The following is a 112,696-nucleotide window of genomic DNA, read 5'->3' as shown; positions in this document are numbered from 1 at the left end:
CGTACTCACCCTCACGGGCTTTCCTCCGGGCATTTCCCTTCGGCCTTACTGTTCTGCTTGTCTTGCTGTCTTGCGTCTCCGACTTTACCAGACCCATTCGGCGTCTTCCGCCTCATGAATTCCGATGACCTTTGGATTGGTCTTTTGCCTTTCGGCTTCCGCCACTTTAACCGAATCCCCGCCCGGCTCATAATCGAGCCGTCGGGCTTGAATTTCGGCATGCCGAAATCGAACCCGTCAGGGTTGATCGTCAGTAGTGGGTGGCCGCTTCGGGGGCTGCTGAACAGCAGGACCCGTGTCAAGCGGCTCGGGCTACGTTAGGCGGATGAACGGTACGAGTCAAGTTCGGCGGCGTCGGGGCACATGGACCCGATAAGGGCTCACCGAAGGGTCGCCCGCGATCCAGAAGCGCCACGGATGGACCGCGCCGTCGCCGCCCACTCCGGTGCGAGGGCCGCTGCGGACCTGGTCAGTCGGTACAGGAGTGCCGGCCAGTATCGCCAGCGGTGCTTCGGGGCCCGCGCAGACGTCCGTGCCGTTGAGGGCGCGGTCGACATCGAGCGCGGTGGCCAGGCGGGCCGGGCCTTTGGCCAGTTCCCTGTGGTGCCGGGCCGAGAATCGACGTTTATGTGCCAGCTCCGCGCCCACCTGGATCTCGCCGGCGCGGAGCAGGACTCCGCTCGCCATGCCCTCCGGGCCGCACACCAGGTTGAGGCAGTGCCACATCCCGTAGGTGAAGTAGACGTACGCGTGACCGGGCGGGCCGAACATCACTCCGTTACGGGCCGTCCGGCCGCGGAAGGCATGTGATCCCGGATCGATCTCGCCCGCGTACGCCTCCACTTCGGTCAGCCGGAGCTCGATCGGGCCGTCGTCCGTGGTGCGTACCAGCGTTCGGCCGAGCAGATCGGGCGCGACCTCCAGGACCGGGCGGTCGAAGAAGTCCCGGGGAAGCGGCATACGGTCGGGGCTCTCCATGGCGTATGAGCGTACCGGGGAACCGACTACGGTCGGAGCGCGTATGTAGGGGTCAGGACCTAGAAGGAGTGAACATGGGCTTCAAGAAGCTGCTCGCGAGCCTCGGCGCCGGTGGTGCGTCCGTCGAGACGGAGCTGACCGAGCTGAACGTCGTGCCTGGCGGCGTCGTGCAGGGCGAGGTGCGGCTCCAGGGCGGTTCCGTCAACCAGCAGATCCAAGGGGTCTCCGTCGGCCTTCAGGCTCGTGTCGAGGTCGAGGGGAACGACCAGGAGCTCAAGCAGGACATCGAGTTCACCAAGCAGTCCATCGGCGGCGCCTTCGAGGTTCAGGCCGGAGCGGTCCACGTGGTGCCGTTCGGTCTTGAGATCCCGTGGGAGACCCCGATCACGACGATCGACGGCCAGCAGCTCCGCGGCATGAACATCGGCGTGACCACGGAGCTCGCGATCGCCCGGGCGCTGGACTCCGGCGATCTCGACCCGATCAATGTCCATCCGCTGCCGGCGCAGCAGGCCATCCTGGACGCCTTCCTCCAGCTCGGGTTCCGCTTCAAGGCCGCGGACATGGAGCGCGGTCATATCCGCGGGACGCGCCAGCGGCTGCCGTTCTACCAGGAGATCGAGTTCTTCGCGCCGCAGCAGTACCGCGGGCTCAACCAGGTCGAGCTGACCTTCGTCGCGGACGACCGTGAGATGGACGTCATCCTGGAGATGGACAAGAAGCCGGGGCTCTTCACCGAGGGCAGCGACTCGTTCCGGTCCTTCCAGGTCGGTCTCGCCGACTTCCACGGCACCGACTGGCCCGGCTATCTCAACCAGTGGCTCGCCGAGGTGGGTGGCCGTCGCAACTGGTTCTGATCACGGCCTTTAGGCTCGGCGTCGCAGGGCAGATCCGTCGGCACACCGGCCGGCGGAACAGCCGATTCGGAGGTTCAGACGTTGACCGAGGGCAAGAGGGCTCCGCTCCCTCATGACTTCCATCCGCAGGTGCCGTCCTTCACCGTGGTGAGCGACGACATCGCGCCCGGCGCGGTGCTCAAGGACGCACAGGTCTACGCGGCCGGGAACACCTCTCCGCAGTTGCGCTGGGAGGGTTTTCCCGCGGAGACCAAGAGCTTCGCCGTGACGTGCTTCGATCCCGACGCGCCGACCGGCAGCGGATTCTGGCACTGGGTGCTCTTCGACATCCCGGCGTCGGTGACCGAGCTGCTCGCGGGCGCGGGCAGCGGTTCGTTCAAGGGACTGCCCGCGGGCGCCGTGCACGCGCGGAGCGACTACGGGTCGAAGGACTTCGGAGGCGCGGCGCCGCCGGCCGGGGATCCGGCGCATCGGTATGTGTTCACGGTGTACGCGGTGGACACCGAGAAGCTGGGGCCCGGCAGTGACGCCTCGCCCGCGTTCGTCGGCTTCAATCTGCGGTTCCACGCGCTTGCACGTGCGCAGCTCATCGGCGAGTACGCGTCGCCTGCGGCCAGCTGACCGTTTGCCTTTTGTTTGCCCTGCCCTGGTCTTGGAGAGATCAGGGCAGGGCACTTTTTATTGTGTTGTCCCCCTCGGCGTGCCCGGCCAGAGTTGATCCCAGCCCGCCAGGCGGTGGGCCGGCACACGGGAGGTGGGCGGGATGCGGGACACGCTGGTACTGAATGCGAGCTTCGAGCCGCTGTCGACGGTGACACTCAACCGTGCGGTGGTGCTGGTGCTCCAGGACAAGGCCGTTGTCGAGCAGGCTCATCCCGGTCTCCGTGTCCGTGCCGCCGCTGTGGAGCTTCCGGTGCCCCGGGTGATCAGGCTCTGCCGCTATGTGCGGGTGCCCTTTCGAAGACAGGCCCCGTGGTCGAGGCGGGGCGTTCTGGTGCGGGACCAGCATCGCTGCGCGTACTGCGGCAGACGCGCGACGACGGTGGACCATGTGGTGCCGAGGTCCCGAGGCGGTGCCGACAGCTGGCTGAATACGGTCGCTTCCTGCGCCGAGGACAACCATCGCAAGGCCGACCGTACGCCGGAGCAGGCCGGGATGCCGCTGCTGCACGAGCCGTTCGTACCGTCCCCGGCGGATGCGATGCTGCTGTCGCTGCGGGCGGGCGAGCGTTCGGAGCTGCCGCAGTGGCTGATAGGAGTGCGCTCCGCCGCGTAACGGAACGTACAGCCCAAGACGTACGGCGAGAGCCCGCTTCCTGATCCGGGAGCGGGCTCTTGTCCGTTCTGCCCGCCCTCGCCCGGTGTCAGCCGTACCGGCGGATCAGGAGCTGTGCGATGGCGACCGCACCGACGGCCACGATCAGTGCGCGCAGCGCGACCGGTGGCAGTCGGCGGCCGACCTTGGCGCCGAGTTGGCCGCCCAGTGCGGAGCCGACGGCGATGAGTACGACGGCCGTCCAGTCGAAGTGGGCGACGAAGAGGAAGTAGAGCGCGGCGATGCTGTTGACGACGGCGGCGAGGACGTTCTTGACGGCGTTGAGGCGTTGCAGGCTGTCGTCGAGGAGCATGCCCATCAGGGAGAGATAGATGATCCCCTGGGCCGCCGTGAAGTAGCCGCCGTAGACGCTGGCGAGGAGGAGTCCGGCGAACAGGAGCGGGCCGCCGTCGGAACGGGCGCTGGTGCCTCTGCGCCGGCGGCGGGCCTGGACGGCTCTGGTGAGCCTCGGCTGGAGGATCACCAGGGCGAGGGCGATGGTGACCAGGACGGGCACGATCGTCTCGAAGGCCGTCGAGGGCAGTACGAGCAGCAGTGTGGCGCCGGTGAGACCGCCGATGAGTGCGGCGACGCTCAGCCGCAGTACGCGGCGGCTCTGGCCGGCGAGTTCGGCGCGGTAGCCGATGGCTCCGCTGACCGATCCCGGTATGAGCCCGAGGGCGTTGGAGACGGTGGCGGTGACCGGTGGGAGGCCGGTCGCCAGCAGGACGGGAAAGGTGATCAAGGTGCCGGAACCGACGATGGTGTTGATCGTTCCGGCACTGATGCCCGCCACGAAGACGGCGAGCATCTCCCAGATGGTCACAGTGCGCTGCCCTTCGATGATCGGTGCAAGATGCACCGATCATGCACGAAGGGCCGGGCAGGTCAGTCCAGCGGGGGGTCCTGTCGGCGCTCCTTGCTGGTGGTGTCGAAGCCGGGCATGCCGCCGCCGAGGTTGCCGAAGGCGCCGCTGAGTCCCTTGAGGGCGTCGCCGATCTCGCTGGGCACGATCCAGAGCTTGTTGGCGTCTCCCTCGGCGATCTTGGGGAGCATCTGGAGGTACTGGTACGAGAGGAGCTTCTGGTCCGGGTCGCCGGCGTGGATCGACTCGAAGACCGTACGGATCGCCTGGGCCTCGCCCTCGGCGCGCAGGGCCGCGGCCTTGGCCTCGCCTTCCGCGCGCAGGATCGCGGACTGCTTCTCGCCCTCCGCGGTGAGGATCTGCGACTGGCGGATGCCCTCGGCGGTGAGGATCGCGGCGCGCTTGTCACGGTCGGCGCGCATCTGCTTCTCCATCGAGTCCTGGATGGAGGTGGGCGGTTCGATGGCCTTCAGCTCGACGCGGTTGACGCGGATGCCCCACTTGCCGGTGGCCTCGTCCAGGACACCGCGCAGCGCCGCGTTGATCTCCTCGCGGGAGGTGAGTGTCCGCTCCAGGTCCATGCCGCCGATGATGTTGCGCAGCGTGGTGACGGTGAGCTGTTCGATCGCCTGGATATAGCTGGCGACTTCATAGGTCGCGGCGCGGGCGTCGGTCACCTGGTAGTAGATGACGGTGTCGATGTTGACGACCAGGTTGTCCTGTGTGATCACCGGCTGCGGCGGGAAGGGCACGACCTGCTCGCGGAGGTCGATCCGGTTACGGATCGAGTCGATGAACGGGACCACAATGTTCAGGCCCGCGTTGAGAGTTCGGGTGTAGCGGCCGAACCGCTCCACGATGGCGGCGCTTGCCTGCGGGATGACCTGGATCGTTCTGACCAGGGCGATGAATACAAGCACCACCAGGATGACCAGGACGATGATGATTGATGGCATCGCGTATCTCGGGCCCTTCGCTGCCGGATGTTCTGATGATCGAGTTTCTCAGACCAGGAGCGTGCATGGCGAGCGTTCCACAGGGTTGGCTCACATCACCACGGCTGTCGCTCCGTCGATTTCGACCACATCGACCTGCTGGCCGGGTTCGAACGACGCATCCGCGTCAAGGGTGCGCGCCGACCAGACCTCACCGGCGAGCTTGATCCGGCCACCTCGGCCGTCGACACGTTCGAGAACGATGGCCTGACGGCCTCTCAGCGCGTCAATTCCCGTGGCCGCTCCGGGATTCGAGCCGCGTTGCCGGCTCGCGATACGGCGGACCACCGCGGTGAGCGCGACGGACACCACGGCGAATACGAGGACTTGGGCCACCACGGTGCCGCCCAGTGCGGCGGTGACGGCGGCGGCTACCGCGCCCGCGGAGAACATTCCGAACTCGGGCATCGCGGTCAGAACGAGCGGAATACCCAGACCGACGGCGCCAATCAGCCACCACACCCACGCTTCGATTTCCACCTGGTCATGGTAGGTCCGGCGATCCCTGTGGGGACAGGGGTGATATCCGGTCAGCCGAGCGGCGGTTCCCGCGTCAGCCGAGCGGGAGTCCCTGCGCGGTCCAGCGGTCACCGTTGCGTTCGACTACGAGGGGGAGACCGAAGCAGAGGGAGAGGTTGCGGGAGGTCAGTTCCGTCTCCATCGGGCCGGCGGCGAGCACCTTGCCCTGGCGGATCATAAGGACATGCGTGAAGCCCGGCGCGATCTCCTCGACATGGTGCGTGACCATGATCATGGAGGGCGCGTACGGATCGCGGGCGAGGCGGCCGAGCCTGCGTACCAGGTCCTCGCGCCCGCCGAGGTCGAGACCGGCCGCGGGCTCGTCCAGGAGGAGGAGCTCGGGATCGGTCATCATCGCGCGGGCGATCAGGGTGCGCTTGCGCTCGCCCTCGGAGAGAGTGCCGAATCTGCGGTCGAGATACTCGGTCATGCCCAGCCGGTCGAGAAAGGCGCGGGCGCGCTGCTCGTCGACCTCGTCGTAGTTCTCGTGCCAGGTCGCGGTCATGCCGTACGCGGCGGTCAGCACGGTCTGGAGGACGGTCTGGCGCTTGGGAAGCTTTTCGGCCAGGGCGATGCCCGCGATACCGATGCGCGGGCGGAGGTCGAAGACGTCCACCTTGCCGAGCCGGTCGCCGAGGATGCTCACCTGTCCGCTGGTCGGGAACAGATAGCTGGAGGAGAGATTGAGCAGAGTGGTCTTGCCGGCGCCGTTGGGGCCGAGGATCACCCAGCGCTCTCCCTCCTTGACCGACCAGGAGACATCGTCCACCAGAGCGCGTCCGTCGCGGACCACGGATACGTCCACCAGCTCCAGTACATCGCTCATGAGCGCGTTGTCTCCCCATGCAATCGTCTTGAGGTTCCGGGTGCGCCTGTGGGCGCATCTCCCCGGAAAATCTACGCCACCGGTCGAGTGGTCCGGCCTTGAGGTCCGTTCCCTAGGCTGGGTCCATGCATTCGCAACCACGCTCAGGACTGCTGGCCGCTTGGGGAAACGCCCTTCTGGCCGGGTTTGTATCGCCGGACGACGCCGTACTCGCCGTGGTCGGTGACGACGCGCCGCACCGGGTGGAAGGACTGCCCGGCGAGGCCGGTCCTGTCGGGCTCACGCTGGCACTGGGACGGCTGCGGGCGCTCGGCGTGACCGGATACCGGGTGGCGCTGCCCGTGCCGGGCCATCCGCTGGGGCTCAGCGGACCGCCGGAGTTCAACGCCCGCGCGCTGGAGGCCGAGGAGGCCGTCGTCGCGACGGGCGCGCCGTACGGTCTGGTGCCCGAGATCACCTCGGTGGGCCCGGAGGGCGACCGTCATACGGAGGTCCTCTGGCACTGTCTGCCGGTACGGGAGGCCCCGCCTGCGGATGTGCCCTCGCTGAGCGAGGCGGAGCGTGAGCTGGCGGAGGCGCTGCGGGAGGCGACGGAGGTGATCTCGCGGCTGGACGTGGCGGCCTCGGGCCCGGTCGCGGAGGCGGCCCTGGACGCGTACCGGGCCCGGGCGGAGCGGGGCCGCGAAGTGCTGGCGCCCGGTTATCCGCCGCGCGCGGCCCGCGTCCTGGAACTGGCGCAGCGCGTCGGACTGCTGATCTCGCTGGCATACGAGCACGGGCACGGCGGTGCGGTGAGCGCGTCGGAGATGGCGGCACGCGGCGCGGCCCTGCGCCCGGTCGAGCGGGTGGCCCGCCGGGCGCAGGTCGCGTCGTACAACGCGTACGTAGAGGAGCAACTACGGCAGGGTTTGCTACCGCGGCCCGACGGGCCGCGCCCGCCCGTCGGCGAGTGAGCCGACGGGCGCGCCGCCTCCGCTCCGGCAGCCCGGCCGCCTTGGGTTGCGGAGACGTCCGGGCTGCCCACGGCCGCCGGCGAGTGAGCCGAAGGGGCGCGTCGGTGCCGAAAGGGAGGCTGTGCTCGATATGCGGCTCCGCCGCGCGGGCGGAGGTTCGCGAGGTACGAGCGAATCGAGCACGGTCGACCGTCGGCATCGACAGAAAGCGCCCCGGAGGCGAACCGAGCCCTCAAAAAAGAGGGGCCCGAGCCTTAGTGGTTGACCGAGTGGTTGGCGAATGCGGGGTTCAGCAGGCCGATCACGTTGACCGTGTTGCCGGTCGCGTTCACCGGGATGTGGACCGGGATCTGGATGGCGTTGCCGGAGCCGACGCCCGGGGAGTTCTTCGCCGTGCCGAGCGCGTGGGCGCCGCCGTCGGTGGCGAACGCGGCACCGGCGGAGGCGCCCGCCGCGAGACCGGCGGTGACGAGGACCAGAGCGGCCTTCTTGGCAACCTTCATGGGATGTTCCTTAATCGCGTGATCAATGACCACGGCAGTACGCCGTGGTTACGCCATGAAGAACGCCCGAGCGGCGATCAGGATGCGCCGTGTGGGTGACATACACACGACGGTATGAATCTCTGACCGGAGGACGACGCTCCGCTTCGGCCGGCTCAGCCCGCCGCCCCATGTCGGACGGCCCAGAGCGCCGCCTGCGTACGGTCCGAGAGATCCAGTTTCATCAGGATGTTCGAGACGTGGGTCTTGACAGTCTTCTCGGAGAGCACCAGCGCACGGGCGATCTCGCGATTGGAGCGCCCGTCGGCGATCAGACCGAGCACCTCCTGCTCCCGGTCGGTGAGCGAGGTCCCTCTGCCCTGGCCGGAGCCCGTCTCGTCCTGGGCCAGCAGCGCGCCCGCGACCTCCGGCTGGAGCAGCACATGGCCCGCGTGGACGGAGCGGATCGCGCCCGCCAGCGCCTCGGGATCGACGTCCTTGTAGACGTAGCCGGAGGCACCGGCCCGCAGGGCGGGAACCACGGTGCGCTTCTCGGTGAAGCTGGTGACGATCAGCACTCTGGCCGGGTTGTCCAGCTCACGGAGCTTGCGCAGCGCCTCGATACCGTCCATGCCGGGCATCTTGATGTCCATCAGTACGACGTCGGGACGCAGTTCCTCGGCGCGGGCGACGCCCTCGCCGCCGTCCGACGCCTCACCGACCACCTCGATGTCGTCCTGGATCTCCAGGAACGTACGCAGTCCGCGGCGGACCACCTGGTGATCGTCGACCAGCAGGACGCGGATCGCCCGGCCGTGCCCGGCCGCCGCCCTTCCGGCCGGACGCCGGGCACCGTCCCTGCCCTCTTCAGCCACCGGGCACCTCCATCTCGATCGTGGTGCCCTGTCCGGGCGCCGATTTCACCCTGAGTCTGCCGCCCACACCGCTCGCGCGGTCGCGCATCGAGACCAGCCCGAGATGGCGGCCGGCTCTGCGGACCGTCCTGGGTTCGAAGCCCGTGCCGTTGTCGGTGACGCTGAGGACCGCGCCCTGGTCACGGCGGGCGAGGGCGACCTCGATCCGGTCGGCGCCGGAGTGCCGCAGCGCGTTGTGCAGTGCCTCCTGAGCCACCCGCAGCAGCGCCTCCTCCTGGGCTGCGGGCAGGGCCCGTATCCCGCAGGCGCCGAAGGTCACCTTGGCCGAGTGGGCGCGGTCGAGCACCTGGATATGGTTACGGAGCGTATGGACCAGCCCGTCCTCGTCCAGGGCCGCCGGGCGCAGCTCGACCACGGCGGCGCGCAGCTCGTCGGCGGCCTCGGCGGCGAGGGCGGCGACCTGCTGGAGTTCGCCCTTGGCGCGGGCCGGATCGCGGTCGACCAGGGCGGCGGCGGCCTGGGCGGTCAGCCGTAGCGAGAAGAGCTTCTGGCTGACGGCGTCGTGGAGTTCGTGCGCGAGGCGCGAGCGCTCCTCGGCGATGGTGAGTTCGCGGCTGCGCTCGTAGAGCCGGGCGTTGGTGAGGGCGATCGCGGCGTGCTGGGCGAGGATCCCGAGGAGTTCCTCGTCCTCCTCGGTGAATCCGCAGCGCTCGCCACGGGCGGACTCCGGCCTGGGACAGCGCTTGTTGGCGAGGAAGAGCGCGGCGATCGTCTCGTCACCGTCCCTGACCGGGAGGCCGAGGAAGTCGGACATCTCCGGGTGGGCGGAGGGCCAGCCCTCGAAGCGCGGATCCTTGCGCACATCGGCGAGGCGCTCGGCCTTCTCCTCGTGGAGCATCGCCGCGAGGATGCCGTGCTGGCGTGGCAGCGGGCCGATGGCCCGCCACTCCTCGTCGCTGATGCCGTCCACCACGAACTGGGCGAAGCCGCCGTGGTCGTCGGGGACACCGAGCGCCGCGTACTCGGCGTCGAGCAGTTCGCGGGCCGAGGCGACGATCGTCTTGAGGACGTCGCGCACCTCCAGACGTCTGCTCATCGCGAGAAGCGCGCTGCTCACGGCGGCGAGGCCGGAGCCTGGTCGGTGACTCATGTTTTTACCGTACCGGCGGGCCGGACAGCCCGTATCCGCCTCGGGACCGCCTCCGACCGGGGCCGATGGCCTAGGTCCGACCTCAGTCCGACCTCAGTCCGACTTCCGCCTGACCTCCGCCTGACCTGGATCCGGCCCTGACCTGACCTCGGCCTGGCCTAGGTCGAAGTGCCCTGACGGGACCGGGCCCGCGTCCGAGGCGGTGGCGGGGACGGCGTTCCTACGGTGAGTGGCATCGGCGGGCGACGAAGCGCGCCGATCTGGGCTGGAGGAGCGGATGTCATGCCTGTAGCGATCATCACGGGAGCTTCGAAAGGGCTGGGGCGTGCGCTGGCCGTGGCGCTGGCCGGGCGCGGCTGGGATCTGGTGCTGGACGCCAGGACCGCGTACGTACTGGAGGAGGCTGCCGGAGAGGCGAGAGCGTACGGAACACGGGTGGTGGCCCTCGCGGGAGATGTCACGGACGCCGCGCACCGTGCGGAGCTGGTGACCGCCGCCGCCGGGCTGGGCGCGCTCGATCTGGTGGTGAGCAATGCCAGCGCGCTGGGCGCGGAGCCGCTCGTACGGCTGGACGCGCTGCCGCTCGACGGGCTGCGGGCGGCGCTGGAGACCAATGTGGTCGCGGCGCTCGGCCTGGTGCAGCGGGCGCTGCCGCTGCTGCGCGCGGGCACTCCGGGCGCGGTCGTCACGGTCAGTTCGGACGCGGCGGCGGAGGCGTACGGGACCTGGGGCGGTTACGGCGCGTCGAAGGCGGCGCTGGACCAGCTCGCCGCCGTGCTCGCGGTCGAGGAGCCGGAGCTGCGCGTGTGGGCCGTCGATCCGGGCGACATGGGAACGGACCTCTATACGGCGGCCGTGCCGGACGACCCGGATCCGCGCCCGGATCCGGAGTCGGTGGTGCCCGGTTTTCTGCGGCTGCTGGAGCGGCGCCCGGCGAGCGGCCGGTACGCGGCACCGGATCTCCTGGAGCCGAAGTGAGTGTCCTGCCGACGCTGCGGGTGCCCGAGGAGCTGTCGGCCCGGGTCCCGGCGGAGCAGCGCGGCTCCGGCAGGGACGATGTGCGTCTGCTGGTCTCCCGGGGCACCGAAGTGACTCATCACACCTTCCGTGAGCTGCCCGGTCTGCTCCGGGCCGGCGATGTGCTGGTGGTCAATACGTCGGCGACGCTGCCGGCCGCGGTCAACGGGCGCCTCGGCGGCGCGCGCGTCGTCGTGCACTTCTCGACGCGCGGTGACGACGGCCGGTGGGCGGTGGAGCTGCGCACACCCGCGGCGGCCGGGACGACCGGGACGGGCACCACCCTGCCCAGGGCCGGTGGCCCGTCCGGAGCGGTCGTACGGCTGCCGGGCGGCGAGCAGCTCGTACTGGAGGATCCGCTGGCCCCGGAGGGAGCCCGGCTGTGGTGGGCGCGCGTCTCGTACCCGGATGTGCCGGGGCTGCTGCGCCGCTGCGGACGGCCGATCCGCTACGGATACACGGCGCGGGATCAGCCGCTGTCCGCGTACCAGACGGTCTTCGCGCTCCCTTCCGCCGACGGCTCCGGCTCCGCGGAGATGCCGAGCGCGGGCCGTCCCTTCACCGCGAGGACGGTCACGGAGCTGGTGTGCCGAGGCGTGCAGTTCGCGCCGCTGACGCTGCATACGGGAGTGGCCTCGGCTGAGGCCCACGAACCGCCGTACCCGGAGCGCTTCGAGGTACCGGAGACGACGGCCCGGCTGGTGAACGCCGCCTCGGCGGGCGGCGGACGGATCATCGCGGTCGGTACGACGGCGGTACGGGCCCTGGAGTCGGCGGCCGGGAGCGACGGTGTGGTGCGGGCCGCCTCGGGATGGACGGATCTGGTGATCACGCCCAGGCGCGGAGTGCGCGCCGTGGACGGGCTGCTCACCGGGCTGCATGAACCGGAGGCCTCGCATCTGCTGATGCTGGAGGCGATCGCCGGGCGCGCGGCGCTGGAGCGCGGTTATCAGGAGGCGCTGGAGCGTCTCTATCTCTGGCACGAGTTCGGGGACGTCCATCTCCTCCTCCCTCGACTCCCTGACGAGACCGCTCACACAGCGCATTGCTGAAGCAACGAACGGTCATATCGCCCCACCCTCGATGTGAGCCCGCACATAGGACGTGGATCACTTACGAAGCGGAGTAGTCGATGGACAAAGGGGTGTGAGGATGGCGTAAACGGGCATCTTGGCGCCTCACGGGGGGCCTGATGCACTACTCAGGGTCGTACGTCACACCTTTGCCAGAGGATTTTGCTGCCGCTAAGAATTGCGTTCGTCGCCGCCGAGCTGGCTGGCCAACCGGCCTTCGCGACTCCCCGCAATTCGAAGAGGTACGTCTTTCATGTTCTCGTCACGCATCGCTGATCTCCGTAGCCTGAACAGGACCACGACCCGCAAGGCTTCGATCGCAGGCATCGCCGCCGCCGGTGTCGCGGCTGTCACGTTCTCGCTGGTTCCCGGTGGCAACGCCTCCGCCGACGCCCATGCCGCCACCGCGCCGGTGGCCTGGTCGAGCACCCAGAGCGGTGTGCAGACCACGGCGGCGAAGGAGATCACCGCCGTCAAGACGGCCGACAGCAAGGTGGCCTACCCGGACAACCTGGACGGGTGGATCCGTGAGGCGCTGTCGATCATGAAGAAGAACGGCATCCCCGGCTCGTACGAGGGACTGCACCGCAACATCATCCGCGAGTCGAGCGGTAACCCGAAGGCCATCAACCTCTGGGACATCAACGCCAAGAACGGCATACCGTCGAAGGGCCTGCTCCAGGTCATCCCGCCGACGTTCGCGGCGTACCACGTCAAGGGCACCCCGAACGACATCTGGGACCCGGTCGCCAACATCGTGGCCGCGGCCAACTACGCCGCGGACAAGTACGGCTCGATGGACAACGTCAACAGCGCCTACTGAGCAGGGCGGCGCGCTGACACGTACGACGCGCACCGACGCGTATCGACACGCAGAGGGCGGCATCCCGTACGGGGTGCCGCCCTCCGGCGTGTGTGCGTGTGTGCCTGTGTGCGTGCCTGTTGGTGCGCGCTACTTGCGCATGACCTCCGGCTCATGACGGCGCAGCAGCCGCGACACCGCGAATCCGCAGACCACACCGATGAACAGCAGGATGCCGATGTTCATCCCCCACTGGCTCGCCGAGTGCTCCCACAGCGGGTCCAGATTGGTGGGATTGTCCTGGTCCCACGGCGGCATGAGATGCGCGAGGTCGAGAGTCGAGCCCGCGCCCGCGATGGCCCAGCGGGACGGCATCAGCCAGGCGAACTGTTCCAGCCCGGGCGAGTCGTAGACCTGGAAGAGAATGCCGGTGAAGACGACCTGGACGATCGCGAACATCACCAGCAGCGGCATGGTCTTCTCGGCGGTCTTCACCAGCGAGGAGATGACCAGGCCGAACATCATCGAGGTGAAACCGAGCGCGATCACGACCAGACAGATCTCGATGGCGGGCGGCATGATCAGGCCCTCTTCGGGCAGGGCGCGGGTGGCGAAGCCAATACCGCAGATGATGACGCCCTGGAAGGCCGTGATCACACCGAGCGTGATCACCTTGGACATCAGATAGGCGGAACGGGACAGCCCGGTGGCCCGTTCCCGTTCGTAGATGACCCGTTCCTTGATCAGTTCTCGTACGGAGTTGGCCGCGCCCGAGAAGCACATACCGACCGCGAGGATCAGCATGATCGTGCCCGCGTCGCCGTTGAATCTGGACGGCGCCTCCGGCGGACCGAGACCGAACTTCGCCGGAATGACCACGCTGACCACGCCGAGCACGGCCGGCAGGATCACCATCAGCGCCATGAAGCCCTTGTCGGACGCGATGACCGCGGCATAGCGGCGGATCAGCGTCAGCAACTGGGCGCCCCAGCTCTGCGCCTTCGGCGGACGCATCTGCTGCGCCGGCGGCATATGTACGGACTGCGCGGCGACGGCGTCGATGTCCGCGGCGTACATCTGGTAGTGCTGCGAGCCACGCCAGCGGCCCGCCCAGTCGTAGTCGCGGTAGTTCTCGAAGGCGGAGAAGACATCCGCCCAGGTGGTATAGCCGAAGAAGTTGAGCGCCTCCGCCGGCGGGCCGAAGTACGCCACGGAGCCGCCGGGCGCCATCACCAGCAGCTTGTCGCAGAGCGCCAGTTCGGCCACGGAGTGGGTGACGACCAGGACCGTACGGCCGTCGTCGGCCAGACCGCGCAGCAGTTGCATGACATCGCGGTCCATGCCCGGGTCCAGACCGGAGGTCGGCTCGTCCAGGAAGATCAGCGACGGCTTGGTGAGCAGCTCCAGGGCCACGGAGACGCGCTTGCGCTGACCACCGGAGAGCGAGGTGATCTTCTTGTCCTTGTGGATGTCGAGCTTCAGCTCGCGCAGCACCTCGTCGATACGGGCCTCGCGCTCGGCCTCGGCGGTGTCGCCGGGAAAGCGCAGCTTGGCCGCGTACTTGAGCGCCTTTCTGACGGTCAGCTCCTTGTGCAGGATGTCGTCCTGCGGGACCAGACCGATGCGCTGGCGCAGCTCGGCGAACTGCTTGTACAGATTCCGGTTGTCGTAGAGGACATCGCCCTGGTCGGCCGGGCGGTAACCGGTGAGCGCCTTGAGCAGCGTGGACTTGCCGGAGCCGGACGGGCCGATGACCGCGATCAGCGACTTCTCCGGGACACCGAAGGAGACGTCCTTGAGGATCTGCTTGCCGCCGTCGACGGTGACCGTGAGATGACGGGCGGAGAAGGAGACCTCACCGGTGTCGACAAACTCTTCGAGCCGGTCACCGACGAGACGGAAGGTCGAGTGGCCCACGCCGACGATGTCGTTGGGGCCGAGGAGTACGGTGCCGGACTTGGCTATCGGCTGGCCGTTGACGTAGGTGCCGTTGTGGGATCCGAGGTCCCGGATCTCGAACCGGCCGTCGGGCGTCGCCGTGAACTGGGCGTGCAGCCGCGAGACCTGGAGGTCGGAGACGACCAGCTCGTTCTCCAGCGCACGGCCGATACGCATCACATGGCCGAGGGAGAACTGGTGGAACGTGGTCGGGCTGCGGTCGCCGTACACCGGTGGTGCCCCCGCGGCGCCGCCGGAGGCCGGGACCTGCTGCGGGAAGGAGGCACCGGGACCGCCGCCCTGGTGCGGGCCCTGCTGGTGCGGGCTCTGCTGCTGCGGCATGTGACTTTGCTGCTGGGGGACTTGGCCGTGCTGCTGCGGTGACTGCGGCTGCTGCCAGGCCTGTTGTCCCTGCGCGGGCGCCTGCTGAGCCTGCTGCCAGCCCTGTTCCGCCTGCTGCGCCTGGGCGGCCGGTCCCTGCGCGCTGTACGCACCCGCGCCCGCGCCTGCACCGGCGCCCGCCGCTCCGCCGCCGGTGAGGCTGAGCCGTGGTCCGTCGGTGGCGTTGCCGAGATAGACGGCCGAGCCGGGACCGATGTCCAGCCGCTGAATACGCCGGCCCTGTACATAGGTGCCATTGGTGCTGCCGTGGTCCTCGATGACCCAGTTCCGGCCGCTCCAGCTGATGGTGGCATGGCGCCACGAGACCCTGGCGTCGTCAATCACCAGGTCACCCTGGGGATCGCGGCCGAGGGTGTACGACCTGGACGGATCGAGCGTCCAGGTTCTTCCGTTCAATTCCAGTACGAGTTCCGGCACTCCATGCCCCACTTGTTGTCCCCCGATTGTCCCCCGTCGCAGGGAGTCTAGGGATGGCGAACATCGTGGGGAACTATTTCAGGCCCGCTCCGGTACGGGAAAGCCGGGCCTCGCGAACGCCTGGCACAAGCACGTAACAGCTTGCGTGGAGGGACCGTTGACGGGGGAGAAAGGCACCCGGAGAGTGGTAACCGCGTATGAGTGCCTACGGATCATGCGCGAATACGAGGAACGGTCACAAGGCGGACATGGCCGTCGGGGATCGGGGGGCCTGATGAACGCGCGGGACGACGGCGGCCGTAGCGGCCCGGTCGATGTGCTGCTGGGCTCGGTGGCCGCCGTGAGCTGGGCACTGGTCGGGATGGCGGCGGTCGCGGCGCTCGGACTGCATCTGCTGGACGCCGACGCGTCGGCGTCGTTGGGACCGATGACGGCCGCGCTGGTGGTGCTGGGAGCCGGAGGATCGGTCACGCCTTCCGGTGATGTGTCCGCCTTCGGTCTGGAGGGCGTGGAGGCGCGGACCGCGGTCGACTTCACGCCACTGGGCGTGGGGCTCACGGGAGCACTGATCCTCGGACTTCTCTTTCTGCGGTCGCTGCGGCGCGCGGGCGCGCATGTCTCCGTCGCCGAACTCGCCTTGCGCGCCGGGACGGTGGCCGCGCTCTTCGTCGGCCTGGTCGGCGGTCTCGCGTGGGCCGGGCGCGATGTCATCACGATCGACGGGAGCGGGCTGGGCCTCGGCCAGGTGCCGGGCCTGGGCGGCGACGGCTCCGGCTCCGGCGGGACCGGGATACCGGGACTCGGCGAGGTGCCGGGGCTGGGCGACCTCGGTGACCTCGGTGACCTCGGCGATATTCCGGGCCTCGGGGGCTTGTTGCCGGACCGGCTCGGAGATCTGGTGGACGCGCAGGCGACGGTGGGATTCCGGGTGGACATCGCCGGCTCGCTGGCGGGCGCGCTGCTGTGGGTGTTCGGCGTCCTGGCCGTGGCCCTGCTCGTCTCCGGCCGGGCACCGCTGCCGCGCGGCTGGGACCGGGCGCACCGGATCGTACGGCCGGCGGCCTCCGCCCTGGTCGGCGTGGTGCTGATGGCGGTGCTCGCGGGGCTCGCGGCGGCCACGTACGCGGCGATCGGCGACGACCATCCCCGGCGTATCGCGGGCGCGGCCCTGCTCGCGGCGCCGAACGGCGTCTGGCTCGGCATTCCGCTCGGTCTGTTCGTGCCCTGGGACGGCAGGGCGTCGGGCGCCCTGGCCTCGCTGCTTCCCGATCCGCTGGACAGGCTGCTGCGGCCGTCGGGCGGTGAGCCGCTGACGGTCGGCGGGCTCGCGGAGCTGGACGGACGGATCTGGCTGCTGGTGGTGGCCGTCACCGTGATGATGCTGTACGCCGGAGTGCTGACGGCGGTCCGTACGGTCCGGGCCGACGAGGTCGCGGCCGGCGGCGCCAGCGGAAGCGGCCCGGCCCACGGGAGCCGGGCGTACAGGAGCCTCGGCGCCTTCGTCTGGCGGTGTGCTCTGAGGCTCGGCATCGTCACCGCGCTCACTCTCCCGGCCCTGGTGTGGCTCACGGATGTCTCCGCCGACACCTCGCTGTCCGTGTTCGGCGTCCCTGCCTTGGGCGCGGGCATCGAGCTGCACGGCAGAGCCGGTACGGCCTTGCTGCTCGGCGCGGTCTGGGGCGCCGGCGCCGGAGGCGCGGGAGCGCTGCTCGCGTACGCGGCGGGCTGGGGCAGGCGTACGGAAGCGACTGGAGAAGCGGCTACGGAAACGGCGGAGCCGCAGGCGCGATGGGCGCCCAGGACGGAAGTCCTGCCGTTGCCCGAGCCGGCGTTTCCGCCGATGCCCGAGGACGCGCCATCGGCAGGCCCTGCCCGTACGGACTCCGCCCCAGGTCAGACGCCCGGACCGTACAGGCCGTCCGTGCCCTACCGGCCCGCCAACCCTGACACGAACCCGTATCTGCGCCTACCCGAGGGCGAGAGCGGACCGCCGGCCCCGGGGTCGCAGCGGGACGGCCGCTGACCGAGACTGGTACCGCTGTCCGGTACGCGGGACGGCCGGCCACAGCTCCTGACTCGCCCGATACGGTGGAACCACCATGAGCGCATCGCAGCCCCCTCGGACCGCCGACGTCCCCACTCTTCTCGTCAAGATCTTCGGGAAGGACCGTCCCGGGATCACCGCCGGGCTCTTCGACACCCTTGCCGCCTACTCCGTCGATGTGATCGACATCGAGCAGGTCGTCACCCGTGGCCGTATCGTCCTCTGCGCGCTGATCACCGCTCCGGCCTCCGGCGGCGCCAGCGAGGGCGAGCTGCGGGCGACCGTGCACACCTGGACGGAATCGCTCAAACTCCAGGCGGAAATCATCTCCGGCATCGGCGACAACCGGCCGCGCGGCAGCGGCCGTTCCCATGTCACCGTGCTCGGCAATCCGCTGACCGCCGAGTCGACGGCGGCCATAGCGGCCTCCATCACCGCCACCGGCGGCAATATCGACCGGATCTTCCGGCTGGCGAAGTACCCGGTCACCGCAGTGGAGTTCGCGGTGTCCGGTGTGGAGACCGAGCCGCTGCGCACCGCGCTGGCCACCGAGGGCGCGGAGATCGGAGTGGATGTCGCGGTCGTCTCGGCCGGACTGCACCGCCGGGCCCAGCGGCTGGTGGTCATGGACGTGGACTCGACGCTGATCCAGGACGAGGTCATCGAGCTCTTCGCGGCCCACGCGGGCTGTGAGGCCGAGGTCGCCGAGGTGACCTCCAGGGCCATGCGCGGAGAGCTGGACTTCGAGCAGTCCCTGCATGCGCGGGTGGCGCTGCTCGCCGGGCTGGACGAGTCGGTGGTGGAGAAGGTGCGCGCCGAGATACGGCTCACTCCCGGCGCCCGCACCCTGATCCGTACGCTCAAGCGCCTCGGCTATCAAGTAGGCGTGGTCTCGGGCGGATTCACCCAGGTCACCGATGCTCTCCAGGAGCAGCTCGGGCTGGACTTCGCCGCCGCCAACACCCTGGAGATCGTGAACGGCAAGCTCACCGGGCGGGTGGTGGGCGAGATCGTGGACCGCGCGGGCAAGGCGCGGCTGCTGCGCAGATTCGCCGACGAGGCGGGCGTCCCGCTGGCACAGACCGTCGCGATCGGCGACGGCGCCAACGATCTCGACATGCTGAACGCGGCGGGGCTGGGAGTCGCCTTCAACGCCAAGCCGGTGGTCCGCAAGGCGGCCCATACGGCAGTGAACGTACCGTTCCTGGACACCGTGCTGTATCTGCTGGGCATCACCCGCGAAGAGGTGGAGACCGCGGACGGCGGAGACGGGCACTGACCTACGGGAGTGGCCCCGGCGACCTACGGGAGTGGCCCCGGCGCGAGTCCGTCGCCCGCCGGGGCCCGCCGGGCCCGCTCGCGTCCGGGACGCAAATCAGCCGCGCGGTGTCCAGAAGTCGACAAGCCTGCCCACGCCGTGCTCCACCGACTTCCAGCTTCCGTTGAAGGCGATCACGGCCAGCGCGGCGGTCGGGAATCCCGTCCTCGTCATCCTGGCGATGGTGTCGCCCTCGGCCTGGCCGGAGAGAGCGTCGGCGAGCGCGTGCATACCGGGATTGTGACCGACCAGCAGCAGATCGTTCACCTCGTCGGACGTCTCGTTGACCAGCGCAAAGAGATCGCCGAGGGTCGCGTCGTAGAGCCGGTCCTCATAGACGGTCCTGGGACGCACGGGCAGCTCCTGCACCGCCAGCTTCCAGGTCTCACGCGTCCTGGCGGCCGTCGAGCAGAGAGCCAGATCGGGAACGAGTCCGCTGTCGGCGAGCCTGCGGCCGGCGATCGGCGCGTTCGACCGGCCGCGATCGGCGAGCGGCCTCTCATGGTCGGGCACGTCCGGCCAGTCGGCCTTCGCATGCCGGAGGAGAACGATCCTGCGAGGTGTATCGACGCTCATGCATCCCAGCTTCGCATGAAATGCGCCAATGGGCAGAGGGTGTTGACGGGCTGCCCCGGCACGGGTGAACGGTGCTGGCGACTGCTCGCCGTTATCCCACCAAGGTCAGATGAATCTGCTCCAGAATGCGGCCGACCGCGGGCGCGCCCGCGGCGGCACGGGCCTCGGTGGAGCCGGTCATCAGCAGAAGCAGCGCGGCGAAGGCGACGGCGGGCAGGGCGACGGACCACCACGGCAGCCGGATCTCGATCTTGTCGGAGGCGACGCGGGGGTGGGACCGGGGGTGGGTCGGGACCGGCATGGCCGCCTCCGTGGGTCTGCGGTTTCTTGTTACCTCAGAACCTACGGATCATGAGCCCTGGAGCACATCCGGCGACCCACCCACTCGACCCTGACCCTGACCCCCTAGGGGGTGGTGGTGCTAGCCCCCTTCTTTTTGAGGGCTCGGTTCGCCTCCGGGGCGCTTTATGTCGATGCCGACGGTCGACCGTGCTCGACCCTTCGTTCCTCAGGGCCTCCGCGCGCTCTCCCTTTCGGCACCGACGCGCCCCTTCGGCTCACTCGCCGGCGTCCGTGCGGGGCCCGAACGTCTCCGCAACCCGGACCCGGCCGGGCTGGCCGTTTCGTCCTCAATCGCCGGACGGGCTTGATTTTCCGGCCTGCGGCCGGGGCACGGCAAGGAGCCGACCCCTACCGAACGGGCACCCGGCACCGGGGTCGGCCGTTCCGTCCTCAAACGCCGGACGGGCTTGGTGGGTGCCCGGCACGAGCCGCAGAGGGCGTGCGGCGGGAGGGGGGCGGGGTCGGAGGAGGTGCGTGTCCGGACACTAAAGCGTGATTTGTGCCGCACACCGGCCCGCACATGACAACGAAACCCGCACGCGGCGTAAATCATGCCGTCCGGACATGCGCCTCCGGAGGCCCCGGCCCCCGCACCACCCACACACCGCACCCCGCGCCGCCAGGCGCGCACCGCGCAGCGTCAGGGCGACGCAATCGACGCGATTATTCCGATCAGCACCAGGATGCCGATGATCGCGCCGAAGACGAGGAGCAGTTTCTGCTGGCCGTTCTGGGGATTCGGGTCAAGGACTGGCATGCGTTCAGTCTCGCATCCGCGCCTCGTCCTCGATCGTCCGGTCCCGGCCCGCGATCACTCCCGCCACCATCTGCGGCACCAGGAAGCCCCCCATCAGCGCGATCGGCAGTCCCCAGCCGCCCGTGTGCTGGTACAGCACGCCCACCAGCAGCGGGCCCGGGATCGAGATCAGATAGCCGGTGCTCTGGGCGAACGCGGAGAGCCGTACGACTCCCGCGCCGGACCGCGACCGCATGCCGATCATGGTGAGGGCGAGCGGGAAGGAGCAGTTCGAGATGCCCAGCAGGACCACCCAGACCCAGGCGCCCTCGGCGGGTGCGAAGTACAGGCCCGAGTAGGCGGTCAGTCCGCAGACGCCCAGACCGACGACGATCGGGCCCTGGTTCTTCATCCGCGCGGCCAGGCCCGGGATCACAAAGGCCAGCGGCACTCCCATCACCATGGTCACGGCGAGCAGCAGCCCCGCCGTACCGGCCGGGACTCCCGCGTCGCGGAAGACCTGAGGCATCCAGCCCATGGCGATGTACGCGCCGGCTGCCTGGAGGCCGAAGAAGCAGGCGAGCGCCCAGGCGGTACGGCTGCGCCCGAGCCGGAGCCCGGGAACGGAGGCAGCCGCGCCCGCGCCGGACGGCCCGCCACCGGACGGCGACACCGCGCTGCGGTCGCGGGCAAGGCCGAGCCAGGGCAGTACGGCCACCGCGGCGAGCACGGCCCAGATCCCGAGTCCCGTACGCCAACTGCCGCCCAGCGCCTCGGTCATGGGCACCGTCGCGGCGGCGGCGACGGCCGTGCCGAGCGCCAGTGCCATCGAGTACAGCCCGGTCATGGTGCCGACACGGTCCGGGAAGTACCGCTTGACGATCACCGGCATCAGCACATTGCTGACGGCGATGCCCATGAGCGCGAACGCGCTCGCCGCGAGGAAGGCGGCCGTACCGCTCACGAACGGACGGATCAGCAGTCCCGCCGTGATGGCCACCATGCCGGCGCAGACGATGGCGCCGGGACCGTACCGCCGGGCCAGTCGCGGCGCGGTGAAGCCGAAGACCGCGAAGCAGAGCGGCGGTACGGAGGTGAGGACACCGGCGACGGTGCCGCTCATGTGCAGCCCGTCCCGTACCTCTTCGAGCAGCGCGCCGAGGCTGGTGATGGCCGGGCGGAGATTGAGTGCGGCGAGAACGAGCCCGACGACAAGAAGCCGGGTGAGCCAGACCGCCGCGGCCGGTGAGGCCGGTGAGGCCGGCGCGGGAGAATCGCCGGATGCCGCGGTGGATGTGGTCGGCCGGCTCAGGATCTGGGCCTGGCTCGGGATCTGGGTCTGAGGCTGGGTCTGCGTCTGGGTGTCCATGGGTATCTGCGGTCGCGGCTCGTCAGGCATGGAGCCATCATAGAATCATGGGATGATTGACTGTCCAGCCACACGACTAGGAGCACCATGGCGCTGACCTCTCCCCGGCGTTCCGCGCTCTCGGATCAGGTGATCACCGAGCTGCGGAGCCAGATCACCTCGGGCGAATGGCCGGTGGGCTCCCGTATCCCGACCGAGCCCGAGCTGGTCGCGCAGCTCGGAGTGGCCCGTAACACCGTCCGCGAGGCGGTCCGCGCGCTCGCGCACAACGGGCTTCTGGACATCCGGCAGGGCTCGGGAACCTATGTCGTGGCGACCAGCGAGCTGGCCGGCGTGATGCACCGGCGCTTCGCCGGCGCCGACCCGCGCGATATCGCCGAGGTGCGCTCCACACTGGAGTCCTCGGCCGCCAGGATGGCCGCCGAGCGGCGCACGGAGCGGGATCTGCGGCAGTTGGACACGCTCCTCGCCCGCCGCGAGGAGGCCTGGGCCGCGGGCGACCGGGACGAGTTCGTCGCCGCCGACGCCACCTTGCACATGGCGGTCGTCTCGGCCTCGCACAACGACGTACTGACCGCGCTCTACGCGGACCTCAACCACCTGCTGCGCGACCGGCTCCGTGACGACGTCGGACAGGAGCTGCGCCCGGAGAACCATATGGACCACGCGCGGCTGGTGGCCGCGATCCGGGCGGGCGATGTGGAGACGGCGGGCACCGAGGCGGCCAGTTACACCCGCCACTGCCTGGGCGAACGCGTCTGAGCGGCGAGAGTCCGGACGTACACCTGGGCATGTCCGTCCGCGGCGTACGGTCCAGGAGCGCCCGGATCGTACGGAACGTCCGGACCGTACGGGACCGCCCCGCGGTGCTCAGGAGGCCACGCGTTCATGGCTGATCCACACCTGGCGTATCTCCATCCAGCACCGCTCGGCGAGTTCCGCGTACCGGGCCGCGGCGATCTCCACCGCCTCGCTGTCGGCGTCGATGTCCCACCAGCGCTCGCACTCGACATGCAGCCGCACCCGGTCGGTCTCCGGATACGGGTTGTGGCAGGAGGCGGTGGCGCGGGAGCCCTCGATCTTCGTACGGCAGGTGGCACCGAAGCGGTCGGGACGGCCGCGTTCCATGCCGCCGCCGCTCGCCGGGACGGACAGATCGGCGGCGGCGACAGGTATGTCCCGCAGTGCCGAGGAGACGGCGAAACCGGTCGTGATCAGCAGGGCCGTGGTGAGAGCGGCGGCCGTACGGCGGTGCGACGGACGCATGCCTACACCTCCTCCCCCATGTACGGCAACCGGAATGCCCCGATGCGCTCAGTGTGGGGCCACTTGTCCCTCTTTTCGAATCGAAGGGACACGGTCCGTCACTCCGCCGGATCACCGGGCCCGCACGCCCTGACATCGCCCTGACGCACGGAAGCCGCGCACCGTCGGCTGGACGGTGCGCGGCTTCCGGAACAGCGGTGAACGGGACTGAACGGGAGTACGCGAGACGGCGAAAGAGGGAATGGAAGAGGCTCAGGCGCCCATCATGTGCACGCCGCCGTCGACATGCACGATCTCGCCGGTCGTCTTCGGGAAGAAGTCCGACAGCAGACCGACGATGCCCCGGCCGGCCGGCTCCGGGTCGGACAGGTCCCAGCCGATCGGCGCGCGGTGGTTCCACACGTCCGCCAGCTCCTCGAAGCCCGGGATGGACTTGGCGGCCATGGACTTGAGCGGACCGGCCGAGACCAGATTGCAGCGGATGTTCCGCGCGCCCAGGTCACGGGCGAGATAGCGGTTGGTGGACTCCAGCGCCGCCTTGGCGACACCCATCCAGTCGTACTTGGGCCAGGCGACCTGTGCGTCGAAGGTGAGACCGACCACCGAGCCGCCGCGCTCCATCAGCGGCAGACAGGCCGTCGTGAGCGACTTCAGCGAGTACGCGGAGACATGCACCGCGGTCGAGACGTCGTCCCAGCTTCCCTCCAGGAAGTTGAACACGCCCTGCGGGCCGAAGGCGATCGAGTGCACGACACCGTCGAGCCCGGCACCGGCGTCGCCCTGGAGCTCCCGGATCCGGCCGGCGAGCCGGTCCAGATGCTCCTGGTCGGTGACATCCAGCTCGATGACCGGAGCGGGCTTGGGCAGCCGCTTGGCGATGCGCTCGACGAGGGTGAGCCGGCCGTAACCGGTGAGGATGACATCGGCGCCCTCCTCCTGCGCCACCTTGGCGGCATGGAAGGCGATGGAGCCCTCGGTGAGGACACCTGTCACGAGAATGCGCTTGCCGGCGAGGATTCCACTCATGTGATCAGTGACCCATGCCCAATCCGCCGTCAACGGGAATGACGGCTCCAGTGATGTACGAGGCGTCGTCGGAGGCGAGGAACCGCACCGTGGCGGCGATCTCCTCCGGCTGCGCGTAGCGGCCGAGCGGCACCTGCGAGACGATGCCCGCGCGCTGCTCGTCCGTGAGCACCTTGGTCATGTCGGTGTCGACGAAGCCCGGTGCGACGACATTGAAGGTGATGTTCCGCGAGCCCAGTTCACGGGCGAGGGAGCGCGCGAAGCCGACGAGACCGGCCTTGGACGCGGCGTAGTTCGCCTGGCCCGCCGAGCCGAGCAGCCCGACCACCGAGGAGATCAGGACGACGCGGCCCTTCTTGGCCCGCAGCATCGCGCGGTTGGCGCGCTTGACGACACGGAAGGTGCCGGTGAGGTTGGTGTCGAGGACGGAGGTGAAGTCGTCCTCGGACATCCGCATCAGCAACTGGTCCTTGGTGACACCGGCGTTGGCCACCAGCACCTCGACGGGACCGTGCTTCTCCTCGATCTCCTTGTAGGCCTGCTCCACCTGCTCGGTGTCGGTGATGTCGCAGCGGACCGCCAGGCAGCCCAGCTCCAGCAGCGCCGCCGGCGGCTCGCCCGAGCGGTAGGTGATGGCGACCTTGTCGCCGTTTTCGGCGAAGACCCGGGCGATGGCGAGGCCGATGCCCCGGTTTCCTCCGGTGACGAGAACCGAGCGGCTCAACGGATCAGCCTTTCGTAGCGGTCTGGTACACCGAAAACCTATCGGTACGGTCCCGCCGACGGAGAATCGGTCCCTGACAGCGCCTCGGTACGGTCCCTGTTGGATTCCTACAGATACACGCGACCGGACGGGCGGGAAGCGGTCGGACTAACCTCCGGTGATCCTCCGTACGACACGCAGCAGGTACTCCTTTCGGTGGAGCGGATCGTGGTCCGTGCGCGGCCGGGACGGGGCCGTGCCGGTGACCGGGCGGTAGTGGTCGAAGGCGGATTCCAGTACGCCCTCGCCGCGCGTCAGCGTCGGCAGCCGCTGTTCGAGTTCATGCACCTGGGCCGCCGGGATCTCGCCCTCCAGAACGTATGAGTCACCCTGTGTGGACGGTGTGCGCGGTACGGCGCGCAGCCGGGCCAGGACGGGCAGGAGCGATCCGTACACATCCGCCGGGAGTTCCAGCCGGAAGCGGTGCATCGGCTCGTGGACCATGGTGCCGGCCTGCTCGATCGCGCTCATCAGGACCAGCGGTGTGAGATTGCGGAAATCGCCGCCGGTGCTCGACATGCTCTTGTCGAAGACGCCGTGGGAATGGCTCTGCCGCGGCGCGTAACCGGAGTGCGTGAGGGTGACCGTGCAGTCGGGGATACGCCATCCGTGAATGCCCTGGAGCAGGGTCTCCCGCACGGTGTCCTCGACGGCTTTCATGAACGCGAAGGGCATGGAACCGAGTTCGACCTCCAGCCGGAATTCCACGCCGGAATCGACCGGCGCCGGATCGACACGCAGTCCGACGGTGGCGAGAAAGGGATTGGGATCCTTTCCCATGATCTCGACGGCCGAGCCCGATCCGGTCAGCCGTTCCACACAGATGGTGGTCGTCTCCCGGAAGGTGACCTCGACGCCGAAGTCATTCGCCAGCGTCGCCTGGATGACCTCTTTCTGCACCTCTCCGTAGAGCGATACGGAAATCTCCTGCCGGAGTTCGTCCTGCCGGAGATTGATCAGCGGATCCTGTTCGACGAGTTGGGCGAGCGCCGCGTGCAGCGCGCCACGGTCCGCCGAGCGGCACGGGACGACGACGGTCTCCAGCGACGGCGGCGCGAAGTGCCCGTACTGGGAAAGGGAGTCGGTCGTAGGCGCGGTGGCGCCGGTGTCGCCGACCGTGTCTCCGATCCGGACACCGCCGAGCCCGTGGAGGACGGCGATCCGTCCGGCCTCGGCCGACTCGCGCGGGACGGCCGATCCCTGGTCGAACACGCTGATCGCGGTGACCTTTCCCGCGCCGTCCCGGCCGAACGGCAGCCGGTCCCGTGTCCGTACGGTGCCCGAGAGCATGCGTACATACGCCACCTTCTCGCCCGCCGGACCGCGGTCGATCTTGAAGACCGTGCCGGAGACCGCGCCCTCGGTGTCGCGCTCGGAGGCGGGCAGCAGCTCCTTGATCCCGGTGATCAGCGCGTCCACGCCCGCGCCCGTGATGGCCGAGCCGAAGTACGCCGGATGGACCACCGCCCGCCGCGTCTGCGCGGCAAGTTCACGGCGGAGCCGGTCGTACGGAAGAACCGCCTCGTCGTCCAGCTCCAGATACGCGGCCATGAGGGCGTCGTCATGGTCGGCGAGCGTCTCCGCGAGCCCGCCGGCGAAGGCCGTTTCGGCCCCGTCGTACGGTGTGAAACCGGCGCCGCGCGTGCCGAGGCCGTACGCCGCACCCATCGGGACGACCGCCGGGCTCAGCCGCTCGGCCACCGCCCGGAGCACACGCCCGTCGTGCGCGCCACGGCGGTCGATCTTGTTCACGAAAATAAGCGTGGGAATGCGAAGTCGCTGCAACGTGCGCATCAGTACGCGCGTCTGCGCCTGCACGCCTTCGACGGCGGAGATCACCAGGACGGCGCCGTCGAGCACGTTCAGGGAACGCTCCACCTCGGCGATGAAATCCGGGTGTCCCGGCGTATCGATCAGATTGACGGTGATGTCGTCGATCGGGAACGAGACGACGGCCGACTTGATCGTGATCCCGCGCTGGCGTTCCAGCGCCAGGGAATCGGTCTGCGTACTTCCGTCATCGACTCTGCCGATCCGGTCGATGACTCCGGCGGCGTGCAGCAGCCGCTCGGTCAGGCTCGTCTTACCGGCGTCGACATGCGCCAGGATTCCAAGGTTCAGCGTTCGCACGAAGCGTCAGGTCCTCTGTGTAGACAGTGATTTCCCGCTGGCCGGCCACAGACGTTCCACGCACGACGAACTCCTTGATCGATCCGATGTCGGGGGCGAGTACAGCAGAGCGCTCCACCGGCCGCAACCGGTTTGTCCACAGGCGCGGCGGCGCCCCGCGCCCGCATGATTCACTGCGGACACATGACACACGGGTGTGAGAAGGGGAGGCCGACGTGCCCCATGAGGTAGATCAGTCGTTCCTGGCACTGCCGCTGCGGGCGCTCGCCGACGCCGCGCTCGCGCGGGCGCGGGCGCTCGGCGCGGAGCACGCGGACTTCCGGTTCGAGCGGGTGCGCGGCGCGTCGTGGCGGCTGCGGGACGGGAAGCCGGCCGGTTCGTCGGACACCACGGATCTCGGGTACGCGGTCCGGGTGGTGCACGGCGGTGCCTGGGGCTTCGCGTCCGGCGTCGATCTGTCCATGGACGCGGCGGCGCGGGTGGCGGGACAGGCCGTGGCGATGGCGAAGCTCTCCGCGAAGGTGATCTCGGCGGCCGGTTCGGACGAGCGCGTCGAGCTGGCCGAGGAGCCGGTGCACACGGAGAAGACCTGGGTGTCGTCGTACGAGATCGATCCGTTCGACGTGCCCGACGAGGAGAAGAGCGGGCTGCTCGCGGAGTGGAGCGGGCGGCTGCTGCGCGCGGAGGGCGTCGCGCATGTGGACGCGTCGCTGCTCACCGTCCACGAGAACAAGTTCTACGCGGACACCGCCGGTACGGTCACCACCCAGCAGCGCGTCAGGCTGCATCCGCAGCTCACCGCCACCGCGGTCGACGGCGAGAGCGGTGAGTTCGACTCGATGCGCACGATCGCGCCGCCGGCCGGGCGCGGCTGGGAGTACCTCACCGGGACCGGCTGGGACTGGGACGCGGAGCTGGAGCGTATCCCCGGGCTGCTCGCCGAGAAGATGCGGGCGCCGAGCGTCGAGGCGGGCACCTACGACCTGGTCGTCGATCCGTCGAATCTCTGGCTGACCATCCATGAGTCGATCGGCCATGCCACGGAGCTGGACCGGGCGCTCGGGTACGAGGCGGCGTACGCGGGCACCTCGTTCGCGACGTTCGACCAGCTCGGGAAGCTGGCGTACGGCTCCTCGGTGATGAATGTGACGGGCGACAGGACCGCCGAGCACGGTCTGGCGACCATCGGTTACGACGACGAGGGCGTCGAGGCGCAGTCGTGGGACCTGGTCAAGGACGGCACGCTCGTCGGCTACCAGCTCGACCGCCGGATCGCGAAGCTCACCGGTCTGGGCCGCTCCAACGGCTGCGCCTACGCGGACTCGCCCGGGCATGTGCCCGTACAGCGGATGGCGAATGTGTCGCTGCGGCCGGATCCCGGCGGGCTGAGCACGCAGGATCTGATCGGCGGAGTGGAGCGCGGGATCTATGTGGTCGGCGACCGGTCGTGGTCGATCGACATGCAGCGCTACAACTTCCAGTTCACCGGGCAGCGGTTCTTCCGTATCGAGAACGGCGAACTGACGGGCCAGCTCCGCGATGTCGCGTACCAGGCGACGACGACGGACTTCTGGGGCTCGATGGAGGCGGTCGGCGGACCGCAGACGTATGTCCTGGGCGGCGCCTTCAACTGCGGCAAGGCCCAGCCGGGCCAGGTGGCAGCGGTCTCCCACGGCTGCCCTTCGGCCCTGTTCCGCGGCGTCAACATCCTCAACACCACGCAGGAGGCCGGACGATGAGCACCAGTCGCATCAGCAAGCCGCACGAAATCGTCGAGCGCGCCCTCGAACTGTCCACCGCCGACGGCTGCGTGGTCATCGCCGACGAGCACTCCTCCGCCAATCTGCGCTGGGCCGGCAACGCGCTCACCACCAACGGTGTCACCCGCGGCAGGACCTTGACCGTCATCGCCACCGTCGACGGCACGCAGGGAACCGCGTCCGGTGTGGTCTCGCGCTCCGCCGTCACCGCCGAGGACCTGGAGCCGCTGGTACGGGCCGCCGAGGCCGCCGCGCGCGGCACCGGTCCCGCCGAGGACGCCCAGCCGCTGGTCGGCCCGGACCAGGCCGGTCCGCCGTCGGGAGACTTCACGGACGCGCCCGCCGAGACGACCTCCGCCGTCTACGCGGACTTCGCGCCGGCCCTCGGCGAGTCCTTCGCGCGTGCCCGGGCCGGCGGCCGTGAGCTGTACGGTTTCGCCAACCACGAGCTGACCTCGACGTATCTCGGTACGTCCACCGGCGTACGGCTCCGCCACGACCAGCCCAACGGCACGCTGGAGCTGAACGCCAAGTCGCCCGACCGCACCCGCTCTGCCTGGGCGGGCCGTGCCACCCGCGACTTCAAGGACGTGGACCCGGCGGTCCTCGACGCCGAGCTGGCCCAGCGGCTGGCCTGGGCCGAACGCAAGATCGATCTGCCCGCCGGACGGTACGAGACGCTGCTGCCGTCGACCGCCGTGGCCGATCTGCTGATCTACAACCTCTGGTCCTCGTCCGCCCGCGACGCGGCGGAGGGCCGTACGGTCTTCTCCCGTCCCGGCGGCGGCACCCGTATCGGCGAGAAGCTCTCGGAGCTGCCGCTCACGCTCCGTACCGACCCGAACGAGCCGGGTCTGGAGTCCGCGCCGTTCGTGATCGCGCACTCCTCCGGCGACGACACGTCCGTGTTCGACAACGGTCTGCCGCTGACCGCCACGGACTGGGTACGGGAGGGCGAGCTGGCCCATCTGATCACCACCCGGCACACCGCCGCCCTGACCGGGCTCCCGGTCGCGCCGGGCGCCGGCAATCTGATGCTGGAGGGCGGCGGCGACCGGTCGCTGGAGGAGATGGTCTCCGCCACCGCGCGCGGCCTGCTGCTGACCTGTCTCTGGTACATCCGTGAGGTCGATCCGGCGACGCTGCTGCTCACCGGGCTGACCAGGGACGGTGTGTATCTGGTGGAGAACGGCGAGGTCGTCGGCGAGGTGAACAACTTCCGGTTCAACGAGTCGCCCGTCGATCTGCTCTCGCGCGCGGCCGAGGCCGGACGTACGGAGAAGACGCTGCCGCGTGAGTGGGGCGACTGGTTCACCCGGGCCGCGATGCCTCCGCTGCGGATTCCCGACTTCAATATGAGCTCGGTCAGCCAGGGCGTGTAGCGGCGGGCGTACAGCCGGCGCCCATCGCGCATTTGGCGCCTGGACGACGCCCATAGACTGGTGGTCAACCATGTGACCATCCGAGGAGAGACACGACCGTGACGGATATCGTCGACGAGCTGAAGTGGCGCGGGCTGTTCGCCCTGTCCACTGACGAGAACGCTTTGCGCAAGGCGCTCGCGGACGGTCCCGTGACGTTCTATTGCGGCTTCGATCCCACCGCACCGAGTCTGCACGTGGGACATCTCGTGCAGGTGCTGACCGTACGCCGGCTCCAGCGCGCCGGACACCGGCCGCTGGCGCTGGTGGGCGGCGCCACCGGCCAGATCGGTGATCCGCGGCCGACGGCCGAGCGGACGCTGAACGACCCGGAGACGGTCGCGGGCTGGGTGCGGCGGCTGCGGGCCCAGATCGAGCCGTTCCTCTCCTTCGAGGGCCCGAACGCGGCGACCGTGGTCAACAATCTGGACTGGACCGCGGGCCTGTCCGCGATCGAGTTCCTGCGGGACGTCGGCAAGCACTTCCGGGTCAACAAGATGCTCACCAAGGAATCCATCGCCCGCAGGCTGGAGTCGGACGAGGGCATCAGCTACACGGAGTTCAGCTACCAGCTCCTCCAGAGCATGGACTTCCTGGAGCTGTACCGGCGGTACGGCTGTGTCCTCCAGCAGGGCGGCAGCGACCAGTGGGGCAATCTCACCGCCGGTCTCGATCTGATCCACCGGCTGGAGCCGGGTGCCACCGTGCACGCGCTGGCCACACCGCTGATGACCAAGGCGGACGGGACCAAGTTCGGCAAGTCGGAGAGCGGCGCGGTCTGGCTGGATCCGGAGATGACCACGCCGTACGCGTTCTACCAGTTCTGGCTGAATGTGGACGACCGTGACATCTCCTCGTACAGCCGCATCCTCAGCTTCAGGAGCCGTGAGGAGCTGGAGGAGCTGGAGCGGAGCACCGAGGAGCGTCCGCAGGCCCGTGCGGCCCAGCGGGCGCTGGCGGAGGAGCTGACGACGCTCGTCCATGGCGCGGAGCAGTGCACGGCGGTCGTCGCGGCCTCCCGGGCGCTGTTCGGCCAGGGCGAGCTGGCGGAGCTGGACGAGGCGACACTGAGCGCGGCGCTCTCCGAGGTGCCGCGCGCCGAGGTCGCCGAGCTGGGCCCGGTGGCGGATCTGCTCGCCGAGACCGGTCTCGCGCCGAGCAAGTCGGCGGCGCGGCGCACGGTCAAGGAGGGCGGGGCCTACGTGAACAACGCCAAGGTCACCGACGCGGACTCCGTACCGGGCCACGAGGAGCTGCTGCACGGCCGCTGGCTGGTGCTGCGCCGGGGCAAGAAAAACCTGGCGGCGGTCGAGGTCACGGCCGTGCTGACCGACTGACCGACCTGAATGGGCTGAACGGGCTGATCCGGGAACGGGCCGGTCCGGGGCGCGCGAGACATCTCGTATGCCTCGGACCGGCTGCCTCGGGTCGGCCCGTTCCCGTGTCTCGCACGCTTCACATCCGCTGTTCGGTCACATGCGCTGGCGGGCGCCTCTGGCGCGTCTGCCCCGCAGTGTGTTCCAGGCCAGGTCGGCCACGAAGACCACCAGAATCGCCCCGATGAGCTGGAGCACATGGCGCGTCCAGTCGATGCCTCTGGTCTCGGCGACGCCCAGCCAGCCCGCGGCCCCGTTGCCCAGCATGCCTCCGAGGATGCCGCACAGGGCGGTCAGCCAGATGGGGATGTGCTGCTTGCCCGGGATGACCGCTCTGGCGATCAGACCCAGCACCAGCCCCACAATGATCGCCCACAACCAGTTCATCGTCGCCTCCCGGTGCGGCGCGGTCCGCGCGTGTGGGCCCAGTCTGTGCCGGTCGCCCATACGGCGCATGTCGGACGGCGCCGTACGTGGCGCGACCAGAACCATCGGTCAGGATGGAGGGTGACCCGCTCTCGTGGCGGCGGGAGCTCCGGCGTACCGTGGTTGACGATCCGGTCCGGGCGAGTCCGGCACAGAATCGGGTGGTGGAACGTGATGCGGAAGCGGAGCGGGACCGAGGTCTTCCGGATCACGGGAGCCCGGCAGGGGCTCGCCGAGGATGTGCGCGGCCGGCAGCGCCGCTATGTGATCTCGATGTCCGTACGGACGCTCGCGGTGGTCGCCACCGTGGCCCTGTGGAACGTGGAACGGCCGGTGGCGATCGTGACGCTCGTCATCGGTACGCTGCTGCCGTATGTCGCCGTGGTGATCGCCAACGCGGGCCGGGAGAACGCTCCTTCGCTGCCCACAACCTTTGTTGCCGCGCCGGCGCCGCCGATGATCGCGCCGCCCTCGGGACCTCTGGTGGCGGAATCCGGAGCCGAGACGGCGGGCCGTGAGGCGCGGGAGAGCTGATCCCGGGCGGTCCGCAAAGCTCAAGGAAAGCTCAGATCAATCGTGAAGTTCCGGTGCCGGGCACCCCATTGCCCGTGACATACTTTGTAGGCGCTCCGCATCCCCCGTCGGAGCGACAGACCGACGCCGGGCAGCTCCCCCCGTGGCTGCTCGGCGTCGCCTTTTCGGGTTACCGGATGTGTCCCGGGGCTAGGCCCTGTCCGGGTCGAACCTGTCCTAGGGTTGTCGGGTGAACTTCCCCGGCACCTCCGATTCCGCTTCCGACGCCGCGCCGATCTGCTCCGCGAAGGGCTGCCGTGAGCCCGCCGTCTGGGTCCTGGCCTGGAACAATCCCAAGCTGCATACGCCCGAACGGCGCAAGACCTGGCTGGCGTGCGACGAGCACCGTGAGCATCTCTCCTCGTTCCTCGATATGCGCGGCTTCCTCAAGGATGTGGTTGAGCTGACGGAGTGGGAGCGCCGGTCGGCCACCGATCACTGACATCGGCGGGGCATCAGCGACGACATCAGCGGCATCAGCCGCCGATCGCCGACATCGGGCGGTCCGGCTGGAGGAACGACGGATCGTCCAGCCCGGAACCGGCCTTCTTGCCCCACATCGCCAGCTTCCAGATCGTGGCGATCTCCTCGTCGGGCGCGCCGGAGCGCAGCGCGCCTCGCAGATCCGTCTCCTCCCGGGCGAACAGACAGCTGCGCACCTGTCCGTCGGCGGTGAGCCGCGTGCGGTCACAGGCATGGCAGAACGGGCGCGTGACGGAGGCGATCACACCCACGCGGTGCGGTCCGCCGTCCACGATCCAGCGCTCGGCGGGCGCCGAGCCCCGGACGGTCTCGCCCTCGGGCGTCAGCCGGAAGCGCGTACGCAGCGAATCCAGGATCTCACCGGCCGTGATCATGCCGTCCCGCTTCCAGCCGTGCTGGGCGTCGAGCGGCATCTGCTCGATGAAGCGCAGCTCATAGCCGTGCTCGACTGCCCAGGCGAGCAGCTCGGGAGCCTCGTCCTCGTTGAGGCCCGGCATCAGCACCGCATTGATCTTGACGGGCCTGAGCCCGGCCTCATGGGCGGCGCGCAGCCCGCTGATCACATCCGCGTGCCGGTCACGCCTGGTGAGGGCCTGGAAGACCGCGGGCCGCAGCGTGTCGAGCGAGACATTGACCCGGTCGAGGCCCGCGGCCCTGAGCGCGGCGGCGGTACGCGCGAGCCCGAGGCCATTGGTAGTCACCGACATCCTGGGACGCGGCTCCAGCGCGGCGCACCGCTCGACGATCCCGACGAGACCAGGTCTGATCAGCGGCTCTCCGCCGGTGAAACGGACCTCGGTGATACCCAGCCGGGTGACGGCGATATGGACCAGACGGACGATTTCGTCATCGCTGAGCAGCTCCGACTTGCCGAGCCACTGGAGCCCTTCTTCCGGCATGCAGTACGTGCACCGCAGATTGCACCGGTCCGTCAGCGAAACGCGCAGGTCGGTAGCCACACGGCCGTATGTGTCTATGAGCACTGCGGGCCCCCTCCCTGTGATCGGTTCCGACACCGTCGAGACTACGTCAGACCACTGACAACGCCAGAGGGACATTTGCGACGGGCAGCGGCGTGGCCGCGTCGTAGGTCTCCACGACGCGGCCACGGAAGGAGGTTCGTACCCGGAAGAGTCCTTGCCCGTACGGCTCAGTGACTCAGTGGGCTCCGGTGCCCGTCAGGGACTTGACCTCCAGTTCGGCGTACTTGCCCTGGTCCGGCTGCTCCTTGGACAGTACGGTGCCCAGCCAGCCGAGCAGGAAGCCCAGCGGAATGGAGATCAGGCCCGGGTTCTCCAGCGGGAAGAAGTGGAAGTCGGCGTCGGGGAACATCGAGGTGGGCTTCCCGGAGACGACCGGTGAGAACAGCACCAGCAGCACCGACGAGGCCAGTCCGCCGTAGATCGACCACAGCGCGCCCTGAGTGGTGAACCGCTTCCAGAACAGGCTGTAGAGGATGGTCGGCAGATTGGCCGAGGCGGCGACGGCGAAGGCGAGCGCGACCAGACCGGCCACATTCAGATCGCGGGCGAGCGCCCCGAGCGCGATGGAGACGATACCGATGGCGACGGTCGCCCAGCGGGCCGCGCGGACCTCCTCCTTCTCGGTCGCCTCACCCTTGCGGATGACATTGGCGTAGATGTCATGCGCGAAGGACGACGAGGACGCGAGCGTCAGCCCGGCGACCACCGCGAGAATGGTCGCGAAGGCGACGGCCGAGATCACGGCGAGCAGGATCGCTCCTCCGGTGGAACCGGCGCCGCCGCCGATTTCCAGCGCGGCCAGCGGAGCCGCCGTATTGCCCGCCTTGTTGGAGGCGACGATGTCGTCGGGCTTGAGCAGCGCGGCAGCGCCGAAGCCGAGCACGATCGTCATCAGATAGAACGCGCCGATGATCCCGATGGCCCAGATCACCGACTTGCGGGCGGCCTTGGCGGTGGGCACGGTGTAGAAGCGGATGAGGATGTGCGGCAGTCCCGCAGTACCGAGCACCAGCGCGATGCCGAGCGAGATGAAGTCCAGCTTCGAGGTCGCGGTGGCACCGTACTTGAGACCGGGCTCAAGGAAGGACGCTCCCTTGCCGCTGTTGCTCGCCGCCGTGCCCAGCAGGTCGGAGAGGTTGAAGTTGAACTTCAGCAGGATGAGGAAGGTGATGAGCAGGGTGCCCGCGATCAGAAGCACGGCCTTGACCATCTGCACCCAGGTGGTGCCCTTCATCCCGCCGATGGTCACATACACGATCATCAGCAGACCGACCAGCGCGACGATGGCGATCTTCCCGGCGTCACTGGTGATGCCGAGCAGCAGCGAGACCAGCACACCGGCGCCGGCCATCTGCGCGAGGAGGTAGAAGATCGAGACGACGATGGTGGAGGTGCCCGCCGCGGTACGGACCGGGCGCTGGCGCATCCGGTATGCGAGGACGTCACCCATGGTGTAGCGGCCGGAGTTGCGCAGTGGTTCGGCGACGAGCAGCAGCGCCACCAGCCAGGCGACCAGGAATCCGATGGAGTAGAGGAAGCCGTCGTAGCCGAAGAGGGCGATGGCGCCGGCGATCCCGAGGAAGGACGCGGCGGACATGTAGTCGCCGGAGACGGCGAGTCCGTTCTGGAAGCCGGAGAACTGCCGTCCGCCCGCGTAGAAGTCGGACGCGTTCTTGGTCTGCCGGCCGGCCCAGACGGTGATGACCAGGGTCGCGACGACGAAGAGCCCGAAGAGTGTGATGATCAGCGGCCGGTGCTCGCTGGCGTCGGAGGCGGCGGCGAGCTGGAGCGGTGACTGCTGGGCGACGAGCTGGATCGAGTGGCTCACGCGTCCGCCTCCATACGGGACTTGATGACATCCGCCTTCGGGTCGAGCTTGCGGGCGGCGTGCCGCGCGTAGTACCAGGCGATGAGGAACGTGGTGGCGAACTGCGCCAGACCGAGGACGAGCGCGACATTGATGTTGCCGAAGAGCTTGGTGCCCATGAAGCCGCCCGCGTAGTTGGACAGCAGGACGTACAGCAGGTACCAGGCGATGAAGGCGACGGTCAGCGGGAAGGCGAAGGAGCGGTAGGTACGGCGCAGTTCGCCGAATTCCGCGCTCTCCTGCACCTCGACGAACTGCGCCGTCGTGGGCTGGGCCGTCGTGGACAGATCCGGTGTGGACGGGGCTGGGCTGGTGTCCGTACCGCCCTCGGGCGGCGGTGCATCGGTAGCCACGGAATCTCCTCGTGACGCGGGTGCGGTGTGGTTGGTCATGGGGACCTCTCAGGGACGGGATGGTGCTCGTCCCCCTGACAACGGCACGGGAGGCATGGCGAAGCGGTTCAACACCGGTCTTTTTCTTCCGGAAATGATTCAGGAACGATTGAAGAACAGCGTTGATCAGCGATAACTTCGCTCGTCATGTACCCGTTCACGCGCAGCCTGCGCGGAAACGGTCTCACGGATGATGTGGAGAACCCATGGCTCATCTGGGATCCAGACGGCAGCGCGCACTCGCGCTGCCCGTAGGTCTGGCGCTCACCGTCACGCTCGGTTTCCTGCCTGCCGCCACGGCTACGGCCGCACCGGCGGGCGGCGGCACCGAAGCGGTCGCCACGGACGGCCCGAAGCTGTCGTACGTCGTCAACACCCGCGGTGGACACTCCACCGTCAAGTCGGTCAAGAAGGCGATCGACCGGGCCGGCGGCACTGTGGTCACCAGCTATGACCAGATAGGTGTCATCGTCGTCACCTCGCAGAACCCGGCCTTCGCGCAGACCGTACGCAAGGTCAAGGGCGTCGAGTCGGCCGGTGCCACCCGCACCGCGCCGCTGCCCGCGCAGTCCACGACGGACATCGGTACGCCTCGCGAGCTGACCGCCGAGGAGGTCGCCGTCGCGACGGCGGCGACGGAGAAGGCCAACGCGTCGAAGGCCGACGCGAAGAAGGGCGGCGGCACCGCCCTTCCCCAGGACCCGCTGGAGCCGTTGCAGTGGGACCTGCCCGCCATCAAGGCGGACAAGGCACATGAGAAGAACCTCGGCAGCAGGAACGTCACTGTTGCCGTCATCGACACCGGTGTCGATGACACGCACCCGGACATCGCGCCCAACTTCGACCGCGCGGCGTCGGTCAACTGTGTGACCGGCAAGCCCGACACGGCGGACGGCGCCTGGCGTCCGAACGCCGGGGAGAGCCCGCACGGCACGCATGTCGCGGGCGAGATAGCCGGGGCCAAGAACGGTGTGGGCATCACCGGTGTCGCACCGGGTGTGAAGGTGGCCGGCATCAAGGTCTCCACGCCGGTCGGGTTCTTCTACACCGAGGCCGTCGTCTGCGGCTTCGTCTGGGCCGCCGAGCACGGCGTCGATGTGACGAACAACAGCTACTACACCGACCCGTGGTACTTCAACTGCAAGAACGACCCGGACCAGAAGGCCCTGGTCGAGGCGATCACCCGCGCCACGCGGTACGCCGAGAGCAAGGGCACGGTCAATGTGGCCGCGGCGGGCAACGAGAACTACGACCTCTCGTCCGACTCGATCACCGATCCGACCAGCCCGAACGACACCACTCCCGGTGAGCGTGTCATCGACCCGTCCGAGTGCCTGGACATCCCGACCCAGCTGCCGGGCGTCGTCACCGTCGCCTCCACCGGCGCCAAGGGCCTGAAGTCCTCGTTCTCCAACCACGGTCTCGGCATCATCGACATCGCGGCTCCGGGCGGCGACTCGACCCGCTACCAGACGCCGGCTCCGCCGGCCACCAGCGGTCTGATCCTCGGCCCGGTGCCGGGCGGCAACTGGGCCTACATGGCCGGTACGTCGATGGCCTCCCCGCATGTCGCCGGTGTCGCGGCGCTGCTGAAGTCGACGCATCCGCACGCCTCGGCGAAGGCCATCAAGGCGCTGCTGACGGTGCAGGCCGACGATGTGGCCTGCCCGACGGCGTACGACATCGACGGCGACGGCGAGATCGACGCCGTCTGTGAGGGCGGCGAGCGCTACAACGGCTTCTACGGGGCGGGTCTGGTCGACGCCCTGGACGCGGTGCGCAAGTAGCACCAGCAAGTAGGCGTCAGCGAGTAGGCATCAGCAAGTATCACTGCGCGGGCCGTCCTCCGGGGCGGCCCGCGTTCGTCGTGGGCTTTGGTGTACGCGGCGCGGGCACGGCGCGCTGTACGGGCTGCCAGCCGGGCCCGCGCAGCACATGGCCCGCGCGGTCACGCCAGCCGCGCGCGGCCCGCAGATCCCGGGCGAGGGCCGCGTACTCATGGGTGGCGACGCGCAGCGGGTTGTAGGTCCCGATGTTCTTGGTGAGCCCGTAGACGGGCCGCTCGGTCTCGGGCACGAACGACCCGAACAGCCGGTCCCAGACGATCAGGATCCCGCCGAAGTTCCGGTCCAGATAGCCGCCTTGGGACGCGTGGTGGACCCGGTGGTGGGACGGCGTGTTCAGCATGTACTCGAACGGCCGCGGCAGCTTGTCGATCCGCTCGGTGTGCACCCAGAACTGGTAGACGAGATTAGCGGACGAGCAGAACGCGAGCGCCGCCGGATGCACACCGCAGGCGACGAGCGGCACATAGAACGGCCAGACCGTGAGCGAGGTCCAGGGCTGACGCAGAGCGGTCGTCAGATTGAACTTGCGGCTGGAGTGGTGGACCACATGGCAGGCCCACAGGATCCGGATGACGTGATGGCCGCGGTGTGACCAGTAGTAGAAGAAGTCCTGCGCGAGCAGCATCAGCGGAATCGTCCACCAGAGCACGGGCACCCGGAGCGGTGTCAGGGCGTGCACCGCGGTGTAGACCGCGACGATCGGCAGCTTCCAGAGCAGATCGAAGACCAGACTGCCGAGGCCCATGGTGACGCTCGTGACGGCGTCCTTGGCCGCGTAGCCCGCGGCGTCCTCGTCGGGATGGAACCGGTAACTCACCATCTCGACCACGGTGAGCAGCACGAACGCGGGTATCGACCACAGCACGACATCGGGCAGGTTCGACGGCATGCGAGCACGGTAGAGGCGGGCACGGGCGCCGGGCTAGATGTTGTTACCGACAAGTATGCGAGCCGCGCCATGGGATCCTGTCTGCCCGCGCTGTCGTCGTGTGCGTCGTGTGCGTCGTGTTCATCGGGGAGGAACGGCCGTAGTGAGCCTGGAAGTTGTGGTGTCGCGTCTCGCGGGTACGGTCCTGGGCGCGATCGCCAAGTCGATGCTTCTGCCGAAACAGGGCGCGGGCCTCGTGGCCTCTCCCGTACGCCCGCTGCCGAAACCGGCGTCACCGGACCGGCTGGCGAAGGTCCTGGCGGGCCGGTTGGAGCAGTCACACGCTTATGCACGGCTGCCGGAGAACGAGCGCCTGGCGGCCCTCGAAGCCGTACGGTCCTCCTTCGCGGCGGCGGGCGAACTGACGCCCGAGCGGCTGTTCGCCCTGGACCTGGATCCGGCGCGGCTGGCGGCGGAGTTACGCACACCGCATCCCGGGCCCGCCGAGGACCTGTACGAGGAGCTGCTCGGCCTGTGCTGCGCGCATGTGGTGGAACAGCTCACCGCACATCCGTCGTTCACCGCGCGGGCGGCGGTCGAGCAGCGGCGGGAGGCGAGCCGGACGCGGGAGCTGGTCGAGGACGTACGGGAGCGGGTGGGACCGCGACGGGACGCGGCGGCGCTGGCGTTCGAGGAGCGGTACGGCGAGTATGTGGCCCGTACCCATGGGCGGCTGGAGCTGTTCGGACTGACGCTGGGCCGGTCGAGGCGCGACTGGCCGCTGGACACGGCGTACATCAGCCTGTCGGTGAGCGGCGAGCGCCGAGGCCCCGGAGGCCTCGGGGACCCAGGCCTGCCGCACACGGGCCCGACGACGGTCACCGCCGAACAGGCGCTGACGACCACGGACCGATTACTGCTGCGCGGCCCGGCCGGCTCGGGCAAGAGCACGCTGGTGCAGTGGCTGGCGCTGAACGCGGCCCGGCGCAGCTTCCGTCCCGAACTCGCCGACTGGAACCGCTGTGTGCCCTTCGTACTGCGACTGCGGGCCTTCACGACGTGGGAGTCGCTGCCGATGCCCGAGGACTTCCTGCGGGCGGCGGGCGTACCGTTCTCGGCTGCGGCCGGGTGGGCGGAGGAGCTGCTGGCGGAGGGCCGGGCGCTGGTCCTGGTCGACGGCGTGGACGAGGTGCCGACCCGGCTGAGGGCCCGTACGGAAGCGTGGCTGAAGTCCCTGGTCGCGGCATTTCCACAGGCCCGTTATGTGGTGACGACCCGGCCGTCGGCGGTGCCGGAGGACTGGCTGTCGGGCCAGGGCTTCGAGGCGCACTCACTGCTGCCGATGGACCGCGAGGACATCAAGTCGTTCGTGGGCCACTGGCACGGCGCGGCCCGAGAAGAATACGTGTCGGACGTGGAACGGTCGCAGCTCGACATCTACGAGAAGTCGCTCCTCCAGGCGGTGATGACCCGCCGGGACCTGGGACGGCTGGCAACAAACCCGTTGATGTGCGCGCTGCTGTGCGCCCTGAACCGGGACCGCCGGATGCAACTGCCCCGAGCGAGGAAGGAGTTGTACGACGCGGCCCTGGAGATGCTGCTCGTACGCCGGGACACGGAGCGCGAGATCCTGGGCGTCGAGGGCGTGAACCTGACCCGGGACGAGCAGACTGCGCTCCTGCAACGTCTGGCGTACTGGCTGATCCGCAACGGCCAGGTGGAAGCGGCGCGCGAGGAAGCCGTTGAGATGGTCGGCGAGTGGCTCGCCGCCATGCCCCAGGTGGAAGGCGACGCGGAACAGGTCTTCGCCCATCTGCTGATCCGCAGCGGCCTCCTCCGCGAACCGATGCCGGGCGCCGTCGACTTCGTCCACCGGACCTTCCAGGACTACCTGGGCGCGAAGGCGGCGGTCGAAAGCCGCGACTTCGGCGTACTGGTCAAGAACGCGCATGACGACCAGTGGGACGACGTGGTGCGCATGGCGGTGGGCCATGCGCGGGTGGACGAACGGGCCAAATTACTACGGCAGTTGCTGCGCCGCGCCGACCGGGCGCCGAGGCTGAGCCATCGGCTGGTGCTGGTGGCGGCGGCCTGCCTGGAACACGCTCCGGAACTGGATCCGGAGGTACGGGCGGAGGTGGAGGGCAGGGCGGGGGCGCTGGTGCCGCCGCGCGAGTTGGAGGAAGCGGAGGCACTGGCAAAGGCGGGCGAGTTGGTGCTTGAGCTGCTGCCAGGGCCGGAGGGGCTGGATGAGCGGACGGCGGCGGCAGTGGTGCGGACGGCGGCGCTCATCGAGGGAGACGGAGCCTTCGAGGTGATCTCACGATTCCGCGAGGACACGCGTTCGAAGGTCGCGTCTGAGGTATCCCAGGCATGGGGCTCATTCGAGAGCGATATGTATGCCCGGGCCGTCCTGTCCGCGCAGAAGTGGGACGACACCTACCTGAGTGTACGGACCTCGCAGCAACTACGGGCGTTACAGCACACCCCCAAGGCGCGTTACGTCCATGTCGATGGCAATCACAGTGACCTCACGCCTTTGCTCGCGCTGGAGGCACCGAAGGCACTCAATTTCAGCAACAACGACGTGCTGACCAACCTGTCTCCTCTCGCTTCCCTGCCACGGCCGTCGATATTCAGCCTCCTTCGCTGCTCCGGGATACGAGAGCTGGACGCTCTGTCCGGCCCCGGACTCATACACCTGAGTCTGTATGAACTGCACCACGACATCCGGTTGGACGCGTTGAGCGATATGCCGGACCTCCGACACGTTAGTTTCGGAGGTCCGTTACTGATGGAGAGTGTGGGTGAACTGCCCATCGGCCCACAACTCATCGTGTTGTGGCTCCTTCCCGGGATGCGCTATCTGAGCCTGGAAGGCATTCAGCGCTGGCCGAACCTGAGGGTGCTCAGCCTGTCCGGCTCGGCTCAGATCCGTCAGCTCGTCCGGATCCCTTCTCTGAGGGGGCTGACCGAACTGATGATTCAGCACCAGAATGCACTCGACCTGAAGCAGATCGGCCATCTCTCCGGGCTCCAAGTGCTCGCTCTGAACCGGTGCGAATTGCCCGTCGGTCTCGGGCCGCTCCGTGATCTGCCCGCGCTTACCTCGCTCCGCCTCTTCTCGTGTGCCCAGACCGGGGCTCCACTCGACCTGAGTCCACTGGCGGATCTAGAGGGGCTCACGATTACAGCAAAGGACACGCCGGTCACCGGAGAGAACCTCTTCCCACCCGGCCGGATCGTCCTAAGGGATTAGACCCCCACCGCCCCCAACAACGCCCCCGCCCCATACGTAACCCCCATCGCCACCGCTCCCCCGCCCACATTCCGCACCAGCGCCGGCGCCACCGCCGCCGCTCCCAGCCTTGCGCTCCACCAGGCCGTCAGGGCCAGCGCGGCCAGTACCGAAAGGACCGTCACCAGCAGTCGCAGGCCCTCCGGTGGGAGCACGATCGCCAGCAGCGGGAGCAGCGCGCCCGCGGTGAAGGCCAGGAAGCTGGCGCCTGCCGCGTGCCAGGGGTTGGTGAGGGAGTCCGGGTCGATGCCCAGTTCCACGCGTGCGTGGGCGCGCAGGGCGTCGCGTTGGGTGAGTTGCCGTGCCGCCTCGCGGGCCACCTCTTCCGAGAGGCCACGTTCCGCCAGCAGGCCCGTCAGTTCGTCGAGTTCGGCCTGTGGCTGCTCGTGCAGTTCGCGCCGTTCCAGTTCCAGCGCCGCCTTCTCCGAGTCGCGCTGGGTGGAGACCGATACGTACTCGCCCGCGGCCATCGACATCGATCCGGCCAGCAGCCCGGCGAGGCCCGCGGTGAGCAAGGTGGAGCGTGCGTCGGTGGCTCCGGCGACACCGACCACCAGTCCGGCGGTGGAGACGATGCCGTCGTTGGCGCCGAGGACCGCCGCCCGCAGCCAGTTGAGACGCGTGCCCAGGGAATCACCGTGCGGTTCTTCGTGTGGCCCGACGGGAGGTCCGCCCGGCGTTGTGTCAGTCACCCGGCGAGCGTCTCACGCGTGGCTCCTCCACCCGCCGTTCCTGTAAGCCCCTTGACGGTACGACGGCTCCGCCGACCGGGCGTCAGGTCTGTCAGTCCCGGCCCGTATTCTCTGTGACCATGCTCGACGACCATACGACTTCAGCGATGTGGCCGGCCGCCTACCCCGAGGGGTACGCGGTCGTCGACGTGGAGACCACCGGACTCGCACGCGACGACCGGATAGTGTCCGCTGCCGTCTACCGTCTGGACGCGCGGGGCAATGTCGAGGACCACTGGTACACGCTGGTCAACCCGGAGCGCGACCCGGGGCCCGTGTGGATCCACGGTCTGACGAGTGAGGTGCTCGCCGACGCGCCGCTCTTCCCGGAGGTCGCCGGTGAGCTGGCCGAGCGGCTCGACGGCCGGGTGCTCGTGGCGCACAACGCGATCTTCGACTGGTCGATGATCGCCCGAGAGTACGCGCGCGCGGCGCGGACCGCGCCCACCCGGCAGCGGCTGTGCACCATCGCGCTCTCCAAGGAACTGGGCCTGCCGCTGCCCAACCACAAACTGGAGTCGCTCGCCGCGCACTTCGGTGTCGTACAGCAGCGCGCGCACCACGCGCTCGACGACGCGCGCGTACTGGCCGAGGCGTTCCGTCCGAGTCTGCATGCCGCCGCGCGCGGCGGCGTACGGCTGCCGCTGCTGGAGTGTCTGCCGCTCACCGAGTGGTCGGACGCGCCGACGCGGCCCCGGGTCGGATATCAGCCCGCCTACCGGCAGACGAGCTGGCGGCCCTCGCGCAGACGGCCCGCCTGCCCGTATCCGAATCCCGGGCGGTACGAGCCGGGCGGCGCGCTGGTGCAGGGAATGCGGGTGGCGTTCTCGGGCGACACCTCGGTCGACCGTGAGCTGCTGGAGGACCGAGCCGTGGAGGCGGGACTGCATGTGGCGACGAGCGTGTCCCGGCTGACGAGTCTGCTGGTGACCAATGATCCGGAATCCTCCACCTCCAAGACCGTCAAGGCGGCCTCGTACGGCACACCGGTGATCGACGAGGCGGCCTTCACCCAGCTCCTCCGGGATGTGGCACCGGCGCGCGGATCCGTCCCCGCGCCCGCCACTGAGACCGTCCCCGCGCCCGTCTCCATGCCCGCCGCTGAGTCCGTCGCCGCAGACGGGTGATCGGCGGGCGGCTCGCCTGCGGCCCGCACGCTATGTCCGGACAGGGGCGGAAACCCGCCTGCCGTCCATCCGCCGCCTTCCGCCGCCCACCCGCCGTCCGGCGGCCACCGGCCGCCGGGTACGGTCGATGGTGTGTACCGCTTCCTGTTGTCCCGGCAGTGGGTGATCCTCACCCTGCTCGCCCTCGCCCTCATCCCCGCGATGGTCGAGCTGGGTTTCTGGCAGCTCCACCGGCATGAGCACCGGGTCGCCCAGAACTCCCTGATCTCGGACAACCTCAAGGCGAAGCCCGTCCCGGTCGAGGAGCTGACCTCGCCCGGGTACACCGTCCCGCGCGCCGACTACTGGCGCACGGTCACCGCCACCGGCCGGTTCGACACCGCCGACGAGGTCGTCGTACGCCGCAGGACCTCCGCCGACGACCAGGTCGGCTATCACGTCCTCACGCCGCTCGTCCTGAGCGACGGCCGGGCCGTCATCGTCAATCGCGGCTGGATCGCGGCCACCGGTGACCAGCGGGCATTCCCGGACATTCCGGCCGCGCCGAAGGGCGAGGTCACCGTCACCGGCCGGCTGAAGGCCGACGAGACGGCGGCGGTCACCGGGATAAGGGACGTACAGGATCTGCCGCCCCGCCAGGTCATGCTGATCAACAGCGAGCGGCAGCAGAAGGCGCTCGGACGCACCGTCCTCGGCGGCTATATCGAGCAGACCGCGCCCGTGCCGGCCGGTGGCTCTCCCGAGCAGATCCCGACGCCGGACGACAGCTCGATCGGGCCGCACATGGCGTACGCGGTCCAGTGGTGGCTGTTCGCCGCGGCCGTGCCCGTCGGCTGGGTGATTCTGGTCCGCCGTGAGCTGCGCGACCGCGCGGCGGCGGCCGGTCGGGCGGCGACCGAGTCCGAGCCGGAACGCGCGCCCGCGACGGCCTGACCGTACGACGGGCCAGACGCCTGGGCTGCCCGGCCGCCCCGCTCAGCCGTCCCGCACACCCGCTCAGCCGCCTCGCACACCTGCTTAGCCGTTCCGCGCTCCGGGAACAGCCCTTTGCGTGACCCAACGCATCGAGGACTACGCACTCATCGGCGATCTCCAGACCGCCGCCCTGGTCGGCAGAAACGGCTCCATCGACTGGCTGTGCCTTCCTCGCTTCGACTCGGCGGCCTGCTTCGCCGCGCTGCTCGGCGACGAGGAGAACGGCCACTGGCGGATCGCTCCCGCGGGCGCGGGCGACTGCACACGGCGTGGCTATCTGGGTGAGACGCTGGTGCTTGAATCCGTCTGGGAGACGCCCGCCGGCACGGTCAAGGTCATCGACTTCATGCCGCAGCGCGATGTGGCGCCCGACATCGTGCGGATCATCGAGGGCGTCAGCGGCTCGGTGGAGATGAACGCCACGCTCCGGCTGCGCTTCGACTTCGGTTCCGTCGTGCCCTGGATGCGGCGCGAGGAGGGCCACCGGCTCGCCATCGCCGGCCCTGACTCCATCTGGCTGCGCAGCGAGCCCGCGGTCAAGACCTGGGGCCAGCACTTCAGCACCCGCTCGTCGTTCACCGTCGGCGCGGGCGAGCGCGTGGCGTTCGTCCTCACCTGGCATCCCTCGCACGAGGAGCGCCCGCCGCTCACCGATCCGTTCGAGGCGCTGGCGCAGTGTCTGGAGGACTGGGCGATCTGGTCCGCGCGCTGCCGTTACGAGGGCCCGAACCGCGCCGCCGTCATGCGCTCGCTGATCACGCTCAAGGCGCTGACGTACGGTCCGACGGGCGGCATCGTCGCCGCGCCGACCACCTCTCTGCCGGAGGAGCTGGGCGGCGTACGCAACTGGGACTACCGCTACTGCTGGCTGCGCGACTCGACACTGACGCTGGGCGCGCTGCTGTCGGTCGGCTATCTGGAGGAGGCGGCGGCCTGGCGGGACTGGCTACTGCGCGCGGTGGCGGGCGATCCGGCCGATCTCCAGATCATGTACGGCCTGGCCGGTGAGCGGCGGCTGCCGGAGAGCGAGCTGTCCTGGCTGAGCGGATACGCGGGCTCCTCGCCGGTCCGTACGGGCAACAGCGCGGTCGATCAGCTCCAGCTCGATGTGTACGGCGAGGTCATCGACTCGTTCCATGTGTCGCGGACCTCGGGTCTGCCGCCGAAGCCGCACGCCTGGAGTCTGGAGCTGACTCTGCTCAGCTTCCTGGAGTCGAAGTGGCGTGAACCGGACGAGGGACTGTGGGAGGTACGAGGGCCGCGCCGGCACTTCGTCCACTCCAAGGTGATGGCATGGGTCGCCGCCGACCGGGCCGTACGGACGCTGGAGCGCAATCCGCACTTCAGCGGAAAGGCGGACCGGTGGCGGGCGATGCGGGACGAGGTGCACCGGGAGGTGTGCGAGCGCGGATACGACCCGGAGCGGAACACCTTCACACAGTCGTACGGCTCCACCGAGCTGGACGCGGCGACGCTGCTCATTCCGCGCGTCGGGTTTCTGCCGGCGGACGATCCGCGGGTGGTCGGCACGATCGACGCGGTACGGGCGGAGCTGAGCCAGGACGGTCTGCTGCGCCGCTACAGCACGACCGGGCCGGGCGTGGACGGGCTGCCGGGCGAGGAGGGCGCGTTCCTGGTCTGCTCGTTCTGGCTGGCCGACGCGCTGCATCTGACGGGCCGTACGGAGGAGGCGAAGGAGCTGTTCGAGCGGCTGCTCGCGCTCCGCAACGATGTCGGGCTGCTCTCGGAGGAGTACGACCCGGTGGCACGGCGGCAACTCGGCAACTTTCCGCAGGCATTCAGTCATATCGGTCTGGTGGTGACCGCCCTGACGCTGGCCGGGGAGCACACGGCAGGATAGGGCCATGGATCTTGGACTGAAAGACCGTGTCTATGTCGTGACGGGTGCTTCACGAGGGCTGGGCCGGGCTGCCGCGGAGGCGCTGGCGGCGGACGGTGCGAAGGTCGTCGTCTCCGGGCGGGACGAGAAGAGCGTCGCCAAGGCCACGGCGGCGATCGGCCCGGACGCGTACGGGCTGGCCGGGGACAACGCGGATCCGGCCGTGGCGGAGCGGCTGATCGGGGCGGCGCGCCAGGAGTTCGGCGGCTTCGACGGCATTCTGATCAGTGTCGGCGGCCCGCCGCCGGGATCCGCGACGGGCAATACGGACGAACAGTGGCGGGCGTCGTTCGAGACGGTCTTCCTCGGCGCGGTACGGCTGGCGCGTGAGGCGGCGGCGGAGCTGGGCGAGGGCGGTGTCATCGGCTTCGTGCTGTCGGCCTCGGTCCATGAGACGATCCCGGGCCTGGCGATCTCGAACGGTCTGCGTCCCGGTCTGGCCGGCTTCGCGAAGTCCCTGGCGTACGAGCTCGGTCCGCGCGGGATACGGGTGCTGGGCCTGCTGCCGTCGCGTATCGACACGGACCGGTTGCGCGAGCTGGACGCGCTGTCGGGCGACGCGGAGGCGGCGAGGGCGGCCCAGGAGTCCCGTATACCGCTGCGGCGGTACGGGACTCCGGAGGAGTTCGGCAGGACGGCCGCGTTTCTGCTCTCGCCGGCGGCGTCGTATCTGACGGGCATCATGCTCCCGGTGGACGGCGGCGCGCGCCACGGCTTCTGACCGCGCGGCGCAGCTGCGTGCCCCGGGCCGCACTCATTACGGGCCACCTCGCATGACCTCGGATCAGGTGACGCGTTCCGCGCTGTGTCTGGCCGCGCGCAGGCGGACCTCCGCCGGAAGCGCGGCCAGGCCCGTCGAGTCGCGGGCATGGGCCAGTGCCTCGTCCGTGAGGCGGTTCACCGATCGGCGCGGCGAGGCGTGCGGTTCCAGGAGCAGCCGGATCCGGGCCGACGGGCCCGAACGGCGGCCCCGGAGACGGACGTTGGCGCGCGCCACACCGTCGAGGGACTCCGCGTCGTCCTCCAGGACGCTCTCCAGCGCGCGCCCGCGCAGCAGCGCGCCCTGTCCGTCTCCGCTGTCGACCAGCACCTCCGCCAGCCGGGCGCGGCGCAGTTGGGCCAGCAGCCACCACAGCGCCAGGAGCGCCACGACCGCCAGCCCGGCGATGACGGCCGGCCACCACCAGCCGTCGGTGCGGTAGCGCTCCCGGTTCGCGCGGCTGAGCAGGACATCGTGCGGCCCGGTGTACGGCCACCAGGACGGCACCGACCAGCCCAGTCCCCGGGCGAGCACCAGACCTCCCGCGCACAGCAGCGCCAGGCCGATCAGCGCCAGCAGCACCCGGTTGACCACCCGGATCATCCCGTCACCTCTTCTTCACCGGCCTGCGGACCCGGACCGTCAGCGAGGGCGGCCTCGCGAGGCCCAGTTCGCCGATGCCGGTGGCGAGCACCTCGTCCAGATCGGCCCGTACCGCGTCGAGTTCACGGAAGTGGGAGAGGGCACGCGCCGTCACCCGGGAGCGGCCGACCCGTACCCGCGCGGACCGTACTCCGGAGACCTCCATGGCCCGGTCGCGCAGCGCCAGCGCGGCGGCCTCGCGGTCGAGCCCGGCCCGTACGTCCGCGACGTCCCGGCGCATCGGCAGCACGCGCCGCAGCCCGGGAGTGAGGGCGAGCGCGATCAGCCACAGCCCGAGCGCCATGGCGACACAGGCGGCGACCAGCATCCAGGTCTCGTCCAGCGGCTGCCGGGCGAGTTCGTCGGCGAGCCCGCGGCGCCACTCCATCGCGCGGTGGCCGGCCCGTACCGCCGCGACGTCGTACAGCAGCAGCCCGGCGGCGCCGAGGACGACCAGGGCCGTCAGCGCGGCCGGGACACGGCGCGTGGACCAGAAGCGCCCGGCCCTGTGGTCCGCCTCGCCGGTGAGCGTGGGCCGTGGCTCGTACCGGGTGGCGGAGGCCGACTGGTCGAGGCCGGGCAGAGCGCCCGGCCCGTCGCCTCGCGCCGCTTCCTTCCCGGCTCCCTCGGCCGCGGAACCGTCCGCGGGACCGTTCGCGGAACCGTCCGCCGGCTCCTTCGCCGGATCGCTCACCGGACCCTCCCCTGTGCCGTCAGACGCGACTGAACGGAGTGCAGCCGCTCGACGCGCACCACCACCTCGGGCACCTCCATGCCCGCCAGGGCCCTGACCCGCTGGGCGACCTGCACCCGTACCGCGCCGCACTGCGTACCGATGTCGGAGGGATAGTCCAGCTCGACGCCGACCCGTACCTGCGCGATGTCACGGTGCACCGTGACCGTGGCGTGCGGCGCGGCGCCGCCTTCCGGTACGCCGTGGAGCGCCTCGCGCGCCGCCTGCGCGGCGATCTTCGCGACGACCCGGTCGGCGATCGTGGTCGCCCCGCGCTCGGCGGCCACCACCACCCCGTCACCGGCCACGCGCGCTCACCGCCGCCGGTCGTCGCGGTCGCGGGTACGGAAGAAGTCGCCGGGTTCGAGATCGCCGTCGACGAACCGCCCTGCCACAAAACCGATCGCGCCCAACGCGGCCACCAGCAGAAAGGCACCGAAGCCACCGAAGTATCCGGCGAAACCGAGCGCCATACCGGCCAACAGGCCGACCACCGCCATGCTCATCGTTCGCACCTTTCCGCCGCTTTTCTACTGCTTTTCCACTGCTCTTGCGCCCCGGGCCCGTCGCGGCCTACTGGACCCGGATGTCCTGGTCCTCTTCATCTTCCTCCTCGGGCAGCTTGACGTCACTGACCGCGATATTGACCTCGACCACTTCCAGGCCCGTCATCCGCTCGACCGCGGCGATGACGTTCTCCCGCACGGCGGCGGCGACTTGGGTGATCGAGACGCCGTAGTCGACGACGATCTCCAGATCGAGCGCCGTCTGCACCTCTCCCACCTCGGCCTTCACTCCACGGCTGACGGATCTGGTGGTGCCGGGCACCCGCTCGCGTACCGCGCCGAAAGTACGCGAGATCCCGCTGCCCAGGGCATGCACACCGAGTACGTCACGGGCCGCGAGCCCGGCGATCTTCTCCACCACACCGTCGGCGATGGTGGTACGTCCACGCGTGGCGGGCGGGCCGCCGCCGCGCTTGGTGACGGACGGCTTCCTGCCGTCCTCGCCCGAGAGTTCTGTGGCGGAAGGCGCTGACTGGTTGCGCGGTGTGCTGTCCGACATCGCCGTTCATCCTTTCCGGGCGGTGGGTTTTCCGGGCGGCAGGAGACTTCGTTCCTCAGACTAGGGCTGCTTTCCCCGTACCGCGCCGTGGATGCGGCAGGCTGGAGGAATGACGACTGCGCACGGCTCCGACAGTTGGACGGCCGCGGTACGCCGACGGCTCGACCTGGGCAGACTGCTTCCGCTGGGCGGCGCCGCCGACGGGACATGGCTGGCGGAACGCGCGGCGGCGGCGGAGCTCCGGCGGGCGGCGGCGGAGGTGCCGGGCACCGTGCTGGGCGCGGTACGGCTCTCGCCCGCAGATCCGGACGCGGCGGAGGAGTCGCCCGTACCGCCGCCGCCCAGCGCGCTGCCGCCCGGACGGCTCCGTATCGAGGCGGAGTTCGGCGAGGAGTTCACGGACATGACGGACGAGCCTCTGCCCGCCGTGGCCGACCGGCTGCGCGCGGTGCTGTTCGACTGCGCGACCAGGCGGCTGGGGCTGCGGATCGCGGAGATCGATCTGCGGGTGACGGCCCTGCTGGAGCGGGCGGCGGAGCCGGCGGGCGAGGCGGCACCACGGCATACGGAACCGACGGAGCCGGTAGGGCTACGGGCCGCCACGCCGGAGGGCGAAGCCGCGCTGACTGCGGCCTCGGTGCCCGGTGTCGCCTGTCTGACCCGGACGCTGGGCACCGCGGTGGCCGGCACTCCCGGGCATGTCCGGATCGAGCTGGCGACGGCGGCGGGACACCGCCCGCTGGAGGTGGCGCGGGCGGTACGGAAAAGAGTCGCGGCGGGCGTGCCGGGCGGCCCTTCGGTGGCGGTGCTGATCACGGCGGTGAACGTGGCGGTGGATGTAGCGGTGGACGTGGCGCCCTGAGAGCGCGGGGCCGGACCAGCCCGTGCAGCCCGACCACCACGAAATGCGGTGTTGCTCCCTGCCCAGGACAATGGTGCAGGCCTGGGCACCGGTCGGCGCGGCGGCCCATGATGTGCGAGGAGGCAGGCGCCCATGGCCGGTCCCGTCCCGGAGGTGATCCCGCAGCCGGTGCTGAGCCCGCTGACGGGTGCGGCGATCTTCCTGGTGGTGACGGTGGACCCGGGCGGCGAGCCGGTCGTCAGAGAGCTGCTGCCGGATCTGGCGGGACTCCAGCGCGCGGTCGGTTTCCGGGCGCCCGAAGGGCAGTTGAGCTGTGTCGCCGGTATCGGCTCCCAGGTCTGGGACCGGCTGTTCGGCGGACCACGCCCGGCCGGGCTGCATCCCTTCCGTGAACTCGTCGGACCGACGGGCCACCGCGCGGTGTCCACGCCCGGCGATCTGCTCTTCCATGTCCGGGCCGCGCGGCTCGACCTCTGTTTCAGTCTGGCCGCCCAGATCATGGAGCGGCTGCGCGGCGCCGTCACCGTCCACGACGAGGTCCATGGTTTCAAGTACTTCGACGTACGCGACCTGCTCGGCTTTGTCGACGGCACCGAGAATCCGGTCGGGCCCGTGGCGCGGGCGGCGGTGCTGATCGGTGACGAGGACGCGGAGTTCACCGGCGGAAGCTATGTGATCGTGCAGAAGTACGTACACGATCTGGACGCCTGGAACGCCCTGCCCGTCGAGGAGCAGGAGCGGGTGATCGGCCGTACGAAGCTCTCCGACATCGAGATGGACGACGACATCAAACCGGCCGACTCGCATGTCGCGCTCAACACGGTCACCGATCCCGACGGCACCGAGCGGAAGATCCTCCGCGACAACATGCCCTTCGGCAGCGTGGGACGCGGTGAGTTCGGCACGTACTTCATCGGTTACGCCCGTACTCCCGACGTCACCGAGACGATGCTGGAGAACATGTTCCTCGGCAGTCCGCCGGCCACGCACGACCGGATCCTGGACTTCTCCACCGCCGTGACCGGCTCGCTGTTCTTCGCGCCCAGCGCCGACTTCCTGGACGATCCGCCGGAGCCGCCCGGAGCGGAGACCGAGGCCGGGCGCGAGGCCGGGCGCGAGACCGAGTCAACGGCCGAGGAGGTAGAAGCGGCAAGCACGGCAAGCGCACCGAGGACCGACGGCTCACTCGGGATCGGCGACCTGAAGAGGAGCATCCCCGATGAAGAACCTGCACCGTGAACTGGCGCCCATCTCCGATGCCGCGTGGGCGGACCTGGAGGAGGAGGCACGGCGCACCTTCGAGCGCCATGTGGCCGCCCGCCAGATCGTCGATGTGCCCGAGCCGCTCGGAGTCACGGCGGCGGCGGTCGGAACCGGCCATCTCGAACCCGTCGATCCGCCCGCCGACGGAGTCGTCGCCCACCGGCGCGCGTCACGGCCGCTGGTCGAGCTACGGGTGCCGTTCACGGTCGACCGCCGGCAGGTGGACGATGTCGAGCGCGGCGCGAAGGACGCGGACTGGCAGCCGGTGAAGGACGCCGCCCGGAAGATCGCGTTCGCCGAGGACCGCGCGGTCTTCGAGGGATACGGAGCGGCGGGCATCACGGGTATCCGGCAGAGCACCTCCAATCCGGAGCTGACTCTCCCCGACGAGGTGCGCGACTATCCGGACGCCATCAGCCAGGCCGTGTCCACGCTGCGGCTGGCGGGCGTCGGCGGCCCGTACACCCTGGCGCTGAGCGCCGACGCGTACACCGCCGTGAACGAGACGTCCGACCACGGCTATCCGATCCACAAGCACATCGACCGGGTGCTGGACGGCGAGATCGTCTGGGCGCCCGCCATCGACGGTGCCTTTCTGCTCTCCACGCGCGGCGGCGACTTCGAACTCCGTCTCGGCCAGGACGTGTCCATCGGCTATCTGTCCCACGACGACACGAACGTACGGCTCTACTTCCAGGAGACGCTGACCTTTGTGATGTACACGAGCGAGGCCGCGGTGGCACTCACCGCGACGCCGCAACTGTGAGGCACGCGCAGCCCATGTCAATCGGCGAGTCCCGCCAGATCACGCAGCCGACGGGCCTGCGCCGCGCGCTCGGCCGCGCGCTGCTCCTCGAAGGAGCGGCCCGACGCGCCTCGGATCAGCGCCTTGGTCTCGATCACCGCGTCCCTGGGCGCGGCCAGCAGCGCGCCCGCCAGATCCCGGACGGCCGCGTCGAGTTCGTCCACGGGCACGACGAGATTGGCGAGCCCGGTGCGCTCGGCCTCCTCGGCCTGGACGAAGCGGCCCGTGGCGCAGATCTCCAGCGCGCGGGCATAGCCGACGAGTCCCACCAGCGGATGAGTGCCGGTGAGATCCGGGACCAGTCCCAGACTGGTCTCACGCATGGCGAACTGCACGTCCGACGCCACGACCCGGAGATCGCAGGCGAGGGCGAGCTGGAAGCCGGCGCCGATCGCATGCCCTTGGACGGCTGCGATCGACACGATGTCATTGCGGCGCAGCCAGACGAAGCCGTCCTGGTACCCGGCGATGGCCGCGTCGAGGTCCGCGTCGGAGCCTCGGGCCAGTTCCAGGAAGGACGGCTCCCCGTCGAATCCCTCGGGAGTGAACGCCTGCCGGTCGAGCCCCGCGGAGAAGGACATGCCCTCACCACGCAGCACCACGACCCGCACACTGCCCGGCAACAACCTGCCGGCCTCCGTCAACGCCCGCCACAGAGCGGGAGACTGGGCGTTGCGCTTGGCCGGATTGGTCAATGTCACCGTGGCGATCGCGTCCTCGACGGTGAGCCGCACGCCGTCCTTGTCGAGCACTGGTTCGCGTACTGATTCGAGCGAAGTCATACGGGCGCCTCCGGTTCGGGCAGTCGGGCAGCCACACATCAAAGTAATTGGCTAAGTGACTGCACAGTAACCACCTGGGCGATCGCCTGATCGACCCGGGTGGCCACCGTCCGAACCGGTGGCCATGAGGAGCGCACGCGACTGTCAGGCCGAAGCGGCCTTCTTGCCTCTCGTCGCTCCGCCGCGTCCCCGCAGTGTGACTCCGGACTCGCTGAGCATCCGGTGAACGAATCCATAGGAACGGCCGGTTTCCTCGGCCAGCGCCCGGATGCTCGCACCGTTGTCGTACTTTTTCTTCAGGTCTGCCGCGAGCTTGTCGCGCGCGGCGCCGGTCACCCGGCTGCCCTTCTTCAGAGTCTCGGCCACCCGTGCCTCCTCATGGGAAGTGCGCTCTGGACTTCTCATGATCACCCCTTACGGCCCTCCTGGCCACCCATTCGGCAAGGTCCGTACGACAAGCTTTGGCAGAGTTCAAGCTTCCGGCGCGACCGGAATCCCCGATTCCGGTCATGGCCGCAGTGGACAAGGGCCGGTATATCGATCGAAGTGCCAGGTCAGCGACGTACGGCGCAGAGCGGCCCGGACAGTGTGTCCAACCGCACTCTCCGTCGCGCGGCACGCCGACAGTACGAGACACACTCACACAGATGATGGATCACCGCTGAGCCGAATGATCCATACGGAGTGGATCACGGTCCGGACCAGGTCCGGACCAGATCCGGACCGCCTGTGGATCACGGCACGGTGGGCCGCCGGACGGTCACACAGCGGAGCGCCCGACCGTAACGTTCGACCGTCGCGAACGTCCGACCGTCACGCGAGCGCGACCAGATCCGCGTAGTCCGCTCCCCAGAGGTCCTCGACGCCGTCGGGCAGCAGGATGATCCGCTCCGGCTCCAGCGCGTGGACCGCGCCCTCGTCATGGGTGACGAGGATGACCGCGCCCTTGTACGTACGCAGCGCGCCGAGGATCTCCTCGCGGCTGGCCGGGTCCAGGTTGTTCGTCGGCTCGTCGAGCAGCAGCACATTGGCCGAGGAGACGACCAGCGTGGCGAGCGCGAGCCGGGTCTTCTCGCCGCCGGAGAGAACACCGGCGGGCTTGTCGACATCGTCACCGGAGAAGAGGAAGGAGCCCAGCGTCTTGCGGACCTCGACCAGATCGAGATCGGGTGCCGAGGAGCGCATGTTCTCCAGGACCGAGCGGTCCGGGTCGAGCGTCTCGTGCTCCTGGGCGTAGTAGCCCAGCTTGAGTCCGTGGCCCGGCGTCACCTGTCCGGTGTCCGGCTTCTCGACGCCGGCCAGCAGCCGCAGCAGTGTGGTCTTGCCCGCGCCGTTGAGTCCGAGGATGACGACCCGGGAGCCCTTGTCGATGGCGAGATCCACATCGGTGAAGATCTCCAGGGAGCCGTACGACTTCGACAGTCCCTCGGCCGTCAGCGGAGTCTTGCCGCAGGGCGCGGGCTCGGGGAAGCGCAGCTTGGCGACCTTGTCGGACTGGCGTACCTCCTCAAGACCGGACAGCAGCCGCTCGGCCCTGCGGGCCATGTTCTGCGCGGCCACGGTCTTGGTGGCCTTGGCGCGCATCTTGTCGGCCTGGGAGTTGAGGGCGGCGGCCTTCTTCTCCGCGTTGGCGCGCTCGCGCTTGCGGCGCTTCTCGTCGGCCTCGCGCTGCTGCTGGTAGAGCTTCCAGCCCATGTTGTAGACGTCGATCTGCGAGCGGTTGGCGTCCAGATAGAAGACCTTGTTGACCACGGTCTCGACCAGCTCGACATCGTGGGAGATCACGATGAAGCCGCCACGGTAGGTCTTGAGATAGTCGCGCAGCCAGATGATCGAGTCCGCGTCCAGGTGGTTCGTGGGCTCGTCGAGCAGCAGGGTGTCGGCGTCCGAGAAGAGGATCCGCGCCAGCTCCACCCGACGGCGCTGACCGCCGGAGAGCGTGTGCAGCGGCTGGCCGAGCACCCGGTCGGGCAGCCCGAGCGCGGCGGCGATGGTCGCGGCCTCGGCCTCGGCGGCGTATCCGCCCTTGGTGAGGAACTCCGTCTCCAGGCGCTCGTACTTCTTCATCGCCTTCTCGCGGGTGGCGCCCTTGCCGTTCGCCATCCGTTCCTCGTTCTCGCGCATCTTCCGCAGTACGGAGTCGAGGTCGCGGGCGGAGAGGACACGGTCGCGGGCGAGGACTTCGAGATCGCCGGTGCGCGGGTCCTGCGGCAGATAACCGACTTCGCCGGAGCGGGTGATGGTGCCGGAGGCGGGGATTCCCTCGCCCGCGAGGCACTTGGTGAGGGTGGTCTTGCCGGCTCCGTTGCGGCCGACGAGACCGATGCGGTCTCCCCTGGCGATACGGAACGAGGCGGACTCGATGAGGACACGGGCTCCGGCGCGCAGCTCTACGCCGGTTGCGGTGATCACGGAAAGACTCCAGGGCGGTGTGGACGGCGGAAGAGGGCAGGCGGAGGCGAGTCTTCGACGCCGGCTAATGCACAAGGAGAAATGCCATGCCGACCAGTCTAACCGGGCTGCGCAACTGCTTTCCGCTGCCGGGTGCCGGTGCCCTCGGCCTGCCCGTGGTCCGGGAGATCGTTGCCGAGCGGAGTGCGGTCGGGCACGATCCTGCCGAGTCCGTCCACGGCCTTCAGCTCCGCGGTCCAGGCGGAGTTTCCTTCGCAGGGCTGGGCGACGAGCAGGGCTCCGCCCTTACGGACCGAGCGCGCCGGATCGAAGGCGCAGCCGCGTACGGCGGGCAGCACCCAGCGCAGATCGCCGTCGGCGGTGCGGTACGCGGTGATACGGCGAGGAGTGACGACGGCGAGCATCCGGGCCCCGGGATCGAGGAGTTGGAGCACTCCGGTGCCGCGGCCGGGAGCGGCGGCCAGCCAGTCGGCGAGGCCGGGGAGCGCGCGGTGCCAGCGGACGGCGTCGCCGGTGGCGCTCTCGGTGTCGGTGACCAGACCGTCGCTCCAGAGGGCGAAGGCATGACCGGGCGCCGCCGCGAGCGCGAGCGGGAGGCGGCCGGAGCGCTCATGGGCCCAGCGCAGTGTGCCGGAGTGCGGATCGAGTGCCTCGACGCGCGGGCCCTCGGTGCGCAGTACGGGCTCCTGGGCGGCGGGCGGTGCGAGCGCGGACGGCGCGTGGACGGTGAGCTGGTCGCCGAAGGGCGTGTGCCGGGAGTCCTGGGCGGCGGTGGCGAGAGGGAGCGCGAACAGGGCCGGGACGGCGGCGAGCGCGAGCCGGGCGACGCGCCGTGCGCGCCGGTGCCGTGCGGTGGTACGGGACGCAGTGCCGCTGCCGCCGCTCCCGCCGCCCGGGTCCTCGCCGCTCTCCGGTGTCGGCGGAGGCGTCGTGTCGGATGTGGCGGATGCGGTGTGCGGGGCGGGCGGCGGGACGGTCGGCGCCGCGGTCGTGGACGGAACGGTCACTGTTCCCCCGGTCCCTGTTCGCTCTTCGGTACCACCGGTCTCGACCGGGCGTGGGCCTCGATCAGGCGTGAGCGTAATAAGGGACCACGCGGAGGACGTCCGGACCTGCCGCGACACGGCGGACACGGCCGGGCACATCCCCCGTTCGGCAGCGGGCCCGCCGCCGGGACCGCCTGCCCGCCGGGACCGTACCGCCGTCCGTCCCGGTGGGCGGGCGGCGGTACGGGCCGAGTGGATCAATGGGCGGCGCGCGTCAGGAGCCTCCGGTGTGCACCTGGAAGGCGGCCCGGCGCACGGCCTTGGCGAGGGCCGGATCCGGGTGCGCGGCGGCCAGGGCGACCAGGACCTGGACCGTACGGGGATGGCCGACGGCCCGGACCTCGTCCAGCAGGGCGGGCACATTGCCCTGCACGGCCGAGTCGAGATGGCGGACCAGCAGACCGCTCTCGCCGTGGTCGGCGACGGCCGCCGCGGTGTCCACCCAGAGCCAGGTCGACTCCTCGCGGGTGAGGACATCGGCCGCGTCGTCCGGGTCGGCGCCCTCGTACTCCGCCAGCCAGAGCAGGGCGTAGGGACGCAGCGAGGGCTCGTCGGCCGCTGCCCGTACGCCCGCCTCCGCCGGCGCGCCGACGACGCGCAGCGCCTCGAAGGCCAGTCCGCGCAGGAGCGCGTCCTCGCCTCGGGCGACGGTGAGCAGTTCGGTGACGGCGCTGCCGACGGTACGGGCGGCGAGCCAGGCGCGGTACTCGGCGCGGGCCGGTCCCGGAGTGAGCCGGGCACAGCCGCGCAGCATGTGCTGGGCGGACTGTTCGATATTGCCGGCCGGGCTCTGGGCGGCGACGCAGATCTGCTCCAGCTTGACCCAGACCGCCCAGTTGCCGAGCGGTGTGAGCGTCGCCTGGCCCTTGCCCAGAGTCAGCGCGCCGACGGCGGCCAGGCCTTCGAGGGCCCAGTCGAGCAGCGGAGGCAGCAGGATCTCGTCCGGAGGCTCCGGGACCGTGGGCTCGGTGGGCGCGGGCTGCGGCCCGTAGGGCACCTCGCAGCGCTCCTCGTGGAGCTCCGCGACGCGCTGCCGCAGCAGATCGAGCAGGGCCGGTACGAGCACGGGCCCGGCCGAGAGCTGGAGCAGCGAGAGCACCTGCGGAACGGCCTCGACGACCTCGGCGACCGTGGAGGCCTCGACATCCTCGGGCGCCGGATGCACCAGCGACCAGGCGTCGAAGAGGGCCACCCAGCCGCGCTGGACGGCGCTGTCGTCGCGGTCCCAGGCCTGGAGCCGCCAGCCGGGCCGTACGGTGCCGCCGTGCAGCTCGACCAGACCGGCCAGCCTGGCCCGGTCCCAGCCGGCGCGCACCTGCTCCGGAGTCAACTCCAGCGCCGCGGCGGCCCGTTCCTGCGCGGACGCGCCGAAGGGACCGGCGCCGGAGCCCCGGTCGACGGCGGCCCAGCGGGCGATCCGTACCGCGTCGGCGAGCACCTCCCTGGCCTGGCGGGCCAGCTCCGCGGTGGGCGGAGTGCCCTCGGGCGGCCGAGGTGCCGGCCGGTTGCGTCCGTCGGTCACGGCCCGTCGGGCCGTGGTCAACGGCCGCGGGCGGACGAGTCGGAGTCTGGAGTTGCGCGCCAATTGCTCATCAGGCTTTCGGGACGTCACGGGAGCAGTCTTCCCGGTGACCGCCCGAAAGCCCAAACGGAACCTGTTCCGTCGGTACCGGAACGCGGACGGAGGCCGCCGCGGGCGGGCCGGGACACGGGTGCGCACGGGACGGAAGAGGCCTGTTGGACGGCTACATGAGAGGGATGAGGAAGCGGCGCAGCGCCTCCTCGTAACCGGCCGGATCCGCGTTCCACATCGCGGCGTGCGGAGCGTGCGCGACGGCGTGGAGACCGATCAGTCCAGGACGCAGGGCGGCGAGTTCGCGGGAGGGATCCCAGGAGGCGAGGGTGTCGTCCGGGCCGTGGATGATCAGTGTCGGAACGTTCAGATTGCTCGGGTCGGCGGCCTGGAGCAGCCGGCCGCCATGGAGCCCGGTCCTGCCCTGGGCCGCCCGGACGGCGAGCGGCAGCAGCGGGCCGGGAGTACGGCGGGCGGTGGCGAGGGCCTTCAGGGTGGCCTCCCAGTCCAGTACGGGCGAGTCGAGCACCAGCCCGGAGATCCGCTCGCTGTGCGCGGAGTTGGCGGCGGCGTGCAGGGCCATCGTGGCGCCGGTGGACCAGCCGTAAAGGATCACGCGCTCCGCGCCGTAGCGGACGGCGTACCGGATCGCCGCGTCGAGGTCGCGCCACTCGGAGTCGCCGAGATGACCGAGGCCGTCCGGGGAGCGTGGAGCGCCCGGATCGCCGCGGTAGGCGAGATCGAGCACGGCGACCTGGAGCCCGGCCAGCAGCTCCAGGACGTTCAGCGGATGCTCACGGGTGGTGCCGAGACCGTGCACGGTGATCACCCAGGTGTCCCGCGCGCCCGGCACGAACCAGGCGGGCAGAAAACCGAGTTCGCCCGGGATCCGCTCCTCCCGGTGGTCGATGCCGAGAGCGGTGGCCGGATCGCCGGTGTGGACCTCCGGAGTGAGGCGTACGCGCATGCCCGGGACGAGCGTGCCGTGGCCGACGCGCTCCAGTCTCCGTACGACGGTGTCGGGCGGATGCCGCACGCCCTCCAGGACCGGTCCGACCACCGCGTGGAGACCTCGGCCCTCGATCCCGTACACGCCCGGGCGCAGGGAGGCGAGACAGCGTGTCAAGGTGATCTGTCCTGCGGCCGTGGCGTGCACGGTGAGCCTCGGATCGCCGGGCAGAGGCCGCCCGGGCGACGCTCTGAGCGCGGCGTCACCGGCGAGCCGGCCGGCCGCGACCGCAGCCGCGCCGACGCCGATCACGGTGGAGACGGCCGCTGCCGTCGCTGTGGCGGGACGCACGGTCCCAGTGTCGTCAGCGCCGCCGGGCCCGGCCACCGGGCGCGGTCCGTCGGGGTACGCGGAGAGTGCGGGGTACGGCGCGATGCAGAGGTCGACACAGGGCCGGACCGCGGCCGGTTCCGTCAGGGCCGCTGCCCGTAGCCCTTCAGTTTCTCTCCGGCCTCCCGGAGCTGCGCCTCGGAGAGCAGCGAGGGCGTACGGCCCGGCACCGCGCTGGCGGTGAGCCAGAGACGGGACATCCACTCCAACTGGGCCGTGCGGTCATAGGCCTGGGCGAGCGTGGCGCCGTAGGTCACCGTGCCATGGTTCTGGAGCAGACAGCCCGTGCGGTCGCGCAGGGCGTCGAGCATGCCCGCCGCCAGTTCGTCCGTCCCGTACAGCGCGTACGGAGCGACCCGGACGGGTCCGCCGAACGCCGCCGACATGTAGTGGATCAGCGGCAGTTCCGGTACGAGCGTGGAGACGGCGGTGGCGTGCACGGCGTGCGTGTGGACCACGGCCGACGCCGAGGTGTGCCGGTACACCGCGAGATGCAGTGGCAGCTCACTCGTGGGAGTGAACTCGCCGAGGACCTGCCGGCCGTCCAGGTCGACGCCGATGGCGTCCTCGGGACCGAGCTGTTCATACGGAATTCCACTCGGCGTGACCAGAACGAGTCCGCCGGCCCGTACCGAGACATTGCCCGAGGTGCCGACGACCAGTCCCTCGGAAGCCGTTCTGCGGGCGGTGTTCACCAGGTCCCGCCAGGCCCGGTCGATCGCGTCCTGATTCTCCTGATCGGTCATACCGTGATCCTGCCAGGAGTGCCCGGCGGCCCGTACGCCTGTTCTCCGGATCATCCGAACAGAATCACGCGGCGTCAGTTCGAGACACCACGAATACCTGTTCAGTTCATCTCCCGTTCACCATGACTCCCTACGTTCACCGAGGCCCCCTACGTCGAACGATTGCCTGGGTAAATGGAACACCTCACACTGCTGCTCGCGATCGTGATCGTGACGGCGCTCGTGTTCGATTTCACAAACGGTTTCCATGACACCGCCAACGCGATGGCGACGACCATCTCGACCGGCGCCCTGAAGCCCAAGACCGCGGTGGCCATGTCCGCCGTGCTGAATCTGGCCGGCGCGTTCCTCTCCGTGGAGGTCGCCAGAACGATCTCCGGCGGGCTGATCAACGAGAACGGCATCCGGACCGAAGTGATCTTCGCGGCGCTCGTCGGCGCCATCCTCTGGAATCTGCTCACCTGGCTGGTCGGTCTGCCGTCGAGCTCCTCCCACGCCCTCTTCGGCGGACTGATCGGCGCCACGCTGATGTCCGTCGGCACCTCCGGAGTCAACGGCGGTGTTGTCATCACCAAGGTGCTGATCCCGGCGCTCGCCGCGCCGGTCGTCGCCGGTCTCGCGGCGCTGCTGGCCACCGGACTGACGTACCGTATCGGCCGCCGTACGGACGACAAGGCCACCGCCAAGGGCTACCGCGCGGGACAGATCGCCTCCGCCGGTCTGGTCTCCCTGGCGCACGGCACCAATGACGCGCAGAAGACCATGGGCGTCATCACGCTCGCGCTCGTCACCGGCGGTGTCCTCGCGCCCGGCTCCAATCCGCCGCTGTGGGTCATCGTCTCGGCGGGCACGGCGATCGCGCTCGGCACCTATCTCGGTGGCTGGCGGATCATCCGCACCATGGGCACCGGGCTCACCGAGCTGAGGCCGCAGCAGGGCTTCGCCGCCCAGACCAGTGCCGCGACCGTCATCCTGGCCTCCTCGCACCTCGGTTTCTCGCTCTCCACCACCCAGTCCTGCTCCGGCGCCGTGATGGGCGCGGGACTCGGCCGTAAGGGCGGTGTGGTCCGCTGGTCGACCGCCACGCGGATGTTCATCGCCTGGGGACTGACGCTGCCCGCCGCGGGTCTGGTCGCGGCCTGCGCGGAGTTCCTGACCGGCCAGGGCAGTTGGGGCGTCGCGGTGGTCGCCGCGCTGCTCCTCGCGTGCTCCGGCGCGATCTGGCTCGCCTCGCGCCGCCGCCCGGTCGACCACACCAATGTCACCGACGCCGACGAGGCCGGATTCCCGGGTGGAGAGCCCGCCGGTGTCCTGGCCAACGGCATCACGGCCGGTGCGACGCAGGATCTGTCGACCACCATTCCGTCCCCACCGGGCAGCGCCGGTGAGCCGGCCCGAACCGCCACGGTCTGAATCACCCACCGCCCGAACCGCCACGGTCTCAAGGAAGAGCGAGCGAACGTATGAACATCGACTGGGCAGCGCTGGGTTCCGTCTTCGGAGTCAGCCTCGTGGTGACCGTCGCCCTGGTGGGCTTGTTCACCCTGGGCGTCGTCGGTCTCGCCAAGCAGGAGTCCGCCGGCGGGCAGGGCGGCGTTACGGGCCCGGCGGCTCTGGCGCGCACGGGCGCGTACGCCTGCTTCGCCCTGTGCGCGGCGGCCGTGGCGTACGGGATCTGGCTGATCGTCGCGTGACGCACGCCTCACCCTGTCCCGTCGCAGGTCAGCGATGAGTTGACGGGTGTTCGCGGGCGTGGTGGACTGCCGGGGCCATTACGGCGGCAGAAGAGGAAGCCGGTGCGAATCCGGCGCGGTCCCGCCACTGTCACCGGGAGTTGTCTCCCGGGAGCCAGGAACTCTCGCCGCCGCACCACGTCGAGCCGGGGCGCGGACCCTGAGTGAGGACATTTCGCCATGCCTGGCAGCGGTTCGGCCGTCGTGCGCGGCGGCGGTTCGGCCGCCGGACGGATCTTCGCGTACGGCGCGGCCCTGGGACTGCTGGGCGACCGGGTGTTCGCCGATCCGCGCCGAGGGCATCCGGTGGCCGCGTTCGGCCGGGCGGCGGGCGCCGTCGAGCGGGCGCTGTGGCACGACCACCGCGGCTGGGGCGCGCTGCACACGCTGGTATGCGCCGGAGGCGCCGTCGGCCTCGCGGTCGTCGCCGCCCGCAGTACACAGGCGGTACGGATCACGCGGACCGTACGGGTCGCGCAGGGCGTACGGGCCACGCGGGCCGTTCCGGGCGTACGTGCCGTACGGGAAAGCCGTGCCGCTTCCGTCGCACTGACCGCTCTGGCCACCTGGTCCGTCGTCGGCGGCACCTCGCTCGGCCGGGAGGCACGCGCCATCGGCGCCGCGCTCACCGCCGGAGACATTGAGCTGGCCAGGGAGCGGCTGCCACGGCTGTGCGGGCGCGATCCGCAGGCGCTGGACGGACAGCAGCTCGCCCGTGCCGTCGTGGAGTCCGTCGCCGAGAACACCTCGGACGCCGTCGTCGGCGCGCTGGTGTGGGGAGCGATCGCGGGCGTGCCCGGTCTCGTGGGATTCCGGGCCGTGAACACCCTGGACGCGATGGTGGGTCACAAGTCCGCCCGCTACCGCAGATTCGGCTGGGCGTCGGCCCGGCTGGACGATCTGGCCGGCTGGCCCGGAGCCCGGCTGACCGCCGCGCTGGCGGCGGTGGCGGGCGACGATCCGCGCGCGGCCCTGCGGGCGGTACGGCAGGACGCGCGGAAGCATCCGAGTCCCAACGCGGGCCCGGTGGAGGCGTCGTTCGCGGGCGCGCTGGGCGTACGGCTCGGCGGGACGCTCACGTACGGCGGACGGGTGGAGCACCGGCCCGTACTGAACGGCGAAGGGCGGCCCGTGGAGACGGCGGACATCGAACGGGCCGTACGGCTGTCGCGCCGGGTGAGCGGATACGCCCTCGCGGTCTGTGTCGCCGGCCGGTTCGCGTACGGCGCGATACGCCGCCGTACGGCCGAGACAGGCCGTCGTACGGCGGAGACCGGAAGGGGACGCGAATGAGCGGGCGCGGCGGAGGCCTGCTGGTGGCCGGGACCACCTCGGACGCGGGCAAGAGCGTCGTCACGGCCGGGATCTGCCGTTGGCTGGTACGCCGTGGAGTGAAGGTCGCGCCCTTCAAAGGGCAGAACATGTCGCTGAATTCGTTCGTGACGCGCGAGGGCGCGGAGATCGGACGGGCGCAGGCGATGCAGGCCCAGGCGGCCCGGGTGGAGCCGACCGCGCTGATGAATCCCGTCCTGCTGAAGCCCGGCGGCGACCGCAGCAGCCAGGTGGTGCTGATGGGACGGCCGGTGGGCGAGCTGAGCGCCAAGGGATTCTTCGGCAGCTCCGAGAACTCCGGGAGCGCGCTGCGCGGCGGACGCCGGGAGGCCCTGCTCGGCCCGGTCCTGGAGTGTCTGGAGGAGCTGCGCGCCACCCATGACGCCGTGATCTGCGAGGGCGCGGGCAGCCCGGCCGAGATCAATCTGCGCCGTACCGACATCGTCAACATGGGAATCGCACGCGCCGCGCGGCTGCCGGTGGTGGTGGTCGGCGACATCGACCGCGGCGGAGTCTTCGCCTCGTTCTTCGGTACGACCGCGCTGCTGAGCCCGCAGGACCAGGAGCTGATCGCGGGCTATCTCGTCAACAAGTTCCGCGGCGATGTGTCCCTGCTGGAGCCCGGTCTTGAGATGCTGCGCGGCCTGACCGGCCGGGCGACGCTCGGAGTGCTGCCCTGGCGGCACGGGCTGGGCATCGACGAGGAGGACGGACTGCGTATCTCGCTGCGCGGCGCCGTGCGCGAGTCCCTGGTGGCCCGCCCGTACGGCGAGGAGGTGCTGCGGATCGCGGTCTGCGCCGTACCGCTGATGTCCAACTTCACCGATGTGGACGCGCTCGCGGCCGAACCGGGCGTCGTCGTACGGTTCGTGGACCGTCCCGAGGAGCTGGCCGACGCCGATCTCGTGGTGGTGCCCGGCACGCGCGGCACGGTGAAGGCGCTGGCATGGCTGCGGGAGCGCGGGCTCGCCGACGCGCTCGCGCGCCGGGCCGCCGAGGGCCGTCCCGTGCTCGGGATCTGCGGCGGCTATCAGATCCTCGGCGAGCACATCGAGGACGAGGTGGAGTCACGGGCGGGCGCCGTGGCCGGGCTCGGGCTGCTGCCCGTACGGGTGCGGTTCGCCCGTGAGAAGACCTTGGCCAGACCGTCCGGGACGGCCCTGGGCGAGGCGGTGGACGGGTACGAGATCCATCACGGTGTCGCCGAGGTGCGAGGCGGCGACGCCTTTGTCTCCGACGCGGACGGACGGCCGCTGGACGGCTGCCGGGTGGGCGCGGTCCAGGGCACGCACTGGCATGGAGCGCTGGAGAGCGACGCGTTCCGGCGGCGCTTCCTTACGGAGGTGGCACGGGCGGCGGGCCGGCGTTTCGTTCCCGCGCCCGACACGAGCTTCGGCGCGCTGCGCGAGGAACAGCTCGACCTTCTCGGTGACCTCATCGAGGAGCACGCGGACACGGACGCGCTGCTGCGGCTGATCGAGGACGGCGCGCCGGCCGGACTGCCCTTCATTCCCCCGGGAGCACCGTGACCACCGACGCCGTACGGACCACCGACGCCGTACTCGAAGACGCCATGGCCGCATTCGAAGGCGCCGTACTCGAAGGAGCGATCAGCATATGAGCACCCCATATCCGTTCACCGCCATCGTGGGGATGGACGATCTGCGGCTGGGCCTGCTGCTCAACGCGGTCAGTCCGGCGGTCGGCGGAGTCCTCGTACGCGGCGAGAAGGGCACGGCGAAGTCCACGGCCGTACGGGCCCTTTCCGCTCTGCTGCCCGAGCTGGCGGTGGTCGCCGGATGCCGCTTCGGCTGCGATCCCGCCGCGCCCGATCCGCACTGTCCGGACGGACCGCACGGGAGCGGCCCGGGCGTCTCCAGGCCGCCGCGCATGGTCGAACTGCCCGTCGGCGCCTCCGAGGACCGGCTCGTCGGCGCGCTGGACATCGAACGGGCGCTGTCGGAGGGCGTGAAGGCCTTCGAGCCCGGGCTGCTCGCGGACGCGCACCGAGGCGTGCTGTATGTCGACGAGGTCAACCTGCTGCACGACCATCTGGTCGACCTGCTGCTGGACGCCGCCGCCATGGGCGCCTCGTACGTGGAGCGCGAGGGCGTCTCCGTACGGCATGCCGCGCGCTTTCTGCTCGTCGGGACGATGAATCCCGAAGAGGGCGAGCTGCGGCCTCAGTTGCTCGACCGCTTCGGGCTCACCGTGGAGGTCGCGGCCTCGCGGGAGCCGGAGCGGCGGGTGGAGGTCGTACGGCGGCGGCTCGCGTACGACGACGATCCGGCCGCCTTCGCCGCGCGCTGGGCCGACGAGGAGAGCGCGCTGCGGGCACGGATCGTCGCGGCCCGCGCGCTGCTGCCCGAGGTACGGCTCGGCGATGCCGCGCTGCTCCAGATCGCCGCGACCTGTGCCGCCTTCGAGGTGGACGGGATGCGCGCGGACATCGTGATGGCGAGGACCGCGACGGCGCTGGCCGCGTGGGACGGGCGCACGGACGTACGCGCCGAGGACGTACGGCAGGCCGCGCTGCTGGCGCTGCCGCACCGGCGGCGCCGTAATCCGTTCGACGCGCCGGGCCTGGACGAGGACAGGCTGGACGACACGCTGGAACGGTTCAAGGGCGAGGACGACGACGATCCGGACGGCGGTGGAGACGGCGGGGACGGCGGCGGTTCCGGTGGCCCCGACGGGCCCGGTGGTGGTGGCATTCCGCCACAGGGCGGTCCCGAAGGGCCCGAAGCGTCCGACACGCCGCGGGAGTCCGAGGCGGGACGGGACGACACGCCCGTGGAACCGGAGTCCGAGCCGGAGCCGGAGCCGACGAGCGGGCCCGGGAGTGCGGACGGCGATGCAGGCACCGGGGCCGGTGCGGGCGCGGGCGCCGGCGAGCAGTCCGCCGTACGGGCCGCCGAGCCGTTCCGTACGAAGACGCTGAGCGTGCCCGGACTGGGCGAGGGTGCCGCCGGGCGCCGCTCCCGGGCCCGTACCGAACACGGCAGGACGACCGGATCCCGCAGGCCCCGGGGCGCGCTGACCAAGCTGCATCTCGCCGCGACCGTACAGGCCGCGGCTCCGCACCAGCGGGCGCGCGGGCGCAGCGGCCCCGGTCTGCTGGTCCGCAGGGACGATCTGCGGCAGGCGACGCGGGAAGGGCGCGAGGGAAATCTCGTGCTGTTCGTGGTCGACGCCTCCGGTTCGATGGCGGCCAGAGCGCGGATGAGCGCCGTCAAGGGCGCGGTGCTCTCGCTGCTGCTGGACGCGTACCAGCGGCGCGACAAGGTCGGTCTGGTCACCTTCCGTGGCAAGGCGGCCGAGGTCGCGCTGCCGCCGACCTCGTCGGTGGACGCGGCGGCGGCCCGGCTGGAGTCGCTGCCGACGGGCGGGCGCACACCGCTCGCCGCCGGGCTGCTCAAGGCCCATGACGTACTGCGGGTGGAGCGGATGCGCGATCCCGCGCGCCGTCCGCTGCTGCTGGTGGTGACGGACGGGCGCGCGACGGGCGGCGCCGATCCGGTGGCGCTGGCGGCGCGCGCGGCCCGGCTGCACGCGGCGGAGGGAACGGCCTCGGTGGTCGTGGACTGCGAGTCGGGGCCGGTACGGCTCGGTCTGGCCGGTTCGCTCGCCGCCGCGCTCGCGGGCACGGCCATCACGCTCGACGAGCTGCGGGCCGACAGCATCGCCGGTCTGGTCAGGGACGTACAGCAGGTCAGGCAACCGCGACAGCAAGTCAGCAGCGACAACCGACGTGACGGACACAACGGACGCTCCAGGAGGGCCGCGTAATGCCGCAGGGACAGCCGGAGACCGTGCCGGACGACGGTCTCACCACCCGCCAGCGCCGTAACCGTCCGCTCGTACTCGTCCATACCGGCACCGGCAAGGGCAAGTCGACGGCGGCGTTCGGGCTCGCGCTGCGCGCGTGGACGCAAGGATGGCCGATCGGTGTCTTCCAGTTTGTGAAGTCCGCGAAGTGGCGGGTCGGCGAGGAGCGGGCGCTGACGGTGCTGGGCGCGAGCGGCGAGGGCGGTTCCGTCGTCTGGCACAAGATGGGCGAGGGCTGGTCCTGGGTGCAGCGCGACAGCCAGCTCTCCAACGAGGAGGCGGCGCGCGAGGGCTGGGAGCAGGTCAAGCGCGATCTGGCGGCCGAGACGCACAAGCTGTACGTCCTGGACGAGTTCGCCTATCCGCTGCACTGGGGCTGGGTGGACACGGACGAGGTGATCGAGGTGCTGCGCGACCGTCCCGGGACCCAGCATGTGGTGATCACCGGGCGCAACGCACCGGAGAAGCTGCTGGACTTCGCGGATCTGGTCACCGAGATGACCAAGGTCAAGCACCCGATGGACGCGGGCCAGAAAGGCCAGCGGGGCATCGAGTGGTGAACGTACCGCGGCTGGTCGTCGCAGCGCCCGCCTCCGGCAGTGGCAAGACCACGGTCGCGACGGGACTGATGGCGGCCTTCTCGGAGCGCGGCCTCACCGTGTCGCCGCACAAGGTGGGGCCCGACTACATCGATCCGGGCTATCACGCGCTGGCGGTGTCCGGCGACGGCCGGGCCCGTCCCGGCCGGAACCTCGACGCGTACATGTGCGGTCCCGGGCTGATCGGGCCGCTGTTCGCGCATGGCGCGGCGGGCTGCGACCTGGCGGTCGTGGAGGGCGTGATGGGGCTGTACGACGGCGCGTCGGGCCAGGGCGAACTGGCCTCCACGGCACAGGTGTCGAAGCTGCTGCGGGCTCCGGTGGTGCTGGTGGTGGACGCCTCGTCGCAGTCGCGCTCGGTGGCGGCGCTGGTGCACGGTTTCGCCTCCTGGGATCCGGAGGTACGGATCGGCGGAGTGATCCTCAACAAGGTCGCCACCGACCGGCACGAGCGGCTGCTGCGCGACGCGCTGGACGAGTCGGGTGTGCCGGTGATGGGCGTGCTGCGCCGTACCGAACAGGTCGGTACGCCCTCGCGCCATCTCGGTCTGGTGCCGGTCGCCGAGCGGCGCGCGGAGGCGATGGCGGCGATGCGGGAGCTGGCCGGGCGGGTACGGGCGGGCTGTGATCTGACGGCGCTGCTGGCGCTGGCGCGCAGTGCGCCGCCGCTGGATACGAGGGCGTGGGAGGCGGGCGCGGAGTGGCGGGAGGCGGGCGATGCGGCCGAAGGGGCCGGGCCGGTGGCTTCCGCTGCCTCGGTCGCTTCCTCCGTCCCGGTCGCTTCGGCGCGGCGTGGGCGGCCGGTGATCGCGATGGCCGGCGGGTCGGCCTTCACCTTCTCGTACGCGGAACACACCGAGCTGCTGACGGCCGCGGGCGCGGACGTCGTACCGTTCGATCCGCTGCGTGACGAGCAACTCCCGGAAGGGACCCGGGGTTTGGTGATCGGTGGCGGCTTTCCAGAGGTGTACGCGCCGGAGCTGTCCGCCAACGAGCCGCTGCGCAAGGCCGTGGCGGAGCTGGCGTACTCCGGCGCTCCGGTGGCCGCCGAGTGCGCCGGGTTGCTGTATCTGGCGCGCTCCCTGGACGGGCGGCCGATGTGCGGCGTGCTGGACGCCGACGCGCGGATGTCGGGACGGCTGACGCTCGGATACCGCGAGGCGGTGGCGGTCGGCGACAGCGCGCTGGCGCGGGCCGGAACGCGCGTGCGCGGGCACGAGTTCCACCGGACGGTCCTGGAGCCGGGCGCCGGGGACGCTCCCGCCTGGGGCGTGGTGCATCCGGAGCGCCGGGTGGAAGGTTTCGTCCGGCAGGGCGTGCACGCGAGTTATCTGCATACGCACTGGGCGGCGGCGCCGGAGATGGCGCGGCGGTTCGTGGAGCGATGCTCGGATGGCTGAGAACCGAGGACCGAGGGCTGAGGAGTGAGTACGGTGTGGCGCGCCTCAGGCGGCGAGACCGACCACCAGCCAGATGAAGGCCGCGCCCAGGACCGTACAGAGCAGTGTGGAGCGGGCCGGGTGCTCGTGATGCGCCTCGGGCAGGATCTCGGCCGCCGCCAGATAGAGCAGACCGCCGCCGAAGAATCCGAGATAGCTGGCGAGCGCCTCCTCGGGCAGCGTGAACAGCAGGGTGGACGCGGCGCCCAGCACCGGCGCGATCGCGTCCGCGACCAGCATCACGACCGCCCTGCGCCGGTCGTTCCCGTAGACGCTGGTGAGCGTGTACGTGTTGAAGCCGTCGGCGAAGTCATGGGCGATGACGGCGAGGGCGACGGCGGCGCCCATCGCCTCGCCGACCTGGAAGGCCGCGCCGAGGGCGATACCGTCCATCACGCTGTGGCCCACCATGGCCGCGGCGGCGGTCAGTCCGACCTCGGGCACGCGGCCGTTCGCTCCAGGAGCCGCGCCGTGGGCGGAGGCGTGAGCAGAGTCGCGGACCGCGCCAGGACCGTCGCTGTGCCCCGAGCCGTACGCGACGGGCTCCCGGGAGGTGGCGGTGCGCGGGTCGCCTCCGTGGGAGGCCTGACGGACCGCGAGCAAACGTTCCACCAGATGGGCTACGAGAAAACCACCGACGAAGAGCAACAGCGCCTGCGGGACGCCGAAGATCTCATGGCCCGCCGCGCGCATCGCCTCCGGCAGCAGATCCAGGCCGACGACACCGAGCATCAGCCCACCGGCCAGGCCCAGTACGAGATGGCGGCGGTCGGTGACGCGTTGCGCCGTCCAGCCGCCGAACAGCGTCATGAGGAACGCGCCGAGCGCGACGAACACGGCCATGCGCCCCTGCATAGCCGATCCGACGCCCATCTCGCACATCCGCGCTCCACGGCGCGGCCGGATCCGGAACTGCCGGTGCCACCGGAACTGCCGGAACTGGTCGTCGGGATCGGTGCGAGCCGTGGCGCCTCCGTCGGGGAAGTGCTCGGGCTGATCGAGGACACGCTGCGGGACGCCGGGCTCACGCCGGGCTCCGTGGTGGAGCTGGCGACCGTCGACACCAAGGCCGGTGAGCCCGCGATCGCCGGGGCCGCGGCGCGGCTGGGCGTGCCCGTACGGGGTTACGCGGCCGGTCTGCTGGCCGGAATCGCCGTACCTCATCCGTCCGGTGCGCCGCTGGCCGCCGTGGGCACACCGTCCGTCGCGGAGGCCGCCGCGCTCGCGGGCGGAGGCGTACTCCTCGTACCGAAACGGAAGTCGGACCCGGAGGGCCGGCCGGCCGCGGTCACCTGTGCGGTGGCGGGCCGTGGCGTACAGGGGCCGGGGCGGAGTGGAACCGGCGGGAGCGGAGATGATGTCGGTGTCGACGACAGAATCCGTTGACGGAGCGGCCGGTTGACGGTGGTCAAAAACAGTGTCCTGTTGACGACAGCGGCCCGTTGGCGGTAGAGAACAGCGGCCACGCGCTACAGCGCGCCGCGCCATGACGCCTCCGTATCCCGGTGGCATTCGGAAGGAGCCCGGTGACCCGCGTCGACCAGCCCAGCGAGAGCGTGGCGCCCCACGCGCGGGGACCGTACCCGCACCGGCCCGGACGGGCCCGTACAGCCATGCCCGGCATACCCGTACTCTGCGATCGACCGGTTGGCCGCCATGTCTACGCGCGGTGACCTCCATGATCTGCGCCATCACGGCGACGCCGAGATGCGCGACGGCGCGGCGGGACTGATCGATCTCGCGGTCAATGTCCGTACCGGCACTCCGCCGGAGTGGCTGCGCGCCCGTATCGCCGACTCGCTGGCCGGGCTCGCGGCGTATCCGGACGGCCGGGCGGCGCGCGCGGCGGTCGCGGCGCGGCACGGGCTGCCGGTGGAGCGGGTGCTGCTGACGGCGGGAGCGGCGGAGGCGTTCGTGCTGCTCGCGCGTGCTCTGCCGGTGCGCAGACCGGTGATCGTCCATCCGCAGTTCACCGAGCCGGAGTCGGCGCTGCGGGACGCGGGACACACGGTGGGACGGGTGCTGCTGCGGGCGGCGGACGGTTTCCGGCTCGATCCGGGGGCGGTTCCGGAGGAGGCGGATCTTGTCGTCATCGGCAATCCGACGAATCCGACGTCCGTGCTCCATCCCGCCGAGACCATCGCGAAGCTGGCGCGTCCCGGGCGGACGCTGGTGGTGGACGAGGCGTTCATGGACGCGGTGCCGGGCGAGCCGGAGGCGCTGGCGGGGCGCCCGGATGTGCCGGGACTGGTGGTGCTGCGCAGCCTGACCAAGACCTGGGGACTCGCGGGCCTGCGGATCGGTTACGTACTGGCCGAGCCGGAGACGGTGGCCGCGCTGGAGCGGGCACAGCCGCTGTGGCCGGTGTCGACGCCCGCGCTGGCGGCGGCGGAGGCGTGCATGTCGCCCGCGGCGTTGGCGGAGGCGGAGAGCGCGGCGTGCCGGACGGCGGTGGAGCGCGCCCATCTGCTGGCGGGGCTGGCCGAGTTCGAGGAGGTACGGGCCGTCGAGGCGGCGGAGGGCCCGTTCGTCCTGGTCCACATGGCCCGGGCGAACGCGGTACGAGCCCGCCTCCGCACCCTGGGCTTCGCGGCGCGCCGCGGCGACACCTTCCCGGGCCTGTCCCACGAATGGCTACGCCTGGCGGTCCGCGACCGCCCCACGACAAACCACTTCCTCCAGGCCCTGGACCAGTCCCTGACAGCGGTGGGCGCCTGACGGCGGGCACGGGGCGGCGGGCGGGCGCGAGGCGCGAGGCGGCCCGGAGGAACCACCGGCCAACCGGGCCGCCCGTACCGCGCCAGGCGCGCCGCTCGCCGTCGTCGGGTCCCGCGTCAGCGCTTCGCGCGGGTCCTCGTCAGGGCCAAGGTCGCTCCGCCCGCCGCGAGCAGGAGGGCCGCGCCGCCTGCCACGTACGGGGTCGCCGAGCTGCCGCCCGTCTCCGCGAGGTTTTCCTTGGCGGGCTCCACGGCGGTCTGGGGCTTCAGATCGGCCGGGCCGGCCGGGGCAGCCTGCTCGGTCCGGGCGGCCGGGGCCGCCTCCGGCTGTTCCGGGGCCGCCGCGCGCTTCGTCGGCGGTTCAGGCGACTCGCACGTCGCGCCGGCCAGTGTGAGCGAGCCCTCGACCTCGGCGACGTTCAGCTTGAGCGGGTTCAGCGAGACCTTGAGTTCCAGCGCCGCCGCCGCGGCCGTACGGGACGTGGTGTGCGTCTTCGACAGTTCGAGCGTCACCTCGCCCACGCCCGGCACCTCGACCCGTGTCGTACCGCCCGTCGAGAGCGTGATCCGCTTGCCGAGCACCGTCACCGCACCGAGCAGATTCGATTCGGCGACCGGCCGTTCGCCGGCCGCGCAGACCGCCTTGGAGGTGACCTCCTGGATCTCGATGAGCGAGAGCAGCGGCAGTCCGGGGACATGGACCTTCGCATGGGCGAGACGGCTCCGTCCCTCCGCCCTGTGCCCGTCGGCCGTCGCCTCCGCCGTCGCCACGTCGGCGCGGAGCACCGTGAACGGCCGGCCCTGGTCGACACCGTCCAGCCGCACACTCAGCGCGTTCTTCTCCGCGCTCCCGGCGGACGCGGGCGCCTCGACCTCGTTGAGCACGGCCTTGAGCGGCACCTGGACGGTCTTGTTGAGCAAGGACACATCGAGGCCGGTCCTGAGCACGACCGCGCCCGCCCGCCCCATGTCCTTGCCCTCGGTGCCCTCGGTGGCGCCCGCCGGCGCGGCGAGGAGCACCGGCCCGGCCGTCAGCGCGGCGGCGGCCATCACGGCCGCGCAGCGGCGTGCGGGCATGCGGAAGGTATTGCTGTTCACGATGTGGAACCCCCACAAGAGATTTGGTGTCGCCGGCCCGCCGAACGGGGACACGCGGCGGTGGCGACCGAGACACCGGAATCTTTACGCACGAAGAGTGAACTGGCGGGCACCTGAGGTGAGTTCACTCCAAAGTGGGGTTTCCGGGTTCATATTCGATTCTTGTGGCACATGCGTTCCTCGCCGCCCCGCCCGTGACACCGTCCGGGTGGTGCGCCGGTCGCCCATGGGAGTGCACGCACAGACCGCGGGCTCAACCGCGCATAAGACACTTCAACGACAACGGCCGCCCGCGCGTCACGCTCCGTCAATCACGCGCCCGTTCAGCACGATCCGCCTCGGCGCCGCCAGCACCCCGACGTCCGCCCGGGGATCCTCGTCGTACACCACCAGATCCGCCGGAGCGCCCTCCTCCAGCCCCGGGCGGCCCAGCCAGCGGCGCGCGCCCCAGACGGCCGCCGAGAGGGCGTCCACGCGCGGGATACCGGCCTTCACCAGCTCGCCGACCTCGGCCCCGACCAGACCGTGGGCGAGCCCGCCGCCCGCGTCCGTCCCGGTGTAGACCGGGATGCCCGCGTCGTACGCCGCGCGCACGGTGTCGTAACGGCGCTCGTACAGCCGGGTCATATGCGTCGACCAGCGCGGGAACTTGCTCGCGCCGCCCTCCGCGAGCCTCGGGAAGGTCGCGATGTTCACCAAGGTCGGGACGATCGCCACACCGCGCTCCGCGAAGAGCGGAATGGTGTCCTCGGTGAGCCCTGTCGCGTGCTCGATACAGTCGATGCCCGCCTCCACGAGATCGCGCAGCGCCGCCTCCGCGAAGCAGTGCGCGGTGACCCGGGCGCCGAGCCGGTGTGCCTCCGCGATGGCCGCCTCGACCTCGCCGCGCGGCCAGCAGGCGGTCAGATCGCCCGCGTCCCGGTCGATCCAGTCGCCGACGAGCTTGACCCAGCCGTCACCGCGCCGGGCCTCCTGGGCGACATAGGCGACCAGGTCCTCCGGCTCGATCTCATGGGCGAAGTTACGGATGTAACGGCGGGTACGGGCGATATGCCGGCCGGCCCTGATGATCTTCGGCAGATCCTCGCGGTCGCCGATCCAGCGGGTGTCCGCGGGCGATCCGGCGTCCCTGAGCAGCAGCGCGCCCGCGTCCCGGTCGCTCAGCGCCTGCTTCTCGCTGGTCGCGTCGTCCACCGCGCCGTGGTGGTCCAGGCCGACATGGCAGTGGGCGTCGACCAGACCGGGCAGCGCCCAGCCCTGGACGGTACGGATGTCACGGGCGCCGGCCGGCCGCTCGTAACTGATCCGGCCGCCCACCACCCACAGTTCGTCCCTGACCTCCTCGGGCCCGACGAGCACCCGTCCCTTCACCCGCAGCACCGCCTGATCGCTCATGAACAGCACTGTACGAGGCCGTACGAGGCCGTCGACAGCCTCGGCCGGACAGATCCCGAGCACCGGTCCGAAACCGGTGACGCCCACTGAATCCGGGATATCGAATATTGAATATCGACACAGAAGCGCAGAAGCACGGAAGCGGGCACAGAAAAGATTATCGATATCGGGTGCGGGCATTCAGGTGTTGTTATCCGTTGAATTCCTCACCGCAGACAGCTTCCCGTTAGCGCCTGCCCGCTGCTCCAGGACCTAAACACCGGAGTTCCAGGCGATTCCGACGGGTCTCACCGGCGTTACAGATATGTGACCGAGCCCACGATCGCGGCCATCTTGCCGGAATATGTGCGCTTATTCTACCCAACTTCACGGGAGTGCGCATCGGCAGCCGCGCACGCGTGATAACACAGGCCGGCCTCTCACCCAACCCCTTCCCGAGATGCATCTTTCGAATTTGCTCGGTAAATTCAATGGCTATGACCGCCGCACAAGCAGACCTTGCAGGCGCCCGAAGCGAATTCATCCCATCCCCGACGATCGACGCCCCACGAGTGGAGGACGGAGCCGCGATCTGGCGTATCGCCCGTGACTCCGAGGTCCTGGACCTCAACTCCTCGTACAGCTATCTGCTGTGGTGTCGCGACTTCGCCGCCACGTCCGTCGTCGCGCGCGACGACGGAGGAGTACCGATCGCCTTTGTGACGGGCTACGTACGGCCCGAGCGGCCCGATGTACTGGTCGTCTGGCAGGTGGCTGTCGACCGCGAGCAGCGGGGCCGCGGGCTCGCCGGGACCTTGCTCGACGCGCTGACCGCGAGAGTGGCGGAGGACCCGGGGATCTCGGCGATCGAGACGACCGTGACTCCCGACAACACCGCCTCGGACCGGTTGTTCACCGCGTTCGCCGCGCGTCATGGCGCGAGGCTGACGCGTGAGGTCCTCTTCGACGGTGGCCTGTTTCCCGACGGGACGCACCAGCCGGAGGTGCTGTACCGGATCGGCCCGCTCTCCCGCCGGCCCGCCGAGCCGACGCCCTGAGCAGATGAGCTCGCCGACCTGGTCGGTCGGCTGGTCGAACGGTCGGCCGATCAGGTACGTGGCCCTCGCGGCGTACGTGGTCCTCGCGGCGCCCAAGTACCCGTGGCGCACAAGCACATGGCCGCGTCGGCATCCGGGCTCGGCGCACGCGGTCCAGGCACGGCGCACGCGGGGAAGCCCGGCGTATGCGGGAGCCCGGCATACGCGAGAAGCCTGGCGTGCGCGGGAAGCCCGACGCACGGGGACACCTCCGTACGCGAGGCGAGCTCCTCCTCCGTCTCTTCTCTCTCCATCCCATCGGCAGGAGATTCCTGTGACTATCACCCCGCCCGCACTGAGCGTCTTCGAGACTCTTGAGTCCGAGGTGCGCAGCTACTGCCGCGGCTGGCCCGCCGTGTTCGACCGGGCGCAGGGCAGCCGCCTCACCGACGAGGACGGCCACAGCTACCTCGACTTCTTCGCCGGCGCCGGCGCACTCAACTACGGCCACAACAACCCGGTGCTGAAACGCGCGCTGATCGACTACATCGAGCGCGACGGCATCACCCATGGCCTCGACATGGCGACGACCGCCAAACGCGCCTTCCTGGAGTCCTTCCAGAATGTGGTGCTCCGGCCGCGCGACCTGCCGTACAAGGTGATGTTCCCGGGCCCGACCGGCACCAACGCGGTCGAGTCCGCGCTCAAGCTGGCCCGCAAGGTGAAGGGCCGGGAGTCGATCGTCTCGTTCACCAACGCGTTCCACGGCATGTCGCTGGGCTCGCTCGCCGTCACCGGCAACGCGTTCAAGCGCGCCGGAGCCGGTATCCCGCTGGTCCATGGCACACCGATGCCGTTCGACAACTATCTGGACGGCCAGACACAGGACTTCCTCTGGTTCGAGCGGCTGCTGGACGACCAGGGCTCCGGGCTGAACAAGCCCGCCGCCGTGATCGTCGAGACGATCCAGGGCGAGGGCGGCGTCAATGTCGCGCGCCCGGAGTGGCTGCGGGCGCTGGCCGACCTCTGCCGCCGCCAGGACATGCTGCTGATCGTCGACGACATCCAGATGGGCTGTGGCCGTACCGGCGCGTTCTTCTCGTTCGAGGAGTCCGGCATCACACCGGACATCGTGACGCTGTCGAAGTCGATCAGCGGTTACGGGCTCCCCATGTCGCTCTGTCTGTTCCGTCCCGAGCTGGACATCTGGGAGCCGGGCGAGCACAACGGCACCTTCCGGGGCAACAACCCGGCCTTCGTCACCGCCGCCGCCGCGCTCACCACGTACTGGGCGGACGGCCAGATGGAGAAGCAGACCATCGCCCGCGGTGAACAGGTGGAGCGGGCGCTCGCGGCGATCTGCGCGGAGAGCGCAGCCGGGAGCACCACTGGAAGCGGCGGCGACAGCTCCGGTACGGCAGGTACGGCCAGCACGGCCGCGGAGTTCCGGGGCCGGGGCCTGGTCTGGGGCCTGGAGTTCGCCGACAAGGAACGGGCATCCGCCGTCTGTGCGCGTGCGTTCGAGCTGGGACTGCTGCTGGAGACCTCGGGCCCGGTCGGCGAGGTGGTGAAGCTGCTGCCGCCGCTCACCGTCACACCCGAGGAGCTGGACGAGGGCCTGCGCACACTGGCCCGCGCGGTCCTGGAGACCGCCTGATCAGCGCCGTAAGCGCCGTACTCGTACATCCGCACGAGAGAGAAAGGCAGCAACACGCCGTGATCGTCCGATCGTTCAAGGACATCGAGAACACCGACCGCCATGTGAAGTCGGCCTCGGGCACCTGGGAGAGCAAGCGCATCGTGCTCGCCAAGGAGAACGTCGGCTTCTCCCTCCACGAGACCGTCCTCTACGCGGGCACGGAGACATCGATGTGGTACGCCAACCACGTCGAGGCCGTGCTCTGTGTGGCGGGCGAGGCCGAACTCACCAACGACGAGACCGGTGAGGCCCATTGGATCCGGCCCGGCACGATGTATCTGCTGGACGGACACGAGCGCCACACGCTCCGTCCCAAGACCGACTTCCGCTGTGTCTGCGTCTTCAACCCGCCGGTGACCGGGCGTGAGGACCATGACGAGAACGGCGTCTATCCGCTGCTGACCGAGGAGGGCTGACGATGACCACCACTCCCGTACGTACGGAACGTACCGAACGGACGGATCTGTACCCGACCCGTGGCCCTCGCGAGATGACCACTCCGCGACAGGATCCCGTCGTCTGGCCGGCTCCGGGCGCACCGGACGCACCGGGACCGATCTCCCGGGCGGACCTCGGCGGCTTCGAGCGGGACGGTTTCCTCACCGTGGACCGGCTGATCGGCCCCGACGAGGTGGCGCTCTACCGCGCCGAACTGGAACGGCTCGTCTCCGATCCTGGCGTACGCGCGGACGAGCGCTCGATCATCGAGCCCAAGTCCCAGGACGTACGGTCGGTCTTCGAGGTCCACCGGATCAGCGAGATCTTCGCCGGGCTGGTGCGCGACGAGCGGGTGGTGGGCCGCGCCCGCCAGATCCTCGGCTCGGACGTCTATGTCCATCAGTCACGGATCAATGTGAAGCCGGGCTTCGGCGCCTCCGGCTTCTACTGGCACTCGGACTTCGAGACCTGGCACGCGGAGGACGGTCTGCCGAACATGCGGACCGTGTCCGTCTCGATCGCGCTGACCGAGAACTACGACACCAACGGCGGGCTGATGATCATGCCCGGCTCGCACAAGTCGTTCCTCGGCTGCGCGGGCGAGACACCTCGGGACAATTACAAGCAGTCGCTGAAGATGCAGGACGCCGGAACGCCGTCGCACGAGGCGCTGACGCGTATGGCGGACGAGCACGGCATCAGGCTCTTCACGGGCAGGGCCGGTTCGGCGACCTGGTTCGACTGCAACTGTATGCACGGTTCGGGCGACAACATCACGCCGTATCCGCGCAGCAATGTGTTCATCGTGTTCAACAGTGTGGAGAACGCGGCGTTGGAGCCGTTCGCGGCGCCCGCGCCACGGCCGGAGTTCATCGGCGCGCGGGACTTCACGCCGGTGCGCTGACACCGGGCCCTCGCCCGCCGGGACATGGGCACGGGGCAGACCGCCATGGCCTGCCCCGTACTCCTGTCCGTCCGTCAGCTCTCCAGGAACGGATAGTCGATGTATCCCTTGTCATTGCCGCCGAAGAAGGACGCCACGTCAGGGGTGTTGTACGGGCCGCCGGCCTTCAGCCGGGCCGGCAGATCGGGGTTGGCGAGGAAGAGCGCCCCGAAGGAGATGATGTCCGCCGTACCGTCCTCGATCAGCTTCAGCTCGTCGGCGCTGGTGAATCCCTCGGTCGCGACATTGAGGACGAGCGTCCCCGAGAACTGCTTGCGCAGAACGTTCGTCAGGTCACGCGTCCTCTCGATCAGATGCAGATAGGCCAGGCCGATCGGCTCCAGCTGCTTGACCAGCGCGATGTACGCCTCGTCGGGCTCGGGCTCCACGATGCTGTTGTACTCGTTTCCGGGCGAGATCCGGATCGCGGTGCGCGAGGCGCCGATCTCGTCCGCGACGGCGCGGGTCACCTCGACCGCGAAGCGGATACGGCCCTCCACGGAGCCGCCCCACTCGTCGGTACGCAGATTGGAGCCGGGCGCCAGGAACTGGTGGATCAGATAGCCGTTGGCGCCGTGCAGTTCGACACCGTCGAAACCGGCCTCGATCGCGTTGCGGGCGGCGGAGGCGAAGTCCGCGACGGTCGCCCGGATCTCGTCGGAGGTCAGCTCGTGCGGAGTGACGAAGTCCTTGGGACCGTCGTGGAGATAGACCTGTCCCTGCGCGGCGACGGCGGAGGCGCTCACCGGCACGAGACCGTCGGGAAGCAGATCCGGGTGGCCGATCCGGCCGGCGTGCATGATCTGGGCGAAGATCTTGCCGCCCTTGGCGTGTACGGCGTCGGTGACCTTGCGCCAGCCCGCGATCTGCTCGGCACTGTGCAGACCGGGAGTGTCCGGGTATCCCTGGCCGACCACGGAGGGCTGGGTGCCCTCGGTGATGATCAGACCGGCGGAGGCCCGCTGTGCGTAGTACTCCACCACCGAGTCGGTGGGCGAATGGCCGGGACCGAAGGCGCGACTGCGAGTCATCGGGGCCATGGCGATGCGGTTGGCGAGCTGCGTACCCGAGAGGTCGATCGGGTCGAACGCTGTGGTCATGAACGCTCCCAGAGCGGTGAATGGCTGGCACGGCAGATGTCGCCGACCGGTATGTGGTCGGCCAAGCAATCAACCGTGGATCACCCTAACGTATTCCTTGGCCGACCAAGCTAATCCGCCGACCGAGCTAAACTCTTTCCATGACCTCGGAACGCGCGGAACGCACGGACGATCCCGCCTGTACCGGCGATCTGCCGGGCGGCCTCGCGGGCGGTCCGCCGGGTGCCGCGCGCGGCGGCCCGGTCAGCCACTCGCTGTCCCGGGTCGCGCGGCTGCACCGTATCGCCGCCGGGAAGCTGCTGCGGCGCACCGGCCTCTATCCGGGCCAGGAGTTTCTGATGATGCGTCTTTGGGACACGGACACGGTGCGCCAGTCCGAACTGATCAAGGCGATGGACCTCGATCCCTCGACGGTCACCAAGATGCTCCAGCGGCTGGACCAGGCCGGATACGTGAAACGCGCGGCCGACCCGGAGGACCGGCGCGCGGTGCTGGTCGAGGCGACCGGGGACAGCTGCGCGCTGCGCTCGGAGGTCGCGGACGCGTGGACGGACCTGGAGGAACAGACGCTGGCGGGACTTGACGACGTCGAGCGCAAGGAGCTGGCGCGGCTGCTCGCCAAGGTCGAGGAGAACCTCTGCCGGGAGACACAGGAGTGCCCGGAGCGGCGAGGTGAGGCGGGCGCGACGGAGGAACGGCGCTCGGCGGACCGGGAGTAGACGCGGCGACGCGGCGGCTGCCTGACGGGCCGTCAGGCAAGGATCCCGGCCGGGCTACGACTACGCCCCCGGGCCCCCGGCCCCGGCAGACGCTCAGCCCGCCAGCACATCCAGCGCCCGGTCCACATCCGCCGTGGAGTTGTAGAGGTGGAAGGCGGCCCGTACATAGCCCGCGCGGATCGAGACGGCCACTCCCGCCCGTTCGAGGTCCGGGTGACGGTGCGTCAGTCCCGGTACGGAGACGATGACGGAGCCCTCGGCCGGAACCGGCTCATGACCGAGGCCGATGACGCCCTCCCGGAAGCGGGCGGCGAGAGCAGTGCCGTGCGCGTGGATCGCCTCGACACCGATCTCCTCCAGCAGCGCGAGGGACTCGGCGGCGCCGTGGTACGAGAGGAAGGACGGCGGTTCGTCAAAACGGCGTGCGGAGTGGGCCAGTTCCTCGACGGGACCGTACGTACTGGCCCAGAGGTCCTCGCCCGCGACCCAGCCCGCGTGCAGCGGCACCAGCGACTCCTGCGCCTCCTCGGTCACCGTGAGGAATGACGTACCGCGCGGACAGACGAGGAACTTGAACCCGCCGGTGACGGTGTAGTCGAACGCGCCCGCGTCCACGGGCAGCCAGCCGGCCGACTGCGTGGTGTCGACCAGCGTACGGGCGCCGTGCGCGGCGACGGCTGCCCGTACCGCCTCAAGATCGGCGATCCGGCCGTCCGCCGACTGGACCGAGGAGAACGCCACCAGCGCGGTGCCCGGCCGTACCGCCTCCGCGAGATCCGCCAGCGGCGCGTACCGCAGCTTGAGGTCGCCGCGTACGGAGAACGGTGTGATCACCGAGCTGAAGTCGCCCTCGGGGAAGAGGACTTCGGCGCCCGTCGGCAGCGAGGCCGCGATCAGTCCGACATGGACCGAGACCCCGCCACCGGTGGCGACGCGCTCGGCCGGCACACCGATCAGCCGGGCGAAGGCGGCGCGGACGTCGCCGACGGTCTCGAAGCTTCCGGCACCGAGTCCGCTGCCGGTCGCGTTCTGCTCGGCGAGCGCCTGTACGGCGGCGACGGCCCTGCGGGGCAGCAGTCCGCAACTGGCGGTGTTGAGATAGGTCGTCTCCGGCGCGAACTCGGCGCCTCCCAGGGTGTCCATGAACCCACCCTGGAACCCGCTCACCTCATAGTCAATTGCGTAATTCTCATGGTCATACCCAAGCTGCGCTTATGAATGGGCTCCGGCCTGCGACGACTGTGCTCCGGCGCCCGGAATCTCGCAGGAGCCGTCGGTGTCGCACACCGCGGCATCCGGCGCGGCGACGGCGACGGGCGTGATCACACGTCCCTGCCACGCCTGCTCCAGCGCCTGGGTGAACAGCTCGGCCGGCTGCCCGCCGGAGACGCCGTACCGCCGGTCGAGCACGAAGAACGGCACACCGTTCGCGCCCAGCTCGGCGGCCTCGCGCTCGTCGGCCCGTACGTCGTCGGCGTACGCGTCCGGATCGGCGAGGACCCGGCGCACCTCGGCCTCCACGAGCCCGGCCTCGACCGCGAGGGCCACCAGGGTCTCCTGGTCGTAGACGGAACGCTCCTCGGCGAAGTTGGCCCGGTACGCGAGATCCAGCAGCGCGTCCTGCCGGCCGTGGGCCTTGGCGAGATGGAGCACCCGGTGGATGTCGAACGTACTGCCGTGATCGCGCCCTTCGGTCCGGTAACCGAGCCCTTCGGACCGCGCGTTGGAGGCCACATGCTCCTCCATGGCCAGCGCCTCCTCACGGCTCCGCCCGAACTTCTCCGCCAGCATGTCGACCACCAGCCCGACATCGCCCTTGGCCCGCCCCGGATCCAACTCGAACGACCGGTGCACCACCTCGACCTCGTCCCGATGCGCAAAGGCGGCCAGCCCCTTCTCGAAGCGAGCCTTCCCGATGTAGCACCAGGGACAGGCGATGTCACTCCAGATCTCGACGCGCATATGTCCGCTTCTCTCCGGTTCCGTACCCAAACGAGCGAAGACCTCCTCCGCCTGTACGGGAACACCCCGGGCCCCGCGGCCCATTCCCGCCCCGGGGCACGGTCCCGGGCCTTGCGCCAGGCGTCAGTCGCGTACCGGGATCTCCGCGCGGCCGTCCACGCGGCGTGGTACGCCCGGTGGGTTGGCGTCGGTCAGTTCGGGTGGGAGCAGGGCGGGTGGTGTGGACTGGTAGGTCACCGGGCGCAGCCAGCGTTCGATCGCCGTCGCGCCGACCGAGGTGGAGGTGGAGGTGGTCGCCGGGTACGGGCCGCCGTGGTGCTGGGCCGGGGCCACGGCGACGCCGGTGGGCCAGCCGTTGACCAGGACGCGTCCGGCGAGCGGTGTCAGTTCGGCGAGCAGTTCGGCGGTCCCGGGCACGGTGCCCGCGCTCTCCGCCTCCGCGAGCTGGAGCGTGGCGGTGAGATTGCCGGGCAGCCGGGCGAGAACCGCGCTGATCTCGTCCGTCGAGCCGTACCGCGCGACCACCGTCACCGGACCGAAGCACTCCTCCAGCAGGAGGTCGTGCGGTCCGTCCTTGGTGAGCAGTTCGGCGGGCAGGGAGAGGAAGCCCGCGCTGACGGTGTGTTCGCCGCCCGCGCCCGGTGTGATCGGCGCGTCCACGTCCGGGAGCGCGGCCCGTTCACGTACGCCCGCGACAAAGGCGTCCCGCATCCGGTGGTCGAGCATCACACCGGGCTCGGTCTCGCTGACGGCGGCGGTGAGAGACGTGACGAGCCGGTCGCCGGCGGCGCCCGCCGGAGCCAGTACGAAGCCGGGCTTGGTGCAGAACTGCCCTTCGCCCAGCGTCATGGAGCCCGCCAGCCCGGCACCGATCTGCTCGGCGCGCTCGTCGGCCGCCGCCTCCGTGATCACCACCGGATTGAGGGAGCCCAGCTCGCCATGGAACGGGATGGGCACGGGCCGGGCCGCCGCCGCGTCGAAGAGGGCGCGCCCGCCGCGTACGGAACCGGTGAAGCCGGCCGCCGCGACCAGCGGGTGCTTGACCAGCTCGACGCCCGCCTCGAAGCCGTGCACCAGCGTCACGACATCCTCGGGAAGTCCCACCTGCGCCGCCGCCCTGCGCAGCACGGAGGCGCACAGCTCGGAGGTGCCGGGATGGTCGGGATGCGCCTTGACGACGACCGGGCAGCCGGCCGCGAGCGCGCTCGCGGTGTCACCGCCGGGCACGGAGAACGCGAGCGGGAAGTTGCTCGCGGAGTAGACGGCGACCACACCGAGCGGCACTTTCCAGCGGCGCAGATCGGGCCAGGGCGGCGTACGGCCGGGATCGGCGTGGTCGATCCGTACGTCGAGGAAGGCGCCTTCGTCGACGACCTCGGCGAAGGCCCGCAACTGGGCGGTGGTACGGGCGAGTTCACCGGTGAGCCGGACCGGTCCGAGCGCGGTCTCGGCGTCCGCCGCCTCGATGACATGCTCGCCGGAGGCGTCGAGCAGATCCGCCGCCGTACGGAGCAGGGCGGCGCGGACGGTACGGTCGGCGAGCGCGCCCCGGGCGGCGTACGCGCCTCGCACCGCGCGGTCGACCTCCTCGGCCGTGGCCTCGTGCGCGACCTGTTCACGTGGCTTCCCCGTTCGGGGGTCGACACTCCAGACTGGTGCTGCTGCCACCGCGGCTTCCTTCCCTGCCGACTGCCACCCATCGGAACTTGTTCGGTATTCTGAACACAGTTCTTGATAGTGAATCTGTGGGGACTCTATTTCCGCGCGTTCCGTGTGGTCAAGAGTGGTCCGGAAGGCGAAAAGGGGCGAGAGCGATGTCGGGTGCTTCGAGTGCGTCGGGTACTTCGGGTGCGTCGGGTACTTCGGGTGCGTCGAGTGCGCCAAATGCATCGGCTGCGGAGACCGGTGGAGCGGGCGGGGCACAGGTCAAGTCCGCCGTACGGACGGTGGAACTGCTCGAATACTTCGCGGGCCGCCCCGGCATGCACTCCCTCGCCGCCGTCCAGGAGGCGGTCGGCTACCCCAAGTCCAGCCTGTACATGCTGCTGCGCACCCTGGTGGAGCTGGGCTGGGTGGAGACGGACGCGACGGGCACGCGGTACGGCATCGGCGTACGGGCCCTGCTGGTCGGCACCTCGTACATCGACGGCGACGAGGTCGTGGCCGCCGCCCGGCCCACGCTGGACCGGCTCTCCGACGACACCACCGAGACCATCCACCTCGCGCGTCTCGACGGCACGAATGTCGTCTATCTCGCCACCCGCCAGTCACAGCACTATCTGCGGCCCTTCACCCGGGTCGGGCGCAGACTGCCCGCGCACTCGACCTCGCTCGGCAAGGCACTGCTCGCGACGCACAGCGACGAGCAGGTGCGCAAGATGCTGCCGGAGACCATGCCGGCGCTGACCGAGCACACCATCACCGATCGCGAGAAGCTCATCGAGGAGCTGCACACCGTACGTGAGCAGGGCTTCGCCGTGGACCGCGAGGAGAACACCCTCGGGCTGCGCTGCTTCGGCATCGCGATCCCGTACCGGACACCGGCGCGCGACGCGATCAGCTGCTCGGTGCCGGTGGCGCGGCTCACTCCCGGGCATGAGCAGATGATCAAGGACGCGCTGTTCGACGCCCGCGACCGGCTCACGCTCGCGACCCGGCGGCTCTGAGCGGCTCTGAACCGAGGGCGCCCATCCGAGCCCCTGCGCCCCTGGGCCTCTGCGCCCCTGGCCTCCTCTCAGCGTTCCTGAAGAGTTCCTGAGAAGCCCGGCCCCCGGGAACGACCGCCGCCGGCCCGCTCGTCCCTCGTACGGGACTACGTACGGGACGAAAATGAACAGAACGATCAGACACACGGCGGTCGTCTGTCTGCTGATGGTGCTCGCCCTGCTGGTACGGGCGACCTGGGTGCAGGCGTACGAGGCCAAGGCCCTCGCCGACGACAAGCACAACAGGCGCCAGATCATCGCGCAGTACGCACAGCCGCTGGGCGACATCGTCGTGGCCGGTTCAGCCGTCACGGGCTCCAGGAAGACGGACAGCGGCGATCTGGCGTACGAGCGCACGTACACCGACGGCACGCTCTACGCGCCCGTGACCGGCTACAGCTCGCAGGCGTACGGCTCCACCCAGCTCGAAGGCATCTACTCCGATGTGCTCGACGGGACGGACAGCCGGCTGAAGAATCCGCTCGACGCGATCCTGGGCAAGCAGACCGCGCCGGGCGATGTCCTGACGACGGTCGAGCCCGCCGTACAGGAGGCCGGCTACCGCGCGCTCGGGAACAAGAAGGGCGCGGCGGTCGCCATCGATCCGGTGACCGGCCGGGTGCTCGCGGTGGTCAGCACTCCGTCGTACGACCCGACGAGGATCAGCGGAACGACGGACGGCGACGCCTGGAGCTCGCTGACCGGCGACCCGGACAAGCCGATGGTCAACCGCGCGCTGCGGCAGCCGCTGCCGCCCGGCTCGACCTTCAAGCTGGTGGTCGCGGCGGCGGCGCTGGAGGACGGGCTGTACGGCTCGGTCGACGAACCGACCGACAGCCCCGATCCGTACACACTGCCCACCACGACCACCGTCCTGCGGAACGAGAACAGCTCGGCGCCGTGCGAGAACGCCACCATCCGTACCGCCCTCGCGTACTCCTGCAACACCGTCTTCGCGAAGATGGCCGACGAGCTCGGCCAGGAGAAGGTGCGCGCCATGGCGGAGAAGTTCGGTTTCAACGACACCACCCAGGATGTGCCGGTGCGGGCCTCGGAGAGTGTCTATCCGTCCGGCATGGACCGGGCGCAGACGGCGCTGACGGGCATCGGCCAGTTCGATGTGACCGCGACTCCGCTCCAGATGGCCATGGTCTCGGCGGCCCTGGCCAACGACGGGATGCTGGCGGCGCCGCACATGGTGTCGAAGGTGGTGGACGCGAGCGGTGACACCTTGCGGTCGTACCGGGACGGCGACACGACCAGGATCGTCTCCTCGTCCACGGCCGAGCAGTTGCGCAGCGCGATGGTGACGGTGGTCGAGGACGGTACGGGAACGAACGCCAGGATCGACGGCGCCGAGGTGGGCGGCAAGACGGGCACGGCGCAGCACGGCGTGGACAACAGCCGTACGCCGTACGCCTGGTTCACCTCGTACGCGAAGGACCAGGCCACCGGCAAGGAGGTGGCGGTCTCGGTGGTGGTCGAGGACTCGGGCGCGGCGCGCTCGGAGGTCAGCGGCAACGGTCTGGCCGCTCCGATCGCACAGAAGATGATGACGGCGGCCCTGAAGTGACCTCCCGCCGGTGACCTCTCGGGTGACCTCTCGCCAGCGGCCTCCCACCCGGCGACCTCTCGCCCGATCCCCCACTGGCTCGCCGCCAGGGGGGATCAGGCGAGGGAATCACGTGCGGGAATCACCTGAGGCCAAGAGCTCTTACGCGCTCTGCGCCGCCGCCTCCTCCGCCGTGATACGCGGCCTGGCGACGGCCATCCGCTGGGCGGTCCGTCCCGCCGGAGCGGACGCCGGATCCGCCGGGCGCCGGGTGTGCCAGTCCGTCACGGCCTGGTACGCGGCGGCGACCTCCAGCAGCCGGTCCTCCTCGTACGGCTGGCCGCCGATGATCACACCGGCCGGAATCCCCGAGGTGAAGCCCACCGGGAAGGCGATCTCCGGCAGCCCGAGGATGTCGAACGGCACGGGCCCGGTCTGGAGCAGCACATCGCAGCGGGCCATGACACCGTCGAGCACCTCGCGCAGCAGATGGTTCTTGGCGCGCTGCGCCGTGATCCACTCGTCGCCGGAGAGCATCAGTCCCTGGAGCCAGCTCAGCAGGGAGACACCGAACTTGGCCGGGTCCTCACGCAGCCAGTACCGGAACGGCTCGGTCCGCTCGGACAGCCGCGCGTCGTTGAACGTACCGGTCAGCAGCGACCAGTCGGCCGGATAGGCGATATCGACCAGCGTCACACCGGAGATGGAGTCCAGTTTGTCGAGGAACGCCCTGCGCACCTCGGTGGCGGAGTTGAGGAAGTCCGCGGGCACACCGATCTTGGTGGCCCGGCGCAGCTTCACCTTGCCACGGGAGACCACCGGAGTCGCGGCCCGTACAAGATCGGGGACGGCGGGCAGGCCGAGCGTGCGCGGATCGTGCGGATCGGGGCCCGCCATCACCGCGAGCATCAGCGCCGCGTCCATCGCGTCGCGCGCCAGCGGTCCCGGATGGTCACGGGTGTACGAGAGCGGGATCACGCCATAGGCGGAGACCCGGCCCATGGTCGGCTTGAGCCCGGTGAGATTCTGCCGGTTGGAGGGCTGGACGATGGATCCGCCCGTCTGCGTACCGATGGAGGACGAGGCCAGCCGCCCGGCGACGGCACAGGCGGGACCGGTGGAGGAGCCGCCGGGATCGGTGGCCGGATTCTCCGGCGTCCAGGCGTTGACGGTGGTGACGGTCCCGTTCGGAGTGGTCGCGCGCGTGGTGGCGAGCGGGCCCATCTGTCCCTTGCCCAGCACGATGCCGCCCGCGGAGGTGAGCCGTGCGACCGCGGTGGCGTCGTAGTCGGGGACGAAGTCCTCGAAGATGAACGAGTTGCAGCGCGTCGGCACTCCGCGCGTGTAGTAGTTGTCCTTGATGCAGAGCGGAACTCCGCTCAGGACGCCGCCCTTTCCGCCGCTCCGGTCTGCCTTGCGCGCGGCGGCGAGCGCGCTCTCGCCGGTCACCTCGGCGTACGCCTGATAGGTGGAGTCATAGGTCGCGATACGGTCGAGATACGCCTCGACCAGCGTGGTGGACGTCAGCTTGCGGCGGCTCATCAGGACGGCGGCCTCGGCGAGCGTCGCCTCGGTGGGATCGCGGCGGGCCGCGTCGCGCACCTCGATGTCGGGAAGGTACGGCTTACGGCCGGACGAGCCCGCCGAGCCGGAGGAACCCGTGAAAGACGACGTGTGTGCGGCGGCCGGAGTCGCGAGGGCGGTCCCGCTGATGACGGCGCCCGTCACCGCGGCCGAACTGGCGATGAAGGCACGGCGGTTGACGGCGCGGCTCATCGTGCGTCCGCCTTTCCGGTCCAGGCCTCGGTGATCGAGGGATAGATCAGCGGCGGCGAGGCCTGCTGGGCGTAGGCGGCGGCCGGCGTACCGGTCACCGGCGGCGCCCAGCCCGCGATGGCGACGGGCCCTCCGGTCACGAAGGAGCGCAGTGAGCGCAGGGCCTGGTCACGGGTGGGGACACCGGTCTCGGGGTCCGGCTGCGCGGGCAGCAGATCGAGGTCGACGCCGGCCAGGGCGAGTCTGGTCCGTATGTACGCGTCCAACTGCTCCTGAGTGGGCGGCTGAGGCTGGCTCAAAAGAACCTCCGGGGATGTGCATGCCGTGCGGGGGGTGCGGGCGTGACTCCATCAGCCGTCGATGACTGCCCCATTGAGCACATGCTTCATGGGTGTTACATCGAACGCACCCCCCACAGCCGCCACACGGGCCACGACCTGGCACTACGCCTCTCGCCACACCTGGCACTACGTCACATTGAGCAGCTGCTCGACGGGATCGATCGCGAAGTAGACCAGGAACAGCGCCGCCGTTCCCCAGAGCAGCCAGTGCACCTCACGCGCCTTGCCCAGCACTGTCTTGATCAGGACGTACGCGAGGAAGCCGGCGCCGATGCCGTTGGTGATGGAGTACGTGAAGGGCATCACGGCGATCGTCAGGAAGGCCGGGATCGCGATCTCGTACTTCTCCCAGTCGATGTGCCGCACCTGCGTCATCAGCAGGAAGCCCACCACGACCAGCGCCGGGGCCGCCGCCTGCGCGGGCACCACCAGGGCGAGCGGCGCGAGGAAGAGGGAGAGCCCGAAGAGGGCGCCGGTGACGAGGGAGGCGAAGCCGGTACGGGCGCCCTCGCCGACGCCCGCCGCCGATTCGATGTACGAGGTGTTGGAGGAGGCGGAGGCCGCGCCGCCCGCCACCGCCGCCGCGCCGTCGATCAGCAGGACGCGCCCGAGATGAGGCACCTTGCCGTTCTCGTCCAGGAGTCCGGCCTCGGAGGAGACACCGACGACCGTGCCCATGGTGTCGAAGAAGTCGCTGAGCAGAAGCGTGAAGACGAGCAGGACGAGCGTGATCACACCGATCTGCTCGAAGGCGCCGAAGAGGCTGAAGGAGCCGACGAGCCCGAAGTCGGGTGCGGCAACGATGTCGTCGGGCACGGACGGCGCGGTCAGTCCCCAGGCGGTGGGCGCGATATCGGCGATCTCGTTGATGACGACGGCCACGACGGTCGTCAGGACGATACCGATGAGGATCGCGCCCTTCACCTTCCGCGCCACCAGCGCGACCGTCAGCAGCACACCGAGGCAGAAGACCAGGACGGGCCAGCCGGAGAGCTGTCCCGAGGCGCCGAGCTGCACCGGTACGGAACCGGTCTCGCCGGGGATACGGGTGACGAAGCCCGCGTCGATGAAGCCGATGAAGGCGATGAAGAGACCGATCCCGACGCTGATGGCCTGCTTGAGCGAGTGCGGGATGGCGTGCATGACCGCCTCGCGCAGTCCGGTCAGGACCAGTGCGCAGATCACCAGCCCTTCCAGGACGATCAGTCCCATCGCGTCGGGCCAGCTCATCAGCGGTGCGAGCTGGAAGGCGACGACGGCGTTGAGTCCGAGGCCGGCGGCGATGGCGAGCGGCAGATTGCCGCCGAGGCCCATGACCGCCGTCATCACGGCGGCCACCAGCGCGGTGGCGGTGACGAGTTGGGGCCCGGAGAGATGCGCACCGAACTTGTCCTCGGCGCCGCCGAGGATGATCGGGTTGAGTACGAGGATGTAGGCCATCGTGAAGAAGGTGGCGAAGCCGCCGCGTACCTCGCGTCCATAGGTCGAACCGCGCTCGCTGATCTTGAAGTAGCGGTCCACGGCGTTGCGTCGCTGCCCGGCGGCGCTCTCCGGTGTTTCCGGTGACTGCGGGGTCCGGTCCACGGTCTGGCCTGACATGAGGCTCCTTTTGCCGACGACGGTCGCGGGGGGGTAGAGGGATTGTGCTCCTGTCAGGGACAGTTCAGGTTTTCACCGTGTTAACGACCTCGCTCCGGCACGCGGAACGGGTGCGCGCGACAGGTACGCGCGACAGGCCCGCGCGGCACAGGTCTGAGGCCCTTCGTGCGCGGAAGTAGGGCGATTGCCCAATGCGGCCACCCGGTACTCAGCCGCCACTCTGACGCCCGTATCCGCAGTCAGTGAAGGGACAGGACATTGGGTGTGGGCGTGGGAGGCGTACTGCGGGACCGCGACGCCAGGCTGTATCTGTCCGGTGTGGTGGTGTCCGGTTTCGGTACGTCCGCGATGTGGCTGGTGGCGGGCATCTGGACCAAGTCGCTGACCGGCTCGGACAGTCTGGCCGCGCTCACCGTCTTCGCGATGTGGGCACCGACGCTGGTGGGACCGCTGCTCGGGACGGTCGCCGACCGGATGCGTCGCCGACCGCTGCTGATCGGCTGCAATCTCGCCATGGCGGTCCTGCTGCCGCTCCTGCTCGCCGTCGACTCGGCGGACCGTATCTGGCTGCTCTACTCCGTGCTGGTCGTATACGGGGCCGCCGGCGTCGTCCAGGACGCCGCGGAGACGGCGCTGGTCGCCACGGCCGTCGACAAGCGGCTGCTGGGCGACTTCAACGGGCTGCGGATGACGGCCAACGAGGGCATGAAGCTGCTCGCGCCGCTCGCGGGAGCCGGTCTCTACGCCCGCTTCGGCGGCGCGCCCGTCGCCCTGCTGGACGCGGTGACCTTCGCGCTGGCCGCCGGGTGCTTCGCGCTGATGCGCGTACGGGAGGAGCCGCCGGCGCCGCACCGCGCGGAAGGGCGGCTGTCGGGCACCGCCGAGGGCTTCCGACGGCTGCGCGCGACTCCCGCCGTACGTCCGCTCGTGTTCGGCGCCGCGGTCACGATGCTGCTCGCCGGGATCAACGGCGCGGCAATCTACGCGGTCGTGGACCGGACCATCGGCCACTCCCCCGCGTACGCCGGAGTGCTGTACGCGGTGCAGGGCGCCGGCTCCGTGGCCGTCGGTCTCCTGGCGGGACCGCTGCTGCGCAGGCTGCCGGAGCGGGTGTTCGCGGCGGCGGGCGTGGCGCTGTTCGCGCTGTCGGTCGGAGCGCGGGCGCTGCCGTACGACACTGTGGCGCTGGCGAGCGCGGCGGGTGTCGGACTCGGGCTGCCGTGTGTGCTGATCGCCGCGCTGACGGCGGTGCAGCGGGAGATTCCCGATCGGGTGCTGGGCCGGACGGCGGCGAGCGCCAACACCCTGATCTACGTGCCGAACGCGGTGGCGCTGGCGCTCGGCGCGGGCCTGATCGCGTTCGTCGATCTCGCCGTCCTGCTGCCGGTGACCGGCGTGGCGGGCCTGCTCACCGCGCTCGCCCTGGCCCGGAGCGGGCCCGCGCCACGACCGGCACCTCCGGCGCGACCGGGCTCAGCCGAGCCGCGACCAGGCTCAGCCGAGCTGTGACAGTCCGGCCGCGACCGCCGTGAGATCCGCGTCGGAGGCCAGTCCCGCGTGGTAGAGCCGCAGTTCGGTCGCGCCCAGTTCCCTCGCCCGTACGGCGTCCTCGGCGAGCGTCGCCGGGCTGCCGCCCATCCCGCTGACGACATTGAAGTTGGCGGCGACCACCGGGGACACAGCGGACGCGGTGCGATGCTCCGCGAACGGAGGCACCACGCTCCCGGCCGCACCACCGGAACAGGGCAGGACGACGCCGTCCGCGACACCAAGGATGTGTGCCGGCTCCACACCGGCATTGGCACCGGTGTGGTACGGCACCGGATCGGCGTGCAGCAGCACCTGGAACCCGGGCCCGGCCGCCGCCCGTACCGACGCGACCACCGACTCCTGGACCGTACGGGCGATCCCGCCGCGCCAGTCGAAGGTGACGGCGGCGAGATCCGCGCCGAGCAGCTTCTCGACTCCGGACCAGCCGGCCTCGGCGGAGCCGCCGGCCCAGCCGGGCTCCAGCGCGCGCCGTACGGCGGCGGCCAGTTCGTCCGGATCCGCGCCGAGGCCCGCGTATCCCTCCCGGCAGACCGAGCAGAAGCAGAGCGACATCAGATACTGGGCCGCGTCTCCGAGGCCGACGCCCGCGATCTTGTCGTGGGCGTGCAGATGGGCGAGTCCGTACCAGCCGCAGGACTCCAGCTCGGTGCCGCGCGCGCCGGGCCGTACGGCGGCCTCCGCCGCCAGCTCGGCCAGATACGCGGCGACGGCGGGCCGTGCGATACAGGGCGCCCAGGGATAGCGGTCGCCGTAGGCGTTCACCACGGAGGTGGTGGGATATTCGGCGCCGAGGCGGGAGCTGTGCGCGAGGATCACCCAGGTGTGGACATCGAGCCCGGCGTCCACGAGCGCCGCCGCTGCCTCGCCGTGCGCGTCGCCGGGCGCCCAGTCGCCCGCCGGATACGGGCGCAGCTCATGGCCCGCCCAGCGCGCGGCGTCCGGCGGATAGAGGACGGCGGCGTGTTCGGCGGTGACGACACGGTGGCGCGGATGACGGGGAGTCAGGGCGCGGGTGGAGTGGTAGGCGGAGGCGAGAGTGACCTGCTGGACGCCGAGGTCCGCGATCCTGGTCGGCGCGTCCGGATCGCCCACCACGTCCCAGGGATAGAGAAAGACGGAGGTCCTCACCGGCCCGTCTCCGTGCCGTCCGCGACGCCGTACGCCGGGCCGTCCACCGAGCCGTCCGCGACGCCGTTTACCGGGCCGTCCTCGGTGCCGTCGGGAAGCAGGGCCCTGCCGCGTTCGATCAGGACCGCGAGCGCCTTGAGATGGTCGGGAAGCGGCTCGCTCAGCGGCGGCCGTACCTCGCCCACGTCCAGCCCGCCGAGCCGTACACCCGCCTTGACGAGCGAGACGGCATAGCCACGGCCGAGATTGCGCAGCTCGACCAGCGGCGCGTAGAAGCCGTCGAGCAGCCGCTCGACGGTCGTGTCGTCGCCGGTGGCCAGGGCGCGGTGGAAGGCGAGCGCGATATCGGGCGCGAAGGCGAAGACGGCGGAGGAGTAGAGCGTGATCCCGATACCGCGGTAGGCAAGACCGGTGAGTTCGGCGGTGGGCAGACCGTTGAAGAAGAGGAACTCGCGGCCGGGCAGCTCGGTCCGTACGGCGCTGACGATGCGCTGCATCAGATCGAGGTCGCCGTATCCGTCCTTGAGGCCGATGATGCCGTCCACGGCGGCGAGCCGGACGACGGTCGCCGGAGTGAAGATGGCGTTGTCGCGCTGGTAGACGATGGTTTCCAGGGAGGTGGCGGCGGCCAGGGCGGTGAAGTGGCGCACCAGCCCTTCCTGGTCGGCGACGACCAGATAGGGCGGCATCGCGAGCAGTCCGTCCGCGCCCTCCTCCTTGGCGATGCGCGCGTACCGGATCGCGAGCGCCGTACCGTATCCGGTCGCCGCCACGACCGGCACCCGGCCGCCGGTCACCTCGACGGCCGCGGCGAGACAGGCGCGGAACTCCTCCGGAGTGAGGGCGTGGAACTCACCGGTGCCGCAGCACGCGAAGACCGCGGCGGCTCCGGCGTCGACGCCCGCTCCGACATGCGCGCGGAAGGCGTCGAGGTCGAGGGCGCCGTCGGGCCCGTACGCGGTGACGGGGAAGAACAGCGGCCCGGCCACGCGGGTGAGGCGTGCGGCGAGCGGGGCTGAGGTCACGAGCGCTCCCTTGGCCATGCAGCGAGCGGCGACCGCTCGTGCACAATTCTGATCGATGTCCATATCCCTGAACAACGCCACGCTAGGGCAGCCTCGCGGCGCGGGTCAAGACGAGAAACCGCAACTCAGAGACATATTCACCGCGCTCACGCCACACTTGACGCTGCCGCCGCCCACTCCTTAGCGTGTCCACGCATGTGAATGATGTCTACGGATCTGAGCTTCCGCCGAGGAGATTTCCCGATGCCCGCACCGCGTACCGTTCTGCTCACCGGCGCCGCCGGCGGCCTCGGCACCCTGATGCGGGGCCTGCTGCCCGCGTACGGCTATGAACTGCGGCTCTTCGACGTCCATCCCGTCGAGGGCGAGCCCGCCGCCATCACCGCCGATCTCGCGGACACGGACGCGCTGCGCGAGGCCGTCCGGGGCGTGGACGCGATCATCCATCTCGCGGGCATCTCGCTGGAGTCCACCTTCGACAAGATCCTGCGCGCCAACATCCAGGGCACGTACAACCTCTACGAGGCGGCCCGCGCGGAAGGTGTCGCGCGTACGGTCTTCGCCTCCAGCAACCACGCCGTGGGCTTCACTCCGCGCCCTCAGGGCGACGATCCGCTGATCCCGGTCGACACGCCGCGCCGCCCGGACACCTACTACGGGCTGTCCAAATGCTTCGGCGAGGATCTCGCCCAGCTCTACTGGGATCTGCACGGGCTGGAGACCGTCTCCGTACGGATCGGCTCCTGCTTCGCCGAGCCCAGCACCGTCCGGATGCTCTCCGTCTGGCTGAGCCCCGAGGACTGCGGCCGTCTCTTCCACTCCGCGCTCACCGCCGAGGACGTCGGCCACACCGTCGTATACGGTTCCTCCGCCAACACCCGGCTGTGGTGGGACCTGACGAGCGCGCGGGCGCTGGGATACGAGCCTCAGGACGACTCGGAGCAGTACGCGGAGAAGCTCCTCGCGGCCCAGGGACCGCTCGATCCGGCCAGACCGGACCACGCGTACCTGGGCGGCCAGTTCATCACCGACCCGCCGCGCTGGCCGCACTGACGCGAATGGCGCGCGAATGGCGTAGGTAAGGGAACGGTAAAGCGGGGTCGTTCGTTACGCCAGGCATGACAGCTATGACCCCCGGCTCGAACATCCCTCTTCCCACCACCCATGTGGCGGTGGACGTCGCCGCTCCCGTGCGGCTCGACGTATCGGGCCTGCTGCTCACCGCCGACGGCAAGGTGCGCTCGGACGACGACTTCATCTTCTACAACCAGCCGGCGGGCCCGGGCGTGACCTACCGCTCGGGCGGCGGCTCGGCGCCGGACGCGATCGTCGTCGACACCACCGCCGTCCCGCCGGGCATCGAGAAGATCGTCGTCACCGCGAGCCCGGACGCCGACGGACAGAGCTTCCAGGGCATCGAGCCCACCGCGACGATCCGCGACGCCGCCACGGGCGGCGCGCTGGCCACGTTCACGCCGCCGCGGCTGGGCAGCGAGACGGCCCTGGTGATCGTGGAGATCTATCTGCGGAACGGCGCCTGGAAGGCGCGTGCGGTGGGCCAGGGGTACGCCAATGGACTGGCCGGGATCGCGACCGACTTCGGTGTCTCGGTCGAGGAGCCCGCCCCGGCTCCCGTCGCGGTCCCGGTCCCCGCACCCGCGCAGGCGGCGCCGCCCGCGCAGGCCGCCCAGGCCGCGCCGCCCGCTCCGGCCGCGCCGCCGGGACCGCCCGCCGCCGCGCCCGGCAGCGGCAAGATCAATCTGGACAAGGGCCGCGTCAGCCTCCAGAAGAACCAGACGGTGTCGCTGGTCAAGGGCGGCCGTCCGCTGCTCAGCCAGGTCAAGATGGGCCTCGGCTGGGAGCCCGCGTACCGCGGCAAGGACATCGATCTCGATGCCTCGGTGATCGCCTACGGTCCGAACCGCAACCATCTCGACAGCTGCTACTTCGGCAAGCTCTCCATCCTCAATGGCTCGATCAAGCACTCCGGTGACAATCTCACCGGAGAGGGCGCGGGCGACGACGAGGTGATCGTGGTCGATCTCGGCCGGCTGCCCGCCGATGCGACGGGACTGGTCTTCACCGTCAATTCCTTCTCGGGCCAGAAGTTCACCGAGGTCGCCAAGGCGTACTGCCGGCTGATCGACGCGGCCTCCGGCGAGGAGCTGGTCCGCTTCGATCTCACGACGGCCGAGCCGCAGACGGGTGTGATGATGGCGAAACTGATCAAGCAGTTCTCGGGCGAGTGGGAGATGACCGGTCTCGGGGAGTTTGTGAAGTCCCGCACGGTCCGCGGCATGGTCAAGCCCGCCGCGAAGGTCCTCTGAGGATCTGAGCATCGGGGAGGCCGGCAGCCGGGCATCGGCGGGACAGGCGTCCGCCGGACATGCCTACGGGCCGCCACGGGGTCCCGTCAGGACCCGCGGCGGCCCGGGGGCGCGGCGTACAGGCTCCGCCTCAGAGCTTGGTCAGCTTGGCGAAGGGGCTCAGGATCCTCCCCTGTCGCCCCGAGAAATCGATGAGCACGGCGTGTTCGCCCTCGACTCCGATGACTCTGCCCAGTCCGAACTGGTCATGTGAGACACGGTCTCCCACATCGAACTGCTCGGGCGGAGGTGAGGCCGGGGCCTGGCGGTTGAAGGGACTGGACGGCAGGTGGCGCCGGGATCCGGCTGACTTTGTCATTACTTGGAAGTATGCGCCCAAGGAGCCCCGGCGCGCCATGCCCGACAGCCGACGGACCACCGGATCACTCCTTCCGGGAGCCCGCCGAAACCTTGCCAGGACCGGACAGGGAGCCCGCCGGGACCGTACCGAAATGCCTCCGGAACGGTCCCGGAATGCCGTACGGGCCGCCGTACGAGCCGCCGTACGGACCGGCTCCAGCAGGCCATGTACGCGGGTCGGTCGCGGGAGTCGCGGGTCAGTGCCGGGGCGAGCGGCGCCAGGGACCGGTGATGGCGAGCATGATGCCCGGCTCCTGGATATTGGCGAACAGCGTGCGGCCGTCGGGCGAGAACACGACACCCGTGAACTCGCTGTCGTTGAGGTCGTTGCGGGCGATCGGATAGGTGCGTCCGCGCTCCGTCGCGCCGAAGAGATGCTGGATGCCCTCGCCGTCCTCGGCGATGACCAGCCCGCCGTACGGTGAGACGGTGATGTTGTCCGGGCCGTCGAAGGCGCCGTCCTCGCCGGGCTCGGCGTTGACGCCCAGCAGCACCTTGAGCGTCAGCGTGCGGCGCCTCGGGTGGTAGAACCACACCTGGCCGTCGTGCGGCCTGCCCGGGCTCTCGTCACGGGCGTACGAGGAGACGATGTACGCGCCGCCGTCCGCCCACCACATGCCCTCCAGCTTTCTGGCGCGGGTGACGTCCTCGCCGTCGAACTGCTCGCGTACGTCGACGGTCCTGGCGTCCCGGTCGGGCACGTCCACCCAGTCCACGCCGTAGACGGTGCCGAGCTTCGCGGCGCGCGAGAGGTCGTCCACGAACCGGCCGCCGGCGTCGAAGCAGCGCGGCGCCTGGAGGACGCCCGCGTCGTCGGCGAGCCGGCGGAGCTGGCCACGGCCGTGCTTGAAACCGTGCGGCGGGACCCAGCGGTAGAAGAGACCGTTCGGTTCCGAGGCGTCCTCGGTCAGATAGGCGTAGCCGGTACGCGGATCGATGACGACCGCTTCGTGGTCGTAGCGGCCGAAGGCCTTGATGGGCTTGGGATTCCGGTTGGCGCGGCGGTCGTAGGGATCGACCTCGAAGACATAGCCGTGGTCCTTGGTCATCCCGTTCTGGCCCGCCCGGTCGGAGTTCTCCTCGCAGGTGAGCCAGGTGCCCCAGGGAGTGCGTCCGCCGGCGCAGTTGTCGGCCGTACCGGAGATACCGACCCACTCGGCGGTACGACCGTCGCGGTGTGTCTCGACCACGGTGCAGCCGCCGGGCGCGGCCGGATCGTAGACCAGCCCTTCGGTGAGCGGTACCGGGTACTCCACCTCGTCCCTCGGCCCGTCCAGCTCATGGTTGTTGACAAGCAGCGTGACTCCGCGCGGGCCCTCGAAGGTGGCGGTGCCGTCATGGTTGGAGGGCGTGTACTCGCCGGTCTCCAGCTTGGTGACTCCGCTGTGCGTGATCACCTTGTACGAGAATCCGGCCGGCAGCGCGAGCATCCCGCGCGGATCGGGACGCAACGGTCCGTAGCCCGGCTCCAGCGCGGGACCGCTGGCCACCTCCGGGACGTCCTCGGCGGCGAGGGCGCCGGGCGCGGTGGCGAGCGCGCCGGCGGCGCCGGTCAGGATGAAGCCCGCCCCGGTAAGTGCGGATCTTCCGGTGAATTCCCTGCGGGTCAATGACATCGCGGTCTCCTGAAGGGCACAAAGGGGAGGGATACGCTCCCGACGCTCCCGCCCATGGCTGAACGCCGGTTGAACACCGGCCGACATCGAAAGGCCCGCTTCCATGAACCTGCCAACCACCGGCCGCCGTGTCCTCGTCAGCGGCGCGTCCCGAGGCCTGGGCCGCGCCGTCGCCCGAGCCTTCGCCGCCAACGGCGACCGGGTCGCCGTCCACTACGGCAGCCGCGCCGCCGACGCCCGGCTGACCTTGGAGTCCCTGGCCGGTACGGGCCACACACTGCTGGGCGGCGATCTGTCCGACCCGGCCGGCGCCGCACGCGTCGCGGACGAGGCGGCCGAGGCGCTCGGCGGGATCGACGTACTGGTCAACAACGCGGCGGTGAACGAACCGCATCCGCTGCCCTCGACGTCGTACGAGGAGTGGGCGGCGGCCTGGCAGCGCCATATATCGGTCAACCTGCTGGGCACGGCCCTGCTCAGCCACCGCGCCGCGCGCTCCATGATCGACCGCGGTACGGGCGGCCGGATCGTCAACATCGGCTCACGCGGCGCGTTCCGCGGTGAGCCGGACCACCCGGCCTACGGCGCGACCAAGGCGGCCGTCCACGCGCTGGGCCAGTCCCTGGCCGTCTCCCTGGCCCCGTACGGCATCGGCGTCGCCTCCGTGGCCCCGGGCTTCTTCGACACGGAACGCGTCGCGCACCGCCTGACGGGCCCGGAGGGCGAGGCGATCCGCGCGCAGAGCCCGTTCGGCCGGGTGGCCACGGCGGAGGAGATCGCGGAGGCGGTGCTGTGGCTGACGTCGCCGGGGGCGGAGTGGTCGTCGGGCACGATCCTGGACCTGAACGGAGCGTCGCACCTGCGGTGAGCGGGCGTGGTCGGGGTCGGTTGTTGGCGCGGTGCGCCTCCGGCGGGGGTGCGGTGCGCGCCTGCGGCGCGGGGGCCGGTGGTGGGTGCGGGGGCCGGGGCCTCCGGAGGTACATGTCCGGACGGCATGATTTACGCCGCGTGCGGGTCTCGTTGTCATGCGCGGCCCGGCGTGCGGCACAAATCACGCTTTAGTGTCCGAACACGCACCTCCTACGACCCCGACCCCCTCCCGCCGCATGCCGTCTGCGACTCGTGCCGGGCACCCACCAAGCCCGTCCGGCGTTTGAGGACGGAACGGCCAACCCCGGCACCGGGCTCCCAGACGGTGGGGCAAAATCCAGCCCGTCCGGCGATTGAGGACGGAACCGCCCGCCCCGGTGCCGGGTGCCCGCTCGGCAGGGGCCAGGCCGAAAAACCCAGCCCGTCCGGCGATTGAGGACGGAACCGCCCGCCCGCCGGGAGGCGCTACGCGCGGGACCTTGCCTTGAACGCGGCCTTGCGGGCCTCCTTCGACACGCCCCGGTCACGATGCAGGCGCCCCATCGCTTCCAGGACCTCCGCCGTCGCCGGGTGGTCGATTCGCCAGGCCGCGTCGAAGAAGCCTCCGTGGCGGCCGACCAGGCCCTCGACCAGCTCCTGGAGCTCCTCCGGTTCACCCTCCGCGTCGAGCTGCGCCGCGATCGTGTCGATGGCCAGCCAGAAGATCATCGGCTCCGGCGGCGGCGGCACATCGCGTGCGCCCAGTTCGGCGAGCCAGACACGGGCCAGACCGCCCAGTTCCGGGTCGTCCAGCACGTCCCGTACCGCCGACTCGGCCTCCGCGCCGAGCAGGGAGAGCGCCTGCTGGCAGTGGAGGCGGCGCAGTGGCGCGCGCTGGTCGGTGCCGCGCGCGGCGGCCAGCAGTTGGCCCGCCGCGTCGGCCGGCGCGCGGCGGGCCAGCCACTGCTCGGTCTCGGCGCGGGCGGACAGCTCCGGGAAGTGCGCGACGCCGTCCAGCAGCGCGTGCGCGTCCTTGGCCGCGAGATCGCCGACCGCGGGCGCGTCGACTCCCGCCTCCAGCATCCGGGACCTGATCCCGTAGAGCCCAAGCGGCGTCAGCCGGACCATGCCGTAGCGGGCGACGTCCTCCTCGCCGACGGGCAGCGAGGCATCGGCCGCGCCTCCCGCGTCCTCCTCCATCAGCGCCTCGTCCACCGGTACGTACGAGACCAGCCCGACCGGCTCCAGCAGCCGGAACTGGTCGTCCAGCCGCATCATCGCCTCGGAGACCTGCTCCAGGACGTCGTCGGTGGGCTCGCCCATGTCGTCGGGCACGATCATCGACGCGGCAAGGACGGGCAGCGGTACGGGCCCCGACGCGCCGTCCCCGGCGCCGCCGCCGTCCGCAACGGTGAGCAGATAGAGATTGCCGAGCACGCCCTCCAGGAACTCCGCCTCCGACTCCGGGTCCCAGTCGAGCGATTCGAAGTCGATCTCGCCGTCCTCGCCGATCGCCGCGGCCAGATCGTCCAGGACCGGCGCGGTCGCGTCGGCGAACACGACGTCCAGGGCGTCCAGCCAGATCCCGAGGATGTCCTGCGGGGAGCCGGAGGTGAGGAGAGCGAGCTGCTCGCCCGCCGTGACGCGGCCGGTGGTGCCGTCGTCGGCGCCGTCCTCCGTGTCGCCGTCCTCGACCGTCACCAGGCCCGTGTCGACCGCGACGCGCCACGCCTCGCTCGCGTACGCCTCGCCGTCCTCCCGCGACTCCTCGTCCACGAGACCGAGCACCTTCGCCGCCTCGGGGAGCTGCTCGTCGACCAGCTCGCCGCCCGCGCCCACGCGAGTCCCGGGCCCTGCCCAGCGGGCCAGCCGCACGGCTCGGGCGAGCAGTGGCGCGGCCAGCGCGTCCCGCGCCAGTTCCGCGTCCGAGGGCAGTCGTACCGGGGGCACGGTGGGGCGGTCTCCGGTCATCTGGTGGTTCTCCTCGCGGCGTACGGATTCACGGCGGCCCCCAGCGTAGACGCATTTGGACCCATCCCACCCGGTTCATGTACCCGACAGGTGGAGCGGGCCGAGGCACCCTTGACAACTGGCCCGCGCAGCAAGGAGATTACGCGCGTAGAACCAGCCCCGCAGGGCTCTTCCCCAAGTGGCCGGAAACCTTCGTACGAGGGGGCGTCACACCCCGGGAACCGCGGCGGTCCGGCCGTACCCCACATACGGCCGGGCCGCCGCTCTCACCCTGCGGTGAGGCTCAGCACGGGTGTGTACCGCCGCACCGTGCTGCCCATGAGCCCGGCGTAATTCCGCACCCGCCGCCACGCCTCGGTGTCCGAACCGACGCCGTCGCCCGGCGCGGCCAGCGCGTCGATATGCGCCTGCTCGCTCTCCCACTCCGCGTAGTTCAGGACATGTGTCCCGTCCACGCTGATGTGGAAGTGCGCCGAGATCCCGCCGGAGGCCGGGGCCGGCTCGCTGCCGAGCGCCTCGAAGACGGCATCGGCCCAGGCCTTCTGCCGCTCCCTGTCGGGCCCGTCGAACTCCACGTCCACGATCACGACACAGCCCGGAACCCGGCGCTCGCCCGCCGCGCGCTCGCTGCTGCGGTACAGCTCGTACGCGCGCAGCCCGACACGCTCGATCCCGGGCACGGCCGCGTCGATCTCGGCGTTGCGCTCGTCACGGTGGGTGCGGACGAACTCCTCGTACGCCTCCTGGTCGCGCCACTGCGAGTAGTGGAGCAGGGTGCCGCCGTCGTTGCCGGTGAGGACGGAGTACGAGAGCAGCCCGGCGTCCGGCCACTCCCGGCTCCGCCACGCGCGGTCGATGGCCTCGACCGCGGCCCGCAGACGCTCGGGCGTGCCGAGGCGCCAGCGGCTGACCATGACGACACCCACACCCGGGCGGGTGATCTCGGGCAGGGTGGCGGACCGCACGGACATGGTGGTACCTCCTCGGTGGCGCACCCCCGCGGTGCGCCCTCGCCACCATGCTCGAAGATGAAGTGCGGTTGAGGTCAACAGACCGCCCTCGTCGTCCCGCCCCGTCGCGGCCGACGCCCGGTCATGACTCCCGCCCGGTCACGGACCCGCCGTCCCGTCACGGACCCGTCCGGTCATGGCTCCCGTCAGACCACGACGTCGAACCATGGCCGCCGCGTGGTCGCCCAGTGCGCCACCCAGCCGGCGAACCCGTCCCCCGCGGTGGTGTGGCCGAACGCCGCCCCGAACGGCGCCGCGCCCACATCGCTGATATTCCAGATCCGGCCGCGCTGCGGGCCCGTGACCACGAGATGCCAGTACATCCCGCAGCCGTCCGCGCCCAGCACCACGCTCCCGTGGTTGCAGACCTCGTCGATGAGCGGTTCGATCTCCTCGTACGGCCGTGGATCGTCCTCCCACACCCACGCCTCGGTGAGCGGGAAGGGTTTCGACAGCACCCGCTGTGTCTGCGCGCATCCCCAGTCGGCGGGCACTGCCGCCACGGGTATCAGCCCGTCGACATCGGCCGGGCCCTCGCTGCATCCGTCGCAGATCTCGGCGACCAGCGTGCGGTACGGCTCGGGCAGGACGATTCCCTGCTCGCGCTCGAAGGCGAGCACCGCGTCCCAGCCCAGCGGCGGCAAACACTGCTCCGCCGGGAAGGCCGCGCGCAGCGCGTCGAGTTCACCCCGGTCGGCCGCGCCTGAATCGCCCGCCTCCCGGTCCGCCGAGCCTCGGTCGCCCGCGCCTCGGTCGGCCAAATCCGCTTCGCCCATGTCTGCTTCGCCCCGGTGGGCGTTTTTGTTCTCCATGTTCTCCATGCCCTCCATGTCCCCTATTGGACCAGCACCCACTGACAGTCCGGCCCCTGCTACCCCGAAGCTCCCTCCGGCACGCTGTTGTTCGGAGCACCGTCGCCCACCGGAGGCAGATCGCCTCGTTCGACCGGCGATGCCGGAGCCGTCTGTTCCGGCAGGAGCGCGTCGAGTTCGGCGTCCGTGGCAGGGCGCGCGGACTCCGCCGCGCGCCGCAGCGTCTCGCGGTCCACCGTCGCCCGCTCGGCGCTGAGCCGTACGACATGGCCGTCCACCTCGGTCACCCGGATCAGCTCGATCACCGACTGCATATACCGGGCGCGCGCCTCCAGTTCGGCACGGTCGGCCGAGGCGTCGGCGTGCGCCCTCTCGGTTCCGCAGGCAGCGGACGTGAGGGCAAGGGCCGGTAACAGCAGAAGCAGCGGACGGCGCAGAGTACGCATCATGGGAGCATCCTGCCGCATCCCGAACGGACGGCCGATCACTGTTCGATGCCGATATACGAACGCCGAACGGCCGACAGCGGAATACTGCCAACGGCAGACCCGGACCGCTCAGTTCGGACGCGGGGCCGGTCCGGTGGCCCATGCCGTGACGTCCAGTCCGTCCGACGTACCGACATCGACCGGCAGAGGCAGCGTGCTCCGCTCCTCGCCCGCCGCCGCGGCGACCACCACATAGGCGCCGCTGTCGTGGGCCGCCGTGTCGGTGATCCGGTTGTTCCAGTGCAGCACCGACCGCACGGACTCCCCCGGCGCCAGCGTGAGCGGCTTCGGTCCCTGGTCCCTGGAGGCGTCCGTGTACGCGTTCCCATGGGTCAGCTTGAGCGCGAGCGGCTCACGGTCCTCGTCCAGGACGCCGATCTCGGGATAGCCGTTGACGCGGTAGGGCTTCTTTCCGCAGTTCATCAGCTCGATCTCGACGGCCCGATGACCCATGGCGGCGTCCACCGGCCCATGCCCGAAGGAGACGCCCGAGGCGAGACAGGGCCCCGGTCCGGTGGCCTCCCAGGGCCGGGGACCTGGCTCCTCGGTGGGGCGCGGGTCGGCCGGCGCTCGGTACGACGGTGCCGCGGGCGCCGGAGACGACGAGAGCGACAGGGACGGTGAGGGTGACGGAGACAACGGCCCGGGGTGCGCGCGTCGCTCCGCGTCGATCTCGTTCCGGATGTCGGAGCATCCGCCGACCACCGCCGCCAGCACCAGCGCGCCCACCGCCGCCACGGTGGAACGGCGTATTCGCGCCATACGATCCCCTCCCCGGACGGGCCCGTCGGCCTCCCTCGTTCAGCGCTGCCGCCCGGGCCCTGCCGTCCGCGTTCTGGGCTCAGTTGTGGCTGTGGAGCACATCGTTGAGACCGCCCCAGACCGCGTTGTTCGGACGGGCCTCGACCGCGCCGGTGACCGAGTTGCGGCGGAAGAGGATATTGCTCGCGCCGGACAGCTCACGCGCCTTGACGATCTGGCCGTCGGGCATCGTGACGCGCGTACCGGCCGTGACATACAGCCCGGCCTCGACCACACACTCGTCGCCCAGGGCGATCCCGACTCCCGCCTCCGCGCCGATCAGACAGCGCTCGCCGATCACGATGCGCTCCTTGCCGCCGCCGGAGAGCGTGCCCATGGTGGAGGCGCCGCCGCCGATGTCGGAGCCGTCGCCGATGACGACGCCCGCGGAGATCCGTCCCTCGACCATGGAGGTGCCGAGAGTGCCCGCGTTGAAGTTGACGAAGCCCTCGTGCATCACGGTCGTGCCCTCGGCGAGATGCGCGCCGAGCCGTACGCGGTCGGCGTCGGCGATCCGGACGCCCTTGGGCGCCACGTAGTCCGTCATCCGCGGGAACTTGTCGACCGAGGTCACCTGGAGGTGCAGTCCCTCGGCGCGCGCGTTGAGCCGTACCGTCTCCAGCGCGTCGACGGCGACCGGACCGAGCGAGGTCCAGGCGACATTGGCGAGCAGCCCGAAGAGGCCGTCCAGGCTCTGGCCGTGCGGCTGGACCAGCCGGTGGCTGAGCAGGTGCAGCCGCAGATACGCGTCATGGGCGTCCAGCGGCTTGTCGTCGAGCGAGGAGATGACCGTACGGACGGCGACGACCTCGACTCCGCGGCGCGGGTCGGGCCCGACGGCCTTGGCCGCGCCCTCGCCGAGCAGCTCCACGGCGCGCTCGGCGGTCAGCCGCTCGGTGCCGGCCGGTCCGGGCTCCGCGACGAGCTCGGGAGCGGGAAACCAGGTGTCCAGGACGGTGCCGTCCTCGGTGAGGGTGGCGAGACCGGCGGCGACGGCGCCGGTGGTACGGGAAGAAGACGTGTCGGTCATGCTCAGAACCTAACGTTTTCGACGGCACACGGGCGAACCGGTCTCAGGTGCCGGGCGCGTACCTCGGCGCCGCGCCTCAGGGCCGTACGCCCAGGTCAGCTCAGCCGGTTGTCGTCGGTGCGGGCCGCCGCGTGGTCGATGTCGTCCTCCGCGCGCGGCAGCGGGCGGTGTCCCTCGGAGTGATGGTTGACCCAGCCGCAGACACCGCAGCTGTAACGGCCGTCGAGCCCGGCGATCAGAGTTCCGCACTGCCGGCACTCCGCGTAGGTGATCTCGGGCCCCTGGGAGGGATGGCTCATCGGATCAACCTACCGTCGGCCGTCGCCGGGACAACCGCCGACGCCAGGTGAAAGCCCTGCTCATGGGATCAGCCGCGTCACGGGATTCATGGGATCAGCCGCGCCATCATCTCGCGCGCGTACTCCTCGTCGTACACCGCGTCCGTGAGCAGCACCTGGAGACAGATCCCGTCCAGCAGCGCGACCAGCGCCCGCGCGGTGACGGGATCGATCCGCCGGGACAGCACCTCGGCGACCGCGACGCACCACTCCGCCGCGACCGGGCGCAGCGCGGGCCGCCGCAGCGCCGCGAGATACAGCTCGTACTCCAGCTCCACTCCCGTGCGCTCCCCGGCGAGCCACTCGCCGGTGAACCGCGCCAGCTCAGCGGCGACATCGCACTCCGGATCCGCGAGGGCACCGCTCTCCCGGATGGCGGCGGCGAAGCTCTCGTTGGCCTGGCGCAGCGCGGCGATCAGCAGTTCGTCGAGGGAGGCGAAGTGATACGTGGTGGAGCCGAGCGGCACATCGGCCTCGGCGGCGACGGTGCGATGGCTGAGCCCCGCGATACCGGCGCGCCCGACCACCCGGATCGCCGCGTCGATGATGCGCTGGCGCCGTTCGGGATCGTAACGCCGGGTCATCCGTGGGCTCCTCCCAGATTGAGCACGAGGACGCCCGCGACCACGAGGGCGATACCCGCCAGTCTGGCCGCGTTCACGGACTCGTTCATGAAGACCATGCCGATGACGGCGATGGCCGCCGTGCCCGCGCCGGACCAGATCGCGTAGGCGGTGCCGACGGACAGGGTCTTGAGCGTCTGCGCGAGCAGCGTGAAGGCGAGCAGATACCCGGCCACGGTGATCAGTGAGGGCCAGAGCCGCGTGAAGCCCTCGCTGTACTTCATGGCCGTCGTACCGGCCACCTCCGCCGCTATCGCCGCGGCCAGCAGTCCATATCCCATGCGTACGAGTGTACGCATCGATACGTACGCGCGTACGTAAACTGCCTGGCCAATCTCCATGCGCGGCGGATACGGTGTGCCGTCCGCTGGGACGAGAACGAATGGGTGGGGTCGTGACGCAGGGCATGGGACAGGACGGAAACAGTCCACACGGGAACGGTCCGCAGGGCGGGGGTCCATACGGTGGCGGGCCGTACGGCGGCGGGCCGCAAGATCCGTACGGGAACGGACCGTACGGCTGGGGCGGCTGGACACCGCCTCCCGCGCCTCCCAAGCCCGGAGTGATCCCGCTCGCGCCACTCGGTCTCGGCGACATACTGGGCGGCGCCTTCGCCACCATGGGCCGCTACTGGAAGCCGCTCTTCGGGCTGGCCGCCCTGATGTACGGCGCCGCCGCCCTCGCGGTCGGAGCCGCGCTGGCGGTCGCGTACGGCGCGGTCGGCGACCATCTGCACCGCTTTGTCGACGCGGCCTACGACGCCGAACCGTCCTGGAACGACCTCCGGCCGCTGCTGATCGCCTACGGCTGTGTCTGGGCCCTCGGGATGCTGGCGCTGCTGGCCGCCAACTCGCTGGTCCAGGCGGCCTGTCCGGCGATAGTCCAGAACGCGGTCCTCGGCCGGCGGACCACTCTGCGCGAGACCTGGCGGCGCGCCTCGGTGCGCGCGCCCGCGGTGCTGGGCGCGGCGGTCCTGAGCTGGCTGATCGCCCTCGTACCGCTGGCACTGTTCACGGCGGCGTTCACCACCGCGCTGTTCTCACTCGCCACACTGGGCGAATTGAGCCGGGCCGCCTGGCTGGTCCCGGTCGGCTTCCTGGGCACGCTGGCGCTCGCGCCCGCGGCGATCTGGCTCTGGGTCCGCTTCAGCCTGGCACCCGCCGTCGCCGTGATCGAATCCCGTGGCCCGATAACGGCCATGACCCGCTCGGCGCATCTGGTGCGCGGCGCCTGGTGGCGGATCTTCGGCATCTCTCTGCTGGCCTTCGTCATGGCGGCCTTCGCCGGAGTGGTCTTCCAGCAACTCATCAACACACTCGGCCTGTTCCCCGGCCTGCTCAGCACGGGCAACAACAGCGACGACCTCGCCGCAGGACCGGTCCTCGTCGCCCTCGTCAGCTATGTGGCACTGTCCATGGTCGGCCAACTCATCAGCCAGATCGTCGCGACGACCTTCCCTCAGCTCGTACTGAACCTGCTCTACGTGGACCAACGCATCCGCACCGAAAACCTGGCCCCCACCCTCACCGAAGCGGCAGCCGCAACCACCCCGCCGGCCTGACGCATTCCTTGATGCCAGGGCTTCCGTGTATCGCGGGCGTATCGAAAATCGCATACGCCACCGCAACAGCCCTCCGTCTCCAATGAGGGCCATGAACCACAACGCATCCCTGTCAGCACCGCCCCGCCGCACGCGCGGGATCGTGCTTCTCGGCCTGGCGGTCCTCGGCATGGCGAGCGCCGTGTTCGTCATGCGGCGGCCACTCATGATGTCCGCTCCGATGTGTATGGCCGGGCGGTGGCACGGCTGCTTCGACACGTTCAACGGTGTGGTGCTCATGACGTTGGTCGCGCTGCCGTTGGCCGCGCTGGCGGTGTGGGCTCTGGCGCGCGGTCGGCATGCCGCCGGCGTCACATCGGCGTGGCGGATGTCGCTGGCCGAGGTGGGCATGGTTTACGGGACGGTACCGTTCCTGTGGCTGACGATGATGCCGGGCGGCGGGGCCGGCACCGTCCCCGCGCGGGTGAGCCTCGTACCGCTGCGGGACCTGGTCACGATGGGGCCGCTCGGGATCGTCGGCAACCTGCTGGTCTTCGCGGCGCTGGGGTTCTTCGCCCCGATGCGGTTCGCGGCGCTGGCGTCCGTGCCGCGGATCCTGGCGCTCGGGGCGGGCTGCTCGGTCCTGGTCGAAACCGCACAGTACGTTCTGCGGCTGGACCGGGTGTCCTCCGTGGACGACGTACTGGTCAACGCCGCCGGCGCCGTACTGGCCGCACTGGCGTCGCGCCGCTGGTGGCGCACTACGGCGCAAGCCCCGTCGGACCGGCCTCGCCCCGTGCCGGCGCCGGCGCCGGCAGGCTGAGCCGCGTGTCCGGTGTGCACCCGTCTTTGCACACGTCCTTGCATACGTCTTCACGTACGTCTTTGCATACGTCGGCGATATGTTGTGCTGCTTACGCTTCGGACATGCGCGTACTGATCGTGGAGGACGAGCCCTACCTGGCCGAAGCCGTCCGTGACGGTCTGCGGCTGGAGGCGATCGCCGCCGACATCGCCGGCGACGGCGACTCCGCCCTGGAACTGCTCGGCGTCAACTCCTACGACCTCGCGGTCCTCGACCGCGACATCCCCGGCCCCTCCGGCGACGAGGTCGCCCGGCGCATCGTCGCCTCCGGCAGCGGCATCCCGATCCTCATGCTCACCGCTGCCGACCGGATCGACGACAAGGCTTCCGGGTTCGGGCTCGGCGCCGACGACTACCTCACCAAACCGTTCGAGCTGCGGGAGCTCGTCCTGCGGCTGAGGGCGCTCGACCGCAGACGCGCGTACGCCCGGCCCCCGGTCCGCGAGATCGCGGGCCTGCGGCTCGATCCCTTCCGCCGGGAGGTCTTCCGCGACGGACGCCATGTCGCGCTCACCCGTAAACAGTTCGCCGTGCTGGAAGTCCTCGTCGCCGCCGAGGGCGGGGTCGTCAGCGCCGAAGAGCTGCTGGAACGGGCCTGGGACGAGAACGCCGACCCCCTCACCAACGCCGTGCGCATCACCGTCTCCGCACTGCGCAAACGGCTCGGCGAACCATGGATCATCGCCACGGTGCCCGGCGTCGGCTACCGGATCGACACCGGTATGGACACCATCGCCCCCGGCAGGGACACCACCGGCCCCGGCAGTACGCGTGCATAGGCGACGCCCAGGGCTCAGCGCCCGGCTGAAACTCACCCTCAGCTATGCCGGATTCCTCGCCGTCGCCGGTGCTCTCCTGCTGGCCGTGGTGTGGGTGTTCCTGCTGCGCTACGTACCCGACAACTCCAAGGGCCTGCTCGGGATCTCGCCCAACCGCTACCTCCTTGTGCACACCTTCGCCCCCGCCGCAGCCGTGGCGATGGTCTTCCTGCTCGTGTTCGGCCTCCTGGGGGGATGGATCCTCGCCGGCCGGATGCTCGCACCACTCACCCAGATCACGGAAGCGGCACGGATGGCCGGGAACGGGTCGCTGTCCCACCGGATCCGAGTGAAGGGCCGCCAGGACGAATTCCGTGAACTCTCCGACGCGTTCGACTCGATGCTCGAACAACTTGAGTCCCACGTCGCCGAGCAGCAGAGGTTCGCCGCGAACGCCTCCCACGAACTGCGCACCCCGCTGGCGATCTCGCGGACGCTCCTCGACGTCGCCCGCAAGGACCCCACGCGGGACCGGGGCGAACTCATCGAACGCCTGCACGCTGTCAATACGCGGGCGATCGACCTCACCGAGGCGCTCCTGCTGCTCAGCCGCGGCGACCGCGGAAACTTCACCCGCGAGAGCGTCGACCTCTCCCTCATCGCCGAAGAAGCCGCCGAAACGCTGCTTCCCCTCGCCGAACAGCGCCGGATCACGCTCGATGTCACCGGCGCGGCAGCCCGGACCAGCGGCTCCGCGGAGCTCCTGCTGCGGATGGTGATGAACCTCGTCCAGAACGCCATCGTCCACAACCTCCCCGCCGGCGGCACCGTGACGGTCCACACCGAGGCGCACGGCGACACGAGCGTGCTGCGGGCCGAGAACACGGGCCGTCGGCTCCCACCGGAACTGGTACCGACCCTCACCGAACCCTTCCAGCGCGGAACGGAACGCGTACGCACCGACGAACACGCCGGCGTCGGCCTCGGCCTGGCCATCGTGCACAGCATCGTCCGCGCCCACGACGGAACCCTCGACCTCGTCCCCCGCCCCGCCGGCGGTCTCCTCGTCACGGTCCGGCTTCCCGGCACGCCGTAGGCACCGTCCCCGAACAGGGCTCACCAGGACAGCCTTTGGGCCCGTGCCGTCACCCAGCGGTCACGAGGCCGCCTACGCGGGCAGCGCGCCGCTCTGTGCCGCCTTGCGGTGCCGCGCGGACAGGCGGGAGCCGGACTCGCGGCGGGCGGCACGGCGCAGGAGGGGCACCGCGAGGAGGAACCCGAGGACCGCCCAGGCCGTCAGGACCAGGGCGACCATGGGCAGTTCCCAGGAGCCGGCCGCCTCGGCGGTCCGAGCCGTGTCGGGAAGCAGCGCCGAACGCAGGCCCTGTGCCATCCACTTGAGCGGGAAGGCCGAGGCCACCTGCTGGACCGGCACCGGCAGCGAGGTGATCGGGAACACCGTTCCGGAGGTGAACAGGAGCCCCATCGTCGGCAGCATGATCAACGCCAGCGCCTCGCGGGGGTTGGGCAGTACCGCTCCTATGGCCGCGCCCAGCGGTACGACGGCGAGCAGCCCGAGCGCGGTGACCCACAGCAGCGTCAGCCAGTTGGCAGGACCGTGCGGCAGCGGCCCGTCCACCAGCAGCGCCGCGGCAGCCAGGAGCAGAGCCAGGGTGGCGACCGCCACGACGACCACCAGCAGGCACTTGGCGACGAGGTAGGCCGGTATCCCGCCGGGCGTGGCGCGCAGCCGCAGCAGGGCGCCCTCCTCCCGCTCGGTCACGAGCATCTGCGGAAGGTTGATCAGTCCGATCTGGAACAGCAGGTAGGCGGCGAAGCCCGCCAGCACCAGATGGGCCATCGGCGTCCGGGTGCCGGGCACGTCGTCGCTGACGTAGGCGGCGACGAGCAGCGCGACGACCACGTTGGTCAGATGGCCGGACATCTCCTTGCCGTTGCGCAGGAGGTGCCGCAGCTCGATACCGCCGCGCTGGAGCCCGGCACGCCAGCCGTTCGACATGGGTGTTCTCATGGGCGTGTTCCTCATGCGGCCTGTGCCTCCTCGTCCGCGTCGCCATCCGTATCCGTGCCGCCGGCCTCCCGGTGCACCATGTGCAGGTATGTGTCCTCCAGCGTCGGGCGGCGGACCTCCAGACCGGCGATCGGGCCGTCCGCGTGCCGGTGGAGTTCCCAGACCAGCCGTGAGGGGTCCTCGGTGCGTTCGCGGCGGGACGTCCCGTCGTCGGCCGTCCAGCGGACCTCGGCCCGGGCGGCGGCCCGCCGGGCCAGTTCCGCGGGCGTGCCGCAGGCCCGGATCCGGCCGCCGACCAGCATGGCGATCCGGTCGGCGAGCCGCTCGGCCTCCACCAGGTCATGGGTGGTGAGCAGGACGGTGACGCCCTCGTCGCGGGCCAGCCGTTCGACCAGGACGTGGAACTCGTGCCGCGCCTCCGGGTCGAAGCCGGTGGTCGGCTCGTCCAGGAAG

Annotated in this window: 108 protein-coding genes and 1 riboswitch (1 of these 109 cut by a window edge); of the genes, 48 read left to right on the top strand and 60 right to left on the bottom strand. The window is 70.3% G+C overall.

Features of this window, described 5'->3' with window-relative positions; all coding sequences use genetic code 11:
* Positions 1-339: 339 nt before the first annotated feature.
* A complete protein-coding gene (locus tag ACFV6H_RS14600; RefSeq protein WP_385541583.1) occupies positions 340-978 on the bottom strand; it encodes a DNA-3-methyladenine glycosylase in 639 nt (212 codons plus the stop codon).
* Between the two features lie 74 nt (positions 979-1,052).
* On the opposite strand from ACFV6H_RS14600, the gene ACFV6H_RS14595 reads away from it, so the two are divergent.
* The 3 genes from ACFV6H_RS14595 (at position 1,053) to ACFV6H_RS14585 (ending at position 3,111) form a co-directional block, all read left to right on the top strand.
* Entirely contained in the window at positions 1,053-1,835 is a 783-nt protein-coding gene (locus ACFV6H_RS14595) for a sporulation protein (RefSeq protein WP_384987034.1), read from the top strand.
* 81 nt (positions 1,836-1,916) lie between these two features.
* Complete coding sequence (locus tag ACFV6H_RS14590; protein ID WP_385541580.1) at positions 1,917-2,456, top strand: YbhB/YbcL family Raf kinase inhibitor-like protein; 540 nt, start codon at positions 1,917-1,919, stop codon at positions 2,454-2,456.
* Between the two features lie 142 nt (positions 2,457-2,598).
* Positions 2,599-3,111, top strand: a complete 513-nt coding sequence (locus ACFV6H_RS14585) for an HNH endonuclease (RefSeq protein WP_093598450.1) — start codon at positions 2,599-2,601, stop codon at positions 3,109-3,111.
* An 88-nt stretch (positions 3,112-3,199) separates the two neighbouring features.
* On the opposite strand, the gene ACFV6H_RS14580 is transcribed toward ACFV6H_RS14585, so the two are convergent.
* From ACFV6H_RS14580 to ACFV6H_RS14565, 4 genes are all read right to left on the bottom strand, one after another.
* Positions 3,200-3,976 carry a sulfite exporter TauE/SafE family protein gene (locus ACFV6H_RS14580; RefSeq protein WP_385541636.1) on the bottom strand — a complete coding sequence of 259 codons (777 nt, stop codon included), beginning with the start codon at positions 3,974-3,976 and terminating at the stop codon, positions 3,200-3,202.
* 62 nt (positions 3,977-4,038) lie between these two features.
* Positions 4,039-4,971, bottom strand: a complete 933-nt coding sequence (locus ACFV6H_RS14575) for an SPFH domain-containing protein (RefSeq protein WP_384781742.1) — start codon at positions 4,969-4,971, stop codon at positions 4,039-4,041.
* 90 nt (positions 4,972-5,061) lie between these two features.
* A complete protein-coding gene (locus tag ACFV6H_RS14570; protein WP_093598456.1) occupies positions 5,062-5,490 on the bottom strand; it encodes an NfeD family protein in 429 nt (142 codons plus the stop codon).
* A 73-nt stretch (positions 5,491-5,563) separates the two neighbouring features.
* Positions 5,564-6,355, bottom strand: a complete 792-nt coding sequence (locus ACFV6H_RS14565; RefSeq protein ID WP_384781744.1) for an ABC transporter ATP-binding protein — start codon at positions 6,353-6,355, stop codon at positions 5,564-5,566.
* A gap of 125 nt (positions 6,356-6,480) precedes the next feature.
* Between ACFV6H_RS14565 and ACFV6H_RS14560 the strand changes: the two genes are divergently transcribed.
* Positions 6,481-7,308, top strand: a complete 828-nt coding sequence (locus ACFV6H_RS14560) for a hypothetical protein (protein WP_384781746.1) — start codon at positions 6,481-6,483, stop codon at positions 7,306-7,308.
* 254 nt (positions 7,309-7,562) lie between these two features.
* Here ACFV6H_RS14560 and ACFV6H_RS14555 read toward each other — a convergent pair whose 3' ends face one another.
* The 3 genes from ACFV6H_RS14555 to ACFV6H_RS14545 form a co-directional block, all read right to left on the bottom strand.
* Positions 7,563-7,811: a chaplin gene (locus tag ACFV6H_RS14555; RefSeq protein ID WP_385541576.1), complete on the bottom strand. Its 249-nt coding sequence runs from the start codon at positions 7,809-7,811 to the stop codon at positions 7,563-7,565.
* A 155-nt stretch (positions 7,812-7,966) separates the two neighbouring features.
* On the bottom strand, positions 7,967-8,596 hold the full coding sequence (locus ACFV6H_RS14550; protein ID WP_384782144.1) for a response regulator: 630 nt from the start codon (positions 8,594-8,596) through the stop codon (positions 7,967-7,969).
* Between the two features lie 61 nt (positions 8,597-8,657).
* The gene (locus tag ACFV6H_RS14545; protein WP_384781750.1) at positions 8,658-9,815 is read right to left on the bottom strand and encodes a GAF domain-containing sensor histidine kinase; all 1,158 of its coding nucleotides are present in this window, start codon (positions 9,813-9,815) and stop codon (positions 8,658-8,660) included.
* Positions 9,816-10,097: 282 nt separating this feature from the next.
* Between ACFV6H_RS14545 and ACFV6H_RS14540 the strand changes: the two genes are divergently transcribed.
* From ACFV6H_RS14540 to ACFV6H_RS14530, 3 genes are all read left to right on the top strand, one after another.
* On the top strand, positions 10,098-10,793 hold the full coding sequence (locus ACFV6H_RS14540; RefSeq protein WP_385541573.1) for an SDR family NAD(P)-dependent oxidoreductase: 696 nt from the start codon (positions 10,098-10,100) through the stop codon (positions 10,791-10,793).
* Complete coding sequence (locus tag ACFV6H_RS14535; protein WP_093604366.1) at positions 10,790-11,884, top strand: S-adenosylmethionine:tRNA ribosyltransferase-isomerase; 1,095 nt, start codon at positions 10,790-10,792, stop codon at positions 11,882-11,884. The genes ACFV6H_RS14540 and ACFV6H_RS14535 overlap by 4 nt, the downstream gene beginning before the upstream one ends.
* Before the next feature lie 274 nt (positions 11,885-12,158).
* The gene (locus ACFV6H_RS14530; RefSeq protein ID WP_385541571.1) at positions 12,159-12,728 is read left to right on the top strand and encodes a transglycosylase SLT domain-containing protein; all 570 of its coding nucleotides are present in this window, start codon (positions 12,159-12,161) and stop codon (positions 12,726-12,728) included.
* 129 nt (positions 12,729-12,857) lie between these two features.
* Here ACFV6H_RS14530 and ACFV6H_RS14525 read toward each other — a convergent pair whose 3' ends face one another.
* Positions 12,858-15,476, bottom strand: coding sequence for an FHA domain-containing protein (locus ACFV6H_RS14525; protein ID WP_385541569.1), 2,619 nt, complete (start codon positions 15,474-15,476; stop codon positions 12,858-12,860).
* A gap of 262 nt (positions 15,477-15,738) precedes the next feature.
* Between ACFV6H_RS14525 and ACFV6H_RS14520 the strand changes: the two genes are divergently transcribed.
* Positions 15,739-17,487, top strand: coding sequence for a streptophobe family protein (locus tag ACFV6H_RS14520; RefSeq protein WP_385541567.1), 1,749 nt, complete (start codon positions 15,739-15,741; stop codon positions 17,485-17,487).
* 76 nt (positions 17,488-17,563) lie between these two features.
* Positions 17,564-18,787: a phosphoserine phosphatase SerB gene (gene serB / locus ACFV6H_RS14515; protein ID WP_093603630.1), complete on the top strand. Its 1,224-nt coding sequence runs from the start codon at positions 17,564-17,566 to the stop codon at positions 18,785-18,787.
* A gap of 96 nt (positions 18,788-18,883) precedes the next feature.
* Here serB and ACFV6H_RS14510 read toward each other — a convergent pair whose 3' ends face one another.
* The 4 genes from ACFV6H_RS14510 to ACFV6H_RS14495 all read right to left on the bottom strand — a co-directional run bounded on the left by ACFV6H_RS14510 (position 18,884) and on the right by ACFV6H_RS14495 (position 21,879).
* Positions 18,884-19,402: a SixA phosphatase family protein gene (locus ACFV6H_RS14510; RefSeq protein WP_385541565.1), complete on the bottom strand. Its 519-nt coding sequence runs from the start codon at positions 19,400-19,402 to the stop codon at positions 18,884-18,886.
* A 91-nt stretch (positions 19,403-19,493) separates the two neighbouring features.
* The gene (locus ACFV6H_RS14505; RefSeq protein WP_384987016.1) at positions 19,494-19,703 is read right to left on the bottom strand and encodes a hypothetical protein; all 210 of its coding nucleotides are present in this window, start codon (positions 19,701-19,703) and stop codon (positions 19,494-19,496) included.
* Between the two features lie 681 nt (positions 19,704-20,384).
* On the bottom strand, positions 20,385-20,501 hold the full coding sequence (locus ACFV6H_RS14500; RefSeq protein ID WP_256098240.1) for an SGM_5486 family transporter-associated protein: 117 nt from the start codon (positions 20,499-20,501) through the stop codon (positions 20,385-20,387).
* Positions 20,502-20,505: 4 nt separating this feature from the next.
* Positions 20,506-21,879 (bottom strand): CynX/NimT family MFS transporter, encoded by a 1,374-nt coding sequence (locus ACFV6H_RS14495; protein ID WP_385541562.1) that lies wholly within the window; start codon positions 21,877-21,879, stop codon positions 20,506-20,508.
* Positions 21,880-21,936: 57 nt separating this feature from the next.
* On the opposite strand from ACFV6H_RS14495, the gene ACFV6H_RS14490 reads away from it, so the two are divergent.
* The gene (locus ACFV6H_RS14490) at positions 21,937-22,611 is read left to right on the top strand and encodes a FadR/GntR family transcriptional regulator (RefSeq protein ID WP_385541560.1); all 675 of its coding nucleotides are present in this window, start codon (positions 21,937-21,939) and stop codon (positions 22,609-22,611) included.
* Positions 22,612-22,719: 108 nt separating this feature from the next.
* Here the strand turns inward: ACFV6H_RS14490 and ACFV6H_RS14485 are convergent, their stop codons facing one another.
* From ACFV6H_RS14485 to ACFV6H_RS14470, 4 genes are all read right to left on the bottom strand, one after another.
* Positions 22,720-23,115, bottom strand: coding sequence for a hypothetical protein (locus ACFV6H_RS14485; RefSeq protein WP_385541558.1), 396 nt, complete (start codon positions 23,113-23,115; stop codon positions 22,720-22,722).
* A 252-nt stretch (positions 23,116-23,367) separates the two neighbouring features.
* Entirely contained in the window at positions 23,368-24,141 is a 774-nt protein-coding gene (fabI, locus tag ACFV6H_RS14480) for an enoyl-ACP reductase FabI (protein WP_384987009.1), read from the bottom strand.
* 4 nt (positions 24,142-24,145) lie between these two features.
* Complete coding sequence (fabG, locus tag ACFV6H_RS14475) at positions 24,146-24,865, bottom strand: 3-oxoacyl-[acyl-carrier-protein] reductase (RefSeq protein ID WP_093602842.1); 720 nt, start codon at positions 24,863-24,865, stop codon at positions 24,146-24,148.
* 147 nt (positions 24,866-25,012) lie between these two features.
* On the bottom strand, positions 25,013-27,034 hold the full coding sequence (locus ACFV6H_RS14470) for a GTP-binding protein (protein ID WP_385541556.1): 2,022 nt from the start codon (positions 27,032-27,034) through the stop codon (positions 25,013-25,015).
* Between the two features lie 215 nt (positions 27,035-27,249).
* On the opposite strand from ACFV6H_RS14470, the gene ACFV6H_RS14465 reads away from it, so the two are divergent.
* The 3 genes from ACFV6H_RS14465 to tyrS all read left to right on the top strand — a co-directional run bounded on the left by ACFV6H_RS14465 (position 27,250) and on the right by tyrS (position 31,552).
* Positions 27,250-28,773: a TldD/PmbA family protein gene (locus ACFV6H_RS14465; RefSeq protein WP_384781776.1), complete on the top strand. Its 1,524-nt coding sequence runs from the start codon at positions 27,250-27,252 to the stop codon at positions 28,771-28,773.
* On the top strand, positions 28,770-30,176 hold the full coding sequence (locus tag ACFV6H_RS14460; protein ID WP_385541554.1) for a metallopeptidase TldD-related protein: 1,407 nt from the start codon (positions 28,770-28,772) through the stop codon (positions 30,174-30,176). Before ACFV6H_RS14465 ends, ACFV6H_RS14460 begins: the two co-directional genes overlap by 4 nt.
* Positions 30,177-30,274: 98 nt before the next feature.
* Positions 30,275-31,552, top strand: coding sequence for a tyrosine--tRNA ligase (tyrS, locus tag ACFV6H_RS14455; protein ID WP_385541552.1), 1,278 nt, complete (start codon positions 30,275-30,277; stop codon positions 31,550-31,552).
* A 135-nt stretch (positions 31,553-31,687) separates the two neighbouring features.
* Here tyrS and ACFV6H_RS14450 read toward each other — a convergent pair whose 3' ends face one another.
* Positions 31,688-31,978: a GlsB/YeaQ/YmgE family stress response membrane protein gene (locus tag ACFV6H_RS14450; RefSeq protein ID WP_093604914.1), complete on the bottom strand. Its 291-nt coding sequence runs from the start codon at positions 31,976-31,978 to the stop codon at positions 31,688-31,690.
* 213 nt (positions 31,979-32,191) lie between these two features.
* Here ACFV6H_RS14450 and ACFV6H_RS14445 point away from each other — a divergent pair, with 213 nt between their 5' ends.
* Together ACFV6H_RS14445 and ACFV6H_RS14440 are read left to right on the top strand one after the other, a co-directional pair.
* The gene (locus tag ACFV6H_RS14445) at positions 32,192-32,551 is read left to right on the top strand and encodes a DUF3099 domain-containing protein (protein ID WP_384781783.1); all 360 of its coding nucleotides are present in this window, start codon (positions 32,192-32,194) and stop codon (positions 32,549-32,551) included.
* Between the two features lie 229 nt (positions 32,552-32,780).
* A complete protein-coding gene (locus ACFV6H_RS14440) occupies positions 32,781-33,032 on the top strand; it encodes a hypothetical protein (protein WP_385541550.1) in 252 nt (83 codons plus the stop codon).
* A gap of 34 nt (positions 33,033-33,066) precedes the next feature.
* Here ACFV6H_RS14440 and moaA read toward each other — a convergent pair whose 3' ends face one another.
* The 3 genes from moaA to ACFV6H_RS14425 form a co-directional block, all read right to left on the bottom strand.
* On the bottom strand, positions 33,067-34,056 hold the full coding sequence (moaA, locus tag ACFV6H_RS14435; protein WP_385541548.1) for a GTP 3',8-cyclase MoaA: 990 nt from the start codon (positions 34,054-34,056) through the stop codon (positions 33,067-33,069).
* 175 nt (positions 34,057-34,231) lie between these two features.
* Positions 34,232-35,884 carry a cation acetate symporter gene (locus ACFV6H_RS14430; protein ID WP_384781789.1) on the bottom strand — a complete coding sequence of 551 codons (1,653 nt, stop codon included), beginning with the start codon at positions 35,882-35,884 and terminating at the stop codon, positions 34,232-34,234.
* Positions 35,881-36,276, bottom strand: a complete 396-nt coding sequence (locus ACFV6H_RS14425; RefSeq protein ID WP_385541546.1) for a DUF485 domain-containing protein — start codon at positions 36,274-36,276, stop codon at positions 35,881-35,883. Before ACFV6H_RS14425 ends, ACFV6H_RS14430 begins: the two co-directional genes overlap by 4 nt.
* 245 nt (positions 36,277-36,521) lie before the next feature.
* Here ACFV6H_RS14425 and ACFV6H_RS14420 point away from each other — a divergent pair, with 245 nt between their 5' ends.
* Positions 36,522-38,102, top strand: a complete 1,581-nt coding sequence (locus ACFV6H_RS14420; protein WP_385541544.1) for a S8 family serine peptidase — start codon at positions 36,522-36,524, stop codon at positions 38,100-38,102.
* Between the two features lie 40 nt (positions 38,103-38,142).
* Here the strand turns inward: ACFV6H_RS14420 and ACFV6H_RS14415 are convergent, their stop codons facing one another.
* Positions 38,143-39,051, bottom strand: coding sequence for a sterol desaturase family protein (locus ACFV6H_RS14415; RefSeq protein WP_385541542.1), 909 nt, complete (start codon positions 39,049-39,051; stop codon positions 38,143-38,145).
* A 142-nt stretch (positions 39,052-39,193) separates the two neighbouring features.
* Between ACFV6H_RS14415 and ACFV6H_RS14410 the strand changes: the two genes are divergently transcribed.
* Positions 39,194-42,289 (top strand): NACHT domain-containing protein, encoded by a 3,096-nt coding sequence (locus ACFV6H_RS14410; RefSeq protein ID WP_385541540.1) that lies wholly within the window; start codon positions 39,194-39,196, stop codon positions 42,287-42,289.
* Here the strand turns inward: ACFV6H_RS14410 and ACFV6H_RS14405 are convergent.
* Positions 42,286-43,020: a VIT family protein gene (locus ACFV6H_RS14405; protein ID WP_385541538.1), complete on the bottom strand. Its 735-nt coding sequence runs from the start codon at positions 43,018-43,020 to the stop codon at positions 42,286-42,288. The two genes, ACFV6H_RS14410 and ACFV6H_RS14405, sit on opposite strands and share 4 nt — an antisense overlap.
* 113 nt (positions 43,021-43,133) lie before the next feature.
* Between ACFV6H_RS14405 and ACFV6H_RS14400 the strand changes: the two genes are divergently transcribed.
* The 4 genes from ACFV6H_RS14400 to ACFV6H_RS14385 all read left to right on the top strand — a co-directional run bounded on the left by ACFV6H_RS14400 (position 43,134) and on the right by ACFV6H_RS14385 (position 47,782).
* Entirely contained in the window at positions 43,134-44,186 is a 1,053-nt protein-coding gene (locus ACFV6H_RS14400; RefSeq protein ID WP_385541536.1) for a DEDDh family exonuclease, read from the top strand.
* A 132-nt stretch (positions 44,187-44,318) separates the two neighbouring features.
* Positions 44,319-45,119 (top strand): SURF1 family protein, encoded by an 801-nt coding sequence (locus ACFV6H_RS14395; RefSeq protein WP_385541534.1) that lies wholly within the window; start codon positions 44,319-44,321, stop codon positions 45,117-45,119.
* Between the two features lie 118 nt (positions 45,120-45,237).
* Complete coding sequence (locus ACFV6H_RS14390; RefSeq protein WP_385541532.1) at positions 45,238-47,022, top strand: glycoside hydrolase family 15 protein; 1,785 nt, start codon at positions 45,238-45,240, stop codon at positions 47,020-47,022.
* A gap of 4 nt (positions 47,023-47,026) precedes the next feature.
* Entirely contained in the window at positions 47,027-47,782 is a 756-nt protein-coding gene (locus ACFV6H_RS14385; RefSeq protein WP_385541530.1) for an SDR family oxidoreductase, read from the top strand.
* 63 nt (positions 47,783-47,845) lie between these two features.
* Here ACFV6H_RS14385 and amaP read toward each other — a convergent pair whose 3' ends face one another.
* The 5 genes from amaP to ACFV6H_RS14360 all read right to left on the bottom strand — a co-directional run bounded on the left by amaP (position 47,846) and on the right by ACFV6H_RS14360 (position 50,261).
* On the bottom strand, positions 47,846-48,424 hold the full coding sequence (gene amaP, locus ACFV6H_RS14380) for an alkaline shock response membrane anchor protein AmaP (protein WP_384986977.1): 579 nt from the start codon (positions 48,422-48,424) through the stop codon (positions 47,846-47,848).
* Between the two features lie 4 nt (positions 48,425-48,428).
* Complete coding sequence (locus ACFV6H_RS14375; protein WP_385541527.1) at positions 48,429-49,157, bottom strand: DUF6286 domain-containing protein; 729 nt, start codon at positions 49,155-49,157, stop codon at positions 48,429-48,431.
* Positions 49,154-49,504: a hypothetical protein gene (locus tag ACFV6H_RS14370; RefSeq protein ID WP_385541525.1), complete on the bottom strand. Its 351-nt coding sequence runs from the start codon at positions 49,502-49,504 to the stop codon at positions 49,154-49,156. Before ACFV6H_RS14370 ends, ACFV6H_RS14375 begins: the two co-directional genes overlap by 4 nt.
* Positions 49,505-49,510: 6 nt before the next feature.
* The gene (locus tag ACFV6H_RS14365; RefSeq protein WP_066949179.1) at positions 49,511-49,702 is read right to left on the bottom strand and encodes a hypothetical protein; all 192 of its coding nucleotides are present in this window, start codon (positions 49,700-49,702) and stop codon (positions 49,511-49,513) included.
* A 67-nt stretch (positions 49,703-49,769) separates the two neighbouring features.
* Complete coding sequence (locus tag ACFV6H_RS14360; protein ID WP_093601313.1) at positions 49,770-50,261, bottom strand: Asp23/Gls24 family envelope stress response protein; 492 nt, start codon at positions 50,259-50,261, stop codon at positions 49,770-49,772.
* Positions 50,262-50,370: 109 nt separating this feature from the next.
* Here ACFV6H_RS14360 and ACFV6H_RS14355 point away from each other — a divergent pair, with 109 nt between their 5' ends.
* The 3 genes from ACFV6H_RS14355 to ACFV6H_RS14345 all read left to right on the top strand — a co-directional run bounded on the left by ACFV6H_RS14355 (position 50,371) and on the right by ACFV6H_RS14345 (position 53,152).
* Positions 50,371-51,123 (top strand): hypothetical protein, encoded by a 753-nt coding sequence (locus ACFV6H_RS14355; RefSeq protein WP_385541523.1) that lies wholly within the window; start codon positions 50,371-50,373, stop codon positions 51,121-51,123.
* 132 nt (positions 51,124-51,255) lie between these two features.
* Positions 51,256-52,362: a Dyp-type peroxidase gene (locus tag ACFV6H_RS14350; protein WP_385541521.1), complete on the top strand. Its 1,107-nt coding sequence runs from the start codon at positions 51,256-51,258 to the stop codon at positions 52,360-52,362.
* Positions 52,343-53,152: a family 1 encapsulin nanocompartment shell protein gene (locus ACFV6H_RS14345; RefSeq protein ID WP_385541519.1), complete on the top strand. Its 810-nt coding sequence runs from the start codon at positions 52,343-52,345 to the stop codon at positions 53,150-53,152. The genes ACFV6H_RS14350 and ACFV6H_RS14345 overlap by 20 nt, the downstream gene beginning before the upstream one ends.
* A gap of 17 nt (positions 53,153-53,169) precedes the next feature.
* On the opposite strand, the gene ACFV6H_RS14340 is transcribed toward ACFV6H_RS14345, so the two are convergent.
* The 7 genes from ACFV6H_RS14340 to ACFV6H_RS14310 all read right to left on the bottom strand — a co-directional run bounded on the left by ACFV6H_RS14340 (position 53,170) and on the right by ACFV6H_RS14310 (position 61,089).
* Positions 53,170-53,973 carry an enoyl-CoA hydratase/isomerase family protein gene (locus tag ACFV6H_RS14340; RefSeq protein ID WP_385541517.1) on the bottom strand — a complete coding sequence of 268 codons (804 nt, stop codon included), beginning with the start codon at positions 53,971-53,973 and terminating at the stop codon, positions 53,170-53,172.
* Between the two features lie 144 nt (positions 53,974-54,117).
* Entirely contained in the window at positions 54,118-54,339 is a 222-nt protein-coding gene (locus ACFV6H_RS14335; protein ID WP_030753304.1) for a helix-turn-helix domain-containing protein, read from the bottom strand.
* A 447-nt stretch (positions 54,340-54,786) separates the two neighbouring features.
* Complete coding sequence (locus ACFV6H_RS14330; RefSeq protein WP_385541515.1) at positions 54,787-56,385, bottom strand: ABC-F family ATP-binding cassette domain-containing protein; 1,599 nt, start codon at positions 56,383-56,385, stop codon at positions 54,787-54,789.
* Between the two features lie 98 nt (positions 56,386-56,483).
* Entirely contained in the window at positions 56,484-57,392 is a 909-nt protein-coding gene (locus ACFV6H_RS14325) for a hypothetical protein (RefSeq protein ID WP_385541513.1), read from the bottom strand.
* A 253-nt stretch (positions 57,393-57,645) separates the two neighbouring features.
* Positions 57,646-59,043 (bottom strand): hypothetical protein, encoded by a 1,398-nt coding sequence (locus ACFV6H_RS14320; protein ID WP_385541511.1) that lies wholly within the window; start codon positions 59,041-59,043, stop codon positions 57,646-57,648.
* A gap of 133 nt (positions 59,044-59,176) precedes the next feature.
* Positions 59,177-60,304, bottom strand: coding sequence for an alpha/beta hydrolase (locus tag ACFV6H_RS14315; RefSeq protein ID WP_385541509.1), 1,128 nt, complete (start codon positions 60,302-60,304; stop codon positions 59,177-59,179).
* Between the two features lie 122 nt (positions 60,305-60,426).
* On the bottom strand, positions 60,427-61,089 hold the full coding sequence (locus tag ACFV6H_RS14310; protein WP_385541507.1) for a class II aldolase/adducin family protein: 663 nt from the start codon (positions 61,087-61,089) through the stop codon (positions 60,427-60,429).
* Positions 61,090-61,263: 174 nt separating this feature from the next.
* Between ACFV6H_RS14310 and ACFV6H_RS14305 the strand changes: the two genes are divergently transcribed.
* The 7 genes from ACFV6H_RS14305 (at position 61,264) to ACFV6H_RS14275 (ending at position 69,981) form a co-directional block, all read left to right on the top strand.
* Positions 61,264-62,502: an anion permease gene (locus ACFV6H_RS14305; protein WP_385541505.1), complete on the top strand. Its 1,239-nt coding sequence runs from the start codon at positions 61,264-61,266 to the stop codon at positions 62,500-62,502.
* Positions 62,503-62,552: 50 nt separating this feature from the next.
* Positions 62,553-62,783 (top strand): hypothetical protein, encoded by a 231-nt coding sequence (locus tag ACFV6H_RS14300; RefSeq protein ID WP_385541503.1) that lies wholly within the window; start codon positions 62,553-62,555, stop codon positions 62,781-62,783.
* Between the two features lie 45 nt (positions 62,784-62,828).
* Positions 62,829-62,970: riboswitch (cobalamin riboswitch) on the top strand.
* A gap of 32 nt (positions 62,971-63,002) precedes the next feature.
* Positions 63,003-64,115 carry a cobalamin biosynthesis protein gene (locus tag ACFV6H_RS14295; RefSeq protein ID WP_384986952.1) on the top strand — a complete coding sequence of 371 codons (1,113 nt, stop codon included), beginning with the start codon at positions 63,003-63,005 and terminating at the stop codon, positions 64,113-64,115.
* Positions 64,112-65,683, top strand: a complete 1,572-nt coding sequence (locus ACFV6H_RS14290) for a cobyric acid synthase (RefSeq protein WP_384986950.1) — start codon at positions 64,112-64,114, stop codon at positions 65,681-65,683. Before ACFV6H_RS14295 ends, ACFV6H_RS14290 begins: the two co-directional genes overlap by 4 nt.
* Positions 65,684-65,771: 88 nt before the next feature.
* Complete coding sequence (locus ACFV6H_RS14285; RefSeq protein ID WP_385541501.1) at positions 65,772-67,943, top strand: putative cobaltochelatase; 2,172 nt, start codon at positions 65,772-65,774, stop codon at positions 67,941-67,943.
* Positions 67,943-68,542, top strand: a complete 600-nt coding sequence (cobO, locus tag ACFV6H_RS14280; RefSeq protein ID WP_093599561.1) for a cob(I)yrinic acid a,c-diamide adenosyltransferase — start codon at positions 67,943-67,945, stop codon at positions 68,540-68,542. Before ACFV6H_RS14285 ends, cobO begins: the two co-directional genes overlap by 1 nt.
* A complete protein-coding gene (locus ACFV6H_RS14275) occupies positions 68,536-69,981 on the top strand; it encodes a cobyrinate a,c-diamide synthase (RefSeq protein ID WP_385541499.1) in 1,446 nt (481 codons plus the stop codon). Before cobO ends, ACFV6H_RS14275 begins: the two co-directional genes overlap by 7 nt.
* 45 nt (positions 69,982-70,026) lie before the next feature.
* Here ACFV6H_RS14275 and ACFV6H_RS14270 read toward each other — a convergent pair whose 3' ends face one another.
* On the bottom strand, positions 70,027-70,863 hold the full coding sequence (locus ACFV6H_RS14270) for a ZIP family metal transporter (protein WP_385541497.1): 837 nt from the start codon (positions 70,861-70,863) through the stop codon (positions 70,027-70,029).
* 75 nt (positions 70,864-70,938) lie between these two features.
* Here ACFV6H_RS14270 and ACFV6H_RS14265 point away from each other — a divergent pair, with 75 nt between their 5' ends.
* Positions 70,939-71,406 carry a cobalamin biosynthesis protein gene (locus ACFV6H_RS14265; protein ID WP_385541495.1) on the top strand — a complete coding sequence of 156 codons (468 nt, stop codon included), beginning with the start codon at positions 70,939-70,941 and terminating at the stop codon, positions 71,404-71,406.
* 270 nt (positions 71,407-71,676) lie between these two features.
* Positions 71,677-72,738, top strand: coding sequence for an Rv2231c family pyridoxal phosphate-dependent protein CobC (gene cobC / locus ACFV6H_RS14260; RefSeq protein WP_384781849.1), 1,062 nt, complete (start codon positions 71,677-71,679; stop codon positions 72,736-72,738).
* Positions 72,739-72,854: 116 nt separating this feature from the next.
* Here cobC and ACFV6H_RS14255 read toward each other — a convergent pair whose 3' ends face one another.
* Positions 72,855-73,835 carry an SCO1860 family LAETG-anchored protein gene (locus tag ACFV6H_RS14255; RefSeq protein WP_385541493.1) on the bottom strand — a complete coding sequence of 327 codons (981 nt, stop codon included), beginning with the start codon at positions 73,833-73,835 and terminating at the stop codon, positions 72,855-72,857.
* A gap of 297 nt (positions 73,836-74,132) precedes the next feature.
* On the bottom strand, positions 74,133-75,230 hold the full coding sequence (locus ACFV6H_RS14250) for an amidohydrolase family protein (protein ID WP_385541491.1): 1,098 nt from the start codon (positions 75,228-75,230) through the stop codon (positions 74,133-74,135).
* 476 nt (positions 75,231-75,706) lie between these two features.
* Here ACFV6H_RS14250 and ectA point away from each other — a divergent pair, with 476 nt between their 5' ends.
* From ectA to thpD, 4 genes are read left to right on the top strand one after another with little or no spacing between them, the layout of a single operon-like run.
* On the top strand, positions 75,707-76,267 hold the full coding sequence (gene ectA / locus ACFV6H_RS14245) for a diaminobutyrate acetyltransferase (protein ID WP_385541489.1): 561 nt from the start codon (positions 75,707-75,709) through the stop codon (positions 76,265-76,267).
* A 4-nt stretch (positions 76,268-76,271) separates the two neighbouring features.
* Complete coding sequence (gene ectB / locus ACFV6H_RS14240) at positions 76,272-77,903, top strand: diaminobutyrate--2-oxoglutarate transaminase (RefSeq protein WP_385541487.1); 1,632 nt, start codon at positions 76,272-76,274, stop codon at positions 77,901-77,903.
* A 59-nt stretch (positions 77,904-77,962) separates the two neighbouring features.
* Positions 77,963-78,361: an ectoine synthase gene (locus tag ACFV6H_RS14235; protein ID WP_385541485.1), complete on the top strand. Its 399-nt coding sequence runs from the start codon at positions 77,963-77,965 to the stop codon at positions 78,359-78,361.
* 2 nt (positions 78,362-78,363) lie between these two features.
* Positions 78,364-79,287: an ectoine hydroxylase gene (gene thpD / locus ACFV6H_RS14230; RefSeq protein WP_385541483.1), complete on the top strand. Its 924-nt coding sequence runs from the start codon at positions 78,364-78,366 to the stop codon at positions 79,285-79,287.
* Positions 79,288-79,361: 74 nt separating this feature from the next.
* Here thpD and ACFV6H_RS14225 read toward each other — a convergent pair whose 3' ends face one another.
* Positions 79,362-80,426, bottom strand: a complete 1,065-nt coding sequence (locus tag ACFV6H_RS14225) for an alkene reductase (RefSeq protein WP_385541481.1) — start codon at positions 80,424-80,426, stop codon at positions 79,362-79,364.
* A 140-nt stretch (positions 80,427-80,566) separates the two neighbouring features.
* On the opposite strand from ACFV6H_RS14225, the gene ACFV6H_RS14220 reads away from it, so the two are divergent.
* Positions 80,567-81,145: a MarR family winged helix-turn-helix transcriptional regulator gene (locus tag ACFV6H_RS14220; protein WP_385541479.1), complete on the top strand. Its 579-nt coding sequence runs from the start codon at positions 80,567-80,569 to the stop codon at positions 81,143-81,145.
* Between the two features lie 93 nt (positions 81,146-81,238).
* Here the strand turns inward: ACFV6H_RS14220 and ACFV6H_RS14215 are convergent, their stop codons facing one another.
* The 3 genes from ACFV6H_RS14215 to ACFV6H_RS14205 all read right to left on the bottom strand — a co-directional run bounded on the left by ACFV6H_RS14215 (position 81,239) and on the right by ACFV6H_RS14205 (position 84,775).
* A complete protein-coding gene (locus ACFV6H_RS14215; protein ID WP_385541477.1) occupies positions 81,239-82,288 on the bottom strand; it encodes an aminotransferase class V-fold PLP-dependent enzyme in 1,050 nt (349 codons plus the stop codon).
* A 69-nt stretch (positions 82,289-82,357) separates the two neighbouring features.
* Entirely contained in the window at positions 82,358-83,107 is a 750-nt protein-coding gene (locus tag ACFV6H_RS14210; RefSeq protein ID WP_385541475.1) for a DsbA family oxidoreductase, read from the bottom strand.
* A 123-nt stretch (positions 83,108-83,230) separates the two neighbouring features.
* A complete protein-coding gene (locus tag ACFV6H_RS14205; RefSeq protein ID WP_384986924.1) occupies positions 83,231-84,775 on the bottom strand; it encodes an aldehyde dehydrogenase (NADP(+)) in 1,545 nt (514 codons plus the stop codon).
* Between the two features lie 146 nt (positions 84,776-84,921).
* Here ACFV6H_RS14205 and ACFV6H_RS14200 point away from each other — a divergent pair, with 146 nt between their 5' ends.
* Together ACFV6H_RS14200 and ACFV6H_RS14195 are read left to right on the top strand one after the other, a co-directional pair.
* Positions 84,922-85,773 carry an IclR family transcriptional regulator gene (locus ACFV6H_RS14200; RefSeq protein ID WP_384986923.1) on the top strand — a complete coding sequence of 284 codons (852 nt, stop codon included), beginning with the start codon at positions 84,922-84,924 and terminating at the stop codon, positions 85,771-85,773.
* Between the two features lie 163 nt (positions 85,774-85,936).
* Entirely contained in the window at positions 85,937-87,385 is a 1,449-nt protein-coding gene (locus tag ACFV6H_RS14195) for a peptidoglycan D,D-transpeptidase FtsI family protein (protein ID WP_385541472.1), read from the top strand.
* A 141-nt stretch (positions 87,386-87,526) separates the two neighbouring features.
* On the opposite strand, the gene ACFV6H_RS14190 is transcribed toward ACFV6H_RS14195, so the two are convergent.
* From ACFV6H_RS14190 to ACFV6H_RS14180, 3 genes are all read right to left on the bottom strand, one after another.
* Entirely contained in the window at positions 87,527-89,140 is a 1,614-nt protein-coding gene (locus ACFV6H_RS14190; protein ID WP_385541470.1) for an amidase, read from the bottom strand.
* The gene (locus tag ACFV6H_RS14185; RefSeq protein WP_093603584.1) at positions 89,137-89,439 is read right to left on the bottom strand and encodes a hypothetical protein; all 303 of its coding nucleotides are present in this window, start codon (positions 89,437-89,439) and stop codon (positions 89,137-89,139) included. Before ACFV6H_RS14185 ends, ACFV6H_RS14190 begins: the two co-directional genes overlap by 4 nt.
* A gap of 168 nt (positions 89,440-89,607) precedes the next feature.
* Entirely contained in the window at positions 89,608-91,080 is a 1,473-nt protein-coding gene (locus ACFV6H_RS14180; RefSeq protein ID WP_385541468.1) for an NCS2 family permease, read from the bottom strand.
* Positions 91,081-91,350: 270 nt separating this feature from the next.
* Between ACFV6H_RS14180 and ACFV6H_RS14175 the strand changes: the two genes are divergently transcribed.
* Entirely contained in the window at positions 91,351-92,589 is a 1,239-nt protein-coding gene (locus ACFV6H_RS14175; protein WP_385541633.1) for an MFS transporter, read from the top strand.
* Here the strand turns inward: ACFV6H_RS14175 and ACFV6H_RS14170 are convergent.
* Together ACFV6H_RS14170 and ACFV6H_RS14165 are read right to left on the bottom strand one after the other, a co-directional pair.
* Positions 92,575-93,759: a hypothetical protein gene (locus ACFV6H_RS14170; RefSeq protein WP_385541465.1), complete on the bottom strand. Its 1,185-nt coding sequence runs from the start codon at positions 93,757-93,759 to the stop codon at positions 92,575-92,577. The two genes, ACFV6H_RS14175 and ACFV6H_RS14170, sit on opposite strands and share 15 nt — an antisense overlap.
* Complete coding sequence (locus tag ACFV6H_RS14165) at positions 93,756-94,784, bottom strand: 5-dehydro-4-deoxyglucarate dehydratase (protein WP_385541463.1); 1,029 nt, start codon at positions 94,782-94,784, stop codon at positions 93,756-93,758. The genes ACFV6H_RS14170 and ACFV6H_RS14165 overlap by 4 nt, the downstream gene beginning before the upstream one ends.
* 243 nt (positions 94,785-95,027) lie before the next feature.
* On the opposite strand from ACFV6H_RS14165, the gene ACFV6H_RS14160 reads away from it, so the two are divergent.
* Positions 95,028-95,837 carry an NAD-dependent epimerase/dehydratase family protein gene (locus ACFV6H_RS14160; RefSeq protein ID WP_385541461.1) on the top strand — a complete coding sequence of 270 codons (810 nt, stop codon included), beginning with the start codon at positions 95,028-95,030 and terminating at the stop codon, positions 95,835-95,837.
* Between the two features lie 65 nt (positions 95,838-95,902).
* A complete protein-coding gene (locus ACFV6H_RS14155; RefSeq protein WP_384986909.1) occupies positions 95,903-97,111 on the top strand; it encodes a TerD family protein in 1,209 nt (402 codons plus the stop codon).
* Between the two features lie 130 nt (positions 97,112-97,241).
* Here ACFV6H_RS14155 and ACFV6H_RS14150 read toward each other — a convergent pair whose 3' ends face one another.
* Together ACFV6H_RS14150 and ACFV6H_RS14145 are read right to left on the bottom strand one after the other, a co-directional pair.
* Positions 97,242-97,469, bottom strand: coding sequence for a hypothetical protein (locus ACFV6H_RS14150; RefSeq protein WP_078490871.1), 228 nt, complete (start codon positions 97,467-97,469; stop codon positions 97,242-97,244).
* A gap of 238 nt (positions 97,470-97,707) precedes the next feature.
* On the bottom strand, positions 97,708-99,126 hold the full coding sequence (locus ACFV6H_RS14145; RefSeq protein WP_385541458.1) for an alkaline phosphatase PhoX: 1,419 nt from the start codon (positions 99,124-99,126) through the stop codon (positions 97,708-97,710).
* A gap of 103 nt (positions 99,127-99,229) precedes the next feature.
* Between ACFV6H_RS14145 and ACFV6H_RS14140 the strand changes: the two genes are divergently transcribed.
* Positions 99,230-99,994 carry an SDR family NAD(P)-dependent oxidoreductase gene (locus tag ACFV6H_RS14140; protein ID WP_385541456.1) on the top strand — a complete coding sequence of 255 codons (765 nt, stop codon included), beginning with the start codon at positions 99,230-99,232 and terminating at the stop codon, positions 99,992-99,994.
* A gap of 467 nt (positions 99,995-100,461) precedes the next feature.
* Here the strand turns inward: ACFV6H_RS14140 and ACFV6H_RS14135 are convergent, their stop codons facing one another.
* From ACFV6H_RS14135 to ACFV6H_RS14095, 9 genes are all read right to left on the bottom strand, one after another.
* The gene (locus tag ACFV6H_RS14135; RefSeq protein ID WP_385541453.1) at positions 100,462-101,946 is read right to left on the bottom strand and encodes a hypothetical protein; all 1,485 of its coding nucleotides are present in this window, start codon (positions 101,944-101,946) and stop codon (positions 100,462-100,464) included.
* Positions 101,947-102,212: 266 nt separating this feature from the next.
* Complete coding sequence (locus ACFV6H_RS14130; protein WP_385541451.1) at positions 102,213-102,917, bottom strand: antibiotic biosynthesis monooxygenase; 705 nt, start codon at positions 102,915-102,917, stop codon at positions 102,213-102,215.
* A gap of 185 nt (positions 102,918-103,102) precedes the next feature.
* Entirely contained in the window at positions 103,103-103,786 is a 684-nt protein-coding gene (locus ACFV6H_RS14125) for an SMI1/KNR4 family protein (protein ID WP_385541449.1), read from the bottom strand.
* A gap of 41 nt (positions 103,787-103,827) precedes the next feature.
* Positions 103,828-104,217, bottom strand: coding sequence for a hypothetical protein (locus tag ACFV6H_RS14120; protein ID WP_385541447.1), 390 nt, complete (start codon positions 104,215-104,217; stop codon positions 103,828-103,830).
* Positions 104,218-104,325: 108 nt separating this feature from the next.
* The gene (locus ACFV6H_RS14115; protein WP_385541445.1) at positions 104,326-105,018 is read right to left on the bottom strand and encodes a DUF4232 domain-containing protein; all 693 of its coding nucleotides are present in this window, start codon (positions 105,016-105,018) and stop codon (positions 104,326-104,328) included.
* A 79-nt stretch (positions 105,019-105,097) separates the two neighbouring features.
* Positions 105,098-106,087: a 2,3,4,5-tetrahydropyridine-2,6-dicarboxylate N-succinyltransferase gene (gene dapD / locus ACFV6H_RS14110; protein ID WP_385541443.1), complete on the bottom strand. Its 990-nt coding sequence runs from the start codon at positions 106,085-106,087 to the stop codon at positions 105,098-105,100.
* A gap of 95 nt (positions 106,088-106,182) precedes the next feature.
* Positions 106,183-106,386, bottom strand: coding sequence for a hypothetical protein (locus ACFV6H_RS14105; protein WP_384986893.1), 204 nt, complete (start codon positions 106,384-106,386; stop codon positions 106,183-106,185).
* Positions 106,387-106,472: 86 nt separating this feature from the next.
* Positions 106,473-107,009 (bottom strand): TetR/AcrR family transcriptional regulator, encoded by a 537-nt coding sequence (locus ACFV6H_RS14100; protein WP_093588948.1) that lies wholly within the window; start codon positions 107,007-107,009, stop codon positions 106,473-106,475.
* On the bottom strand, positions 107,006-107,329 hold the full coding sequence (locus ACFV6H_RS14095) for a DMT family transporter (RefSeq protein WP_385541440.1): 324 nt from the start codon (positions 107,327-107,329) through the stop codon (positions 107,006-107,008). Before ACFV6H_RS14095 ends, ACFV6H_RS14100 begins: the two co-directional genes overlap by 4 nt.
* Before the next feature lie 281 nt (positions 107,330-107,610).
* On the opposite strand from ACFV6H_RS14095, the gene ACFV6H_RS14090 reads away from it, so the two are divergent.
* The 4 genes from ACFV6H_RS14090 (at position 107,611) to ACFV6H_RS14075 (ending at position 111,307) form a co-directional block, all read left to right on the top strand.
* Positions 107,611-108,609 carry an oxidoreductase gene (locus tag ACFV6H_RS14090; RefSeq protein ID WP_385541438.1) on the top strand — a complete coding sequence of 333 codons (999 nt, stop codon included), beginning with the start codon at positions 107,611-107,613 and terminating at the stop codon, positions 108,607-108,609.
* A 91-nt stretch (positions 108,610-108,700) separates the two neighbouring features.
* Complete coding sequence (locus ACFV6H_RS14085) at positions 108,701-109,411, top strand: VanZ family protein (protein WP_385541436.1); 711 nt, start codon at positions 108,701-108,703, stop codon at positions 109,409-109,411.
* A 104-nt stretch (positions 109,412-109,515) separates the two neighbouring features.
* Positions 109,516-110,232 (top strand): response regulator transcription factor, encoded by a 717-nt coding sequence (locus tag ACFV6H_RS14080; protein ID WP_385541434.1) that lies wholly within the window; start codon positions 109,516-109,518, stop codon positions 110,230-110,232.
* Positions 110,225-111,307, top strand: a complete 1,083-nt coding sequence (locus tag ACFV6H_RS14075; protein WP_385541432.1) for a sensor histidine kinase — start codon at positions 110,225-110,227, stop codon at positions 111,305-111,307. Before ACFV6H_RS14080 ends, ACFV6H_RS14075 begins: the two co-directional genes overlap by 8 nt.
* 72 nt (positions 111,308-111,379) lie before the next feature.
* Here the strand turns inward: ACFV6H_RS14075 and ACFV6H_RS14070 are convergent, their stop codons facing one another.
* Together ACFV6H_RS14070 and ACFV6H_RS14065 are read right to left on the bottom strand one after the other, a co-directional pair.
* On the bottom strand, positions 111,380-112,231 hold the full coding sequence (locus tag ACFV6H_RS14070; RefSeq protein ID WP_385541632.1) for an ABC transporter permease: 852 nt from the start codon (positions 112,229-112,231) through the stop codon (positions 111,380-111,382).
* Between the two features lie 23 nt (positions 112,232-112,254).
* Positions 112,255-112,696: the final stretch of an ABC transporter ATP-binding protein gene (locus ACFV6H_RS14065; protein ID WP_385541430.1), read on the bottom strand. 476 nt of this gene lie beyond the right edge of the window; 442 of the gene's 918 nt are visible here — the last part of the coding sequence; the start codon falls outside the window, past its right edge; the stop codon is at positions 112,255-112,257.

Origin of the sequence: Streptomyces sp. NPDC059743 (assembly GCF_042732975.1) — a bacterium.
GTDB lineage: Bacteria > Actinomycetota > Actinomycetes > Streptomycetales > Streptomycetaceae > Streptomyces.
Note: the sequence above shows the minus strand (reverse complement) of the source record. Positions and strands in the feature narration are given on the sequence as shown.

What these genes read in the sequence shown, in the direction of transcription:
- ACFV6H_RS14600 (WP_385541583.1), bottom strand. Translation starts at nt 978, where the DNA reads ATGGAGAGCCCCGACCGTATGCCGCTTCCCCGGGACTTCTTCGACCGC.
- ACFV6H_RS14595 (WP_384987034.1), top strand. Translation starts at nt 1,053, where the DNA reads ATGGGCTTCAAGAAGCTGCTCGCGAGCCTCGGCGCCGGTGGTGCGTCC.
- ACFV6H_RS14585 (WP_093598450.1), top strand. Translation starts at nt 2,599, where the DNA reads ATGCGGGACACGCTGGTACTGAATGCGAGCTTCGAGCCGCTGTCGACG.
- ACFV6H_RS14575 (WP_384781742.1), bottom strand. Translation starts at nt 4,971, where the DNA reads ATGCCATCAATCATCATCGTCCTGGTCATCCTGGTGGTGCTTGTATTC.
- ACFV6H_RS14565 (WP_384781744.1), bottom strand. Translation starts at nt 6,355, where the DNA reads ATGAGCGATGTACTGGAGCTGGTGGACGTATCCGTGGTCCGCGACGGA.
- ACFV6H_RS14560 (WP_384781746.1), top strand. Translation starts at nt 6,481, where the DNA reads ATGCATTCGCAACCACGCTCAGGACTGCTGGCCGCTTGGGGAAACGCC.
- ACFV6H_RS14555 (WP_385541576.1), bottom strand. Translation starts at nt 7,811, where the DNA reads ATGAAGGTTGCCAAGAAGGCCGCTCTGGTCCTCGTCACCGCCGGTCTC.
- ACFV6H_RS14545 (WP_384781750.1), bottom strand. Translation starts at nt 9,815, where the DNA reads ATGAGTCACCGACCAGGCTCCGGCCTCGCCGCCGTGAGCAGCGCGCTT.
- ACFV6H_RS14540 (WP_385541573.1), top strand. Translation starts at nt 10,098, where the DNA reads ATGCCTGTAGCGATCATCACGGGAGCTTCGAAAGGGCTGGGGCGTGCG.
- ACFV6H_RS14530 (WP_385541571.1), top strand. Translation starts at nt 12,159, where the DNA reads ATGTTCTCGTCACGCATCGCTGATCTCCGTAGCCTGAACAGGACCACG.
- ACFV6H_RS14520 (WP_385541567.1), top strand. Translation starts at nt 15,739, where the DNA reads ATGAACGCGCGGGACGACGGCGGCCGTAGCGGCCCGGTCGATGTGCTG.
- serB (WP_093603630.1), top strand. Translation starts at nt 17,564, where the DNA reads ATGAGCGCATCGCAGCCCCCTCGGACCGCCGACGTCCCCACTCTTCTC.
- ACFV6H_RS14510 (WP_385541565.1), bottom strand. Translation starts at nt 19,402, where the DNA reads ATGAGCGTCGATACACCTCGCAGGATCGTTCTCCTCCGGCATGCGAAG.
- ACFV6H_RS14505 (WP_384987016.1), bottom strand. Translation starts at nt 19,703, where the DNA reads ATGCCGGTCCCGACCCACCCCCGGTCCCACCCCCGCGTCGCCTCCGAC.
- ACFV6H_RS14500 (WP_256098240.1), bottom strand. Translation starts at nt 20,501, where the DNA reads ATGCCAGTCCTTGACCCGAATCCCCAGAACGGCCAGCAGAAACTGCTC.
- ACFV6H_RS14495 (WP_385541562.1), bottom strand. Translation starts at nt 21,879, where the DNA reads ATGCCTGACGAGCCGCGACCGCAGATACCCATGGACACCCAGACGCAG.
- ACFV6H_RS14490 (WP_385541560.1), top strand. Translation starts at nt 21,937, where the DNA reads ATGGCGCTGACCTCTCCCCGGCGTTCCGCGCTCTCGGATCAGGTGATC.
- ACFV6H_RS14485 (WP_385541558.1), bottom strand. Translation starts at nt 23,115, where the DNA reads ATGCGTCCGTCGCACCGCCGTACGGCCGCCGCTCTCACCACGGCCCTG.
- fabI (WP_384987009.1), bottom strand. Translation starts at nt 24,141, where the DNA reads ATGAGTGGAATCCTCGCCGGCAAGCGCATTCTCGTGACAGGTGTCCTC.
- ACFV6H_RS14460 (WP_385541554.1), top strand. Translation starts at nt 28,770, where the DNA reads ATGAGCACCAGTCGCATCAGCAAGCCGCACGAAATCGTCGAGCGCGCC.
- ACFV6H_RS14450 (WP_093604914.1), bottom strand. Translation starts at nt 31,978, where the DNA reads ATGAACTGGTTGTGGGCGATCATTGTGGGGCTGGTGCTGGGTCTGATC.
- ACFV6H_RS14445 (WP_384781783.1), top strand. Translation starts at nt 32,192, where the DNA reads ATGCGGAAGCGGAGCGGGACCGAGGTCTTCCGGATCACGGGAGCCCGG.
- ACFV6H_RS14420 (WP_385541544.1), top strand. Translation starts at nt 36,522, where the DNA reads ATGGCTCATCTGGGATCCAGACGGCAGCGCGCACTCGCGCTGCCCGTA.
- ACFV6H_RS14415 (WP_385541542.1), bottom strand. Translation starts at nt 39,051, where the DNA reads ATGCCGTCGAACCTGCCCGATGTCGTGCTGTGGTCGATACCCGCGTTC.
- ACFV6H_RS14385 (WP_385541530.1), top strand. Translation starts at nt 47,027, where the DNA reads ATGGATCTTGGACTGAAAGACCGTGTCTATGTCGTGACGGGTGCTTCA.
- amaP (WP_384986977.1), bottom strand. Translation starts at nt 48,424, where the DNA reads ATGATCCGGGTGGTCAACCGGGTGCTGCTGGCGCTGATCGGCCTGGCG.
- ACFV6H_RS14365 (WP_066949179.1), bottom strand. Translation starts at nt 49,702, where the DNA reads ATGAGCATGGCGGTGGTCGGCCTGTTGGCCGGTATGGCGCTCGGTTTC.
- ACFV6H_RS14360 (WP_093601313.1), bottom strand. Translation starts at nt 50,261, where the DNA reads ATGTCGGACAGCACACCGCGCAACCAGTCAGCGCCTTCCGCCACAGAA.
- ACFV6H_RS14355 (WP_385541523.1), top strand. Translation starts at nt 50,371, where the DNA reads ATGACGACTGCGCACGGCTCCGACAGTTGGACGGCCGCGGTACGCCGA.
- ACFV6H_RS14350 (WP_385541521.1), top strand. Translation starts at nt 51,256, where the DNA reads ATGGCCGGTCCCGTCCCGGAGGTGATCCCGCAGCCGGTGCTGAGCCCG.
- ACFV6H_RS14345 (WP_385541519.1), top strand. Translation starts at nt 52,343, where the DNA reads ATGAAGAACCTGCACCGTGAACTGGCGCCCATCTCCGATGCCGCGTGG.
- ACFV6H_RS14340 (WP_385541517.1), bottom strand. Translation starts at nt 53,973, where the DNA reads ATGACTTCGCTCGAATCAGTACGCGAACCAGTGCTCGACAAGGACGGC.
- ACFV6H_RS14310 (WP_385541507.1), bottom strand. Translation starts at nt 61,089, where the DNA reads ATGACCGATCAGGAGAATCAGGACGCGATCGACCGGGCCTGGCGGGAC.
- ACFV6H_RS14305 (WP_385541505.1), top strand. Translation starts at nt 61,264, where the DNA reads ATGGAACACCTCACACTGCTGCTCGCGATCGTGATCGTGACGGCGCTC.
- ACFV6H_RS14300 (WP_385541503.1), top strand. Translation starts at nt 62,553, where the DNA reads ATGAACATCGACTGGGCAGCGCTGGGTTCCGTCTTCGGAGTCAGCCTC.
- ACFV6H_RS14295 (WP_384986952.1), top strand. Translation starts at nt 63,003, where the DNA reads ATGCCTGGCAGCGGTTCGGCCGTCGTGCGCGGCGGCGGTTCGGCCGCC.
- ACFV6H_RS14290 (WP_384986950.1), top strand. Translation starts at nt 64,112, where the DNA reads ATGAGCGGGCGCGGCGGAGGCCTGCTGGTGGCCGGGACCACCTCGGAC.
- ACFV6H_RS14285 (WP_385541501.1), top strand. Translation starts at nt 65,772, where the DNA reads ATGAGCACCCCATATCCGTTCACCGCCATCGTGGGGATGGACGATCTG.
- cobO (WP_093599561.1), top strand. Translation starts at nt 67,943, where the DNA reads ATGCCGCAGGGACAGCCGGAGACCGTGCCGGACGACGGTCTCACCACC.
- ACFV6H_RS14270 (WP_385541497.1), bottom strand. Translation starts at nt 70,863, where the DNA reads ATGGCCGTGTTCGTCGCGCTCGGCGCGTTCCTCATGACGCTGTTCGGC.
- cobC (WP_384781849.1), top strand. Translation starts at nt 71,677, where the DNA reads ATGTCTACGCGCGGTGACCTCCATGATCTGCGCCATCACGGCGACGCC.
- ACFV6H_RS14250 (WP_385541491.1), bottom strand. Translation starts at nt 75,230, where the DNA reads ATGAGCGATCAGGCGGTGCTGCGGGTGAAGGGACGGGTGCTCGTCGGG.
- ectA (WP_385541489.1), top strand. Translation starts at nt 75,707, where the DNA reads ATGACCGCCGCACAAGCAGACCTTGCAGGCGCCCGAAGCGAATTCATC.
- ectB (WP_385541487.1), top strand. Translation starts at nt 76,272, where the DNA reads ATGAGCTCGCCGACCTGGTCGGTCGGCTGGTCGAACGGTCGGCCGATC.
- thpD (WP_385541483.1), top strand. Translation starts at nt 78,364, where the DNA reads ATGACCACCACTCCCGTACGTACGGAACGTACCGAACGGACGGATCTG.
- ACFV6H_RS14225 (WP_385541481.1), bottom strand. Translation starts at nt 80,426, where the DNA reads ATGACCACAGCGTTCGACCCGATCGACCTCTCGGGTACGCAGCTCGCC.
- ACFV6H_RS14220 (WP_385541479.1), top strand. Translation starts at nt 80,567, where the DNA reads ATGACCTCGGAACGCGCGGAACGCACGGACGATCCCGCCTGTACCGGC.
- ACFV6H_RS14215 (WP_385541477.1), bottom strand. Translation starts at nt 82,288, where the DNA reads ATGGACACCCTGGGAGGCGCCGAGTTCGCGCCGGAGACGACCTATCTC.
- ACFV6H_RS14210 (WP_385541475.1), bottom strand. Translation starts at nt 83,107, where the DNA reads ATGCGCGTCGAGATCTGGAGTGACATCGCCTGTCCCTGGTGCTACATC.
- ACFV6H_RS14200 (WP_384986923.1), top strand. Translation starts at nt 84,922, where the DNA reads ATGTCGGGTGCTTCGAGTGCGTCGGGTACTTCGGGTGCGTCGGGTACT.
- ACFV6H_RS14195 (WP_385541472.1), top strand. Translation starts at nt 85,937, where the DNA reads ATGAACAGAACGATCAGACACACGGCGGTCGTCTGTCTGCTGATGGTG.
- ACFV6H_RS14190 (WP_385541470.1), bottom strand. Translation starts at nt 89,140, where the DNA reads ATGAGCCGCGCCGTCAACCGCCGTGCCTTCATCGCCAGTTCGGCCGCG.
- ACFV6H_RS14180 (WP_385541468.1), bottom strand. Translation starts at nt 91,080, where the DNA reads ATGTCAGGCCAGACCGTGGACCGGACCCCGCAGTCACCGGAAACACCG.
- ACFV6H_RS14160 (WP_385541461.1), top strand. Translation starts at nt 95,028, where the DNA reads ATGCCCGCACCGCGTACCGTTCTGCTCACCGGCGCCGCCGGCGGCCTC.
- ACFV6H_RS14155 (WP_384986909.1), top strand. Translation starts at nt 95,903, where the DNA reads ATGACAGCTATGACCCCCGGCTCGAACATCCCTCTTCCCACCACCCAT.
- ACFV6H_RS14150 (WP_078490871.1), bottom strand. Translation starts at nt 97,469, where the DNA reads ATGACAAAGTCAGCCGGATCCCGGCGCCACCTGCCGTCCAGTCCCTTC.
- ACFV6H_RS14145 (WP_385541458.1), bottom strand. Translation starts at nt 99,126, where the DNA reads ATGTCATTGACCCGCAGGGAATTCACCGGAAGATCCGCACTTACCGGG.
- ACFV6H_RS14140 (WP_385541456.1), top strand. Translation starts at nt 99,230, where the DNA reads ATGAACCTGCCAACCACCGGCCGCCGTGTCCTCGTCAGCGGCGCGTCC.
- ACFV6H_RS14135 (WP_385541453.1), bottom strand. Translation starts at nt 101,946, where the DNA reads ATGACCGGAGACCGCCCCACCGTGCCCCCGGTACGACTGCCCTCGGAC.
- ACFV6H_RS14130 (WP_385541451.1), bottom strand. Translation starts at nt 102,917, where the DNA reads ATGTCCGTGCGGTCCGCCACCCTGCCCGAGATCACCCGCCCGGGTGTG.
- ACFV6H_RS14125 (WP_385541449.1), bottom strand. Translation starts at nt 103,786, where the DNA reads ATGGAGGGCATGGAGAACATGGAGAACAAAAACGCCCACCGGGGCGAA.
- ACFV6H_RS14120 (WP_385541447.1), bottom strand. Translation starts at nt 104,217, where the DNA reads ATGATGCGTACTCTGCGCCGTCCGCTGCTTCTGCTGTTACCGGCCCTT.
- ACFV6H_RS14115 (WP_385541445.1), bottom strand. Translation starts at nt 105,018, where the DNA reads ATGGCGCGAATACGCCGTTCCACCGTGGCGGCGGTGGGCGCGCTGGTG.
- dapD (WP_385541443.1), bottom strand. Translation starts at nt 106,087, where the DNA reads ATGACCGACACGTCTTCTTCCCGTACCACCGGCGCCGTCGCCGCCGGT.
- ACFV6H_RS14105 (WP_384986893.1), bottom strand. Translation starts at nt 106,386, where the DNA reads ATGAGCCATCCCTCCCAGGGGCCCGAGATCACCTACGCGGAGTGCCGG.
- ACFV6H_RS14100 (WP_093588948.1), bottom strand. Translation starts at nt 107,009, where the DNA reads ATGACCCGGCGTTACGATCCCGAACGGCGCCAGCGCATCATCGACGCG.
- ACFV6H_RS14095 (WP_385541440.1), bottom strand. Translation starts at nt 107,329, where the DNA reads ATGGGATATGGACTGCTGGCCGCGGCGATAGCGGCGGAGGTGGCCGGT.
- ACFV6H_RS14085 (WP_385541436.1), top strand. Translation starts at nt 108,701, where the DNA reads ATGAACCACAACGCATCCCTGTCAGCACCGCCCCGCCGCACGCGCGGG.
- ACFV6H_RS14080 (WP_385541434.1), top strand. Translation starts at nt 109,516, where the DNA reads ATGCGCGTACTGATCGTGGAGGACGAGCCCTACCTGGCCGAAGCCGTC.
- ACFV6H_RS14070 (WP_385541632.1), bottom strand. Translation starts at nt 112,231, where the DNA reads ATGTCGAACGGCTGGCGTGCCGGGCTCCAGCGCGGCGGTATCGAGCTG.